Below are 87,851 nucleotides of genomic sequence, written 5' to 3'. Positions count from 1 at the left end.
TAAGCATGCCTGCAGAGGCTCCATGTCAAGTCGGCACCTTAGAATCGGTAGAATACGCAAACTTACGAAAAACCTCCCAAAAGAGAGGAATTGTATACATGGTTATTTTTTTATGGTGCGGACTCCGGAATTAGGGGGCCTAGCCGATAATGCAGGTCTTTGCGGCGTTTTTAGTTAAAAACGGCAAAAGACGAGCAGTTGTGCAGGTGAATTAAGCCATTTGGCCGATTTTTGGATTTTTGAGGGGAAGGACTTGCATTATCGCTCGTCTTTTACGAGATTTAGCTCATTACCGCTAAAAGACATGCACTTATGATGGTCTTCAATCTATAGGGTTGTGATGAAGTGAAGGGAGGAACCTTCCCGGCTATATTTTCTGTCGTCCTGATCATTCTGGGGGTCCTGTTCATCTTCTGGGGATGCTTTAAGGACGAATATAACCGTTTCCATAAGCGGTAATATGTCTTGAAAAGGGAATCGCGAGACCGATTAATCCGAGCAAGATTGTGTCAGCACTGCGCAACTGCGTTGAAGACCCAACGTCTAATAAGGAAAAAGCGATTTCAGTTACTTGATCCGGAAGGGGAAATGGCAATGGCCCGCTATAAGGTATTCATCAGACGTACGGCTGCTTTTCTGTTGGGCGCTTTGCTGACGAGCGCTTTTATCAATGATAATGGCGTCCAAGCGGCGGGAACGGGACTGGTCAACGAGCAGGGGGAAGAGATTAGGCTGGAAAGCCGGGTGAATGACAGTATTCTATGGCATGTTCCGCTGGAGAACATCGAGGATGTTTATTATCATGGAACGATGCTGCATGATGAGCAGGGGAATTCATATATTCTCGCGGACGGAAGCCTGGTTTCCATCGATCTCGAGGGCCGCCGGCGTTGGTCGTTCGATGTTCCAAGGCACGGAATCGCTCCGCGCGGTCTGGTCCGGGGCGAAGATGGAACGATTTATGTGCTGGAGGTTGAGGAATTTAAGGATGACCGCTATACCGACCGAACAGGCTGGATCACGGCCGTTGACCCTTTTGACGGAAAGATCCGGTGGCAAAGGGGTATGCCGGAGGGTCACAGGCTTAGTTCAAATTTCGTGACTGCGGCCAATTCCAGCGGGATCATCGTGGTTGCGGCCTCAACCGGCTCTGTTCCATCATTAAGTGGAACCTGGAGAAGAGAAGCTTCGATGTTGTCCAATCGGCGGATAACGAATTGCTTCGCCAGCTGGGGGTGCCTTATGATCCCGCCGGAGGCCAATACTGCTTCAACGGCGGCGGGTTGTTCAAAACGCTTGGCCCCGGCCAAAATCTGTGGCAGTATCAGCCGGATCCTTCTTACACTTATGCAGCTTACGTGCAAGCGGATGCGTCCGGTAATTTGTCATTCACGGATAATGGAGGAAGCTGGCATCGGGCCGATCCTGATGGAAACCCGATCAGCGAGCTAAGCGTAAGAAACCATTCGTTAACCCATTCTGCACACTGGAGCTTGGCTAACGGTACTTCGATTGTTGCGTCAAATACATTCGGCATTATGGCCATCGGTGATGAGAACCGTCCGATTACAGTCTTTGTCCGCGGGACACGCCTTAACTCGGAGGCAGAGGCTTCGCTGGTTAACAGCCAGACCTTCGTGCCTCTTCGCGCGACGGCAACCGCTCTGGGAGCGAACGTGCAATGGAACGGGGAGGACCGGAGCGTGAAGGTGACTCTGGCCGAGCAGGTGATCACTTTATGGATTGACCGGCAGCAGGTCAAGGTAGGCGAAGAGCATTTTCTCCTGGAAACCGCCCCCTTCCTCCGGGATGAGCATACGATGGTGCCTCTAAGATTCCTGTCTCAAGCTCTCGGTTACGAGGTCGATTGGGATCCGGTCAACCGTTTCGTCCATGTCCGTTAATGTCTCTTTATTTCCCATATAAACACAAAGGAAGTGTTCCTGTTGAATCTTGAAAAAATCCATGAGATCGCTTTTAGAACGATGGGAAAGAGGAAATCACATTTGAACAGGGAAAGAGGGTTCATCTACTACCATTGTGAAAGAGTTGCGAAAATTTCTATTCATTTAAGAAAGGAACTGTTTCCGGACGATTCCTCCCTGGATGACCGGATTTATGTCGGAGCCCTCTTTCACGATGTAGCCAAAGGTATCGAACCCCATCATCAAACCGGATCCGCTTTAGTCCGAACATTGCTGCAGGAAGAATGCACGGGGGAAGAGCTGGACGATATAGCGGATATTATTCGGTATCATAATACCCGTCATCAGGAGGATTTGCCCTTTTTCATATCAAAATTGTTCAGGATGCCGACGTGCTGGACCATTTCGGTTCCCTGGAAATCTGGCTCAAATTTGTGTACAGCGGCCATATGAACGAGAACGTATTTGATGCAATTAGGTTATGGGAAAGCGAAGAATACAAGAAATATTTGGAGAACTCAAGGCATTCTTTAAATTATGAGAGGTCCAGGGAGATCTTCGACCGGAAAGTCGAATTTGCAGCCCAGTTTGAAAACCGGTTTCGTTGAGAATGTGAGGGCCGGATCGATTTTTAGAGTGCAGGTTTGTGTAAAAGGAGGAGGAGGCGCTGTTGAAGCGAATTGACGTCGTTTATTCATTAATCACCAATGTGGAACGGGATCGGATTTTAATGGTTAAGAACAGGGACAACGGGCGCTGGACTCTTCCCGGCGGAAAAGTAGAAGCGGATGAAACGCTGGAAATAGCGCCAGCGAGGGAAGCTTGGGAGGAAACGGGGCTGAAAGTAAATGTGCACGGCATAGTGGCCGTTAATGAATACATAACGGAGAAGGATCAGGAGCATATTATTTTCTTTACCTTCGCGGCCGAGATCGGCGAGGGACAAGAAAAAATCGTCATACCGGATGAAATCATGGAAATTGCGTGGATCGGTATAGAGGAGGCGGATCGTCTGATGCCATACTACAAAGAAGGGCTTAGCGCGATCGTACGGAGAAATCAGTCCGTCACTTATTTTAATGAAGGCAGGTTCTGAGTGGGTGATCGGGTTAAATTGACTTCGGTCAAAAGTATACGAGGATTAAAGCGGTTGAGCGGTGATGGGCTGATTGTCTGTCTGCCCGCTCGGCCGCTTTTTTGTCCTTTACCCATCTTCGCGGAAGCGATGGAAGGAGCCGTGAGGTGGTTTCAACTCTATCCTCCCAAAGACCGCAAACTGACAGACAGCTTCTTACAGCGTGCCGAAGCCGCGGGTTATTCGGCCATCGTAGTGACTATAGATTCGACTTTGCTTGGTTGGCGGGAGAGAGATTTGCGCAATACTACCTTCCGTTCTTATCCGGACATGGGATGGGAAATTATTTCTCGGACCCTGTCTTTCTCTCCTCATTAGACAAACAGCCCGAGGAGAACCTGCGAGCTGCAGTGGAGAAGGCGCTGGATGAAGGAAATCATATCTGCTTCACCTGGAAGGAGCTCGATTATATTCGTGAGCGGACGAAGCTCCCTTTATTAATCAAAGGAATCACCATCCCGATGACGCGGTTCTCGCGTTGGAGCATGGGGTGGACGGAATCATAGTATCCAATCATGGAGGACGTCAACTGGACGGGGACATCGCCACTCTGGACGTATTGCCCTCGATTAACGAAGCGGTAAACGGGAAGGTTCCTATCCTGCTTGATGGCGGGGTAAGGCGGGGGGCGGATGTACTTAAGGCCATTGCGCTCGGGGCGGCAGCCGTTCTGGTTGGCCGGCCGTATGCCTATGCATTGGCAGTGGCCGGCGAAACGGGCGTATGGGAAATGCTTCAGAACCTGATGGTCGAAACCGATTTACAGCTGGCTATATCCGGACGTGGGGTATTGATTGGGCTTCGTTAAGAGCTTTTTTTGTATGTCTGCATAATAAACAGGCTGAACAATCCAAACAGCACTGCAATGCTTAGGATTGTGCAGAAGGGCTGAGGGAGCGGAAGCAGGTTAACCAGCCATTCGGCCCCCGGAGTACCGGCCAGACATAGAAGAAGGAGCAGCAATGCCCGCCGGATTGGAAGAGAACCGGACAGAATTGTCCGCTTCTGTCTCGATATGGCTACCAGGTTCCACAGCATGGATACTAAATCCAGTGAAAGCAGGCCCATTGCCGCTCCGGCATAAGCAAACCCGGGGATGCCTAGCAGCCCGAAGTTCAGGCCGGCTGAGCATAAAATTCCTGCGGCCAGGCCGAACAGAGGAGCTTTTTGATTCCCCGAAGCCCACAGAATCACCATCGTCAATTCTTGAAGACCGGATAATAAAGGAGCGAGGAACATATAGCGGACGGGAACGGCTGCTGCCTCATCCGAGAAAACTAACAAAGAGAGATCGGTGGAATAATGCCAGAGAACCCAGGAAGAGCCTATCCCCCACAGGATACCTATTTGGATAGCGGAGCGGGCTCTTCTTGAGAAACGGAGGACATCCTTGTTTTTCCAATCGGCAGTAACTTTGGCCGCCAATGTAAAGGCCAGGGCGGAAGTAACCAAGGTGGGCATATATACGATCGTTGCGGCGACCCCGGCAATTTGGCCGAATACGGATGCGGCTTCCGATGCCGTCATTCCGGCATGCTGTAACCGGCTGGGGATAATGATGGCATCCATGAAATCGGAAATGGGTACAATGAGCCGGGCCGCAGAAATCGATAGGGCGCTATAGAGGAACAACCGGAGCCCGCTGTCGGACCATGCGGATACGGAAGCCCGGGTTTCCGCGGATCTGAAGGATTGCCGGCGAAAGAATAGGAAGGCCAGCAAAAAAAGATAGGCGATTAGAGCCCCTGCCGCTGCCCCGATTACGGCTCCGCCTACGGCCTGTCCCAGGTCAGTGCGAATCCATAGAGTCACTACCAGAAGCATGACACTGAGCCGGACAATCTGTTCCATGATTTCGGACCAGGCAATCGCTCCATAGAATTCAAGCCCTTGAAGAAAACTGCGCAGAAGAAAAAGCAGAGGAACGAGAAAAAGAGCCGGTGCCAGGCAGCGAATAGCCGCATCCAGTGAGGAATGGCCCAACCAGCGGGCTATGCTCGGAGCCAAATGATAGCATAACCATGCCAGCATTCCCCCAACGGAGGCCAGCAGCAGGGTAGCCGATTTATAAAGCTGCCAGCCCTTACGGTGATCCTGGGCCGTTGCCAGGGCCAGTGCGGTAGGAAAGCCTCCGGAGATGACGGTCAGGGCCAGCCCGTAGAAGGAATAGGCCATCTGATATAGTCCGATCCCTTCCGCCCCAAGCAATCGAAAGAGCGGAATTCGGGCGGCGAAGCCGAGGATTTTGACAACAAAAATGGCACCCGCACGCAGTGCCATTTGCTTAGCGAATATAGGCAATCCCAAAGGGTCTCCCCTCCAAATAAATAACGGTTATGTGTGCTCTACATTATATGAGCCTGTCCCGCCAAATATGAGGGGAGTTAATGTTAATCCTTGATATGGATAAGCCAATATTTCGTATATTTGTCCCAGCCCAGGTCGAAGGGAACTTGATACCGGTCGGCCGTATGCGAATTAACCAAAGGGTAGCCGTGAACATCGAAGCCGACAACGATCGAAAAGTGATCCACATCCCCGTCTATTTCATAGGCAATAAGATCACCGGGCTGGATTTTGGAGAAAGCTCCATTCGGATGTTTATCGGTTTTCTTGATTACTGCATCGAACGTTCCTCGGGCCACCACGGTCCCATACCCGCTGTGCAGAAGAAAATGTTTGAACGAATCGGTCCTCACCCAGCTTTCGCTTCCTCCGGCTTTAAAGCGGTACCGCCAGCCGTGAGTCATTTTCAATCCGCCGCCTTCTTCCGGATCACCAAGCACCTGGGATGCGAAATTCGTACAGTCGCCGCCCAAATCGGTATAGTCTCTATATTTTTGATTGTAGCGGTTATTATTGCCGGCACCCCATGCAAGTCCCGCATATTTGTTGGCATAGCTGACAGCCCGTTCGCGTTGATAGCGCCTTGCTCCGGATTTGGGCACGGACAGGCTGACTCCATCCGAACGGAAAAATGGCATTCCTTCCTCAGCCGGAGCAAGCTCCGGGATTAATTTCGGATTTTCGGTCAGCGGATCCAGATAATATTCGCGGGCAACCTTCCAGACCCCATCGTTTCGTTGAAGGTTCAGCACATGGCGGGTGCCGATGCCGAAATGCTGGGGCTGCTCCGGCTTACCGTTATAAGCGTATGAAAGCTTCAGGGACTGAACCAATGACACTCGGGCCTGATTTCCCGAAATTTTTACCCGCACCAAGCGTATACGGCTCTCGGCATCGGTTAATGACAGAAACCGCTTGCCGGCCCAAGTCTGAATATATTCCTTCCTAAGCTTCTCTTGCCGGAACGCGCCACGTGCGGCAGCCTCCGAAGTGAGGTAATACTCTTTCAAGTTGTCATCATTCGAATGCACAAGCATATGAGCCCGCTCGTCAAATAATTTGGTTATCCATTGTTCTAGCTGTTGACGTTCTATACTTTGTTCCTCGGCCAATACGGTCAGAGGGAGGAAAATAACGATAACAACTATAATGATTAATGGACCCAGCCGTTTCGGATTCAAGGTAACTCTCCTTAGATGTAATGGTTATTTTTGAATTACCCATAGAATATCCGTAAACCTCGGAGAATATCCGGAAGAGAAACTCATTAACAGCTTCTATTGGGTGAAATATGACCTGCGATGCAAGGAAGTTACTGTCGGAATAGCAAACCGCCGATTGGTAATAATGACAAAGAATGAATAAACATCAGGAGGATAAACAATCATGCCATTAATTCCATACGAGCCGTTTAAACATCTGGACAATATGCGGCGGGAGCTGGATCGCTTCTTTACCCATGATTTGGGATTCAAAGGTGCCGGCCATCTTAATATAGACGTCTATGAAACGGAGAATGAAGTCGTGGCTACATGCGATATACCGGGCTTGGAGAAGAAAGAAGATGTTCAAATCGATATCGATTCTAATGTTCTGACGATAAGCGGAACCATAAATCGCTCCAACGAAATTAAGGAGGAGCATCTGCACAGACAGGAGCGGTACGTCGGAAAATTCCATCGTTCGATCAGCTTGCCGCACAACGTCGCTTCCGAAGGAATTACCGCGAGCTATAAGAACGGAGTTCTGGAAGTCCGTATGCCAAAGCAGCAGGCAGACAGCAAAAAAAGAATCGATGTTCAATTCCATTAGATAAAAAGGAAAAAGAGGGAGGGTTCCCTCTTTTTTTAATGCCTTAATGCCGCTTCTTCATTTTCCTGTACTCCGTCGGAATGATTCCTTTCTTCTCGCGAAACATCCGGTAGAAAGTTTTGTAGGAACCGTAACCAACCTCGTGAGCGATTTCCATTACGCTTAGATCCGTTGAGACAAGCAGCCCGCTGGCATGTCTGATTCGCAGGTCATGCAGAAAATGGACGAAGGTTTGGCCGGTAGCTTCCTTAATCACTTCGCTGATGCGGGACAGACTCATAGAGAACATCTGGGCAAGATCGGACAGCTGCAGCTCTTCTTGATAGTGATTATGGATAAAATGAATGATCGGCCAAACCGAGCTTCTGGTCCCTGCACTCGCTGCGGGCAGCGGAGTAGGAGCGTCCCGGTCCTGCCGGTAGCGGTCGAACCGGATGAGAATTTCCCAGAGCTTCGCCTTCAGCATCGTTGCACGCCAACGCTTCTCCTGCTCATATTCCTGATACATCTCACGGACCAGATTATGCATCAGCTTCATATCTTCATCCCGAAACTGCGCGAACGAAGGCATTTGATCCAGATCGTTGACCAATCCGCCCAGGCTGCCGCTATTTCCCGTGTCCATCAATAAATCCAGGCTGAAAGCGCAGTTATACAGCTTCAGCACAGAACCCGGTTCGGTAAAGATCTCATGTACCTGATAGGGAAGAATGAAGGTAAATGTCCCGGGGACCATCGGATGGGTGACGCCGTTAATCTTTTCTTCACCGCAGCCCTCCACAACATAGGAGAATTCAAGGTAATCGTGGCGATGGGCGGGATACCCGTTCGCGAGCTGATTCAGACTTAAGTGGAGCGGGAAGTTCGTATGCATATTAGGGTAGTTTTTTAAATATTTTGGAAAATGAGTCAAGCCAAGCTCCCTCCGAAAAAATGAGACATCTCCCGAAACCTTCGGTATGCAAACTATTCTTTCTTATTTTATCATATCTGTGGATAGAAGAAATGAGGATGGTTTGGAGGAATGAGAATGTCTGCATCGGACAAAATCAAGCTGGGCATCATTGGCGCCGGAAACATCGGGAATGTCCATTTGAAGGAATTTTCCGACTTGAAGGATTGGTGTGAAATTACGACCGTTACGGATGTTTACGCGCCGCTGGCGGTATCCCGGGCCAAGGAGTACGGGATTGCCAATGTGACCGGCACAGCGCAGGAGCTTATCCACAGCCCCGAGGTCGATGCGGTGGTCGTCGCCGTGCCGAATCAGTTCCATGAGTCGTTAGCGGTGGAAGCATTGTCGGCCGGAAAGCATGTTCTGCTGGAGAAGCCGATGGGCATGAACGCCGAAGCGGCGAAGAACATCTATAAGGCAAGCCGGCAGACGGACCGCCGGTTAATGGTTGCGCATCAGATGCGATGGGAATCGATTCCGATGCAAATCAAGGAACAGGTGAATCGCGGGGAATTGGGCCGCATCTATACTGCGAAGACCGGTTTGTACCGGCGCAAGGGCATTCCCGGCTGGGGAACCTGGTTTACCCGTATGGATCAATCCGGCGGCGGACCGTTAATCGATATCGGCGTCCACATGCTGGATCTGGCCTTGCATTTGATGGGCAATCCCAAGCCGGTCTCGGTGTATGGTTCAACCTATGCGGAATTCGGCCCAAGGAAGAAGGGAATCGGGACCTGGGGCAAGCCCGATTGGGAAGGAATATACGATGTTGAAGATTTCGCGACGGCGCTCATCAAGATGGAGGACGGCAGCTCGTTGACGCTTGAGGTAAGCTGGGCGGTGCATATGGATACGGACAGCTCGCCGTTCCTTCATCTTATGGGAACCGACGGCGGTGCAAGCTATCGGGGAGGCTCCGGCAAGCTGTTGACGGAGAAATTCGACCGCACGTCAGAAGTGGAGCTGAAGAAGCCGGAAGAAGACGAGGGCCCCCGCAGAAGGCTCAGCCGACACTTCCTGGAGTGCATCCGGGAAGGGAAGGAGCCGCTCACTTCCGCTCTTAGCGGCTATACGAACAACCTGGTGCTGGACGCCATTTACGAATCTTCCCGCACCGGCTGCGAAGTTAAGTTAAACTGGGATCTGTAGAGAAGAGGAGGTCATCGTTCGATGAAATTTGGACTGACTCGGGCAGGGATTGGCAGCATTGGAAGCGATGAACAATGGTTGCAGGCAGCCGCTGAATTCGGTTTTCAAGTCATTGACGGTGATCCTGTTGGGCTGGTTCAGCGGCATGGCGTACAAGGTGCGGCCGAGCTATTGGCCAGGCATCAGGTGACTTTGGGCTCCTTCGGCCTGCCGGTAGACTGGAGAACGACCGATCAGGCGTTCCGTGAAGGCCTGCCCAAGCTGCTTGAAGCCGCCGAGGCGGCTGCGGCACTCGGGTGCAAGAGCTGCTGCACTTATATTCTGCCCTCGACCGATGATGCACCGGCTCCTTTCATGGCGCGGGCGGTCAAACGGCTTCGCCTGTGTGCCCAATGGCTTGGGGCATACGGCATCAAGCTTGGGCTCGAATATGTCGGTCCGCATCACTTAAGAACGCAGTGGAAGCACCCGTTCATATGGACTCAGGCGGATACGCTGGCCTTGATTGAGGCCATTGGAGAACCGAACGTCGGCTTGCTGGTGGATTCGTTCCACTGGTATACCACGGAACTTACTTATGACGATATAGCGAAGCTTCCGGCGCACCTGATTGTTCATGTGCATATCAATGACGCCCCGCCTGTCCCGGTGGAGCAAGTGCGGGATAATGAACGCTTGTACCCCGGCGAAGGCGTTATTGATTTGGCGGCATTTTTGCAGGCACTGCATAAGTCAGGATATCAAGGTGCGGTTACGCAAGAAGTGCTGACCAAGGAGCCTTCGCAGGAGGATGCCCGGGCGCTGATGGAACGGTCGAGAAAAGCGCTGGATCGGGTGCTGGCCGCAGCCGGGTTGGATCTGCTGAAGAACCGGTTATAGATCGAATACGTATTTAGCGTTATGCGGGGCCGCTGGACTGACGACTAGTGAGATATACCTAATGGTGCAGTTCAATTGAGATTTATACGACCGGTTTTTCTACCAGAAAGCCGGTCTTCTTTGTCGAATCCGCTAAAATTTGGCGGAATAAGGCCTTGCATATCCGTTACAATTGCATAGATACGGTCACAAACTATGTGGTCTTTCATATGGGAACATGATCGTTTACACCGGCTTAGTGTCCGTGGAGTTCGTTGCCTTCTTAGCAACAAAAATGAATGCGCTTACTTGCGGAGGTGGCTCCATATTCGATCCTTTCAGCCAACCTTACTTGGATAGGATGGCCATTAAGCATTAGGCCCCCGGATTAGACAGCAGACATGGGAGCCAGACGGAACACGAACGCTCCCGGGCTCTCGGAATGGTATCGGACGTTTGTTATTCGAAGAAAGCGGCAGAGAGAAACCCCTTATGGAAAGAGAGAGCAAGAGCGAGGAACGACTAATAATTTATACCAACAAACCCGATAAATGGCTTAGGAAGATCAGCTTCATTAAGTGTATAAGGAAGAGGTCTAGGCAATGGTTTTACTATATTAATGTAGAGAAAGGGGTTGTTATTAATGAACAAAGCAACGGAGCAATTTGCAGTGATTGGCTGCCAGCATGCGCATATTGAAATCTTTATTCGGGAAATGCTGGAGCTGGGCTACGCCTGTGCAGGGATCTTCGATGAAGATGAAGAGGGGTTGGCCCGCACCCTGTCCGACAAATTCGGGATTCCGCTCGCGGAGAACATGGAGAGCTTATTAGGGGATTCCGTTAAAATCGTAGGCTGCGCTGCGGTCAACGAGGACAAGATCCGCATTATTGAAATATGCGAAGATCGCGGCAAGCATGTTATGGTGGATAAGCCGGCAGTGACCGGCGAGGATGGCTTGTTCCGGCTGAAAGCCGTTCTGGAACGAGGGAGGATTCAGGTCGGCATGCTGCTCACCGAACGGTTTCATCCCGCTATTTATACTTTGAAGAAACATATTGATGACGGTATCCTGGGAGAAATCGTCACCATAGGGATGCGGAAGCCCCATCGTCTCAATGCGGACAAAAGACCGGCCTGGTTTTTTTCTAAAGAACAGTCGGGAGGAATTCTGATTGACCTTCTGGTTCATGATTTTGATCTGCTTCGCTGGTTTACAGGCAAGGAGATCGACCGGATTGACGGGTATGTCAGCAAAACCATTTTATCCGAGTATCCTACGTTCAATAATGCCGTAAATGTGCATGTAGTTTTGGATGATGGTATTGTAGCTCAGTTGTATGCGGATTGGCATACGCCGAACCAGAGCTGGACGTGGGGGGATGGGCGGATTTTCGTGACGGGAACGGAAGGAATGGTGGAGCTCCGACTGCAAGGGGATCCCTTCGTTCACGAGGATGCCGTCATGATTCAACTAACCAATCAAGAGTCAGCGGTAATGGTTCCGCTCCTGTCCCCACCGTACACGATTACGGAGGATTTTGTCCGCAGAATTCAAGGTCATGAGGCAATTCTGAACCATGAGGATATCTTGAAAACGACGGAGGCCACCATCAAGGGAGACGGTCTGGTCGTTATGCTTAACACACAGAATAGGAAAGTATAGTAGACATAGAACGGGTTCCTGTTACAACAAAACCTCTGCAAACCCCCTCCCAGGATAGGGCAGGGGGTTTTTACATGTACATGTATAAGGACGGTTCCGAAAAAAGCGCCCTGCAGCCGCTTGGAATTTTCGATCGGTTACATGCTTAGAGCCTTCTTGACATTCTTCACATCATTGGCCAAGAGCTCCTTCAAATGATAAGAGGGATACATCCCCCGCTCGTACATAAAGTTGAAAATCTTCGCATGTAGTTCAATTGCGCTGTTAAGATGCTTGCGAAACGTATTTCGCAGCTGAGGGGTAGCGGTTTCCGTAATTGCGATTGCGTAATTTCGCACCGAAGTTTTGGCGAAACCGAGCAAGTGAGCGGCGTAGAAAGGGGTCATATCCTCACGGCTGCTGCTGATTCTCGAACTGACCGGAGCCTGCGGGTAATATTGTAGAAGCTCTTTAAGATTACGCTCCAGTTGCATGAATCGCTTCGGCATAAAGTGAATGAAGCTGGCGATCCTTGATGTCCGGCAGATGCATTTTGAATGCCGTCAAATGGTTGGCCTGGAAAGCGGCCAGTTCATGCATTTCCAAGGTTTCGTGCCATGCCAGATGCTTCTGGTCCGGCTGCCTGCATGTAGATTCCAACGTTGTTCCCTCCATTAAAGTGATGCAATACTGTATGCCCACAAACGGCTAAATGAACGTTGTCTTATTCATTTCACCGGGATTACTTACTTTCCCGCCGACAAGAATAAAAAAAGTTTCCTGAGGACACTCTATTTTCCAAAGGGGGGTTATATCAGGTGCCTGACAACCGGCAAGCCGAACGAATGCAGGATGAACGACAGAGCGATTCCGGCAAGAAGCAACCGGGGAAATCTCCCGAGGGAAAGCGGCGCATCCATTCGGAGAAAGTCCGCTATGCGAACGCAGACCGTATCTATGATTGATTATAGAGATGACAGGAGGTAATTTTCTTATGCAATTGGCCGCACATGAGGCGCAGGATTTGCATGAATTGGCGATGAGCTGCGTTAATTCGATCACGAACATGGCTTGCTTCCTGAACCAGGTTCAAGATGCGGAGCTTAAAGGTATCCTACAGCAGCATTTTCCGGTACACATTCAGGACTATAATATGAAGGTGGAATACCTAAGCAATGCGGAAGGAGCGAAATCCAAGCTCCAGCTTCCCGATTTGCTCCCTGTCCTGCAGTCCTTTACCCAGTCACCCGCAGCTCCTGTGCCGGTGACACCGAGAACCTCGGTGCAGCAATTCAATGACCGGGAAATAGCAACCGCCTATTTGCTCACCTTGAAGCGCTCAGGAAGAGAATATGCCTGGGCCGCCATGGAAATGAGCAACCCGCAGATTCGCAGCTTCCTGGAGGATGCTTTCCGTATGTGTTCCCGTCATGCGTATGATGTCTGGCAGTGGATGGTGAAGAAGGGCTTCTATCCGCTGGAGCCTGCTGCTCCAACGACTCTGACCACTTTAGGCGGCTTGTACAAGCCGGTCCAGGAACCGGTCGCTGTCCCATAAACGGCCGAGCCCTCTTAATTGCTAAGAGGGCTTTGCACACTGAACATTACGAAGGAGGATTTCCATGGCGAGTCTTATAATGAAGATCATTGCTTGCCCCATAGGCGTCCTGATTGCCGCATGGCTGTTTCCCAACGTGGATTACGGCGCTTACTATCAAGCGATCATTGTCGGATTGATTCTGGCTGTGGTCGGAGTGCTGATGGAGTATTTGCTTTTAAAAAGAGGAACGTTATGGACCAGCACCTTGATGGATTTTATCGCATCCGTGATCATTGTGTATTTCGTATCCAACATGTTCGCGGGGGCGTCGGTTACGTTCTGGGGAGCCGTGCTAACCGGATTGCTGCTGGCCGTCATCGAATACTTCACGCATCTATGGCTGATTCGAAGCGGGAGAACCCAGAAGTCTCCTGCCTGATGTAGCGGCACCGGTTTAGTCGCTGTTTGTTAGACGGACCCCGGCTACTCAGGAATAAGAAGAGCTCATCCAAGCAGGTAAGGTCTTAGAGACCTTGCCTGCTTTTTTTCTGTTTCCGGATCGGTTGTGCCGTTCAAGACGTCGGGGTCAGAATCTGCATCATTGAAACATTGGCTAAATACAAAATATTGACAGTAAAATGAGGCTTTTAATGCCATGGAGCGAGGCTTGTTGATCTGATAGTGTGATACGATTATCCGCAATATCTATAAAAGGCGAAAGGTAAGGCCATCCTTTACGGGGTGGCCTTACCTTTTTGGGTGGTAGAGCTATTCTCAAGCCGGCGGCAGGGAGTGGGGGGCCTTAATGGACCAGTTTCATAATTAGTAAGCTAGCGCCTCATTCATCTGTTCAAGCAGTGAAACGGCCTGCTCCTCCAGCCCCTTTACAGATTCCAATACCATAACGGCACGTTCGCGGTTCTCTACCGAGTTTGGATCGCCCCCTGAAGGAAAGGGGAATAGCAGAGTAAGTTCTCGCAGTTGTTCCGCCGCTTGTCGATACAGATGTGCAGCCTCGGCACTGAGAGCACGGATGCGTTCGTCCGCTTCGTCGCTTCCCTGCCACTCTGCGTTAATTTCACTCAGGAATTCAGCAGCGAGTCGGCGGGCATCCTGAACAACTGCTATATTGTAGGCATTTCCGTTCGGCTCAATCTTGCCGCCGCGGAAAGCATTAATCCATACATCATAGGCGCGCAACCCCCGTTCTCCACGATCGGTCGGAGCCTCTTTCCCATGGTAATGATCGAGAATCATCGATAACGCATCCCGAAGCATGGAACGTTGGTCTTTCTCCGTCCGTTCCTCCAGAGACAGTATGAACAAATCCTCCAGCGTCCCCCGTCCGAGATGATCGTACGGAAGCTTGTCATCCTGCATGCATTCCATTGCCGTCAACATCCGCTGTTCATCATCATAGCCATAGATGACCCCGAATTCCGGAATGAACAGATCCCAGGACAGAACCGGAATGCCTCTGTCGATGGAACGGTGAATCAGGTCCAGGGCGGCCGGGAGCTCTTCTTGAAGGGGCCTTTTCTCTTTGGCGGCTGCCGTAAGCAATGCAGAATCCATCAAGTTGGTATTATCTCCGGGTGCATCGCGCTTGTCTTGAGTTTCCACGATACGGCAGCTCCATCCAATGTTTTGCAGGCCCCTAGACAGAATATCCCGGAACGGGTACATCGTCGGTCCGGCAATATGGACATCGTCATGACAAATGGTAATACGAAAAGCTTGCCCGGTAAGGCCCATCACCATCGGCAACGACAGCTTCTGATCGGTATAGCTTAACATGCGGTGGAAGGCCCAGCCTGCCGTCGTCCATGTACCAGGTGCATGAAATGTCGATGTTTTCGATAATATTTTAGTTTTCAAAGCGCCCAAATCCTTTCGCTCTATCATATATTGGTCGACTTCTATACGGATTCGTTCTCGGGCCACTTTCTTCCGCGAACGGGACAGAATTTGATAGACGTTGGTGGATGATAAGCTGAACAATTTTGCGATTTCCTGCGGCGATAAATGATCGAAAAAATGAGACTCAAAAATTTGCCTCTCCCGCTTGGTTAAACAACTGAGCAGGCCAGTGATCATTTCATGCAGTTGTCGGCGCATTAAGTGTTCTTCTGGATTATCGTTAGTGCTTGCATTATCAGCCAGCAAACGCGAAACGCGATGAAGAATATCATCCAAATTCGACCAAACTACGCTAGTAGAGTCCTCATTTTCCCCGTTACGTTGCAGCGCCGAGAAAGACCTCTCCCGCACAACCGGGTTGCTTCTCAATCGGGAATACGCTTGATTGCGGACGATCCTGTGAAGCCATGGCAGAAACCGCGCAACATCGACCAACGTCCCCAAATGTAAAAAGGCACGAATCAGAGCATCCTGTACGATATCTTCTGCCAGGAAAGGCTCTCGAGTTAATGTTTGCGCGTACCCGAACATTTGCCGCCGATGTCGCCGGATCAACTCTCCGAACGCCTCTCGGTCGCCAGTCTGCGCTCGCTGCACCAGAACGCTGTCTTCAAGCTTATCCAGATCATGCTCCGTCTCTTCATTTGCTGACTCTGCGTTTTTAGTCCAAATCACGTTGTTCCCGATAAATAACACCCCGCTATATCGACCTAATATAATGACTCGAAAGAAAAGAGATTTCTGACAAAATGAATAATTAATTTTCCAAAATCTTTTATTTATCTTTGTATCCTATTCGCGCCCTAGCACTCGTACCCTTTTTTGGTGGAAGTGTGATTCGACTTTTTTTCATGAAAGAATGCTCATATTTGGCTCCTCTGGATAATTAAGGGGATTCCCTTGACAAAAAACTCGATCACAAGTAAGTTGGATGTAGCTATAACATTTGTGTGTAGCAAACTTTTGTACTGAAGAGCACCGGGAGGACCGGACTAAAAGAGTGCTTATCCGGTAGTTGAGAAGGATGGAACGTGTTGTGATTCGATCATGATCGAGGATGGTTTTCAAGAAGGAGGTGCTTCCTTGAAATGAATACCGCAGAAAGCATTGGCAAAATCAAAAGGCTGCTGGCCGAGCAGGGATACAAATTGACGCCGCAGCGTGAGGTAACGCTGCAGGTGCTGATGGACCATAAGGAAGATCATCTGAGTGCGGAAGAAGTATACATGCTTGTGAAGAACCGCTTTCCCGACATCGGCTTGGCTACCGTCTATCGTACGCTGGAGCTGCTGGTGGAATTGAAGGTGATTGTCAAGGTGATCTTCAAGGACGGCGTGGCCCATTACGATTGGCGCAGCGAAGATAACAACCATCTGAGCCATCGGTTGGTGTGCAGCAGATGCGGACATTTGCATAAAATATCCGAAGACTGGCTCATGGAGATAGAGGAGAAATTATATCAGGAATACGGGTTTCGCGTGCTGGATCATCGTCTTGATTTTATTGGGCAGTATCTCGTCTGCCAGCGGGGCGGCCATTGCCAAAGAGAGTGCAAAGAGGTGTCGTGACCCGCTGCCGATTACCCCGCAGACAAAGTTTATCACTTCACTTTCGCTGCTTGATAATGCTAAACAACCTTGACGTCATTTGGCCGTTTACCTATTCATTCCCGACTTAACGTTAGAGCCAAATCCGTGATTCCTGCTTTTTATGACGGCTTCGTTAATTCAGTCATGCAGTCGCGCAAGACAACAGCACGGTTGATTCTGCCTAACTGGATTTCATGCAGCTAGTTTGCTCCTCTGGAGTGAAAGTCGGTAACTACCTTGAAAATCCGTCTATTTTACCGTCTGCAGGCATCGTTGCAAGCGGAGCGGCACGTCTAACTGTATTTTGTACAGGTAGATTCAAGCGAATGGGCGAAAATGATCAAACTAACTGGATAAACTACAGTTAAAATGGGCAACTTTGGGCGAAACGGCTGTTTTGGCGCAAACTAGCTGTAGGTTTTCCAGTTAGTTTCCATATTTCTTCCGAATATAGAAATCTAACTGTATGAAATCCATTTAGTTTTCAAGCTTCACACTATTGAAGCAATTCAACTCTATTCTACCTTGAAAATCCGTCTATTTTTATCATCTGCTGGTGCCGCGGTCAGAGACATGGGGGTCTAACTGGATTTCATGCAGCTAGTTTGCTCCTCTGGAGCGAAAGTCGGTACTAAGTGGAAAAATGCAGCTAGTTTGTGGAAAAAAGGCGATTTCTGCAAAAAACCTCGATTCTAAATGCAGTTTTTCCATTTACTTTAATCACTTTTCTACCTACATAAAATAGAGCTAAATCGTCTTTTCCAATTAGACGCGCCATTCCGTTTGCTCGACCCAGTATAACATTTCTAAACCAGCTTGATGATCTTGCTCATTAGCATCGCGGCAGTGTTATGTCCGGTAAATTGGTTGACCGTTCCCGTGAAATAAAGATCCTTCTCGGGATCATGAAACGCGAAGGCTCCGGACTGGCCCCAATGGCCGATCAGCCCCTTGTGGAACCCCTTAAGGCTCAGCGGCTGTCTCGAGAGCCCGACTCCATAGAAGAATAATCCCGGGCCCCATAGAAGATTCCAGCTCATCAGCTCCTTCAAATCCTCCCTTGGAAACAAACGCCCATTGAAGAACGCTCTCAGAAATGTCATCATATCCCGCGCAGTGGAGACAATTCCGCCATCAGGCGCTATGGACGCCATATAATGAGGAAGATGTAGGGGTCTGGCTTTATAATAGATCGGAACAGGCCGTGTATCCTTGACATCCGTGAAGACATAAGTTTCGGCCAATTTCAGTTCGTCAAAGATAAACTGCTGGAAGACCGCCCGAATGCTCTTGCCGGTGATTGTCTCGATAAGTCTTCCAAGAAGCTGGTAATTGGTATCCGAGTAATGGGCCTTTCCTTGCTGCCCGGGAATAAATTTGGGCTTGAGCTGCCTGGCCGTGTCCAGTGATTTCTCCAGAGACCATGGCAGGTCCTCGCCTCTTAATAATTTCGAGACCATATCTCCCTGGAAGTAATCGGGGATACCCGAGGTGTTGGACATAAGCTGTTTGACTGTAATCTCTCCCGAATAATCCTTTCCCTTCCAAACGTGTATCCCCCGGATAAGCTCTGTGGGAAGATACCGGCTTATCGGGTCATCCAGCCGCAGAAGCTGATCGGCTCTTAATTTCAGAAAGACGGCGGTTATAAACAACTTGGTGACGCTGGCGATAAAATAAAGATCGTCCACCCTCAAGTTTCCTGCTCCGCTGGTTAAGGATAACGTGTCATCTCCTTTTTCCACACAGATAACGGCTCCATGGATATTTTTCTTTCTTGCGGCCTGGGCTGTAAGCTCATCTAAGAGCGATGGGGTCAACTCCCGCTTCATCTGCAAAACTCCTCTCATCAAGGCAATTCTTGCTGTCGCAGGCGTGCCGCCGTGATGACATCCTCCGCAGCGCTGTCCAGCATTTCCATTATTCTGTCATCGTCGAAATCCGCCGGTAGCAAGCCATTGGCCACCATGACGGACAGACCGGTCTGGAAAATCTGCATTTTCAGCAATATCCCCTTCAGCTCCTCGGTGGAGAAGCCCCCCAGATCGGGATCGGTCTTCATCAGCTCAACCACCTCACGGACAGCCACGTCATTGTATTTCATGTGAGAGTTGTTTTTCATGACCAAATCCCGGTACAGCAAGCTGTACTCCTTGGCAAATTGGAGACTCGCCATTCCGATATCGCGAAAACGAAGTTCCGTCTGCCGTTCCATAATAAGCTGTCTGGAAACGTCCAAAGCTTTCTGCACGACCGCTTCGGTCAGCTCCTCGACTTCGCTGAAATTGACATAGATAGGGGCGATGGAGCTCCCCAGCCTCTGGGCTACCTTGCGTATCGTGATGCCGTCCAATCCTTCGTCCCTGGCAATTTCAAAAGCGGCATCGATTATGTCCTGTCTGGAAAATTTCTTCTTGGGCGCCATCTGCATTCTCCTTGAAATAATATATAACAATTGATCTATATCATATGATACATATTATAACCCTGGTGCCGGTGCAATTCCAGAAATTTATTCCAACAAACGATTGCTCGGCAGGGAAAAACTCTTTCTAACCTTAACCATCTATTAAATATTTAATTACACGGAGTTTACGTTCTTGCTTTATACTGAAGCTACTTTAATCCGAGGAGGGAACAGCATGCATCAGCGTTTCATAAGAAAAACGGCTGCATTATTGATGTCATTATTTATCTTGCTTGGTAGTTTGCCGGGGACCGCAGGCGCAGAGGCGAAAGGCAGGGCCAAGAACGTCATTCTGCTCATTCCAGACGGCATGGGAATAAGCTATATGACGGCGGCCCGGATTTTCAAGGGGGAGGAGCTTTCGTTCGAGCGATATGTGAAGGGCTTGATGAAAACCTATTCGGCCGACACGAATATTACCGATTCCGCCGCGGCAGGCACAGCGATGGCCACGGGCTACAAGACGAATAACGGCATGATCTCCGTAACACCGGAGGGCAAACAGCCGAGTTCCATATTGGACGCCGCCAGGGAGAAGGGAAAAGGAACCGGGTTGGTGGCTACTTCCCGAATAACCCATGCGACCCCGGCTGTTTTTACCGCACACGATCCGAGCCGAGGCAATGAAGTGGCTATCGCTCTGGATTATATCGGGAACGTGGATGTCATTCTCGGCGGGGGACGGGATATGTTCCTGCCGCAGAAGGATGGGGGAAATCAGCCGGAACGCGATCTGATCGCGGAAGCGAAAGATCAGGGCTACGATTACATAACGAGCCGCAGTGATTTAAACCGGGTTACAGGGGATAAAGTATTGGGACTGTTCGATATGAGCGACTTGAAGTATGATATCGACCGGGATCAGGCTAATGTTCCGAGCCTGGCGGAAATGACCGGACTGGCGGTTGATGTATTGAGCAGGAACGATCAGGGCTTCTTCCTGATGGTCGAGGGCAGCCAGATCGATTGGGCCGGCCATGCCAACGACCCCGTTGCGCTTATCCATGATGTGCTTGCTTTCGAAGAGGCGGTCAATGTGGCGCTGGAATTTGCGAAGAAGGATGGAAATACGCTCGTCGTCATTGTGGGCGACCATGAGACAGGGGGAATCAACATCGGCAATACGGCGGGCGGTTACAAGGAAAACATCGCTGTGCTGAAGAAGGCGAAAGGAAGCGCCAATGCGGTCAGGGACGCGCTGAAAAAGCAAGCTGTACAACTTCCGCTCGGAAGCGCCAAGCAGGTAGATGGCCGCTACTATATGCCTGTGAGGGAATGGGTTCGCGAATTGAAGGGGGAGCTTGTTTATGACGAGGCGGCCTCATCTGTGCAAGTATCTGTTAACGGAACCGCATTTGCGATGAATCTGCTGAATGAAACGATAGTTCAGGGGGAAGAAACGGAAGAAGGAATTTACTTCCTGGAGGAGGGCACGGCCTATATCGATGTTCAGAAGGCCGCGACAATGATCGGTCTGCAGGCCGGAATCGGCACCGTGGAAGGAGAGCCCGGGAAAACCAAAGCTTATATCGTCGATATTCGCAAAGTGATGGAGCCGATAGTCGGTTTGGAGTTGACCGAGTCCGACCTTCAATGGCTCACGAGCGTAAATTGGGAGAGCGGCAGCGCCCTGTCCAATGAAGTCGGTACAGTCATCTCCGCCCATGCGTTGATAAGCTGGGGCTCGAGGCATCATACCGGTGAAGAGGTACCGCTATATGCTTACGGCATCGGCGCCGACGAATTCGTAGGGTTGATCGACAATACCGACCTCCCCAGAATTTTGTCCTATCTGATGGGGGTAGAGCATTTCTCCGATGAAACCGAATTTATGCAGAAGCTGGAGAATCGCAGAAATCATTAATCTTCATGTGTATTTAACGTTCTATTTAGATGGGCGATGCTGCCGGCGGCGGAGAAGATGAGGCCGAACTGCAAAATGCGCCGGTTGCCCGGAAACTATGCGTGCTCGAATGCTGCGAGAAGTGCTTGATTCCTGCGGGGACGGGCACTTCTTCGTTTATCGGTGGGCAAACTATTCTGCGGGAGAGTGAGTCGTTTGCATGGTGAAATCGAGGATTGTAATTAATACGAAAGTGTAGTAATCTATAGGAAATACGATATCGTAGTATTAAGGAGTTAAGAGATGGAGCAGCTTTTCGAGCTATTATTTAAAGCCGGTCTGCGACCGCTAAGCATCTTTCCGGATACGAGCCATCTGGAGAGCCAATTAACGAGGTCCGATTGTGCGACTCTGGCGTTATTGAAGTATCACGGCAAGCTGACGATGTCCGAGCTGGCAGAGCACCTTGGGGCGCCTCTCAGTACGGCTACCAGTATTTCCAAACGGCTCGTCAGGAAAGGAATGGTTAGCAGGGAGAAATCGGAGTCCGACCAACGGATGATCGTTAACCGGCTTACACCGGCTGGGGAATCGATAGCGGCGGAGATGATGGAGCTGATGCAGGAGGTATATACTCGGGTTCAGTCTGCGCTGAGTCCTGAAGAGCTTCAGCAGTTTATCGGCCTGGCTCTCAAGGTCGCCAAATCTCTGCAGGAGGGACCGCAATCCGCTGGAGCATCGCGGGCTTCAGAGATTAGGACAATAGAGATAGAATAACCGATAATTTTTTTTACTCTATTACTACGATATCGTACTATTAGGAGGGAAGACGATGAGAATCATTATTTACACGGGCAAGGGCGGCGTCGGCAAAACCAGCATCGCGGCGGCTACCGCATACCAATTGGCTGCTGAAGGCAAGCGGACTCTGGTGCTTAGCACCGATGCCGCTCACAGCTTGTCCGATTCGTTAGGGAGGCCGCTCGGCAGTGAGCCTCAGCAGGTTGATGAGCGGCTGTGGGCGCAGGAAATTGACAGCCTGAAGGAGACGGAACGGCATTGGGGCAGGGTCGCAAGCTGGTTCTCCAGTTTTATGCAGTGGGCCAAGCTGGACGACATTGCTACGCAGGAGATGATGATTTTCCCGGGCTTCGAAGAATTGTTCAGCTTGCTGCGGATTAAGGAGCATGTGGAGAGCGGGCAATATGACGCGGTCATTGTCGATTGTGCGCCGACGGGGGAGACTCTGCGCCTGTTGAGCTATCCCAATCTGCTGCGCTGGTGGGTTCAGAATATTTTCCCTTACGAACGTAAACTGTTGAAGGTGGCCCGGCCGATCGTCAAGGTGGCGAAGGGGCTGGAGCTGCCGAATGATGAAACGATGGACAGCATGGCCCATCTAGTTCTGGAGCTGGAGCAGCTTCAGAAGGTCATTTTGGATTCTCAGATCACCTCGGTGCGTATTGTGCTTAATCCGGAGAAAATGGTCATTTCGGAAGCGAGAAGGGCGTTTACTCATTTGAATCTGTATGGTTTTCATACGGATGCCGTCATTATTAACAAGATCCTTCCGCCGGAAGCAGCCGAGGGTTACTTGGCCGAATGGCAGAAAATTCATCTCCAATACGAGAGGGAAATTGAAGATTGCTTCCGTCCGCTGCCGATTCTAAAGGTTCCGTTGATGAATCAGGAAGTGGTAGGCAAACGGATGCTCAGTCAGGTGGCCGCGGTTGCCTTCCCCGAGGGACAGAGCGGAAGCATGCTGTATCACGGCAAGACGGAGGAAATATACAAGACGGAGGACGGTTATGTCATGAACGTTACCCTGCCGTTCGCCGAGAAGGATCAAGTCAAGCTCAATCAGAAGGGAGATGAGCTGACGCTGCAGGTGGGCAGTTACAAGCGCATAGTCACATTGCCCAGATTGCTTCTTAGCCGTCAGGTCCGATCGGCTAAATTGGCAAACGGTCAATTGACGATTCATTTCAATGATCCGGAAGGAGATGGAGGACAATGAAGGAACGCCTGGAACAGACCGATTGGGCGAAGGCAGCAGTTCATGCCATGGAGATTCACCGCATATTGACGGAGAAGCTAGTGCCGGAAGCGGCCCGGGCGCATTTCAGACGCGCAGAGCAAGAAGCGCTGCTGGGAGTGCGCTCCTGGCTCGACAGCAAGATCGAACAAATCGGTCGGGAGGATGAGCGGCGGGCTTCGCCACGGGAAACACCGCTGAAGTCCATCCCTATCGAAGATGAGTAACGGGGTTGGCCTGTTCCCTAGAAAGAACAATTATGTACCGTCCAGGCATCGTTTAAGGCGGGTTATCCTGGTGTCAGGAAGGCCCGCCCGCTTGCCGGACAATTCTCACATACTCCCGAGGCTTGAACGGGGGAACTCGCTCAGCTTCCATGCCGGTAATTTGCGAATCGTGCGAGAAAATTTGATATCTTGCACCGGTATAGGGCAGGGGGGAGTCCGGGGAATGCCGGCTTTCGACAGATTGATTCAATATTCCTCCGCCCAGCAGTATGACAATAAATAAGAAAGCGCAAATTCTTATTTTGGCAGCCAGCATGAGAACCACTCCTTTACTAAAAGTGATCCCCACCTTACGACATTTTATACGGCTTCAAGTATGACTGGGTATTTTATATTGACTGACCATCCAGTCATAAAATATAATTTGGTTATATTTTCAATCAAGGAGGGAATCACTATGGATCTCTTTTATGAGATAAGGGGAGAAGGCTCGCCGATTGTCATGATTCATTCCGCCGGCGTCGATTCAAGGGTATGGAAGGATATGGCTTCTTCACTGGCGCAATGCTTCAAGGTCATTACCTTCGATGGCCGAGGAACCGGGCGCTCGCCTGCTCCACAAGCTCCGACCCATCTTGTTGAAGATTTGCACAGGCTGATCGAACATGCGGGCCTGGATCGGGTTACACTGGTCGGCCATTCGATGGGAGGGCAGGCTGCGACCGATTTTACATTATCTTATCCAGACATGGTTGATAAGCTAGTGTTGATCGCTCCTTCGCTGTCGGGATACACCTTCTCACAGGAGTTCACCGATTGGATGGCATCGGTGAATGCGGCCGCCCCCGATATTGCCAAGCTGGTCGAGCTTTCCTTAGCCGGCCCGATTTATCGTGTAACGATGGCAGGACCTCATCGTGAGTTCTTTCGTGAACTGACTGTACACTACATGACGAGAGTGTTTACCGAGTGGAAAAGCTATGAAGTTGTCTGGCCTGAGCCACCGGCAATGGACAGGTTGGAGGAAATTGCAGCAAAAACGTTGTTCATCCGCGGTACAGTAGATTGGCCGGACATTTACAAAATCGAGCAACAATTCGAGCGAGTCCCCTCCATCCGGTTTGTCGAAATCGAAGGGGCGGATCATATGCTTATATTGACTCATGCAGAAGAACTTGCCGAACAAATACGACAATTTGTAAAGGAAGGAAACGATAATGCCGCGCACCCGGGAAGAAAATGATCGAATACGTCAAGCCGCTAAAGAAAATATTCGCACATCCGCGATGGAGGTATTTATCGAACGGGGATACCATAACGCTTCGATTGATGATGTTGCCATGAGGGCGGGCGTATCCAAAGGCTTGATTTACAATTATTATAAGGGGAAGGAAGAACTGCTTGCGGAGATGGTAAACTACCGGATCGACGAAATCGGCAGAGTGATGCTGACTGCCTCCTCCCTAGCTTCTCCGTCTGAACAACTAGGGTATATCGTCGAGGGCGCCCTTGACAGCGTCAGGCAGCATCCCCGGATTTACCGCTTTTATTTGCATTTGCAGACACAGCCGGAAGAGGACGAAGTACTGTCCAAGTACAGCCAGATGCTCAATGAGGCGATGGCTAGACAATTTGAAGTGCAGTGTGAGATGTTTGCCAACCTTGGGGTCGAGGATGCGCGATTAAAGTCGCTTTATTTTTCATCTACACTGCATGGAGCCATGTTAATGATGTCCACATACCCGGATCATTACCCGGTCGAAGAAATGAAAGGGCAAATAATTCGGCAATTCTGCTCCAATCGCGAAGCCCATTGATTGCGGTAGACTAGATATGGCGTGATGTGCTTTACTTACCAGCCAAAACCAGCAATCGGCGCCGCAGGAAATAAGCATGGCGGATCGCGCTGCCCAAAAATGATTTGCCTAAGAATATTTTGACAAGAAACGGAATAGAAGCTATACTTAAATGCGTGAATAATAATTTCAAATGCAATGCCTAGGAGGAGTCTGCACAAGCAGGCTCCTTTTTGCCGTTTTTGCGTCCCATCCTTGCAAAATAGCACTTACTTTGGACAAAAATAGGCAATACTGAGAAAAAGAAACAAATTGAATGGTTAAGGAGGAACTGGATTGTCTATGCTGCATGCTGCTATCATGATTCCATTCATTATCGCTATCCTGGTGCCCCTGCTTTATAGGCGGCTGCACCGCATTCATACGGGATGGTTTATCCTGCCGGCACCGGTCGCCCTGTTTGCGTTCTTCCTGGGGCAGCTTCCTTCGGTCAAAGAAGGGGAGACCGTCACTTCCACCGTTTCATGGATTCCTTCGCTAGGAATCGACATTACGGTTTATCTGGATGGGCTCGGGTTATTATTCGCACTCCTGATTACGGGAATAGGCTCGCTGGTCGTTCTCTATTCTATCTACTATATGAACAAGAGCAAAGAAGCGATCCATCACTTCTATGTCTACTTGTTCATGTTCATGGGAGCTATGCTAGGGGTTGTGCTGTCCGACAACCTGATGGTTCTGTACGGTTTCTGGGAGCTGACGAGCATCTCCTCCTTCCTGCTGATCGCCTTCTGGCACCATAGGGAGAGGTCAAGATACGGTGCACAGAAATCGATGCTGATCACCATCTTCGGCGGATTGGCGATGTTCGCCGGATTCCTTCTGATCTATGTCATGACCGGAACGTTCAGCATCAGGGAAATTATCGGACAAGCGGAAATGATGGCGGGGCATTCGCTGTTTGTCCCTGCTTTGCTGCTAATTTTGCTGGGTGCTTTCACGAAATCGGCCCAGTTTCCGTTCCATATCTGGCTGCCGGACGCGATGGAAGCTCCGACTCCGGTTAGCGCCTATTTGCACTCGGCCACGATGGTCAAAGCAGGACTGTATTTGGTGGCCAGATTCAGTCCCATCTTCGCCGGGCAGCCGGAATGGTTCTGGCTCGTATCCGGATTCGGGCTGCTCACATTAATTTACGGCTCCTTCCGGGCCTTCCGGCAGACGGACCTCAAGGCGATGCTGGCCTTCTCGACGATCAGCCAGCTCGGTCTGATCATGAGCTTGCTCGGCCTTGGCTCCGCCTCCGCCTTCTATGCAGGTACCGGCGAATCGTTGTTCTACACCATAGCGACGACAGCGGCCATTTTTCATCTGATCAATCACGCTGTCTTCAAAGGGGCCCTGTTTATGGTGGTCGGAATTGTCGATCACGAGACGGGGACGCGGGACATTCGCAAGCTGGGCGGACTGATGTCGCTGATGCCGGTTACTTTCTCCGTCGCGCTGATCGGAACGTTCTCCATGGCGGGCTTGCCGCCGTTTAACGGATTTTTGAGCAAGGAAATGTTCTTTACGGCGGTGCTGAATATTCTGCAGATGGATATTCTGAATATGCAGACCTGGGGTGCTCTATTTCCGGTCGTCGCTTGGGTGGCGAGCGTCTTTACGTTCGTGTACAGCATGCTGCTGCTGTTCAGGACCTTCACGGGCCCGCTGCAATCCGACAAGCTGGAGAGGAAGCCGCATGAAGCTCCGGCGGGAATGCTGATTCCCCCGGTAATCCTGGCATCGCTGGCCGTAGTGTTCGGCTTGTTCCCTAATCTGTTGTCTTATACGCTGATTGAGCCGGCTATGGCCTCCATTCTGCCGAACCTGCTCTCGCCGGGGGACAAGTTTCTCGTTTCGATCGATTTCTGGCACGGCTGGACGGCGGAAATCTTCATGACTCTTGGCGTAGTCGGCGTCGGAACGCTCCTGTACCTGTGGCTGGGCAAGCCCGGCAAGCTTCACCGTGTCCGGTCCAGCCGCTTATCGCTTAACGGCGCCTACGATTTCGGGCTTCGCTCGCTCGAGCAGGGCTCCAATCGCCTGACCGGCGCTTATATGACCGGCTCCATTCGGCATTATTTGCTCTACATCTTCGCCTTCTTCATCGTCATTCTGGCGATAACGATGATTCGTACGCCGGGCATAAGCCTGACCTCGGCTAACTATGCGCCGGTGGCGCCGTTCGAGACGGTCGTGGCTATTGTTATCATTTTGGCGACGATTGCCGTTCCGTTCGCACGTTCCCGTCTGATGGCGATTATTTTCACTGGCGCGATCGGCTATATGGTCACCTTGTTTTTCGTGCTGTTCCGGGCTCCGGACTTGGCTCTGACCCAGATGATCGTCGAGACCGTATCGGTCACTTTATTCCTGCTGTGCTTCTATCATCTGCCCAAGCTTAGGAAAGAGAAGACAGCGCTGCGGTTCAAAATGTCCAATTTCATCATTGCGGCCGGAGTCGGCGTTATCGTAACGCTGATTGCACTGGGGGCCTTGAGCGGTAAATCGTTCGAGTCCATTGCGGACTATTACCTCAAGCACAGCTATGACCTCGCAGGCGGCAAAAACGTCGTAAACGTCATCCTCGTAGACTTCAGAGGATTCGATACCATGCTGGAAATTGTCGTCCTCGGCATTGCTGCGCTCGGCATCTTCGCATTGATCAAGCTGCGGATGGAGGCCGGCGTTGATAGCCTCAAGCCGCGCAGCGCGAAGGAGTCCGCGGAGACGGGGCTTCATTATGCGAAAAGCAACGATGTCATTCTGAAGACCGTGTCCAAAGTAGTTATCTACATTATTTTGACGTTCGCGGTTTACTTGTTCTTCGCGGGTCATAACGATCCGGGAGGCGGTTTTATCGGGGCGCTGGCGACTTCGGCCGCGCTCGTCCTGCTATCGATTGCATTTGGTGTGAAACGGTTCGAGACGGTCTTTCCGATCGACTTCAAAAAGGTGGTAGCGATAGGGCTTATGACGGCGCTGCTGACTGGGATCGGTTCCTTGATTTTGGGCGTTCCCTTCCTGAGTCATGCATTCGGGCACTTTAATCTGCCGATTCTGGGAGATACGGAGCTGGCAACAGCAGTTTTGTTTGATTTGGGCGTCTATTTGGCCGTCGTTGGCGTTGCCATGACCATCATCTTCACGATTGGGAGGGACAATTAGGCATGGAACTGATTATATCGTTGGCTGTCGGCATTCTGTTCGCCGTCGGTGTATACCTGATATTAACCCGAAGCCTGCTTCGCATCATTCTGGGGACGTCTCTGCTGACCCATGCCGTCCATCTGCTGCTGTTGACGATGGCCGGGTTAAAAACAGGGGCTGCTCCGCTGCTTGGCAAAGGCGCGGAACATTTTGTCGATCCGCTGCCGCAGGCACTCATTTTGACATCGATCGTCATTAATTTCGGGGTGACTTCCTTCTTTTTTGTATTGGCTTACCGTTCCTACAAGACGTTGGGAACCGATGATATGGAAGAGTTGAGGGGGACAGAGGATGAATAACTTCTTGGTATACCCGCTGCTTATTCCGCTGTTTACCGCAGTCCTTCTTATCTTTTTCAAAGAAAGGATAGCTGTGCAGAGAGGGATCAGCGCAATCAGCGCATTGCTCAATCTGGCCGTGGCCTGCTTCCTGGTGTATCAGGTGAGCTCGGACGGCATTCAAACTTTGCATATGGGAGGTTGGATTCCGCCCTACGGCATTGTTTTCACCGCGGATATGTTCGCCGCTCTGCTGGTGCTGATTACCGCCGTCGTTGCGGCCGGCTGTCTGTTCTATGCCTTTGGCAGTATTGGCGAGGAGAGGGAACGAAATTATTTCTATCCGTTCTTTTATTTTCTGCTGGCCGGGGTGACTGGCTCTTTCCTGACGGGGGACTTATTTAACCTGTTCGTGTGCTTCGAAGTGATGCTGATCGCTTCCTATGCGTTGATCGTCCTTGGTGGAACGAAGCGTCAGCTAAGAGAAACGCTGAAATATATACTGATCAATATCATATCCTCCACTTTATTCGTCGCTTCGGTCGCTTACCTGTATGCGGCTGTCGGGACTTTAAACATGGCACATCTGTCTGTCCGCGTGGCGGAGGTGGGGCAGGGGGGCATCCTGACGGTGATTGCTATCCTGTTTCTGATCGTTTTTTCCCTGAAGGCGGGCTTGTTCCTGTTCTTCTGGCTGCCCGGCTCCTACAGCGCACCGCCGGCCGCCGTGACGGCTTTGTTCGGGGCTTTATTGACCAAAGTGGGATTATACGCGATTATTCGTACCTTTACTCTCATTTTCTATCACGAGCCGGACGCGACCCATACGTGGATCAGTTGGATGGCTGCCGCGACGATGATCCTGGGCGGGCTTGGGGCGGTTGCCTACAACGATATCCGTCGCATTCTGAACTATAACGTAGTCGTCAGTGTCGGATTCATTGCTTTCGGACTGGCCGCAGCCACACGGGATTCTCTCGACGGGGTCGTTTTCTATCTGATGCATGACATGATAGCCAAAGCTCTGATGTACTTCCTCGGAGGCATGGTCATTGCGGCTGCCGGCACCCACCGTTTACAGGAGATGGGAGGGATGATCAAGCGGCATCCGTGGATGGGATGGATGTTTTTTGTCATGGCGCTGTCTCTCGTCGGAGTTCCTCCGCTGAGCGGATTTATCGGTAAGGTGTTGATCGTCCGCGGCGGTCTGGATGCGCAGATGTACTTGCTCGCCTCTCTCGGTTTGGCATCGAGCCTGATCGTACTTTATTCCATGATGAAAGTATTCATGCAGGCCTTCTGGGGAGAAGAGAAGCTTAACCCCGAGCGTCCATCCGTGAACCTGAGAGGGATGGCGGGAGCGGCAACGGGAATGTTTATTCTCATGATTCTGCTCGGGCTTGGCTCCGAATGGGTCTACTCGTTCGTTTCTCAGGCAGGCAACGGATTGTTCAGGCCGGAACTGTATATTGAAGCTGTGCTAAAAGGAGTAGGATGAGATGGCAATCCAAATACTGCTGAATCTTTGCGTCGCGCTGATCTGGATGTTTTTGAACGATGACTGGTCCGCAGCCGGTTTGATCGTCGGTTACTTGATCGGGCTGCTGTTTATCGCGGTTTCCAAGAGCTTCTGGCCGCAACCTTTTTATTTGCAAAGAGTATGGGCGGTGGTGAAGCTGCTGATTCTGTTCCTGAAGGAATTGTTCCTATCCAGCTTCTCGGTCATCCGCCAGATTCTCCGGCCTAAGCTGGACATTCGTCCGGGAATTTTCGCCTTCTCGACGGAGTTGAAATCGGAGTGGGAGATCACACTGCTCTCCTGCCTGATTTGTCTCACACCGGGAACGCTCACCCTGGAGGTTTCCCGCGACGAACGGACCTTATATATCCATGCCATGGATATCGAGGATGCGGAATTGCTTTCGGAGCAAATCCGAGGGACGTTTGAAAAGGCGATAATGGAGGTGACCCGAACATGATTTCCAACATACTGCTTATATCATTATTCATCATTTCGCTGGCTACTCTGGGCTGTATGTATCGTCTGCTTAAAGGCCCTTCCATGGCGGATCGGATAGCGGCTTTGGATTCGATAGGCATTAATTTGCTGGCCATGGTGGCGGTTCTGTGCATGCTGCAGAAAACCCAGGCCTATCTGGAAACCATTCTGTTGATCGGGATCCTCAGCTTTATTGGAACGACGGCATTCGCCAGATACATTGAAAGAGGTGTTGTCATTGAACGCGGAGACGATGAGCATGATCGGTGAACTGATTATAGTCTTATTGGTTTTGTTCGGCGCTTTACTGAGTGCGTTAAGCACGTTCGGCCTCATCCGTCTTCCCGACGTCTATTTGAGATCGCATGCGGCTACCAAAAGCGCGACTTTAGGGGTGCTGTGCATTTTGACCGGGGCTTTCCTATATTTCATGTTTTACCTCGATCAGGTCAGTGCCAAGCTGCTTCTAGGAATCGTGTTCGTCTTTATAACGTCTCCGGTAGCCGGTCATCTCAATGGCCGGGCGGCCTACAGAACAGGTGTTCCGATGTGGGGGAAGAGTGTGCAGGATGATCTCAAACCGGCATTGAAACGGGAGCGGAAACAGGACTCTTCATCCTGATCTTCGTATGGAAAATGTTGTAAAAACCTTACGAGGGCAGTAAGATAGTTAAAGGAATCTCTTATAGAAAGGATGAAGGGAAATGAAATTCAGCGAGCTGGTTTACCGTCGGCCGGATTTAGAGCAGATGGAACAACGCTTCAAGGAACTGCTCGGAGAAATGAATGCTGCGAAGAGCTTCACAGAGCAAGACCGGGCGATGACGGCCATCGTCAAGCTTCGCAACGAGTTTGAGACATTGAAGGAGATCGCGGCCATCCGCCATTCCATCGATACCGACGACGCTTTCTACAAAGCGGAGCAGGATTACATGGATGAAGTCGGACCGATTATGGACGAGCATGTGACTGAATATTACCGGGCTCTGGTCCACTCGGCATTCAGGGAAGAGCTGGAGCACAAATACGGAAAACAGTTGTTCCGGATTGCGGAGCTGTCGCTTAAGACCTTCCATCCTTCGGTCATTGAAGATTTGCAGCGGGAGAACAAGCTTGCTACGGAATATGGAGTGCTCATCGCTTCCGCGAAGATTCCGTTCGAGGGGGAGGAGCGGACACTGGCGCAGTTGGCGCCGTTCGCCATGTCGACCGACCGGGATATGAGACGGCGCGCTTCCGAGGCCAAGTATCAATTTCTGGCGGAGAACGAGCGGGAGCTGGACCGGATTTTCGACGATTTGGTGCAGGTGCGTACGAAAATTGCGAAGAAGCTTGGGTTTGCCGGCTTCATTGAGCTGGGTTATGCGCGGATGCTCCGCACGGATTATAACGAAGAGATGGTAGCCGTCTTCCGTAATCAAGTGTTGGAGCATATCGTTCCGGTCGCGACGAAGCTTAAGGAGAGACAGCGCGAGCGGATCGGCGTCGAGCGGCTGCGTTATTACGATGAAGATTTCAGCTTCAAGTCGGGCAATCCTGCACCCCAGGGAGATGCGGATTGGATTCTGGAGAACGGGGCGAGGATGTATGCAGAGCTGTCGCCGGAGACCGATGAGTTCTTCACCCGGATGGTGGATAGCGGGCTGATGGATCTGCTCAGCCGCAAAGGCAAGCAGAGCGGCGGGTACTGTACCTTCCTGAACGATTACAAGATGCCGTTTATTTTTGCCAATTTTAACGGCACATCGGATGATATCGGCGTCCTGACGCATGAGGCGGGCCATGCCTTCCAGGCGTATGAGAGCCGGGATTTGGACATGCCGGAATACCGGTTTCCAACCTTTGAAGCGGCCGAAATTCATTCCATGAGTATGGAATTTATCACATGGCCCTGGATGGAGCTGTTTTTCCGCGAGGAAACGGAAAAGTATAAATTTGCGCACCTGGAGGGGGCCTTGCTCTTCATTCCTTATGGCGTAGCCGTGGATGAATTTCAGCATTTCGTGTACGGGAATCCGGAGGCGACACCGGACGAACGCAAGCGCGCATGGCGGGACATCGAGCGCAAATACTTGCCGCATCGCGACTATTCGGGCAACGATTATTTGGAGCGCGGCGGCTTCTGGCAGAAACAGTCGCATATTTATCAAGCGCCCTTTTACTATATCGATTATACTTTGGCCCAAATTTGCGCTCTTCAGTTCTGGCAGCGGATGACTACAGACAGGGAATCGGCTTGGCAGGATTATATGAAAATATGCAAAGCGGGCGGAAGCTTGTCCTTTACGGAGATCGTGGAGTTGGCGGGGCTCGTGTCACCTTTTGAAGTCGGCTGTGTGGAGTCCGTTATCGGAGACATCGAAAATTGGCTGGACAGCGTTGACGACAAGGGGCTGTAGAAAGGGGACCGCTCGCGGCCCCGATCAGGTTCAGTGGGGGCGAAATAGAAGTAGAAGTGCACTTATTTTGCTTCAAACGGCTCAGACGAGGCGGAATAGAAGCAAAAGTGCACTTGTTTCGCTTTATAGGCCCAAACGAGGCGAAATAGAAGTAGCAATGCGCTTATTTCGCCTCGAATGGCCCCATTCGCCCCAATCGCCTCAGCGGAGGCTCAGGATTGGTAGCGTTTTTCGATTCTCTTCCCCAGGTACCAAAGAATTATAAGGCCGGCGATGACGAACACTATCCGCCAAGGATAGGCGAAGAAGCCCTGCCAGTCATGCCCTACGAAGGAGATCATAAACACCATCACGCCTTTGCCGAGCATAACGGAGGCTAAATAAATCCTTACGGGGACGGTGCTGATTCCTGCCGCCAGATTGACGAAGAAAGAGGGAGTGAACGGAAAGCAGTACATCAGAAATAACGGGGTGAAGCCCTTTCGTTCAATCCAGGAGAAGAAGCGGTCCGCCTTCGGATATTTGTTCGACACGTATCGGCTGAAGCGTCCTCCGAACCGGCGGGCTGCTATAAAGACTAGGAAAGCCCCGAGCACCGTTCCGATCCAGGAATACAGGAAGCCTAACCACAATCCATAGGCGGATGCATTGCCTGCAACGATAATAAATAGGGGCAAGAACGGCAGGAGAGCCTCCGCCGCCGGCAGGGCAATTCCGGGGAGCGGTCCGAGTGAGGAGTAGCGATACAGCATTTCCTGGATCTGATTCTTGTCCAACTGTGCAAGATATTGATAAATGGGTTCCAACCACTCCAGCATGAATCCACCTGTCCTTGAGCTTTATTGGTTTTGTTGCTTAATGATGTTACTATTTCCATTATAGTCAAAAGAACAGGCATAAGAAAACCGTCCTCTGTCGGAACCCCGGTTGGACCAGGGACGGGATGCAACCCGGACCAAGGTCGGAGGAGGGCTGAGTTTCATATGCATCAAGGCATTAAGAAAACGATTAAAGCTCTGGGGCTAATCGTCCTGTCCGCTGTGCTGCTTTTTCGCGCTTCTATGCCTGTTTCAGATTTTGTTCGTGTTGGGCGTATGGTATCGGGATACTTATATGTAGTTATGGATCGGGTTCCATTCTTCCTTCCTCTCCGGTCATTCTTCGCCTAATGAAAGCCGCCAGCAACAGAAGAAGGGGGAGTGCGATCAGAATGATGAACGAAAAGACGGAAGCGGTCGTGAAGAAATGGACCACCATTTTCTGGAAATTAGGAGTCGCCCAAATGCTGAACGCAATCAAAATAAAGCTGAACGGAAAGACGATCGGACGATAATCAGTCAGCTTCAGACATTGGGTGGTGCCCAGAACGAGAGCATATTACCACATGGAAATTTGTACAAATCCCCCAAGCATCCACAGAACCATGACAATCGATTCCACGTGCTCGAGGAAATCGGCGAGACTTATGTATCTTGAGGCTATAAATACAGGGAAATTGAACGTAGCCGTATTGTTGCCCAATAACAGCAGGCTGGTAAATCCGGTAACGATCATCGTGATCAGCATGCCCAGCACTGCGAGCATCCCCCGGCGCAGAGTCTTCGACTGGTCATGGACATACGGAAAGAGAAACGTAATAAGTAAAAATTCCATAAACCAGGCGTGCGAAATAATAGAGCCTTTGAGTGACGGAATTATACCGTTTTCCATAACCGGCAGCATATTGTCCACACGGTAATCCGGAAGCAGCATCAAGAACAAAACCAAAATGAGAAGCACAAAAACAGGGGCAACAATGGTAGAGAAGCGCCCCAGCAATTCGATGCCCCCATGCACGGCGAACGCGCTGACGAAGACGATGCACCCCATAACAACATTGATCGGAGTCCGGGTTAAGAGAGTGCCGACGATGAACTCCCCATATTCCCTTATAATCAATCCGCTGGCATGCATTATGAAGAACAGAAATATGCCTGCCAAAAGCTTGCCGAACCAGCGCCCGAAAACCTGCTCCAGCTGCTGGACAATAGTTTGGTTCGGAAACAGCCGATGCAATTTCCACGCTAAATAAACGGTCAGAAATCCGCTTGTCGATCCCCAAATGGCCGACAGCCATAAATCTTTCTCGGCGTTTTTGGCCATCATGGACGGCCCAACGACGTTGAGAGGAGTTGTATTTTGCACAATATCATCTTCGGTATCGATCTTCACCGTAATGTTCCACTTGTCCCCTTCGATATGGGGGATCAGCCTTGTCCTGTTTTTTTTGAGAAAAAAGGCAACGGATCCCTCAACCCCCTCCATGGAAATGCTGACAGTCGCTGTCTTGATTTCTTCCCTCAGCCACATCACTCCCCGGGTCGCCTTTCGGTCAATCACTCCGGTCATTGCTCCGTTTTGGAAAACAGCAGCGCCGTATAAAATCGGACCTCGTTTATTTTCATTCAGATTGTAAATTTCAATGACCGGTAGAATGGCGGCTTCCGCCGGATGAGTGAGCATCTCCTGGAAATTCTTTAGCGTGACGTTCAGACCCGTCTCCTCCTTCGCCAGTTCCTTAAGAACTTCCGAAATGTCACCTTCCAGAGAGCTCGGGAGCTTGAGAATTTCTCTGGCTTCATCTTGACTTACGAAAAGCTTGGCGCGTTCGCGCGGTCCAGGGTGCCTGAGCAGGAAATCGATGTGGTCGAGAATTCCTTCCTTCGCAACTTTGCGGCTGAATATGTAAATTTTATTATGGCCCCAGAATACCTGACGAGGCAGCACCTCCTGCAGCTTCGCCGTAGCTTCCGCTATCGTTTTCCCCTTGGCTGATACGACAATCGTCTCTTCATTTTCACTTCCCTGTGCCCCCTGCTCGCCGCCAGAGGAGATTTTGGCAACAAAGAGCAGGACCGACAGCAGAAGCTGCTTATCTTCTGTCAAATCCAGTGCGGTTGCGGTAATGATGGCCAAATCATTGAGCTCCGTCCGGTTCCAGCAGCCGGGCAGCAATAAAATGGAGGCCAGCAGGATGAAGATGATCGGCATTCTCCAATTCTTCTTCATGCTTGCTCATCCCCGGTGGAAGGATCGGGCTGTTGATCGGTTCCTTGCCGATATTTATTCCACTTTCCTGTCAGATGCGGACGGACTTGATTCTCCCATATCGGAGATTTGACAAGAACGTCTCCTAACTGCTTCGTTTTTAACGGAGCGAGAGGCTCCAGGTAGGGAACACCCAGGGAGCGCAGGGAGAGCAGGTGGATTAACAGCAGGATAACTCCCAGCAGCAACCCGAACAGCCCGAGAAAACCGGACAGGGCGATAATGGGAAAACGGAGCAATCGGACAGACGCCCCCGTTGAATAGTCCGGGATCAGGAAGCTGGCAATTCCCGTAATAGCAACTACGATAACCATAGGCGAAGACACTAATCCGGCTTGAATCGCCGCCTGGCCGATGACCAAACCGCCGACGATGCTTACGGCAGCCCCTACTTGTTTAGGCAATCTGGCACTCGCTTCGCGCAGGGCTTCGAAGGTTATTTCCATCAGAATGGCCTCCACCAGAGCGGGAAAAGGAACCTGCGCCCTTGAAGTGGCATCGTCAGTACAAGTGTCGTCGGGATCATCTCCTGATGGAACGAAACAATAGCCACATAAAAGGAAGGACCGAGCAATGCGACGAGAAGAAACAGATACCGGAGCCAGCGAATGGCGGTCGAAATCCAATATCTCTGATAGTAATCTTCGGGAGATTGAAGCAGCGAGAAGAACGTTACCGGGGCGACTAGGGACATAGGTGTTCCATCTACCAGAATAACGACTCTCCCTTCCATTAAATTGGCGCCGGCTACGTCGGGCCGTTCGGTCTTGAGAAACTGGGGAAAGGGAGAATACGGATGATCTTCAATCATTTCCTCGATGTACTCGCTGTCCAGAATAGCGTCTATATCGATCCGCTGCAGACGATTGGCTATTTCTTCGATCAACACAGGGTCTGCAATCCCTTCCATATAAGCAACAATGACCCGGGTTTGCGAATAATGACCGATATTCCACGTCTTCATTTTGAGATGGGGAGATTTAATTTTCCTCCGAAGCATGGCCGTATTGTCGCGAATCGATTCCACGAATCCTTCCCGGGGCCCTCTGACGACGGATTCCGCACTTGGTTCTTCGATGGACCGCTTCTCCCATTTTGTCAGTCCGAAGGAAAGTCCCTTGGTTAATTGATCGATAATCAAGACAGAGTTGCCTGCTGTGATTTCTTCGGCGGCATCGGTCAATGATTGGACACTTTTCTTCGAAGAGACGGCAATGTGGCGGAGGATGTCCTCCATATCCTGATCACAAACGCTGCTTTCCTTCAACGGAGTCAGCACCTGCTGATCCAGCAATTCCGTATCGGTCAGCCCGTCGATATAAATCAGCACGGCCTCGGTTTGTCCGCCGATGCGAAAGGAGTGAAAGACAATATCGGAACAATCCGCGAACGTATCTTTCATATGGAACAAGTTATAGTTTAAATTTGGCGTGAAGTCAGGCAGCGGCTCCAGTTCCGAATGATGGATGACCGGAGGTATGCTTCGCCGAAACCGTAGGATGGATTTCAATGATTTCCGTCTGTAGCTCATATATATCTCCCGTCTTTTACCATACTTTTGCTTATTATTAGCATTAGCGGAGCTCTTCTATTCGGAACGGTGCAGGAAAGAGAATAATACAGGGAGAAATGCCGGAAACAATCGTTAGACCAATTGTTTCCCTTGTCAAAGTAGAAATGAAGTAGTATCTTGGAAAAATAATAGATTAGGAGGCGTTACATAATGAGGAAAATGAATGGAAATAGGGCACAAATTAGAGGGATTAACGCATAGAGGCCCTGTAAACTGCGTGATTCCCTGCAATCTGGAAGCCCGGGGCACAAGCGCCGGACTTTAAGGGAAGGGGCATCATGTTTTGAAGAAGGATTTACAAACATTGGAAGGACGTATGCGGGATTCGGAGGAAGCAAACGCGCTGCAGCCGGTCTCGCTTGATTTAAGGAAAACCGTTCCGTGGATTATTTTCGTGCTTTTTTTCGCTGTGTTGAATGAAACCGTCTTTGTCGTTTCGACGCCAAGCATCGCTGCGGAGCTTGCGCTGAAGCCTTCCGAAGTGAGTCTGGTGCTGACCAGCTTTATGATTATTTTCGGGACGGGATCCATCGTATACGGCAAGCTTTCCGATATGTACAGCCTTAAGAAGATGGTGATGATCGGATTGTTGATTTATGGCGGGGGTTCGCTGCTCGGTTTTCTCGCGCACCGTTATTATCCTGCGGTCATTGCAGCCCGCATCCTTCAAGGAATTGGCGGCTCGGCCATTCCGACGCTGCTTATGATCATGATCACCCGTTATTTCAAATCCCGCGACCGGGGCAAAATGTTCGGAATCGTTGGATCGACGGTTGCTTTAAGCGAGGGAATGGGGCCCGTCATCGGCGGGTTTATTTCGGAAAGGCTTCATTGGTCATTTCTGTTTATCATCCCGCTGTTTACCCTGCTCTCGATTCCGTTCTTTCTTAAAACACTGCCCGAGGAGCAGCCCCGCGGGGGGAAAGCGGACTTCATCGGCGCTGTGCTGTTTGTTGCAGCAACCGCCTTATTGATTTTGTATTTGACGGATTCCCGCTGGCCTTATCTCGTGATCAGCCTGATTCTGTACGGCGGGTTCGCCGTTCACATCCGCCGGGTTGAAGAACCCTTTATCGAGCTCTCCATGTTGACAAATGGAAGATGGGTGAGGGGCTTGCTGTCCGCCATAGCTCTGTTTGGTACTATGGCCGGTTTATTGTTCATGGTCCCGCAGATGCTCAGCCAAGTGCATCTAATGACGGCAGGCGCGATAGGCTGGGTTATGTTCCCGGGGGCCATCAGCCTGGTTTTCTTCGGTGTATACGGGGGCACCCTGGTCGATCGCAAAGGGTATTCCCGGGTCTACTATATCGGCCTGGCCTTGTATATATCCAGCCTGTTATTGCTGTCGATATTAGCGGGTGCCGCGCCCTGGCTGCTGTCAGCGGTGCTGGTTGCTGCATACGTCGGCTTTTCGTTCCTCAAGACGTCGCTGGCGACCGGCGTTTCACAGACGCTGACCGAACAGGAGGCCGGTGTCGGGATGGGAATGCTGAATCTGGTCAGCTTCTTGTCGGAGGCGGCAGGGATGGCCCTTGTCGGGAAAATGTTGGCTGACGGAGTGCTGGAGATCCCTCTGAACCGATAATCACCGCGTCTTCCGCCCATTCATACAGCAATCTTTTCTTTTCTTTCGCGGTCATTATTGCGTTAGGGGCTGTTTTGTATTTTTCGGCCTTCCGCCGAAGCAGATAATGAAGTGTACGGTTCGTACGGCTCTTAGTGAAGCGGTCATGAACCTTATACTTGTAAAGGGCGTCTGTTCAGCCAGACGCCCTTGTTTTTCTTTTTTTCATATGGGTCTGCTTATTTAGGGAATGATGATCGGGCAGGTAAAAGCGGCTTCCGCCGAACAAAGATTTCCGCAAGGAGGAGATTAGGCACCCAGGCGAGCCAAGAGATAATAGAATAGCTAAGATCGAAACGTTCCGGACCCAAAATCAAAACGAATAGAGGCAGCCATATCCTCAAGGTGACCGCTGCGAAAGTTAAAGAATAATTTCTTATCATCCACTTCTGATGGCTGAGTACCTTCCGGTGCTTGATCTGATGAAGTGCCCGGTACGCGGAAATCAACCATAGAACGGATAAGGTGCCGAAGCCCAGCTTTCCGGCCAGTCCTCCCGATGCATATAAGGCCAGGTATAGTCCGGAGCCGCCTCCGAACAAGATCCCCAACATGTAAAGTTTCCCCAAATTACGATGACGCTGCAAATTCCTTTCTCTGAATGAAGCGGACAAGGTAAAAGGGCCGATTACCAATGAGACCGCACTTGCGGCAATATGCACAGCCAGCATGGCGTACCAGAAGGAATTCAAAGGAATCTGGGCCATTAATTTGGAGATCACCAAGCCGGCACGGTCCGCACCAATGACAAAATATTGCACGACGGCATATCCCGCTACCAAAAAGGCCAGGATAGTCATGCTTCCCCATAACTTTTTCTTCAAATGCAACACTCCCGCCTATTTTCATTTTATTGGAGTCTACTCCCTTTTTCCCATGATCGTGGTTATTCTTCCTTGCCGGACCGGATCGTTCTCGGACCAGCCTATACCGGGCGGGTCTTCAAGCCTTGGATGAAGGCATCAATATGGAAGAAGACCAGCTGCTCTCGCTTCACCCAATCAAATTGCGGGAAGGATAATAGCAGCGAAGTCAAACCATGCAGATGCGCCCACAGGGTTTGGCTGATTAACGCAGCAGACTGCTTCGAATCGGGAAGGGGAGAGGCGAAGTAGTTCTCCTGCAGCAAAGCCTCGACCACCTTAACCAGAAGCAGGAAACCGTTATAACGATCGCTTCTTATAAGCCAGGTGACATTGGTTTCCAGATTATCCGTAAAGATCAGCCTGTAATAATCCGGCTGGTTCAACCCGAAACAGATATAAGCCTCACATAGGGTATGGAGCCTGGTTTCGAGCGATGCTTCCAAGTTATTGTCGAAAGCGGTCTTTAACTCGTTATAGAATATGCTGTAACCTTCCTCCAACAGACAGTACAGGATTTCCTCCTTGTTCTTGAAATAAATGTATATCGTCGTTGGAGAATAACCGATGCGACCCGCAATATTTCTCATGGAAACATGGTTATATCCTTGGTCCAGGAACAAATGCCGAGCAGCATCCATAATTTCCTTCCGGACTTCCTGCGGTTCCCTTCCGCGTCTCATTCTTATTCCTCCCTGCCCAAAATGTTGGTTAACACCGTTAACTTAACAGTGTTAACTTATCATGGAAACTATTTTCTGTCAATGATGTCCATTTTAAGTGGACCTGATTTAGTTGCCGGAACTTTTCTCAATAGAAGGGTAATAGATGCCTCAAGAATGGAGAGATGGTGCGGAATCCTTCCCAATGGATGGAATATAGAAGTAATATGAGCTCCACGGCCGTTCCGCCCCAGACAGAGACCTTAATCGCTTTAGAAGGGCCTTTCGGTAAATTTAGCGTGGAAAACCTGAACGGTTCGGTTATAACGGATCCCAGAGACCTTAATCGCTCCAAAAGGGCCTTTCGGATATTTTAACGGATCCAGATGACCTTATCTCAAGAAAAACACGTGAAAATAGGAGAAATCTATGCAATAAGCGCAACTGTTTCCGTTAGTCTAAAATAACCGCCTGATTTGACGAAATAGAGTCTCCCTGTTCCGTTAGCCATGAAAATAAGTGACTCCATTGATAATTACTCTATAAAGTAATTAATGTTACTATATAAAGTAAATAAAATGGAGGTGTTGGCATGGAGTTAATTGTTGAACCGGATACAGCGTTAGTCGATCAGAAGGTAAGCATACGCATGACAGGTTTAGAGCCTGGCGAGCAGGTCACTCTTCGCGCCGCCATGACTGAAATGCCCGGGGCGGTCTATGAAGCAGAATCCTTCGCAACGTTTATAGCCGGGGTTAACGGGGAAGTACATCTGGATCAGCAAGCCCCTGTAGCAGGTACATATAGCGGGGTCGATCCAATGGGCTTGTTTTGGTCGATGAAGGTCAGTCATGTCCGCTATTCGATGACTCGCAAGCTGGATCAGCTAACTTTCGTGCCGGCAGCCTCCGGGATTATGTTATCGGCTGAGTCGGCAAAGGGGCGGGTGGCGAAAGCCAACCTTCAGAGGGAGTATGTAAGCTCGAAAGTGCTTGTACAAGATGTGAAGGAACACGGTCTGGTTGGAAAGTACTTTTATTTACCGGATCAGCCACCGGCACAGGGGGTGCTTGTGCTTGGAGGAGGAGAAGGGGGATTAGCTTCCTCTATGAACTATGCCGCCCTGTTTGCTTCCTATGGTTTTCCTTCATTGGCCCTGGCCTATTTCCGCTTCGAGCATCTGCAGGAACACCTGCAGGAAATCCCTCTGGAATATTTCTATCAGGCGATTGAATGGCTGCGGCACCGGCAGGAGGTTCGGCCGGACCGTAATGCGGTATTCGGGCGGTCGAAGGGCGCGGAGTTATCTCTTATCCTGGGCACGGTCTTTCCCGAAATCGGCTGCGTTATTGCTTCCAGTCCGAGTTCTACCGCCTGCATAGGACATATTGAACCGGGGGCCGATCATTCGTACAGGCGGTATTCATCCTGGTCGTACCAAGGGAAGGCGCTGCCTTATGTAGAATGGACGAATGAGCAGTGTGAGGAAGCGTTAAATTGCTTCAAAACGTACAAACGAATTGACCATATTCATAAAGCAGCATTCGAGCAATGCGACAGGCTGGAGGAAGTGACCATTCCCGTGGAAAAAATCGCCGGCCCTATCCTGATCATTACCTCTACGGACGATCATTGGTGGCCGGCGGAGCTTCATGGCGAAAGAATTGCGGCCAGGCTCAAGGCGAAGGGCTTCTCCCACAAGTTCGAGCATCTCCATTACGAAGATACCGGCCACTTGGTCCGCTATCCGTACATTCCGACCACACAACTGTCCATGAATGGAGGAACACCGTTCAACAATTACATCGCATCCTTGGAATCATGGAATCGGATTAAACAATTTTTAATGGAAATTTCTGATGAATAGAGGAGAAACCGGATGGAAGATTTACAGTTGAATGTTCCGCTTCTTCGCCGTCGTGTACCCAATTTGACGGTAGCCGCGAAAGCGGCCGGTCTAAGGCCCGCCACAGTATCGAACCTGTGTACGGGCAAAATTCCCGTAGGCCGTGCAGAGGTACGTACGCTGGTCATCCTTGCTTCGATTGGGGAGAAGCGGTGAATGTCGAAGCGCCTTACGGGCCATTGGACACCTTGATCCGGTTCGATATGGAGCTCCCCACAAGACAATTGTATCCGGCGATCGACCCCATACTGTCCACGTCCATCATTCTGGAAGGAGCACAGCTCGAATCCGCCCATTTAGCGGTTCAACAGCGGGCAAGAAAGGTGCTCCGCCGGTACCGGGAGCTGAGGCCTATGCTGCAAATCCAGGGAGCCGACAAGCTTGGCGAAGCCGATCGTATCCTGTATCATCGGGGTGAAAGACTGGAGGCTTTTCTATCCCAACCGTTTTATACGGCCGAGCCATTTACACAGAGACCGGGTCAATGGTGCTCCGTACACGAAACACTGGAGGATGTGAAGCTTCTTCTGGACGGCAAAGCCGATCATTTAAATGCAGAGGAATTGAAAAATATCGGCCGGCTGCCGCTGTAATCATGCATTCCGGCATAACCCACCTGCATAATGAGTAGGGTACAGGTCTCGATTGACAGCTGAAGAAGAAATTTTTTATGATGGATATTAAATCATGCGACGTTTAGCGTTTGACATGACTTTTGGACAAAGGAGTGAGTGCGGATGCAACGATTTGAAAACAGCGGTGCCGGAAGTGAAGTTCCTGTCGCCGTTGACCTGAATTCAGAGACAGGCCCGATCTGCGAGACTACGCGGAGAATTGTCATTGTGAGCCCGTTTCCCGCTTCCGTACGGTCTCTATTTGTTGCGCTGACGATTCGCTGTTTCGATGTCCTGGTCTTTCATCATGAGGATGATCCGGTTCTGCATACGATGGATAGCGATCTTATGATTATCGACCGGACCAAGGGCATTTTATCCAGTCCCATAGATATTAACACTACGTCAGACCGCCGAATTCTCTTCTTGTGCAAAGAGGAGGAAGCGGACTGTCCGCACAGTCACGTATTGGTATGGCCATGCCCGATAGAACAAGCGGTGGAGAAGATCGAGAAGCTTGTCGTCCGCAGCGATTCTTCGGAAGGACAGCAGAGCGGAGGCGATTTATTACGCTACAAGGATCTTGTGATGGACCTGAAAAAAATCACCTTACGCCAATGCGGCACCAAAGTGGACCTGACCAAAACCGAATTCGATCTTCTTAAAGGCTTGCTTCTCAATGGAGGAGTGATGTCCCGGGACGAGCTGATGTCCTTCGTCTGGGGGGACAGCTATTTCGGCGGAAGCAACTCCATCGATGTTCATATCAAGAGCCTGCGGCGCAAATTGGGCGACGATCCCAGAAAATCAAAGTACATCGCCACAGTCAGAGGAATCGGCTATCGGATTGCCGATTGATTCCAATCTAAACCAACCCTTCATGATCATTCATGGAGGTTTTTTTGTTCCAACAACTTTCTAATGGTATAAAAAGCTGCCGACATTATATTTCTTCATCAAACCTTCATGATGGGGGATCCCGGCCGTGCTATAATTTAGTTAAAATTATTTTCAATTAAGAATAATTATTACAGAAGGGGCTGATTGCATGTTATATAAATCCGTCATCATCGGAACGGGGCCTGCAGGCTTGACCGCAGCCATCTATCTGGCGCGGGCCAACCTGAATCCTCTGGTCATTGAAGGACCGGAACCCGGGGGGCAATTGACAACAACTACCGATGTCGAGAATTTCCCCGGATTTCCGGACGGGATTATGGGCCCGCAATTAATGGACAATATGCGCAAGCAGGCGGAACGCTTCGGCGCCGAGTTTTGTACGGGTTGGGTAAACCGGGCCGATTTGTCCAAGCGGCCGTTCACGCTATTGGTAGAAGGAATCGGAGAGATTCAAGCGGAGACCGTCATCGTATCGACCGGGGCTTCGGCCAAATATTTGGGCATCCCCGGCGAGAAGGAGAACGTCGGCCGCGGCGTCAGCACCTGTGCCACCTGCGACGGCTTCTTCTTCCGCAACAAGAAGATCATTGTCGTGGGCGGAGGAGATTCGGCGATGGAGGAAGCCGGCTTCCTGACCCGATTTGCTTCCGAAGTCTTTGTAGTCCACAGGCGCAACGAGCTTCGTGCCTCCAAAATTATGCAGGATCGGGCACGCGGCAACGCCAAGATTACGTGGGCACTGAACCGCACCCCGTTGGAAGTGGCGGCGGGAGAACAGGGAGTGACCGGTCTTAAGGTGAGGAACAATGAGACCGGCCAGGAAGAAATGATCGAAGCGAACGGAATTTTCGTGGCGATCGGTCATACGCCAAATACACGATTCCTCGATGGGCAGTTGACTACGGATGAGCAAGGTTATCTGATCGTGAACCCGGGAACGACCGAGACTAACATTCCGGGGGTGTTCGCCTGCGGAGACGTACAAGACAAGCGCTATCGGCAGGCGATCAGTGCAGCCGGAACAGGCTGTATGGCGGCGCTGGACTGCGAACGTTATCTCGAAGCATTAGAGCTGGAAACCGTTTAATTGTATAACCGTTGCTACTTTATTATTAAGGAGAGGATTCGGATGTCCGTTCATAAAGTCATCGTTTATACCAGCACTTATTGTCCTGCTTGCACACGCGTGAAGCATTTTCTAAACGAACAGGGAGTGGACTTTGAGGAGCGTAATGTCGACAAGGATGAAAAATACGCCGAGGATCTGTTGAATGCCGGCATACGTGCCGTTCCGGTTACCGTGGTCGGAGCAGAGAAAATCGTTGGCTTTAACCAAAGCGCACTGAGCAAGGTTTTGGCCGAGAGACCGTAAGAAAAGTGTTCGAATGAAAGAGAAACCGCCGTTATGGCGGTTTTTTGTTTATTTTCCATCTTTCGCCCTGGAGGAGCAAGTTGGACAAAATCCATTAAGACGCCTGTGGCGCGGCGCCTCATCAACGGGTCTTCATGTCCGATCGGATCAGTAAAATCGTCATAAATAATTTGGAGAAAATCACAAATTCTGTGAACAAATTTTCAATGTCCCTTGTTAGCCTTACCGTATAATGAGTGAAGAAAACCGGAGCAGCCTAGACATGAAGCCTTCCGAAGGATGGAGAACGGTTACATAAAGGGGGGACCGTCCTAAAAACGATGGGCACGCAGCGAAGCGAAATCTCAGAGGCGCAAGTCAAATGGTAAAAACGTTCACGGGCAAAGGAAAATAAGACTAGTCCGTTACTTTGAAAGCGCTTGTATACATCCGTTCGGATGGAAAAATAGCGAAGGACTCACACAGTAGTTAAATGAAAAAATGGCGGGGGAGGAATGGCAATGAGATACAAGTCGATGGCATCCGTAGGAACCGCTCTGCTGGCGGTATCGCTGCTGGCGGGCTGCACCTCCGGCGGCAAACCGGATCCCGGGCCCACGGGGCAAGTTCAGGAGAAGGACGATGGAGACAAGGGAAAGGATAAGGTCGAGATCAGCTTCTGGTATGGATGGGGAGGCCCGGAGGAGCAGGTGATCAAGAGCCTGATTGATAAATTCAACGCCAGCCAGGACCGTATTATCGTCAAAGGGACACTGGAAGCCGACTATAGTAAGCAGCTTACGGCCATTACGGCAGGGAGCCCTCCGGATGTGGCTTCGCAGTTTGGTAACAACAGCGTTCCTTACGGTGTGGACGGAGCGATGACGCCGCTCGACGATTATATGAAGAAAAGCGGAATAACTGCGGCGGATTTCGTCACCGGGGCTCTGGAGCAGAACCAATATGAGGGAGTCACCTACGCGCTGCCCGTGGCCATGCATATTTCGATGCTTCTTTACAATAAAGACATTCTCGCCGAGGCAGGCTACGATCAGCCGCCGGAGACGGTTCAGCAGTTGGCCGAATATTTCGATAAGCTGAACAAAATTGAAGCGGGAGGGGAAATCAAGCGGCTCGCCTTTAATCCGAACCTGCCGATCTATGATTTTACTTATTTGTTCGGCGGGAAATTTTATGACGAAGAGAAACAGGAGATCACTCCGCAGGACCCCGGCTTTCTGGCGGCGATGAAGTACAACGCGAATTTATGGAAAAAGGCGGGAGGCAGCGAGAAGCTGAGTCCTTTCTTCAATTCGTTGGGAGCGGTGAATACGGCGGACGATCCATTCTTCACGGGCAAATACGCGATGATGGTTGCGGGAGAATGGGTGCCGAGCTTTATCAAGCGGTTTGCTCCACCGAATTTCAACTATGGGATCGCTCCACTGCCATACGATGAGAAGCATCCGGACAAAAAAGGCTCCGCCTCCGTTAGTACCAGCACGTTCTATATTCCCAAAGGCGCCAAGCATCCGGACGAAGCCTGGGAATTCATCCGCTGGTTCCTGGAGCCGGAAAATACAGCCGAATTCAATGCCGGCATCGGCAATCTGCCTCCGGTGCTCAAGGCGATCGACCAAGACGTCTTCGAAGGGGTTCCCGGCTTCAAGGAATATCTGGAGGCTTCCAAAAATCCAAATCTGTTCAGCTTCCCGTCCATGCCCTATACCCCGCAATACCGGAATGAAATCGGCGTTGCCTATACCGAGGTGCTGGACGGCAAGCTGACACCGGAGGTGGCCGGCAAGCAAATTGCGGATAAAATGAAGCCGGTCCTCGAGAAGTATGCGAAATAACGGGAGGCCGCATCCGAGCTATGAAAAATAATCGCATGCCTCCGGGCGGTAATCGCACATCCGTTCTTCGCCGCCGGTCATCATGGGTGGTTACCGTCAGCCTGGCGCTGCTGTTATCCGCCATGCCGTCCCAAGACCTGGGTGCATCGCAGAAGCTGGCGGATAAATATAAGGATGCTCTACAGCTTAAGCCCATTGAATTTACCTCATATTCCGAAGACCAATTGCCCGTTTATGCCCATGCCGTCCGCAAGCAGCAGGAGGAAGGAAAGACGGATGCCGCCGGGGAGAGGATCGATATTCCTGCGAGCCAGTACAGCGGATTCGGCGATGATCCGCAGGCGGCCCCGCTTATCCAGACGGGAATAGGCGGGCGCACGGAGCCTATCTTGATCTGGAATGAAGGGACGGAATGGATCGAGTGGACGGCGGAGATTAAGGAGAGCGGGTTTTATCAAATAGAGGTGGATTATTTCCCCATAGAAGGGAAAAGGTCTTCCATTGATCGGGCCTTGAAAATAGATGGCCAGTTCCCTTTCAACGAAGCCCAGCGGCTGTCCTTCTATCGATTCTGGAAGGACGCCGCGGAGCCGGTCAGGAACCGCAAGGGAGACGATGTCCGGCCGCGGCAGGTGGAGGCTCCGCACTGGGAAACGGTCCGCTTGACGGATAATGAAGGCAAGCATGCGGAGCCTTTCCGCTTTTATCTGGAGAAGGGGACGCATACCCTCCGAATGGAGATGATTCGGGAGCCTGTCGCATTGTCGCGGATATCGCTTGTTCCTCCGGAGATTGTGCCGACCTATGCCGAGGTGAAGCAGCAGTATTCGCAGAAAGGCTATAAAGAAGCGGAGGATACGGCTGTAAAAATTCAGGCGGAGCAGGCGGATTACAAAACCGATCCGACCATCCGCAGGGAAACGAATTCCGATCCGATAACGGAGCCGGCTGCGGAAGGAAATATCCGCTTGAATGTCATCGGAGACTACCGTTGGCGCAAGGGCGGGCAGTCGATCGCCTGGACCTTCGCGGTTCCCCAATCGGGGCTGTACAAGGTTGGCATCAAGGCCGGCCAATGGTGGGGGGACGGTTTGCCCGGCTACCGGAAAATCGAAGTGGACGGCCGCGTTCCTTTTCGGGAGCTGGAGGAATTTGCTTTCCCTTACGACAAGCATTGGAGGATTGATACTCTCGGGGACGGGGAAGAGGATTACTTGTTCTATCTGGAGGAAGGCGAGCACACCATCCGGATGACGGTGCAATTGGGCCCGTATCGGGAAGTGCTGCAGTCGCTGATGGAGACGATCCGGCAAATTTCCGATCTTAATCGCAAGATCATTATGGTGACGGGGACGAAGCCTGATCTCAATTACCGCTATGATCTGGATCGGCGGATTCCGAATCTGCTGGACGATTTGTCCGCGATTACGGAGCAGCTTCGTTTCCAGATCGGCGAAATACAGCGCCTCTCCGGGAAGAATCCGGCGGTGGTGCAGAGCCTGAAGATGATAGAGGATCAATTCACGCGGATGATCCGAAATCCGGACAGCATTCCCGCCCAACTGGAGGATATGACGAACAGCCAGGCACAGCTCGGCAATTGGCTGCTGAGTCTGAAGGAAGCTCCGCTGGTGCTGGATTACCTGATCGTGGCATCGCCCGATACGACATGGCCGAAGGCGATGTCCAACATCTTCCAGCGTTCGTATGCCACGTTCCAGAACTTCCTGAATTCCTTCAGCAAAGATTACAACAGTGTGGGAGACACGCCAGCCCTGGGAGAGGACGGCAAGGATGCCGTCGTCATCGATGTATGGGTGGGGAACGGCCGGGAATGGGCGGAGCTGCTTAAAGATTTGGCAGACGAAACCTTCACCCCGGAGACCGGGATCGCCGTCAATATGAATACGATTCCGGCGGGCCAACTGGCTGTAGGGGGAGTGAACACCCTGCTGCTGGCCGCAAGCTCCGGCAAAGCGCCGGATGTGGCGGTCAGTGTAGATGGGCTGCTTCCGGTCGAGTTCGCCATCCGGGATGCCGTCGTCAATCTGAACCAGTTTGCGGATTATGAAGAGGTTTCGCAATGGTTTTTGCCCGGTGCGTTAGTTCCGTTTCGCTACAACGGCGGGGATTACGCCTTGCCGGAAACCCAGGATTTCAACATTCTGGTCTATCGTAAGGATATTTTGGCCGAGCTGCATCTGGGCATTCCCGATACATGGGATGATTTGTATCAAATTCTGCCCGTTCTTCAGCGAAACGGGATGAACGCGTTCGTTCCGCCGGTCATCGATCCGTTCCTATATCAGCACGGAGGCCAATTCTACAATGAGGAAGGAACGGAATCCGGCTTGGCCTCCCCGGAAGCTTATCGCGCCTTCAAGGAATGGACGGATTTGTATACGAATTACCGGATTCCGATCCAGGCCGATTTCTTCAACCGGATGCGTTCCGGAGAGATGCCGATCGGATTGGCCGGGTACCAGCACTATGTGCTTCTATCTACTGCGGCTCCGGAATTGGCGGGGCGCTGGGGAATCGCTCCGGCCCCCGGCAAGAAGCAGCTTGACGGCACGGTGGACCGTTCGGCGGGGGGAGCGTTGAAGGCAACCGTCATCTTCCGGCAGTCGGAGCATCCGAACGAAGCCTGGCAGTTTCTGAAATGGTGGATGAGCAAGGAGACGCAGCAGAGATTCGGACTAGAGCTGGAGTCGCTGCTGGGCGTGGAGGCGAGATGGAACAGCGCCAATGTCGAGGCCTTCCAGGAGCTTCCGTGGCCGAAGGAGGACCTGATGACCTTCCAGGAGCAATGGAAGTGGTTCAAGGAGCCACCGGTCGTCCTTGGCGGCTATTTTACGAACAGGCATTTGACCAATGCCTGGAATCGGGTCGTCATGTCGGGAATGAATCCGCGCGAATCGCTGGAGCAAGCGGTCAAGGACATCAACCGGGAGCTGGAGGCGAAGCAGGAGGAGTACGGATTCGGCAAGCCAAGATAAGATGATCATCGAGGAAGCGGAGCCAGATGATGAAGGCCGGCGAACCAGACTTCACTCTGATTGGCCGGCCGGTGTATCAGGAAGGAGGGGTCAGGTGACGGGAAAAACCGCAGTCGTCAGCGAGACCGGTATGCCGCTTGGCAAAAGGAAAAGGCTTTCCCATTTTCACAAGCATAAGCTGCAGTATTTGATGCTGGCTCCGTTTGTTCTCTTGTTCACTCTCTTTATTGTGATCCCGGTGCTGTGGTCCATCGGATTAAGCTTCAGCTACTACAATATGCTCCAGCCTGCGCGCTGGGTCGGACTCACCAATTATGAGCTGCTTTTTCTGGAGGACGATATTTTCCTGACGGCGGTGAAGAATACGCTGGCTTTTGCCGTCGTCACCGGTCCGCTTAGCTACTTTCTGTCCTTCTTCTTCGCCTGGATCATTCATAATCTGCGGTTCAGCAACGGCTTCGCCCTTGCTTTCTATGCTCCGTCGATCACGAGCTCCGTAGCTTTATCGGTCGTCTGGCTCTATATTTTCTCCGGCGACCGCTACGGCCTGATCAATAACTTGCTTATTCATAACGGATTGCTGGAGCGGCCGATCATCTGGCTCGGCAATCCGGAGACGATGCTCTATGTCGTCATGTTCGTGTCGCTCTGGATGAGCATGGGAGCGGGCTTCCTCGTCTTCCTCGCCGGCTTGCGCAATGTGCCGACGGATATATACGAAGCCGGGGCAATCGACGGAATACGCAGTAAATTCCAGGAGATGCGGCTGCTTACGCTGCCGATGATGAAGCCGCAGCTATTGTTTGGAGCCGTGAACGCGATTGTCAGCTCCTTCGCCGTCTTCGATATCGCCACGGTGCTGACCGGAATGCCCAGCCCGAATTATGCGGCGCATACGATTGTCGCTCATTTATACGATTATGCCTTTATCCGTTTTGACTTGGGCTATTCCTCGGCAATCGCCGTAGTGCTGTTTCTGTTCACGCTCACTCTCGGGCGGATCTGTATGAGGCTGCTGTCTTCGAAGGATCAGTGATCGAACATGAGATGATTTTACGAGGGGTCAGCATCACCATTCATGCAACGCTTCATCGATGGTCAGCCGTGCCATTGGTGCGACGCTTCTATCGATGGTCAGCAGTGTCGTTGGCGCAACGCTTCATAGATAATCATCAGTGTCATTGGCACAACGCTTCACTGACTGTGGGCAGCCTCGTTTACGCCATGATTCATCGAGAAAGCAGAAGGCAATCACGATTGTTCTTTAATCCGGATCTGATTCGGAGAATGCCGGGGCCGAAGTCCAAACCGAAGGGGGGAACCTGCTTTGACGGCAATAACCCGACAATGGGTCAAACCTATGTGGCGTAAGCTGCGCCGAGTCCGCATGGTCAAGCCGGGCCGGGTCGTTCTGCATCTGGTCATGCTGGTGCTGGTCGTCCTGACCTCTGCCCCGATTGTTTATGTCATCTCCACAGCTTTCAAGCCGCTCGACGAGCTGTTCATGTATCCGCCCCGGTTTTGGGTAATGAAGCCGACGCTGAAGAACTTCAGCGACCTGTTTATCGCTACGGACGGAATGCTGGTGCCCTTCACCCGCTATGTGTTCAACAGCGTCTTGACCACCGTGGCCACCGTCTTGGGCAGCGTCGTGATCTGTTCGATGGGCGCCTTCATTGTATCAAAATATAAATTGCCGGGGACCGGCTTCTTGTTTGCTTTGATTATTTCTGCACTGATGTTCTCGCCCCAGGTGACGCAAATTCCGACCTATTTCGTCATCTCCAATCTGGATTTGATCGACAGCTATTGGGCGCTCATCCTGCCGAAGCTGGCTGTTCCGTATAACTTTTTTCTCATGAAGCAGTTTATGGACCAAATTCCCGAAGCTACGCTGGAGGCGGCCAGGGTGGACGGAGCGAATGAATGGACTTCGTTCTGGAAGGTAGTTATGCCGATGGTCAAGCCGGCGTGGATAACCGTCGTCATCTTTACCTTTATAGCAAATTGGAACGATTTCTTCACACCTCTGATTTATACGACCAGTGAAGCGATGAAAACTTTGCCGCTGGCTATGGCCGGCGTGTCCAACGGAACCGTCGGACGGATGGGGGCGGCGGCGGCCGGGGCGTTCGTCACAACGATACCGACGATCATTTTGTTTGTCATCCTGCAGCGGCAGGTAATGGATACGATGGCCCATTCCGGCATCAAGTCATAGAGGCGTATAGGACACGATAGACCTTAATCGGTCTGGAAAGGCCTTCTGGCAGCTTTAACGGACCCGGAGTAGACTGTCGATTTAGGGTATACAACCAAAAACCAAAGATCATGTGCGCGGTTTGGTTTTAACGGACCCCAGAGACCTTAATCGCTCCACAAGGGCCTTTCGGTCATTTTAACGGAATCGGATGACCTTATTCCAAGAAATGCAGGCGAAAGTATGAGGATTTCAATGAAATAAGGGCGTCTGGGTCCGTTAGTCTGAAAAAAACGCCTATTTTGTCGAAATAGGGTCTTTCAGATCCGTTACACGATTACAGTGGAGGATAGTCTAAATTTTGGCGCGTAGTGTTCAATATTACACGGAGGAGGAGGGATCGGGTGAACAAGTGGATGCGAAGGCTCGGAATCGCGCTGGCCGTCTTCGTGCTTGGAGTGGCTCAGAGCTTCCCGGTATTTGCAGAGCCGGCCGAGAGCTATGTGATCGACAAGGAAGGATACAAAATCCCTACCCCTCTCGGTTATTCCGTGGAAAGGGTGCTGATCGGAGATTATCATTACGGGATGCTCAAGAACCCCGAGGATCTGTTCATCGATGCTGCCGACCGTCTGTATATAGCGGACACGGATAACAACCGGGTGGTCGTGATGGATAAGCTCGGCCAAATCCTGCGGGTATTCGGAACGGAGGAGGACGGGCTGGAGTTGATGTCTCCAAGAGGGGTATTTGTGGAGCGGGATGGAGACGTCTATATTGCGGATTCGGGCAATTCCAGAATCGTGCATCTGACGCCGGAGGGTGAGCTTGTCGAGGAGTTTGTGGCTCCGGAATCGGAGCTGATCGACCCGGATTTTCCTTTCGCCCCGGTCAAGTTCGTCATTGATCCGGGGGGGAATCTGTACGTGCAGAGCGGCAATGATTATCATGGACTGCTGGTGATTGACGGCACCAACGGTTTTCAAGGCTATCTGGCTCCAAACAAGCTGAAGTTTAATCTGCGGGATTGGATTCTGCGGGAATTGGCCACCAGGGAGCAGAGGGAGGCTCTGGGGAAGAAAGTGCCCCCCAATCATCGCAACGTGACGATCGACCCTGAGGAAGGCCGTCTGTACACGGTCATTGAAAATACCGATTCCGACGAATTGAAGCAGTTCAACTTCGTCGGCATCAACACTTATCCGGCCGCCCGGTATGGAGAATACAGCGGGAAGAACGGAATCTTCACCTCCGCCAATTTGGTCGACGTAGCAGTGGATCGCAGCGGGATTCTGAGCGTGGTCGATTCGAATCAGCGCAAGGTTTATCAATACGATCAGGAGGGCAACAATCTCCTCGTATTTGGCGGCAGCGGTTCGCAAACCGGCTTCTTCCAGGAACCGGTCAGCATTGCCGTCGATTCCGAAGGACTCCTGTATGTGCTCGACCGCGGCAGGGGGGAGATTCAAGTATTTCGCACCAACCATTTCGCAAGTCTGGTTCACGAAGGAAGCCGGCTGTTCCACGAAGGCCGTTATGAGGAGGCGATGAGTCCGTGGCAGGAGGTGCTGGCGATTCATTCCAATTATAATCTGGCTCACCGCGGGGTGGGGAAGGCGCTCTTCAAGCAAGGAAAATGGCAGGAGGCGATGAAGCACTTCCGCTTGGGCGAAGACAAGGCGAATTATTCGAAAGCGTTCCAGGAATATCGCCACATGCTGATGAGACAGCAATTCGGCTGGCTGGTTCTTGCTTCAGGCTTGCTCTTGGCCGGCTTGTACATGGCCGTCATCCGACTGGGGCGTTATGCCAGGAAGGTGGAATTTGCCCCTTCCTCCGTTCCGGCATGGGATCACGCGGTCATGGTGCTCTTCTCCCCATCGGAGGCCTTCTCCCGGATTCAGAGCCGCCCCCGTTGGAGTCCGGCTATCCTCCTTATATTGATGCTTGTGGCCGCCCGTTTTTTTGAAATCTATTTTACCGGGTTTCATTATGCGGGAACGCGTCCCGAATTTGCCAACCTGTGGCTGGAAACGTCCAAGATTATCGTCCCGCTGCTTGCCTGGATGGTATCGGGATGGGCAATCACCTCCATAATGGACGGGGAATCGAAGCTTAAACAGATAGCGGTCGCTTCCGCTTATGCCATGATTCCGATGATAGTGGGGACCGTGCTGACCACTCTGCTCACCAGCATTTTATCCCTGGATGAGAAAGCGATTTACGAAGGCTTGCGGGTGTGTATATGGATCTGGACCGGCTGGCTGTTTCTGATTCAATTCAGGGAGATGAATGATTATTCAGTCGGCCAAACGATACGTGTGATGCTGGTAACCTTGTTCGCCATGCTCGCACTGCTGGTCGCCGCCACACTGTTTTATGTGCTGATGAATCACATATTCAAATTTGCGAAGGAGCTCTTCCTGGAGCTTTACATCCGAAGCCAGTAACGCAGGAAAGGAGGGGGGGACAGCTTGACGCCTCGACGTGTGCTGCGATGGATCTCCTGGGCCGTTGTGCTTGGGCTGCTGACATTTTTCATATATGCTTTGGAGAATTATATGGTGGAGCAAGGGGTCATGGGGGATGGGGCCGGCCAGCAGAATGCCGATTTCCCGAGAGCGGTTCTCGATAAGCTGGGCGATCTTTCCGTCTATGAGAAAGTGGCGGAGAACCGGCGGTTGTCGCTGTACTACGAACCGCTTACCTCCTCTATTGCCGTTGAGGACAAAGAAACAGGCGCGGTATGGCTGTCGGCTTCCGATGTTTCCGACGAAGAGGCGGGCGGGAGTCAGCTCCTTAAGGACAGTCTGAAGTCGCCGTTCAATTTCTCCTATGCCGATATTGGACGCCCCACCCATGAGGTGGTTAGTTCCAACCTGATTTCCGGCTCACCCACAATCGGGAAAGAAGCAGTGGACAACGGAATCAGGGTTACGTATCAGTTTGACAATCTCGGCCTGCAGTTCGCGATCGAGTTCACGCTTGATGAGGACCGTCTGGTCGTCTCCGTACCGGTTACGGAAATCCGCGAGCAAGGGAATTACGCCCTTGTCTCCATCGAGCCGGTTCCCAATCTGGGAGCGGCTTCCGATCGGGATAAGGGGTATATGTTCTATCCGGATGGCAGCGGAGCGATCTCCTTTTTCAAGGAAAGCCATCCCCAATACAGGGAAAAGTATTCTGCGCTTGTCTACGGCTCCGAGGATATATTCGAGAGGAACGGACAACGGGCGGAGAACGCTTATTTACCGGTATTCGGAGTCCATAAGAACGGCAGAGGATTCGTGGCTTATATCACGGAAGGAGAGTTTGAATCGAAGATTCATTACGCTCCAAGCGGTTACCTGGTCAATGTGAACCGCGTTTCCGCGGAATTCCTCTACCGGCGCGAATATTCCGCAGCGATCCGCAAAGGGGAATACGCCAGAAGGGTAGAAACCGGGATGCGGGCTTTCGATCATCAGGTCGTCTATCACTTTCTGCCGAAGGGCAGGGCGGAATATTCGGATATGGCCCAAATTTATCGGGAGTATCTTATCCAGTCGGGCAAGCTTCACAGAACGATAGAGAAGAACAAACGGACGATTCCTCTCGCCCTGAACCTGTTTATGGGCGTGAAGGAGGAACGGGTGCTGAAGGACCGCTTCGTGCAGGCTACGACCTTCGAGCAGGCGGAAAATATTGTTCAGCAGTTGAAATCAGCCGGGGTGGAGGAGATGAGCGTCATTGTCAAGGGGTGGATGACAGGAGGATACGGGGATTTTCCGGATGGAACCGCTGCTGCCGGCGAGCTGGGCGGTGCCTCCGGGCTGAAGCGGCTCGCCCGAACGATGAAGGAGAACGGCCTGGAGCTGTTTCTGAATTTCAACAATGTTCATGCTAACGCGGATAATCTGGGCGTGAGGAAGATGTCGGCGGTCATGAAGGACCCGGGCAGGCTGCCGCTGCAGAACTATTACGGAGATTCGCTGCTGCTGAATGCAGTGACAGCGGCAAGCCGCTTTGACTCCGGTCATAAGCAGACTTTGTCCGGATACGGAGCGAGCGGAATCGATTTTGAAGCTTATGGGGATTTGGCTGTTGCCGATCACAGCGAATGGAACCCTCTGACCAGAGAAGGAACCGTCGGGCAGTGGCTCTCCATGCTTCGGGAATCCCGGGAGATGAACGGGAAGGCGGCGGTTCACGGCGGAAATCAATATGTTCTTCACCTGGCGGACCGGTTGTCGGATCTTCCGCTGGAGGACTCCCGCTACGTCTTCACAGACGAGGCCGTTCCTTTCTACCCGATGATTGTCCATGGCAGCATTCCGTACAGCGGCGACATTCCGCTCAATATCCATCACGATCAGCGGCAGGGATTCCTTAGATGGGTGGAATACGGAAGTATGCCTCTCTACGAATTGACCTGGCGGGAGCCGGAGGAGCTTCGCTTCACGGAATACCGCAAGCTGTTCAGCTCTGCCTTCGGGCAATGGGCTCCGGTCATCATCGAGCAGTACCGGGAGCTGAACGAGAGGCTCGGGCATACCTGGGGGCTCGCGATGACCTCTCATCGCAAGCTGGAACGGAATGTATACGAGACGGGTTACGAGGATGGAACGAGGGTAATCGTCAATTATGGCTCTATTCCTTATGAGACGGAAGGGACGACGGTTAAACCGCTGGATTACGCTGTTTTGACCAAGGAGGTGGGGGAATGAAGCTGGGCCTGGAAAGAAGAAAGAGGATCAGTGGGCTTCTCTTCATCTCCCCGTGGCTGGTCGGCTTTGCCGCCTTCCTCGTCTATCCGCTGATCAAGTCCCTCTATATGAGCTTTCGTGAAATTCAGGCGGTGGCTGATTTGCAGATGACCTTCGTCGGCTGGGACAACTATTCGAAAGCGATTTTGAAGGACACGCAGTTCATCCCGTTCTTTTATAAGGCCATTCAGGATGCCATCGTTGAGATTCCGCTCATCCTTGTCTTTTCTTTCTTCATCGCCACTTTATTAAACCAGGAAACCGTAGGCCGGATGTTCTTCCGCGGAGCCTTCTTCCTGCCGGTGCTGATCGGCTCGGGCTTCGTGATGCAGCAGCTTCTGGGCCAGGGGATAGGCGGGCTGGATGCGGTGAAGGACCCGACGGAAATGATGCGCGAAGGCGTTGCCAACGGGCTTGCGGTGCCAGAAGCCATCGCTATGTACCTGCCGAATGATTTGGTCAAGACGCTGTCCGACATCATGGGCAGACTGACGATCATTTTCTGGAAGACGGGAATCCAGATTCTGCTCTTTCTGGCCGGACTGCAGGGAATTTCGGATTCGCTGTATGAATCGGCGAAATGTGACGGCGCCACTCCTTGGGAAATGTTCTGGAAAATTACGTTTCCGCTCATGACCCCGGTGCTGCTTCTCAACGGAATTTTCACGCTGGTGGACTCGTTCACGGACATGCGCAATAACGTTATGCGCTATATCCAGAAGGTGGCGTTCACCGATATTGAGTTCGGTTATGCCGCGGCGCTCGGCTGGATTTATTTCGTGTTCGTATTTCTGCTGATTGTGCTGATCTTCACCTTGACCCGCAAGAGCGTATTTTACGCAGGGGACAGGTAACACAGAGTGGGCGGCGCGCTTGCTTCAACGGCATGTCGGAAGCCATCCCAGTCTATGCGGCTACATGCGGAAGCATAAGGAGGAGGTTTAACGATGCAGACTGTTCGTACCCGCCCGAGTATCGGGGCAAGAATGGCTTTGGCCGCGGAAGGGATTCGCAGGTGGAAAATCGCATATCGCATCTACCGGCTGTTCATCTATCTCTTTCTGATCGGACTGTCGTTCGTGTTCCTGTATCCGTTTCTCTTCATGATCTCGACCTCGTTCAAATCCCCGGGCGATCTGGTCGATCCGACGGTATACTGGATTCCGAAGCAGTTCAGTGTGAAGGGATATTTCGACGCCTACGCGGCTCTTAATTATTTGCCCTATCTGAAAAACACGGTCGTCCTGACGCTGCTCACCGTGACCGGCCAGATGCTGTCCTGCGCGGTAGTCGGCTACGGCTTCGCCCGCTTCCGCTTCCCGGGCAGGGAGCTGTTGTTCGCGCTCGCTATGTTTACCATGATAGTGCCTCCGCAAACGATCATCGTGCCGATGTTTATTCAATACAAGGAATTGAACTGGATCAATACGATTCTGCCCATGGTTGTGCCGAGCTTCTTCGCTAACGGACTGCGCGGGGCCTTGTTTATCTTCATCTTCCGCCAGTTTTTCCGCGGCTTGCCTCATGAGCTGGAGGATGCGGCCCGGGTGGACGGCTGCGGCGCACTGCGAACCTTCATCCGTATCGTGCTGCCGGTCTCCATTCCGCCTATACTTGTATCGGCGATTCTTTCGGTGGTGTGGCACTGGAACGATTTCTTCGAGCCGGCCATCTTCCTGGTCGACCGTGATAAATTTACTCTGCCGATGATGCTGCCCTTCCTCGGGCAGTCGCTGAACTCGATGTCGGGAGGGACGGCCAGCGCCAATGTGGGCCAGGCGACAACGATGGCCGGATGTGTCCTTGTCATCCTTCCAATCCTGATTCTCTATCTCGAAATTCAGCGTTACTTTATGAAGAGTATCGAACGCTCCGGAATTGTAGGATGAAAATGTTGGATGACAGTCTATTCCAGATATGTTAATATAAATTTGCTTGCAATTTAATACATTATTCAAACTACTAGGGGTGCCCTATATTCGGGCTGAGAGGAACGCAGATAGCTTCCAACTCTTATGAACCTGATCTGGTTAGTACCAGCGGAGGGAAGTAGTCACTAGGGTATTTGTATACCCTATTATTTCCGCAGACCAAGAACCGGGTTCATGAATGCCATGAATCGGTTCTTTTTTATTTATCCGATTCCCTCTCCCCCCCATGAAGAAAGGAGGTTCCTTCTCCATCCAGCCAATTTGCAGCCCATTCGGCTGAACTTGCAAGCGATTCTATGCAATTCTATTGATTTTCAAAATTCAAGGAGGCGGTTCCAATGACTTTTACTCAACAATTACGGGAAACCAACCAGGATTTGTTCGAAATGATTTTCCATCATCCGTTTGTAGAAGGGATCGGCCGCGGAGATATTGCCAAAGAAGCGGTCATGCATTATGTAAAAGCCGATTTTGAATATTTGAACGCATTTATGAAAATCTATGCGATTGCCATGTCCAAGTCGGATACTCGCAGCGATATTGCCTTTTTCCATGAACAGGTAGGCTTTACCTTACACTCGGAAACCGGCCCGCATATGAATTTGTGCGACTATATCGGCGTTTCCTATAAGGAATTGCAGGGTCATCCACTCCCGCCAACTGCGGATCATTATGTGAAGCATATGATGTATCATGCCTATACCGGTTCACTCGGGGAAATCTACGCCGCTCTCTTGCCGTGCCCATGGACCTATTTGGAAATCGGCAAGGTGCTCATGGAGAAATATAAGCCTCAAGCGAACCATCCTTTTTATCGCTGGATTACTTTCTATGCCGACTCGGGAATAGAAGCACTCACCGAAACCTTGTGCAAGCGGCTCGATGCTTGTGCCGAAGAAGCCTCGGAAGCCGAGAAAAACCGGATGCGCGACGCCTTTCGAAAAAGCTGCCAGCTCGAGCTCTGCTTCTGGGAAATGTCCCTGACTTGCGAAACATGGCCCGCCGGAAACATTGGAGTGACTGCGCCATGAAGCGTGTTCCTTGTGCTCTCACCATTGCCGGAACGGACCCGACGGGCGGCGCCGGTATCCAGGCCGATCTGAAAACATTTCAAGAACTGCAGGTGTACGGAATGTCCGTCATTACTTCCGTTCTCGCGCAGAATACGACCGGAGTCCAGGATGTCGTCCATCATTCGACGGCTTTCATCGGTCGTCAACTGGATTCCGTTACAGAGGATATACCGGTTCACGCTTTTAAAACAGGCATGATTGCCAGCTTGGACATGATGGAATTGTTGACAAGGAAGATTCCGGAAATTAAAGCCCCTTATGTGCTGGACCCCGTCATGATAGCGACAAGCGGGGATGCGCTCATTGATCCGGATGCGCGCGCCTTCTTGAGGGACAGGCTCCTGCCGCTCGCCAGCATCGTCACTCCGAATATACCGGAGGCGGAGAGCTTGACCGGCGGTACGATTACAACGACAGCGGATATGGAGGAAGCGGCCGTAGCGCTCGTTAACCTGTACGGGGCCGGAGCCGCGCTTGTCAAAGGCGGACATTTACGCGGAGAAGCTGTAGATATTCTATACGACGGGGAAAAGCTGTACGCTCTGTCTGCGGATAGAATCGAGACGACCAACACGCACGGTACCGGTTGTACGTTATCGGCCGCGATTACCGCCTATTTGGCGCAGGGGCTTCCTTTATATGAGGCCGCACGTAAGGCCAAAGACTATATTACCGCGGCCATCCGCCATTCCTTGCCGCTTGGGAAAGGCAATGGCCCGACGAATCATTGGGCGCCGCGGATCGGAGGCAGCCAAGCATGAATCAGTCGATTATCGATCAAGTTCGCCGACAAGTGCCGTTTATCTATCACCTGACCAATCAGGTGGTCATGAATTTCAGCGCCAACGGGTTGCTCGCTTTCGGCGGTACGCCCGCCATGGCCAAATATATAGAAGTGGCGGAACCGCTGGCAGCGGCATCCGACGGGGTTCTGATCAATTTAGGCACACTCTCTCGCGATGAAGTGCCGGCATTGGTCAAAGCAGGTAAAGCCGCGAATCAAAAAGGGATCCCCGTCGTCCTTGATCCGGTGGCGATTGCTTGCTCGGCCTTCACTAAAGAAGCGGGGCGGGAGATACTGCAGGAGGTGAAGCTGGCCGCGGTCAAGGGCAATGCCGGGGAAATGGCTTATCTGGCCGATATTCCGTGGGAAACCCGCGGCGTCGATTCCATAGGCGGCGGCGATGCGGCGGCAGTGGCCGGGGAAGTGGCGAAGCGTTACAGCACGATAGCGGTCGTTACGGGGGAAACCGATTATATAGCGAGTGAGGACAAGCTGCTCGTTAATGAAACCGGCCATCCGCTGTTGACCAAAATAACGGGCGGCGGCTGTTTGCTCGGCTCGATTCTGGCCGCCTGCCTGACGACCGATGCCGATGCCTTGGAGCAAGCCTATACGGCCGTATCCTTCTATGGGCTGGCGGCGGAGTATGCGGCAGCCCGTCCCGAAGTACGCGGTCCCGGTACGTTCCTGCCCGCTTTTCTTGACGCTCTGTCCTACGACATTAAAGATTTGGAGGGGAAATAAATGAGAATCCAACGTGCGCAGCTTCGCAAATATTTTATTATGGGGAGCCAGGATTGCACACGAAGCCCCGAGGAAATATTGCTGGAGGCGGCGAAAGCGGGCATTACCGCTTTTCAATTTCGCGAGAAGGGCCCCGGTTCGCTGTCCGGCAGCGCAAAGCTGGAGCTCGGCAAAAAACTGCGCAAAATTTGTTCCGAATATGGTATTTTATTTATCATAAACAATGATGTGGAACTGATCGAGCCGCTTCAAGCCGACGGTATTCATGTCGGACAGCAGGATGAACGGACAGACACGATCCGCGCGCGCTATCCCGATACGATCATCGGGCTGTCCGTGACGAATATCGAGGAGGCGAGTCGGCCGTCGATGGCCTGTGCCGATTACGTCGGGGCAGGGCCCGTATACCGCACGGCAACGAAAATCGATGCCAAAAAGCCCGTCGGCACCGCCTGGATCCGGGAGCTGCGCGCTTTTCTGCCGGAAATGCCGATGGTCGCTATCGGCGGCATCACACCGGACAATGCCCGCCTTTCACTGGATGCAGGGGCTGACGGCGTTGCCGTCGTCTCCGCCATTACGAAGTCCGGCAATATCCGGGAAACGGTCGCACGTTTATAAATACCACAACGTTTTACTTGTGAATGAAGAAAGGAACCCGTCCAATGTCTATGAAATTGCCCGAAGTATCGGCAGATGCACCGCAATGCGAGCTGACGGTCCTGAACGCCGGATATTACCGGGCGTCCCTAAACATGCTGCATAAAGAGCGCCCCCGGCAACAAATCTGGGGGCCGGCATTATTCTTTCTTATCCGGCATCCGAAGAACGGTTATTTTCTGTTCGATACCGGCTATTCCACGCGTTTCCGGGAAGCAACCCGCCTCGTTCCATACCGATTGATGCGTTTGGCGACGCCGGTTCGCATTACGGAACAGGAGCACGCTCTGGTTCAATTGCAGGCGATGGGGGTTGAGCCGGATGAGGTGACGGTCATCTTGTCCCATATGCATGTGGATCATACGGGGGGAATCCATGATTTCCCCCGTTCCCAAATTATAGTCAACAAGGTGGAATGGGAATTTACGCAGGGGCGGTCCCCCTTAAGGCTGTTTCCCCACGCCTATCTTTCCTCTCTCTTTAACCAAATCGATCCGAATCGGGTCAGACTGATCGATTTCGATTCTTCCTCCGGATACGGTCCTTTGCCACAGGCTGTGGATCTGTTGGGCGACGAATCGCTTGTGCTTGTCCCGCTGCCGGGCCATTCCGTCGGACAGATGGGCCTGCTGATCAATCATACCCGGCAGGGAAGAGTCCTGCTCTGCGCGGATGCGGTCTACATGCAGGACAATTATCGTGACAGGCTGGCCGGAAGCCGGATCAGCCGGATAGCGCATTACGATTATTCGCAATATCTAAGTCAATTTGCGCTGCTGCACGATTTGGAGAAGGAGAACAGCGGTCTGACCATCCTGCCTTCTCACGACCCCGGAGTATATGAACGATATGTTCTGGGCAAAGGTCGGGCAGGCCAATAGATTATGGAAAACAGATCGCTGCCGTCATCCTTCCTCCCGTCTTAGGGATGGGGGAGACCCCTTGGGTGCGCCTCAGGGAGCCGCTGAAGCCTGGGCTTCGGCCGCCATGCACAAATAATAGGACAAGCCGGTTTGCTCGGCTTCCAGCATACCCCGGTGGAAATCGTCTTGGACGAAAAACCGGGCCTGCGCGGCAAATTCCGCTTCATTGATGGAATGTCCGTGCCGGTTCAGAAAATCAAGATGTGTGCGCAGATGCTTCATCACTTTTGCGTCGTCGAATTTCACCCCGCTCCTAAGGAACTCCGCCATCCCGTTCATAAAGCGTACGGCCTCCTTGGCCTGCTCGTTCAACTCCTCCGGTTGGATGGGCCCGGCTTCCAGGTCGTAGTTGTACTTTTCCTTCAAGTATTCGCTTTGTTCGTGCAGAGCTTCCTTCCATTCTTCTTCACTGTCGAAGCCTCTAAACATAGATTGGGTATCCATAGGCTCTCCTTCCTTGGTACTGCGAATCGTTTCCTCCAAAGTATGAATCAAATCCTCCAGTCTTCTCTTGCGGGCAAGAAGAAGCCGGCGCTGATCCGACAGGACGGATAACCGGTCTTGACCGCTTTCCAGCAGGTCTTTGATTTGCTGCAGCGGGAAGTCCAATTCCCGGTAAAACAGAATTTGCTGCAGCCTCTCCAATTCTTTCTTTCCATACAGTCGATAGCCCGCATCCGTCACCTCTCCGGGGTACAGAAGACCGATCTTATGGTAATAATGCAGTGCCTTGACCGTAACATGGGTCATCTCGGCAACTTCTTTGACGGTGTATCCCATCCGCCTTACCTCCTTCTACAAGCATTGTAAAGCCTCCCCTTGGGTCAGAGTCAATCCTTATTCCGTTTAACCCCCTTTGTACCTGAAGAATACACGGAAGAAAATTTTTCCATCGAAGTACTTTCAACCCGGTTGACTCTCCTCTGAGAGGAGGCCCTACAATGAGCCTCGGAATTCCGAATAATATTCACCTTGAAAGGAGAAGTAGGGAAAATGTCATCTCCCCGTGAGGCTCTTCGCAGCCGATATGTCCGGGCCGTTATGGTGTCCGGATTGTTCTCGCAGATCGGCATCTGGGTCCGGAATCTATCCGTACTGTTATTTGTTATGGAGCAAACCGGAGGAAACGCTCTGGCTGTTTCCATGATCTCTGTGGCCGAGTACGCGCCTATCTTCATATTCTCGTTCTTGGGGGGTGTATTCGCGGATCGTTGGCGACCAAGAAGAACGGTTATTTGGTGCGATCTTCTCAGCGCCCTATCGGTATTTGCCGTTCTGGCTTCCTTCGAACTGGGCGCGTGGCCGGCCGTATTTTTCACCACATTGTGTTCCTCCATTCTGTCGCAATTTGCCCAACCGTCCGGTATGAAGCTGTTTAAAATCCATGTGCCGGAAGATCAGGCCCAAGCGAGCATGTCCTTGCTGCAGACGATGATCTCTGTCTTTATGATTGTGGGGCCGATGCTGGGCACCGTTGTATATCAAAACCTGGGCATGGCTGCCGCAATCGCCATGACGGGCTTCTCGTTCCTGCTGTCTGCCGCCGCTATGGCCTTCATTCCGCCTGATCCCGAAGCGGGCAGCGCCGCGAAAGGGAAGACCTCCCTGTGGAAGGAAATGTCCGACGGAATCCGTTATGTGTTGTCGAGGCCGGTGCTTAGATTGCTCAGTATCAGTTTTGTGGCGGTTGGTCTCGGAGTCGGATTAATCTCGCCTCTCGGAATTTTTGTCGTGACCGAAAGGCTCGGATTGTCTCCGGAGTACCTGCAATGGCTGTTGATACCGTATGGCCTTGGGGAAATGGCGGGAGGCTTCCTCGCCTTCGGTGCGGCCGGCCGTATTCCTCCGCAGAGGCTATTGGTGCTTGGTCTGGTTATGAACGCCGCAGGGATTGCCCTAATGGGGGTATCCGGCGTACTATGGCTGGCTATGCTGGCCCAGCTTATCATCGCTCTGTTTCAACCCGCCATCTTTATCGGAAATCATTCGCTTGTGATCCAAAATACGGACGTATCGTTCATAGGCCGGGTAACAGGCATCCGAACCCCTCTTATGACCGGTTCTATGGTGATTATGATGAGTTTATCCGGGGTTCTGAAGGAAATGTTTCCGCTCATTGTCCTGTATTCGGCTGCAGCTCTGTTATTTATCATCGGAACGTTAGTCGTCCTGCCGCTTCCGGGGACTAAGAGCGAGACACTGGGAGCGGACAAGAACTAACGATGACGCAAGCGGGGAGAAGATTCTTAATGCTTCTACCCCGAGGAAGGAGTAAACGGAGCAGGCAAAAATAGGCTATAATCATACTTTCCCTGTGTACAGCGGGCTGGATATGCTATTCTGAAAGGAACTATTTTCGGGAGGCGATGTTTATGGTTAGCAGTGTATATGTCGTTCAAGGGCTCATTCGAGGGGGGACCGCATCATTCGCCCTATAAACTGTGATCCCCCTCAGAATCTGAAAGGGGTATCCTATTGTTCAACCATAAGCAAGCGGAGACATATTTAAACCGGTACGGTGAGCGGCTCGGCGTCCATTGGTCTGCGAGCAAGCAAACTTATCCAGTAGCGGTTGGCCGGGCAGTGCCGGTCCGATCTGGAGCCAACCCTAGTTCAGGGGAGGCCGGACATGGAGCTTCCTAGAGATTTACGGCAGGCTATTGATGTAGAGATCGCGCTGCGCTCATCCAAGCAGCTTGCGGTCGCCGCGGCGAGGCTGTCCAGCCGCTATCGCACAGGCTTGTCTTCGAGAAGCGGCAAGTTTCTGCAATCACAGGAGGATGTGGAAGCTTATGCGGCATTTCGCCTTCCAGCCACTTTTGCAGCGGTATATTCGACGGCAAGGGAGGTTCAAGAACGGCTTCCGGGCTGGTCCCCCAATACTTTATTGGACATAGGGGCCGGTCCGGGTACGGCTATGTGGGCAGCGGCCGCTGTATGGCCGGGGCTGATCAGCCGGATAACGCTCATGGAACGCGAGGAAGGCATGATTGATCTTGGCAGACGTTTGGCTGCCCATTCATCCTTCTCCGCAATTTGGGAAGCCCATTGGCGCAGGCTTGATCTCAGAGGGAGATGGGGCGTCAGCGCGCATGATCTGGTGATCGCGTCTTATGTGCTGGGAGAGATGCCTTCCAGCGACTGCGAGGCTATCATCGGCAAGCTCTGGGAATCGACCTCCCACACATTGGTTATCATCGAGCCGGGCACACCGGCAGGGTTTGCGCGTATCCGGCAGGCTCGGGAGCTGTTGCTGTCTATGGGAGGTCGGATTATAGCTCCATGCCCTCATGAGAACCGATGTCCTATGTCCGGGCGGAACTGGTGCCATTTTGCGGCGAGGGTATCGCGCTCGCGGCTTCATCGTCTGGCCAAAGCGGGGGAACTCGCCTATGAAGACGAGAAATTTTCTTATATCTGCATTTCTCGGGCAGGCGGAACGACGATTCCAGGAAGAGTCATCCGCCATCCCCAGGTTCATACAGGGTTTATCCGGCTCGAGCTTTGTACCCCGCTAGGGCTGGATGAGACGGTCGTCACCCGCAAGGACCGCGATCGGTTCCGCAGGGCGCGCCATCTTCGTTGGGGCTCGCCTGTTCCAGGCCCGGACGATAGAGAATAGGCCACATGCCTTTTTGCGGGCGTTACGGCTGCATCACGGTGTATTACAAGGATTCAGGAAGCAGTTCCCATCGCGGGACTGCTTTTCTTTGTGGGAGAAAATGGCCTTGTCTGGAATTCTTTATATGTAACAGGAGAGGGCCACCTGCTCTGGGAAAATTTAGTATGCACAGCTCGTGAAAACATGTTACATTTTATATAATCAGAAAGAGCACGAACCGGCCGTCATAAGGGAGGAAATCGGGAATATGCCAATCTGCATTGCTTTATTACGGGGAATTAACGTCAGCGGGCAGAAGATTATAAAGATGGATCAGTTGTCCGCTATTTTCGAATCGTTAGGCTTTCAAAATGTGCAAACCTATATACAAAGCGGGAATGTTGTTTTTCTAGCGGTGGAGGAGGAAAGCGAGGTCCGGGTCCATAAAATCGAAAGCCGGCTCCAGGAGGAACTTGGTTATGAGGTTACCGTAGTTCTAAGAACGATGGAGGAGTTGAAGGAGGTTGTGGAACGGAACCCTTATGACCTGCCTTCCCTCACTCCGGATGAGAAGGTGTATGTCAGCTTTCTTAGTGGGGAACCGGCGCAAGAAGCCAAGGATCGGTTATTGTCTTATAAAAATGAAATAGATGATTATCGTCTCCGCACCCGGGAAGTTTACATTCTATGCCGCAAAGGCTACGGGAAATCTCTGTTTTCCAATAATTTTCTCGAGAAAAAGCTTGGTCTGGCGGCTACGACACGCAACTGGGCCACAGTCAAAAAGCTTGTAGCAATGGCCGAAAGCTTAAGGAGCAAAGGATAAGGAGGGACACGACAATGAGTGATTTCCATACGTTGAGCACAGAGGAATTACACGAATACCGTTTCCGGCTGCAAGAGCAGTATAACCGGTTCCGTAGCCAAAAGCTGAAACTGGATATGTCCAGAGGGAAGCCTAGTCCCGAACAACTGGATTTGGCTAACGAAATGCTGGGTCTGATCCGCTCCGGGGATGATTTTCTGGCCAAGAATGGTGTAGATACCCGTAACTATGGGGGCTTGGACGGGATTCCCGAGGCGAAGGAGTTGTTCGCCCCAATGCTGGAGGTTCATCCGGAGGAAATCATCATAGGCGGGAACTCCAGCCTCAATATGATGCATGATACGATAGCTAGAGCTATGCTGCATGGAGTATGCGACAGTGAAATTCCGTGGGCCAAGCTGCCTGTTGTCAAATTTCTGGCCCCCGCACCGGGGTATGACCGGCACTTTGCTATCTGCGAGCTGTTCGGCATCGAAATGATAACGATAGACATGCTGCCGGACGGGCCGGATATGGATACGGTAGAGAGGCTCGTGAGCGAGGACGAAGCAATCAAAGGAATATGGTGTGTGCCCAGATACAGCAATCCGGAGGGGATCACGTATTCGGATGAAGTGGTCGACCGGCTGGCCTCGATGAAGACGAAGGCCGGCGATTTTCGAATTTTCTGGGATGACGCCTATGCCGTACATCACTTAACCGATCGGCCCGCATCGCTGAAGAACATTTTGACGGCATGTAAAGAAGCCGGTAATCCGAATAGGGTTTTCCTGTTCGGATCTACATCGAAGATCAGCTTCTCGGGATCCGGCGTAGCCATGATGGCATCCAGTCAAGGGAACCTGGATTGGACGAGGAAGCTTCTTTCCGCAGAAACCATCGGCCCCGACAAGATTAATCAGCTTCGGCATGTCCGCTTTTTTAAGAGCTTGGATGGAATCATGGAGCATATGGCCAGACACGCGGCTATCCTGCGGCCCAAATTTGAGCGGGTGCTTGAAATCCTCGATTCCGAATTGGGCGGTAAATCGATAGCTTCCTGGAGCCGGCCTCAAGGAGGATATTTTATCAGTCTGAACACATTGGACGGCTGCGCCAAAGCGGTGGTCGAGATGGCAGCCGGCGCGGGAGTCGTGCTGACCAAGGCAGGAGCCACCTATCCATACGGTATAGATCCCCGTGACCGGAACATACGTCTCGCCCCTTCGTATCCGTCTATGGAAGAGCTGACGACTGCTATTCAAGTGCTGTGCCTATGTGTTCAGTTAGTGTCTATTAACAAGCTGTTGAAGGATGGGTCCAAGTAATGTCCGGAGAAGCTCTGGCCGTTCAGACCTGTATTGAAATCCGCAGGGAAATCCGGGGGATAGAGGAAATCATCACCGAAGCCTCCTATGAAATGAAGCTTTACGAAGACGAAATCACAGTCAGACGGGAAAGATTTCCGCTTCATGATGTTTTCGACATCTCCTTTTTCCGCAATCACCGGGAGGAGGGGGCGATTGGTTTTTTATATTTGCACACAAAGAATGGAGTCCGGACCTTCTATATTAGGGAAAATCCTGACATGCTTATTGAAGTCTACAAAAAATTGTCCGCAAAAGAGCTTTAGCCGATATACGACAACACCTGCCGCTGAGGCAGGTGTTTTTATTTTTTTGCCACATAAGAGTTCCTATTGGCTTAAAAACTTTCACTTTCGCAGAGCGAAATTGGTCCAAAGGTTTGATGTGACTGGCTGATGAAATATAAGTTTGGATATAGATCCTGCACAAACTATCGCTTTCTACTTTGAAAATCCGTCTATTTTCATTTTCTTCTGGTGCCGTTGCAAGCGGGAATGGCGCGTCTAATTGGAAAAAACGACTTAACTGTATTCTATACAGTTAGATTCCAGCGAATGGCAGAAAGTGATTGAAGTAAATGGAAAAACTCCATTTAGAATCGAGTTTTTTTGCTGAAATCGCCTTTTGAGCGCAAACTAGCTGCAGGTTTTCCACTTAGTTTCCGTCTTTCGCCCTCAGAGGAACAAACTAGCTGTATGAAATCCAGTTAGACGTCCATGACGAAAGAGTTGGATACGTTACCGAGCTTTTCGACAAAGAATCGTTGCGAAGTTATTGCAGTTTGGCAAAATGCCGGACAAGGAAGTCCCGGAATTGTAGGGCCGCCCGGGAAAGGTAGCGGTTTTCCAGCCAAGCGATATGGAAGGTGCGCTGACAAACAGGACGGTCGATACGAAGCTTAATTAAAGGTGTTTCCGCGTCCCCTTTGCAAGCACCGACGAAAGCGACGCCGAGTCCGGCCCGAACCAGGTTGCCGATAGCGGTCGGTTCGTCAACTTCGCACACGACGTTAGGACGAAATCCCGCGGCCCGGCAGAATGCATCATTCATCTTTCGAAACGGATACCCCTCCTTATAGCCGATGAATGGCTCATGGGCCACCTCGCTCAAGCAGATGCTGTCCCGCTCCGCCAATCGGTCCCCGCTAGGCACGGCCAAGTAAACCTCCTCATTCAACACAGGAAGAGCACAAATTCCAGGCTGTTCAATCGGCATCGCGGTAAAACCAAAATCGACCTCGCCATTCTCAATCAATTGCCCCATATCTTCCATGGAGGCTTGGGTAATGCGAAAGTTGACCTTCGGGTATTGAGCCAGGAATGCGCCTATCGGCTCGGACAGCCGGTTGAGGGTCGATGTCGCCAAGTAAATGCTGCCGTGCTCCATACCCGCCAGATCGGCGACTTCTCTTCTTCCTTCTTCCAGCAGCGATAACGCGGCCTCCGCTTTCTTCAAAAATGCTTTGCCGTATGCATTAAGCCGAATTTGCCGCCCTTGACGGTCAAACAGCGGGACGCCCAAATCCTCCTCCAGCCGGGAGATGGTCTTGCTTAATGCGGGTTGAGCAATATGAAGCTCCTGGGCCGCCCGGGTCATATGCTCGAGTCTGGCGACGGTGCGGAAATAGTGTAGCTGCAGTAATTCCATAGCCCATTGGTCCTCCATTCATATACTTCAGTATATATATGCATAAATAAAATAGTATTTTTCTTTATGTATTACTCATTGTAGAATGAATTCTGCCGGAGGACAATCGGCAATTTATAAGCAGTTGGGTTGGACCGGATGGGAAAGGAGAGGAAAAAATGGAGAGCGGCAGACCGCAGAAAGCCGGAGAGAGCCTGATGCGTATTCTTGCCGTCACTTTGGTTCTTACAGTGATGAGCGCAACTATGTTCAACATCGTACTTCCCGAAATCCGCCTGGACTTTCATCTGACCTATGCGCAGGTGAGCTGGGTCTCTTCCGCCTATATGCTTACCTATGCCATAGGCTCGGTGACCTACGGGAAATTTGCCGATATTTATAAGCTCAAGCATTTGCTGACCTTCGGGTTGATTTTTTTCGCGGTCGGCTCCATGATTGGCCTGGCTTCCCAAGCCTACTGGATGGTGCTTCTGGGCCGGGTTTTGCAGGCCGTTGGCGCTTCAGTCATTCCTGCTGCCGCCATGATCATCCCCAGCCGGTACTTTCCCCCGGAAACCCGTGGGAGAGCCTTAGGGCTATCCGCCGCAGGACTGGCGCTCGGCAGCGCCGTTGGACCGGTCGTCTCTGCACTTGTCGTCAGTCTGGTTCATTGGCGGTGGCTGTTCTGCATGCCGCTGCTGGTTTTGCCTATGCTGCCTTTATTTCGCAAATATTTAGGTGATGAGGAGAGGAAGAAGGGAAAATACGACGGGCTGGGGGGAAGCTTGTTGGCCGGAGCCGTCGCCCTGCTGCTTCTGGCCGTCACATATGAAAAGGGCGGATTGGCAGCCGCCGGCTTAATAGGCTTCTTGTTATTTATAGCGCGAATCCGCTATACGGCGGAACCTTTTGTCCGGCCTCATCTGTTCAAGAATAGAAGCTACTCGCTTGGCTTGGTAATGGCCTTTCTGGCGGGAGGGATTGGCTACTCCTTTCCTTTTCTAAGTCCGCAGCTTTTTTCCAATGTTTATCATTTGGTCCCGGGAGCGATCGGGCTCGCCATGTTTCCGGCTGCCATTTCTTCCGCCTTGCTGGGAAGAATTTTATGGCGGGTTCCGTCGCCGCTGTCATGTACAGCAAAGTGATGGACCATGGCCCCATCGTCGCCTTCAATCCGATAAACGCTTATTCTAATGCGTTTGTTTTCAGCAACATTTATTTTTTCCTGGCGGTTGGGTATACGGGAATTATTGTGTTGTATTATCTGCAATTCGACAGGGAGGCGAGAAAGCGGCGAAGTCTGGCAGGAGGTATGGCGGAAGGCTAGAATCGGGGAGAATTCAATGTCTACGACAAACGTTTCAAATGGCTGTAAGCTTTGTTCGCAATCAACTGGGTTCTTGGGTAATACGGATATTACCATAGATGTGATCGTAGGTCGTCATCACTTTCTGATCGGGAAGAGACGGATTAATGAAACTTGTCAGCGCAGCCCAGCGGAAGCTGGAAGCTGCCAGAGGATTATAAGCAAAATAGACAGATGAAAGGATGGATAGAACATGGCCCTGTGTGAATTTAGACATTCCTCAGCTGCCCTGAGTGTGGGAAGAAATCTCCGTGTGAAGCGGCTTTATATTAGATCAGAGGGAGGGGAACAAAGATGAAGGCAGCGGCTTTTCATTCCTTCGGCCCTCCGGAGGTTCTGCAGCTTGTGGATTTAGAGGCGCCGCATGCGGGTCCCGGCCAGGTCCGGGTTCACGTTAAGGCGGCTGGCGTGCAGCCATTCGATACTGCGGTGCGAACCGGCTGGCAGCCACCGGGCGCCTCCGTGAAGTTCCCGCAGATTCCGGGCAATGAATTCGCGGGTGTGGTGGATCAAACCGGGGAGGGGGTCAGCGGCTTCTCCATCGGTGATGAAGTGCTGGGCTACCGGATATTGGGATGCTACGCCGAATATGTCGTCGTCCCTGCCGATCAGCTCGTCCTCAAGCCGCAGGGCATGCCCTGGGAGGAAGCCGCCGTCCTGTCCGCCTCCGGCCAGACCGCGTATACAGCGCTGCGGGAGCTTGAAGTGGGGCCGGGCGACACGGTACTGATTCATGCGGCGGCAGGTGGAGTAGGTACTATGGCGGTGCAGCTGGCCAAGGCCTGGGGCGCGACCGTGATCGGCACCGCCAGTGAGCGCAACCACGACTATCTCCGCTCGCTGGGCGCGATTCCCGTCACCTATGGTGACGGTCTGGTCGCCAGGGTGCGGGCGCTGGCACCGGACGGAGTGGATGCGGCCTTCGATGCCATCGGAGGCGAGGCGCTCCATGCATCGGTGGAGCTGGTGCACAGCAAGGACCGCATCGGCACGATTGTCGACCATGCCCTTGCGGAGCGGCTGGGCGTGCGCGGCATCCGCAGCCAGCGGTCTGCTGCACGGCTGGCCGAGCTTGTCGGCCTGTATGTTCAAGGCAAGCTGTTTGTCCATGTCTCAGGCAAATATCCGCTGCATCAGGCCGCTGCTGCTCACCGGCAGGTTGAGAGCGGCCACGTTCGCGGGAAGATAGTCCTGACGATCGGCTAGAGGGGATGGGCAGCGGTTTTGGGGGCTCTCGCTTGTCAAACAAACGGTAGAGATGCACGACGAAACGGTCTCTGCAGGCCAAAGGGTTACGATAACCGTTGGTTTCCCGGGAAAGGCACGCGTCATGGATCGTCCAAAAGAAGACGTTTCCTGCACTTTAGAGCAGGAGCGTTTTCTTTTTTTCGTGTCGGTTTGAATTTGCATGCTTGTTTTGATATCATTTTTCAAAAAGTTAATGTTTCCGATATATTTCGAGGATGAACGGCAAATGGTTTTCTTGATGGAATGGAGAGCTCTATTTGTTAACGTTATCTACGTTTAAGATAAAGAAAAGGAAGAAAGCAATGAAACCTATTTTCTATGCCCTGATTCTTTTATTATTAATGCCGTTAATGACCCCTTTCCAAAATACAGCATACGCCATGGAAGAAGAGAAGCCTGTAACGCTTCATAGTGAAGCGGTTATTTTAATAGACGGAACTACCGGCCAGGTCTTGTATGAGAAAGACAGCGACCGTCCGATGTACCCGGCGAGCATCACGAAAATCGTCACCGGTATTATCGCTTTGGAGAACGGGAATTTGGAGGATATGGTAACGGTTAGCGAAGCAGCCCGCAATGTAGAAGGGACCCGGGTATACTTGCTGGAAGGAGAGCAGGTTCCGCTATTGAAACTGGTGCAGGGAATGCTGATCAATTCAGGCAATGATGCCGCTACCGCGATAGCGGAATATTTTGACGGCAGCGAAGCGAAGTTTGCCGAACGGATGAACGAGTTTGTCCGCGACAAGATTGGGGTTACGAACACCACCTTCCAAAATCCGCACGGCCTGTTCAATGAAAATCACCAAACGACCGCACGCGACATGGCGCTAATTACGCAGTATGCCATGCAAAATCCGCAGTTTCGCTCCATAGTTGGAACGAAGGAGCTGGGGTGGAACGGGGAAGGCTGGAAAACGACCATTTACAATCATAACAAGCTTCTATGGCGGTATGAGGGAACCACTGGAGTGAAGAACGGGTATGTGGACGAGTCCGGCCATACATTAGTAGCCTCCGTTAAGAGAGGGGACTCCGAATGGATTGCCGTAACCTTGAAAGCCGCTTCATCCGAATTCGCCTATAGCGATATGGAAGCCTTGTTCAATTACGGCTTTGAACAATTCCGGACAAACCGGGTTGTCTTGAATCCTTCCCTCTTCCAGACTTATCTGGACCGCTATGTCATTCCGGAGGAGCTGGTCTTCACAAGCAGGAAGGATGAAAATTTCGTTATCCAAATCAACGATGCCTCGGGACAAATGGTCGTATCAAGCCTGGAAGGACAGAACCTGTATACCGAAGATTTGGAGTCGATCGCTGCGGCAGCTTCCAGGAATAGGAGTTCCGAGAAGCAGCAGGAGGATAACCCGGAAGGCGCCTCGATAGAGAAAAAGGCGGTTCCCTACAAGCTTGGCACCGGCACCACCTTTGTCCTAACCATTTTCATCACACTCGTATTCCTGATCTTGAGGAAAAGAATAAAGAGAAAAAATGCTCTATAGTCCGTGTTTTCGATAGCTGCAGCGAACTCTTGCAAAAGGGGGAGGCTGCTTTTTTATTTCTCAAAAAAAATAGAACAGCATCATGTCAATTTATGGTATGTTAAACTCATCGGTGGCGAAATAGCGGTTTCACAGACACAGGAGTCCCTTTGATTTGTTATTTTCGTCATTCGCAAATCCTCTTGGCATGGAGTGATAAAAAAATGAATTTGAGCGAGCTTGCCAAACAAGTGGAGACAGGGAAGTTCAAGCAGCATCTGGAAAAGCATTTTCCGGAAGATGTGGCTTTACGTTTGGGCGGGATGACCGCTGCGGAGATCGAGAGGGAATTCAAGCAAGTAATCCAAGTTCCCATCCGGTTATCCGGGGAAATGGGCCATGAGCTGTTTGAATTATTTTACACGGCCTCGTGGTTTAATCTGTTTGACCGATTGCAGGTACCTGCCGATGGTATGCTTTTTGAAATCGCTGCGGGGGACACGGTTTATATTCCTAAAGCATTGGATGCCTATTCCAGTGTCGCGAAATATGTTACCGCTAATCTAAACAAGGAATTATCCGAAAATTTTATGAGGAAGACGGCAAGCTTACGGATCGACATTCGGGTAATCCAGGATGATGGCATTCATATTTTGGATTATTATCCGGAAGGATCCTTCGATGTTGTATCCCTTCACCATGCCGTCAATGATATTATTCAGACGATCATAGCAAACCAAGAGGGAATCGATACAGTAAATAGCAATTGGTGGACGATAGAGCCTCAGATGCTGCAAGCCGTGATGGCCTATCACAACCGGGGGGAACTAAAAAATGCGGCATACGGGGGCTTTATCGGCATCATCGAGACTTTGGGGAAATTGTTAAAGCCGGGAGGGTACATGATTTTCGATAATTGTACGCATGAAGGTTACGAAAAACTGGGTTATTCCTCGGAATTTCACAGCGCCTACATTCAGCTGGCCAGGGAATGGATACAGGAAGCGAATCTGGGATTGGAAGAAGTAAAGTTGGAGGCATACGACAGCAAGTGGTGGATGGTTTTGCGCAAATTGTGAAGAAGAGAATGGAATATTCCGGACGTTTACACGCATAGAAGGGCTCTTGCAGGCGAGGAATGTCCGGAAGGGAGGAAACAAGACACACTTGAACATGTCGGAAATATTTTGCAATACATATTGGACCGGCATGGCGGCCGTATGGATGAACTACGAAGGTCCTAGAATTAACTGGATTAAGGGATTAATAGATTTTATACAGCAAATTCGCTGCAATGAAGCAATGGATAGATGACCTGAGAAAAGATCGCTGCCATTAGAAGCGGAGACGGGTCATAAGAAAAGGAGGAACAGGTATGAGGAGAAAAAAACAACGGCGGAGAGCCGCGCTGGCCGTAACCGCAGCCACCACATTAATCAGCTCCGCAGCGGCATGGGCAGAAGCGGCGCCGGCGGCAGCGGAAGCCTATACGGGGAGCGGCCCGGCCGCACAGGGGACGACGGATAAAATTCCCGGCTTCCATCTGACATTCGAAGGTGTCATGGTGAATTTGTCGAATCCTCCGGTGCTGGTGGGCGATACGATGATGGTTCCGGCCCGGGCTCTGCTGGAGGGGCTCGGATATCGGCTGGAATGGGACGACGCCGAGGCCGCTTTGACGGCCAGCCGCCCGGCAGGCCCGACGCTTAAGTATTGGGTAGGTCGCCAGGAGGCGGTGAGAGAAGGAAGTACGGTGTACACCCTTCCGGAAGCCCCTTACCTGGACGAAGGACTGCTCTGGATTCCTCTTCGTCCGGCGGCGGAGATGAGCGGGCTGGAGGTGCTGTGGAATGCTGCGGACCGATCGGTGACGGTCAGAGATCCGGATGCCCGGATAGCCTTCAGCGTGGGGACCCGGGCGGACAGCGGGGGATACGGCACGCCGGAACGTTTGCTCGATTATATGAAGCGGGAGATGAGGACAGATATCCGCTTCACCTTAATTCCGCCCGATCATTACAGGGAGAAGGTGAACCTGATGATTGCCGCCGGCGATCCGACCGATTTGATGCTGATCGCGCGGCCGTATGATTATGATGATGAGCTGTTTCGCTCGATCGCTTCCGATCTTACGGATTTGCTGGAGGACTTCCCGAGGCTTCGGGCGCTGGCCGAGAGCGAATCGCACTCTGTACGAACGATAGACGGCCGGGTATATGGCATCCCTCGGCCATTCGACTCCCAGAATGCCGCTTTCCCGGTCATTCGCCAGGATTGGCTGGACAGGCTCGGTTTAGCCACTCCGAGAACGATGGATCAGCTATATGAGGTGCTTTGGAAATTTGCCAAAACCGATCCCGACGGTGACGGAAAGGACAACACCGTTGGTCTGACAGGTCGGTTGACCGTTAACGGACTTGGTTCCTTCACCTGGGTGGAGCAGGTCTATACCGGGAGCCCGGCTCGTTTTGCCGTGAAGAATGGAGAGGTGCTGGATGCAGCGGCGGAAGCCGGCGAGCGGCGGGCGCTGGGCTGGCTCGCCCGTGCTTATGAGAATGGAGTGCTGGATCCGGAGGCTCCCATTGTAAAGGATGAGCATGTCACCGAGCGATTGCTGCAGAACCGGGCCGGAGCAGCGGCTTTGACGCTCGATCAGGCGGCCGCGCTAATGGCGGATTCGGACCTTACGGACAAGTGGGCTCCGATTTGGGTTCCACTGCCTTCCCTTGGAACCGAGACGACGGAGCCGGTCGCTCCATGGAATGCGGAAGGTTCGGGCACATATATTATTCCGCGCACGGTTCCTCATGACAAGGCCATGAAAATTTTGGAGTGGCTGGATCAAGGATTAGCCATGCAGCAATCCGGGGAATGGGAACGAGTCCCCGGAATGGAAGAAGCAGACCGCTCCGCGGTTGCGAATTTGTTCGGAAGCACAGATCTGCTGCAGTCCTTCGGAAGCCCGGTCCAACAGCTTCCCGATGCCGTCCGACAACGGTATGAGGAAACGGTTGCCGATTGGCGCCAAGCTTCATATGAACGGAAAACGCTGCCCAAAGCCGACCGTGTACTTCGCAACAAGGAGTATATCCAAATGAATGAAGAGCTGGAGAAGCTGAAGGTTCATGTCATCATCGGAAAGGCGACGCTTGAAGATTGGGACCGTCACATCGAAGAAATGAAGAAATCCGACACCTATCGGCGGATGATGGCCGAGCTCCAGGCGCTGCTGTCTGAATGAGGAAGAGTTAGGGGGCGTCTGAGAGGACGCCTCTTCTTTCTGCTTAGAAAATCATTCTGTTATATCAATCAGCCAGCCGGCCTTGCATTCTGCGCTGTCCGGGATGTCTATATGGTAAAATGAACAAAAAGGCGAGGAGGCCGGAGAGATGTTTGTGAAGGAAGAGGGGAGCCGGGATTCTCCCATGCTTGTATTGATCCATGGCGGAGGAGTCAGCGGCTGGATGTGGGGCCGGCAGGTGGATTATTTTCAAAATTGTTATCGGGTGGTCCCCGATCTTCCCGGCCATGGAAAGAGCAGAGACATCCCGTTTCAATCGATTAACGATACAGCCCGACAGATCATAGAAATCATTCAAAATAAAAGAAACGGTCGGGAGGTGACTCTTGCCGGCTTCTCTCTCGGGGCGCAAATAGCGTTTGAGGTCCTTAGTTTGCAGCCCGAAATTGCCGATTATGCGGTGATTAACAGTGCGCTTGTCATTCCGATGAAGTCTATTCGTCCTTTCCTTAGACCCATGACTAAACTATCGATGCCGCTCGCCAAAAACAGAAGATTCGCCAAGCTCCAGGCCAAAGCACTGTATGTAGGCGAAGAGCAATTTGAAGCGTATTATAAGGAATCCAGCAGCATGAGCACGGACACTCTTCTTCGCATTCTTGAGGAAAACATGTCCTACCGAATTCCGCCGGGCTTCGGGCAGAGCCATGCCAAGATTCTCATCTTGGCCGGAGGAAGGGAGAAAAAAGCGATTCTCCAATCCGCCGCTGCCCTAGCCGAAAGTAACGATTACTGCGCGGCTTATACCGTTCCTGGAATCGGACACGGCATTTCTCTTGCCGCCCCCGGTCTGTTCAATCAAATTTTGGAAGCCTGGATGACGGACACGGACTTGCCGGAGGGAGCCCGCCCGCTGAATGGACAAAGAGGGGCGCGCAGCGATCACTGATCCGGTGCCTCAAGCGAATGAATACCACACTCTAACCGATGCCCGGACCGTCAACTCTCCGGGCTGGATGGGAGTGGCCGCACTTTCCGCAAGCATGGGGGCTTGATAGAAGAGAGGTTCAACGGAGCGTGAGAGCTCCTGAACTTTACCGGGTACTGCGGCAAGGGAGACCCCCAGTGCACGGGCCAGTGCCGCCGCCTTGCGCCGGGCGTCGCGAACGGCCAACGAAAGAGCCTCGTTACTGTACCTTTCGGGATGAGCCAGGGTGAATCGGATGCCGGTGACGATGTTGGCTCCATGAGCTACGGCGGTGTCAACAATAGCTCCTGTTTGCTCCACTTTCCCGGTACTGATTTGCAGAAGATGGGTCACTTTATACCCCCGAAAGACGGACTGGCCCTCCGGATAATCGTATTGGGCTTCAATCCGGTAATCGGACGTCTGGATTTTCTGCTGGGGGATTTGGAGCTGCTGCAGGGCCTGGATGATGTTCGTTACTCTACCGGCATTCTCGGACTGGACCGTCTGCAGGACGGGGCCTTCCGATACGGCCCCCAACACGATCAAGGCCTGATCGGGAGGAGCTTGCAGCGCTCCTTCCCCCAGCACTTCGATTACGGACGGGGACGGAGTGCGGAACGGGAACTTGTTCATTGGATAACCATACATGGCCGGACTCCTTTCTTATCAGTATAGAAAGCTTTGGGCTAGAGGAGAATTTACCTTAAATGTATGGGAAACTGGCCGGGAAGATTCTTGCCGAGACATAGTTCAACGAAATTTCCGGCCATTTGAAACAGGCAGCACCGTCTGGACTCCCAAAAAACCAATCGTACTAGGATAATGTTTGGTTTAGCGATGCAGTTGGAAAAATAAAATCCATCTTGGTAGGAGGATAACCGCATGAAAGACGATCGTATTGCCCCGCTTGAAGCGTTGGAGCAGGGTATTTTTCTGATAAGCGGAATAATGGCTTCCGGCAAATCCACCGTCGCCCAACAGCTCGCCGAACGCTTTGCCAGAGGGGTCCATCTCCGGGGGGATACCTTCCGTCGAATGATCGTTTCCGGGCGGGAAGAGATGCTGCCGGACGCTACGGAAGAAGCGGTGAATCAATTGAATTTGCGCTACCGAATTGCCGCCTCCGCCGCGGACGAATATTGCAGGGCCGGCTTCGCCGTTGTCGTGCAAGATGTTATCGTGGGCCCAAGCCTCGAACGGTTAGTGGATTGGATCCAGAGCCGTCCTTTATTCGTCATTGTTTTGAATCCGAATATGGAAACGGTAGCCCGTAGAGAAGCCGCTCGCCCCAAGAAAGGCTATGGCCCCGGCTCCTGGACTATTTCCGGACTGAATGATGTGCTCATCAAAGAAACCCCGCGAATCGGATGGTGGCTGGATAGCTCGGATCTGACGCCGGAGGAAACGGTGAATGAGATTCTGGAAAAGGCGTGGACTCTTGCCCGGATCAAGTAAAGATAACGGCCAGGAGACCTTAAACCGCAAGGTAGGCATAAAGCGGGTTACGTTGGTCAGCGCCGAATTAGTCAGGTTAAACATTTATATAATTAATAATTAATGTCATTAAATAATGGTGAATATCCCGCGCCATATTCCGCAAATGAGGAGTTCCTTTCAGACTGTGATAAAATGGGGTTAGCAAGTTTTTCGCGCATTGGCATGGACAAGTTTATCCCAATGATCACATCCATCCGCAGAAAGAAGTGAGTGATAGTGAAGCTAAGTGTACTGGATCTGGTTCCTGTCCTGGGAGACGCCGATTCGGCAACGGCTCTGAAACAGGCGGCCGAGCTTGCAGGAACGGCGGAACAGCTAGGGTATCATCGTTACTGGGCGGCGGAGCATCATGATCTCCCCCATTTGGCCTGCCCGGCGCCCGAAGTGCTGCTGGCCTATATTGGAGCGCGGACACATCGGATTCGCCTCGGATCGGGAGCGCTTCTGCTGCCGCATTATTCGCCGATGAAAGTGGCGGAGACCTTCCGGCTTCTGGCCGCATTGTGCCCCGGACGGATAGACCTGGGAATCGGCCGGGCGCCCGGGGGATCGGCTCATGTGAGCATCGCCTTGAGCGGCAATTTTCTGGAAAATGTCAGAAAGATGCCGGAAACGCTCGAGGCTCTGGCCGAGCTGCTGACGGACCGCTATCGGTTGGACGGGCAATCGGTTACCGCACGCCCGATTCCGCCTTCTCCGCCGGAAATATGGATGCTTGGCACGAACCACCGCAGCGCTGCCTATGCATCCAAGCTCGGAGCCGGATATGTATTCGGTCATTTCATGAGCGATCGGGATGGGGAAGAAGTATTGTCTACCTACAGGAAGGAGTTCCAGCCGTCTTCTCTTACCCCGGAACCTCGCGCGATGGCAGCCGTCAGCATAATCTGTGCGGAAACCGAGGAGAAGGCTTATCGGCTGGCGGCCGAAGGGAGGGCCCGGTTTGAGCCTAAAGAGTTGCCCAAGGATGGGGCTGCCCGGGAACATCAAGCATTAATCGGAACGCCTGAGCAAGTGAAGGCGGGGCTGCTGCAGTATCGGGACCGATACCGGGTAGAGGAATTTCTTGTCGTCACGCTGACAGGGGACTACGAAAGCCGTCTGCATTCCTACAAGCTGTTGGCGGAGGCCTGTCTTTAAATCCATTTGACAGGCACTTTATACGATGGCCGACTTTTTTCACAGTCCATGAACTTGATTAATCCATTGCACCAATGGTTTGATTGGTTCCCGGACCGCCTCCAGATGCTGAAGATTGGCCAGCATTCCGCGAAGAACGACCCGCCGGGGCCGGCTTGCCAACAGCTCCTGTTCCAGTATACTCAGGGAGTCCAGGGCATCCTGGCGTTCCTCCGGGTCAATCTGCGCATTAGCGAGATCATTGCGCAAATTCTGTATAAGAAGCAGGGGAGGGGGAGCGCAGGCTCCATCTTTATACAGTGCCTCGAAAATCTGCGGCCAGTTGCTTTCCGAAATCAGGGGCTCAGGCAAGTCTTTGAGCATGCCCCTGGCAACATAATCAACGCTGTTCAGAATATAACGGCTGATTTGATCGACCTTAAGCTCAATATTAGCCAACATCTTAAGCCCCATCAGGGTGGAGATTATCCCCCCCATGAGCACCGAAGCATCCAGCGCATAGCGGGCGAAGGATTCCCCATAAACCTCGATTAAGGATTCGCGCAGCTCTTTAATCGTTTTGGTATGGACCTCGCGCAAAAACTGCTTGATTTTCTCGTTCGTAAAGCCGGGATTTTCCCGAATCTGGAGAGTGACGAATTCGGGGTAATCGAGCCACATCATTAAATGAACCTCGATTTTTTTGAGCAGCCGTTCCTGTGGGGCCAGCCGCGTATCCCGCTCAATCCACTGCATTCGTTCGTCACTGAGTCTGTAGTAGTACTTGTAAATGTCCATCAGCAGTTCTTCCTTGGAGGAAAAATGCAAATAAATGCTTCCCTTGGACATGCTGCAGTACTGGGCAATTTCCTGCATCGTTGTTTGTAAATATCCTTGTGTTGCGAAAAGCTTCATGGCAGATACAAGAATCTGCTGCTTCTTATCCGGCGCTTTGTCCCGCACGGTGTCCATCCCCTCCGAAAAGAGATCCGTTCTGTGGCTTGGTTTGAACCCATAGTAACTGAGCATCCGCCGGATTGTCAAACGCCCTGTCCCGCCAATCGTTTGTTCAATCTCCGGTAATGACTTCGTTTCGGCTTTCGTACGTGTATTTTTTGAAAAATATGTCTTGCATTATGAACGGCCCCTAATTATAATGGGGAACATATCAATCGATCGCATAGTTCAAATTCGATGAAGAGAAAGAGTAAGTTAACGATCCGATCCTGCAGAGAGTTGGGGGAGCTGAGAACCAACGTTCGGATTTTAGCTGAATGCCGTCTCCGAGAAGCAGGCTGAAAGTGAAGTAAGCTCTGCCGCAGGTCCAGCGTTACAGGGAACGCGTATTGATGGATACGTTGCAGAGTGTCATGACGTTTTGTCGTGAAACTAGGGTGGTAACACGGGTATTTCGCTCGTCCCTTGACAGGGGCGGGCTTTTTTATTTTCTGGAATTCATTAAGGAGGAGCGTCCCATGACAAATCGATCCATGAACGACTATTTATCCCCGGCTGTGCGGAGTATTCCTCCTTCAGCCATCCGCAAATTTTTTGATTTGGTTGAGGGCAGCAAGGATGTCATTTCGCTCGGAGTAGGGGAGCCGGATTTCGTCACCCCGGCGTTGGTTAGGGAGGAATGCGTGCGGGCATTGGAAAGGGGAAGAACAACCTACACTCCGAACGCCGGACTGCCCGAGCTCAGGGAAGAGATTGCCAATTACTTATATAATCAATTCCAGGTCAAATACGAGCCGGCCAATGAGGTGCTGGTGACGGTCGGCGGTAGTGAAGCGATCGATCTGGCGCTGAGGGCATTGGTGACGGAAGGCGATGAAATCTTGATTCCGGTCCCTTGCTACATTTCGTATTCGCCGATTACTTCACTCGGAGGAGGCGTTCCTGTTGAGATAGAGACCTTTGCCAAGGATGGCTTCAAGCTTACGGCCGAGGGGCTGAAGAGCAAAATCACTCCTCGCTCCAAGGTGCTGGTCGTCTGCTATCCGAACAACCCGACCGGAGGAATAATGACTTATGAAGATTGGCTGCCAATCGCGAAAATCGTTGAAGAGCACGATCTGATCGTCATTTCGGATGAAATTTACGCCGAACTGACTTATGACAACAAGCATGTCAGCTTCGCATCCCTGCCGGGGATGAAGGATAGAACCCTTCTGGTCAGCGGATTCTCCAAGGCCTTCGCCATGACCGGCTGGAGAATGGGATATGTCTGCGGCCATCCGGAGCTTATCGCCGCAATGACGAAAATTCATCAATACACGATAATGTGCGCCCCGATATTGGGACAGATCGCGGCCATAGAATCACTGCGGAACGGTCTGGAGGAAAAGGACCGCATGATGGAATCGTACAATCGGCGGCGAAGAATGATCGTTCAAGGGCTGCGGGAGATCGGATTGCCTTGTCACGAGCCGAACGGGGCGTTCTACGCTTTTCCGTCCATAGCGGAAACGGGGCTCAGCTCCGAGGAATTCGCCCATCGTCTGCTCGCCGAGGCCAAGGTCGTTACGGTACCCGGCTCTGCGTTCGGTCTAGGCGGGGAAGGCTTCATCCGATGTTCCTATGCCACTTCCGTGATTCAGCTTCAGGAGGCCTTGACGAGAATGGAACGATTTATCCGGGCGATCCGGTGACAAATTAGCTCATAGTTTCCGTATAACACAACGGGGCGGAAAGTGAGGACAGCGCAGACAACAAACCGTCCGGATATAATTCCCCGGACGGTTATTGCCGCAATTAATAAGACTTCGTCAACACTGTTTTATGTGGATGATAAAAGTCCCCGGCTGCATAACAGCCCGTAAAAAGTACGTCTCACATTAAATAGCTGATAAACATCGAAGCCGTGCCAAAATAGACGGTTAACGAAAAAATATCGTTCAAAGTTGTAATAAGTGGTCCCGAGGCGACCGCCGGATCTACCTTGCAGCGATAGAGAATGAGCGGGATCACCGTGCCGGCCAGTGTTCCGATAATCAATGTCAGGAACAGGGAGCTTCCCACGACCAAGCCGAGAAAGGGGCTGCCCTGCCAGAAATAGGCGATTCCGGCAATTAACAGTCCGCAGGTCGTTCCGATTATGAGTCCGACTCCGAATTCACGGGAAATCAGCTTAATAACGGCTCGTCGGTCTAAATCCTGAGAGGCCAGACCACGCACTACGACAGCGAGCGATTGGGTTCCCGTATTCCCCGTCATTCCGGCAATCATGGGCATGAAGAAGGCAAGAGCGACTACCTTCTGCAATGTTTCCTCGAATCCGCTTATAATACTGCCCGATACCAATCCGAGGAAGAGCAGCAGAATGAGCCACGGCAGCCTGCGGATAGAAGCGGTTATGGCCCCGGTATCGAAATCGATCGTTTTGCCGGAAGCTGCGAATTTGCCTAAATCCTCGTTGGCTTCCTGGATAAAAACGTCAATGACATCGTCAACCGTTACGATTCCTACCAGGCGCTCCTCGTCATCCACGACCGGAACGGAAATAAAGTCATAACGCTCGATGAGCCGGGCGACTTCTTCCTGGTCGGCATGAACGTTGACCGAGATAACTCTGGTGAACATGATATCGTCTATTTTTTGGTCGATGTCCGAAAGCAGCAAATCCCGGTACGAAACGACGCCGACCAATTTTTTCTGACTGTCCAGGACGTACAGATAGTATAGGTTTTCGGCCAATTCGGCGAAAATTTTCAGCTTGTCGATCGCTTCCCGCACCGTAAAATGCTTCTGAATCCAAACATAACGGTTTGTCATAATTCCCCCGGCCGTTTCCGGAGGATATTTCATCAGATTTTTAACGGACTGCTGTTCTTCTTCCTTCATGACGGCGAGGATTTCCTCGATTTTATCTACGGACAGCTTGCCCAGCAAGTCCGCCAGATCGTCATTTTGCATCAAATCCATAACGGTTGGCAGCTTGTCGACTCCGAGTTTTTGTAAAATTTCAATTTGTGCCTTGGCATCCAGCTCTTGAATAAGTGCGGCAATTTGCTCGGGAGTCAAGAAGAGCAGAAATTTCGTATGATGCTTGTCAGGAAGATTTTTATAAAGAACAGCCAGGTCATAGGGCTGCAGTTCGTCGATAATCGTTTGGAACGTCTCGCGGTTTTGTTCTTTCAGGTGCTTGATAATAAGCAGGGTAAGTTGGTCTTCAGTCATTTGCATAACCATGGCTACACCTCTTTTCGATATATCTGTAACGGATCGGACCTGTTCTAACGGAGGATTCCACCACGGCAACACAGCTCCAGAACGCACAATGCGACGCCCGATGACGGCCATCGGACGCAATGAGATTAAAGGATGTGTAAAATTGGATGTTCATCCTCATTATTCCACACAGATCTTGGAATTATTTATCCCGGAATGGGCAATAGGAAGCGAACGACGGAGTAAGAAGAGGGGGGAGAGGGAGGAGACTATACAGAGCAATCAACCAGGATTTAGTTCCAATGAACGAAGAAGCTGTGAAAGCTTAGTCCTATTTTCTTCACCTGTCCCACCATATTCTGCACTTCGTGCGGTAAACGATTCTAAATAAAATAACAGCTTGCAAAAAGAACGCTTCAGGGCGAATGACGTATCCAGGGTCTGCACTTGGGTGTACCCTTTATAAAAAGGCGATAGGCTTCCCGGGCAGTCGGATTCCAGTCGATCCTCCGTTCGAAAATCGAAGACGGGGTCTCCTGAATGGGCGAATTCGAAACCAATCCATCCCGTAATCCATCCATTATGCTGCCACAGCTGCCCCATATGAAAGTGGCCATGAAGGAAGGAAGCCGCCTTCACCCGTTCAAATAGGGGGCGCAGGTGATCCAGCACCGCTTTGATTCGGGCAACGGTCGACTTCTCTATAGCATCGGCATTAATCGCCCGCCGGGCTATTCGGCGAAACTGATCCTGAATGTATCGGTAACCGTCAGACAGGCCATTAATCTGTCTGGAAGTGAAGCCCGGCAGAGAATGACCATGCAGTATGGCGAGATGCCTGCCTGCTTCCATGGCCAGCCGCTCCCGGTCTTGCATTTCCAGACCTGGCCAGCTTTCGCTTACCGGGGATCCGGGCGGGCATATCGTTATCAGAAAGCTGCGGGGAATCACCTGGCGGCTTTCGTCATAGAGCACCATTTCGGGCACCGGCAAAGACGAGGCCAGGATCCGATAAGCTTCCGCTTCCGAGCGTAAACCGTTCACGGCCGAGTCCCCTGCAGAAAGATGAACTATATGGCTGCCGTTAACGACAAACCTTTGATTCCCCTGACAGGGCAGCGGAATCAACTGCTGGATTTCGCCCAATTGATGTTCCTGCCATATTAGCTGTATCTCCGCTTCCGCATTTCCCGAATCCATGGCTATCCCCTCGCTTTCTCATTAAATCGTGTCGTTGGACACAATTCAGTTGTTAAAATTAAATACACTTATTTCGCGCCGAAGCCGTAAAATATGACGGAATAAGAGTCAAAATACACTTATTTCCTGTCACAAACCTCGAATGTAACGAAATAAGAGTACAGACGCATTTATTGAGCCTCGGAAGCCACAAATGGTTAGAAATAAAAGTATAAATGCATTAATTTCCTTCCGAAAGCCTCATATGCGCATCAAAAGCAACCTCTAAAGAAGAATTCGACGACATCTTTGGGTTTTCTTCAATAGGAAGCTTTTTATACGATGCAAGCTTGGACTGCCCTGTGCACAGGCCCGGCTGAATCGCATCAAAAGCAACCTCTAAAGAAGGATTCGACGACATCTCTGAGTTTTCTTCAATAGGAAGCTTTTTATACGATGCAAGCTTGGACTGCCCTGTGCACAGGCCCGGCTGAATCGCATCAA

The 87,851-nt window shown here is 51.6% G+C and carries 80 protein-coding genes, 4 pseudogenes, 1 riboswitch and 1 other annotated feature; of the genes and pseudogenes, 63 read left to right on the top strand and 21 right to left on the bottom strand.

Annotation, left to right across the window (positions count from 1 at the left end; translation table 11 throughout):
* Positions 1 to 594: 594 nt before the first annotated feature.
* The 7 genes from ACTHRH_RS05465 (at position 595) to ACTHRH_RS05435 (ending at position 3,868) form a co-directional block, all read left to right on the top strand.
* On the top strand, positions 595 to 1,452 hold the full coding sequence (locus ACTHRH_RS05465) for a hypothetical protein (protein ID WP_379287737.1): 858 nt from the start codon (positions 595 to 597) through the stop codon (positions 1,450 to 1,452).
* 41 nt (positions 1,453 to 1,493) lie between these two features.
* A complete protein-coding gene (locus tag ACTHRH_RS05460) occupies positions 1,494 to 1,904 on the top strand; it encodes a copper amine oxidase N-terminal domain-containing protein (protein WP_440414472.1) in 411 nt (136 codons plus the stop codon).
* A 102-nt stretch (positions 1,905 to 2,006) separates the two neighbouring features.
* A complete protein-coding gene (locus ACTHRH_RS05455) occupies positions 2,007 to 2,378 on the top strand; it encodes an HD domain-containing protein (RefSeq protein ID WP_379287732.1) in 372 nt (123 codons plus the stop codon).
* A 217-nt stretch (positions 2,379 to 2,595) separates the two neighbouring features.
* Positions 2,596 to 3,021, top strand: a complete 426-nt coding sequence (locus ACTHRH_RS05450; protein ID WP_379287729.1) for an NUDIX hydrolase — start codon at positions 2,596 to 2,598, stop codon at positions 3,019 to 3,021.
* Between the two features lie 129 nt (positions 3,022 to 3,150).
* Entirely contained in the window at positions 3,151 to 3,378 is a 228-nt protein-coding gene (locus ACTHRH_RS05445) for an alpha-hydroxy-acid oxidizing protein (protein WP_440414475.1), read from the top strand.
* 32 nt (positions 3,379 to 3,410) lie between these two features.
* On the top strand, positions 3,411 to 3,566 hold the full coding sequence (locus ACTHRH_RS05440) for a hypothetical protein (RefSeq protein WP_440414469.1): 156 nt from the start codon (positions 3,411 to 3,413) through the stop codon (positions 3,564 to 3,566).
* Positions 3,551 to 3,868 carry an alpha-hydroxy acid oxidase gene (locus ACTHRH_RS05435; protein WP_440414467.1) on the top strand — a complete coding sequence of 106 codons (318 nt, stop codon included), beginning with the start codon at positions 3,551 to 3,553 and terminating at the stop codon, positions 3,866 to 3,868. Before ACTHRH_RS05440 ends, ACTHRH_RS05435 begins: the two co-directional genes overlap by 16 nt.
* Here ACTHRH_RS05435 and ACTHRH_RS05430 read toward each other — a convergent pair.
* Positions 3,865 to 5,367 carry an oligosaccharide flippase family protein gene (locus ACTHRH_RS05430; RefSeq protein WP_440414465.1) on the bottom strand — a complete coding sequence of 501 codons (1,503 nt, stop codon included), beginning with the start codon at positions 5,365 to 5,367 and terminating at the stop codon, positions 3,865 to 3,867. The genes ACTHRH_RS05435 and ACTHRH_RS05430 overlap by 4 nt on opposite strands.
* An 83-nt stretch (positions 5,368 to 5,450) precedes the next feature.
* Positions 5,451 to 6,587 (bottom strand): amidase domain-containing protein, encoded by a 1,137-nt coding sequence (locus tag ACTHRH_RS05425; protein ID WP_440414463.1) that lies wholly within the window; start codon positions 6,585 to 6,587, stop codon positions 5,451 to 5,453.
* A 205-nt stretch (positions 6,588 to 6,792) separates the two neighbouring features.
* Between ACTHRH_RS05425 and ACTHRH_RS05420 the strand changes: the two genes are divergently transcribed.
* Positions 6,793 to 7,218 (top strand): Hsp20/alpha crystallin family protein, encoded by a 426-nt coding sequence (locus ACTHRH_RS05420; RefSeq protein WP_379287723.1) that lies wholly within the window; start codon positions 6,793 to 6,795, stop codon positions 7,216 to 7,218.
* 43 nt (positions 7,219 to 7,261) lie between these two features.
* Here ACTHRH_RS05420 and ACTHRH_RS05415 read toward each other — a convergent pair whose 3' ends face one another.
* Positions 7,262 to 8,131 carry an AraC family transcriptional regulator gene (locus ACTHRH_RS05415; protein ID WP_440414461.1) on the bottom strand — a complete coding sequence of 290 codons (870 nt, stop codon included), beginning with the start codon at positions 8,129 to 8,131 and terminating at the stop codon, positions 7,262 to 7,264.
* A gap of 117 nt (positions 8,132 to 8,248) precedes the next feature.
* On the opposite strand from ACTHRH_RS05415, the gene ACTHRH_RS05410 reads away from it, so the two are divergent.
* From ACTHRH_RS05410 to ACTHRH_RS05400, 3 genes are all read left to right on the top strand, one after another.
* On the top strand, positions 8,249 to 9,325 hold the full coding sequence (locus tag ACTHRH_RS05410; protein ID WP_144937800.1) for a Gfo/Idh/MocA family protein: 1,077 nt from the start codon (positions 8,249 to 8,251) through the stop codon (positions 9,323 to 9,325).
* A gap of 21 nt (positions 9,326 to 9,346) precedes the next feature.
* On the top strand, positions 9,347 to 10,204 hold the full coding sequence (locus ACTHRH_RS05405; RefSeq protein WP_440414458.1) for a sugar phosphate isomerase/epimerase family protein: 858 nt from the start codon (positions 9,347 to 9,349) through the stop codon (positions 10,202 to 10,204).
* Positions 10,205 to 10,826: 622 nt separating this feature from the next.
* Complete coding sequence (locus tag ACTHRH_RS05400; RefSeq protein ID WP_440414456.1) at positions 10,827 to 11,849, top strand: Gfo/Idh/MocA family protein; 1,023 nt, start codon at positions 10,827 to 10,829, stop codon at positions 11,847 to 11,849.
* A 137-nt stretch (positions 11,850 to 11,986) separates the two neighbouring features.
* On the opposite strand, the pseudogene ACTHRH_RS05395 reads toward ACTHRH_RS05400, so the two are convergent.
* Positions 11,987 to 12,503: pseudogene (locus ACTHRH_RS05395) on the bottom strand (spore coat protein).
* 143 nt (positions 12,504 to 12,646) lie between these two features.
* On the opposite strand from ACTHRH_RS05395, the gene ACTHRH_RS05390 reads away from it, so the two are divergent.
* The 3 genes from ACTHRH_RS05390 to ACTHRH_RS05380 all read left to right on the top strand — a co-directional run bounded on the left by ACTHRH_RS05390 (position 12,647) and on the right by ACTHRH_RS05380 (position 13,807).
* Entirely contained in the window at positions 12,647 to 12,793 is a 147-nt protein-coding gene (locus ACTHRH_RS05390; RefSeq protein WP_186328367.1) for a hypothetical protein, read from the top strand.
* A gap of 29 nt (positions 12,794 to 12,822) precedes the next feature.
* Complete coding sequence (locus ACTHRH_RS05385) at positions 12,823 to 13,386, top strand: spore coat protein (RefSeq protein WP_379287712.1); 564 nt, start codon at positions 12,823 to 12,825, stop codon at positions 13,384 to 13,386.
* 64 nt (positions 13,387 to 13,450) lie between these two features.
* A complete protein-coding gene (locus tag ACTHRH_RS05380; RefSeq protein ID WP_144937789.1) occupies positions 13,451 to 13,807 on the top strand; it encodes a phage holin family protein in 357 nt (118 codons plus the stop codon).
* A gap of 383 nt (positions 13,808 to 14,190) precedes the next feature.
* On the opposite strand, the gene ACTHRH_RS05375 is transcribed toward ACTHRH_RS05380, so the two are convergent.
* On the bottom strand, positions 14,191 to 15,963 hold the full coding sequence (locus tag ACTHRH_RS05375) for an RNA polymerase sigma factor (protein ID WP_440414453.1): 1,773 nt from the start codon (positions 15,961 to 15,963) through the stop codon (positions 14,191 to 14,193).
* Positions 15,964 to 16,376: 413 nt separating this feature from the next.
* Between ACTHRH_RS05375 and ACTHRH_RS05370 the strand changes: the two genes are divergently transcribed.
* Positions 16,377 to 16,856 carry a Fur family transcriptional regulator gene (locus tag ACTHRH_RS05370; protein WP_440414451.1) on the top strand — a complete coding sequence of 160 codons (480 nt, stop codon included), beginning with the start codon at positions 16,377 to 16,379 and terminating at the stop codon, positions 16,854 to 16,856.
* Between the two features lie 827 nt (positions 16,857 to 17,683).
* Here the strand turns inward: ACTHRH_RS05370 and ACTHRH_RS05365 are convergent.
* Positions 17,684 to 18,709 carry a serine hydrolase domain-containing protein gene (locus ACTHRH_RS05365; protein ID WP_440414449.1) on the bottom strand — a complete coding sequence of 342 codons (1,026 nt, stop codon included), beginning with the start codon at positions 18,707 to 18,709 and terminating at the stop codon, positions 17,684 to 17,686.
* Positions 18,710 to 18,726: 17 nt separating this feature from the next.
* Complete coding sequence (locus ACTHRH_RS05360) at positions 18,727 to 19,302, bottom strand: TetR/AcrR family transcriptional regulator (protein WP_144941058.1); 576 nt, start codon at positions 19,300 to 19,302, stop codon at positions 18,727 to 18,729.
* A gap of 217 nt (positions 19,303 to 19,519) precedes the next feature.
* On the opposite strand from ACTHRH_RS05360, the gene ACTHRH_RS05355 reads away from it, so the two are divergent.
* From ACTHRH_RS05355 to ACTHRH_RS05340, 4 genes are all read left to right on the top strand, one after another.
* The gene (locus ACTHRH_RS05355) at positions 19,520 to 21,208 is read left to right on the top strand and encodes an alkaline phosphatase (RefSeq protein ID WP_440414447.1); all 1,689 of its coding nucleotides are present in this window, start codon (positions 19,520 to 19,522) and stop codon (positions 21,206 to 21,208) included.
* A 282-nt stretch (positions 21,209 to 21,490) separates the two neighbouring features.
* On the top strand, positions 21,491 to 21,964 hold the full coding sequence (locus ACTHRH_RS05350; RefSeq protein ID WP_144941062.1) for a MarR family winged helix-turn-helix transcriptional regulator: 474 nt from the start codon (positions 21,491 to 21,493) through the stop codon (positions 21,962 to 21,964).
* A gap of 55 nt (positions 21,965 to 22,019) precedes the next feature.
* Positions 22,020 to 23,204, top strand: coding sequence for an ArsA family ATPase (locus tag ACTHRH_RS05345; protein WP_144941064.1), 1,185 nt, complete (start codon positions 22,020 to 22,022; stop codon positions 23,202 to 23,204).
* Entirely contained in the window at positions 23,201 to 23,449 is a 249-nt protein-coding gene (locus ACTHRH_RS05340) for a hypothetical protein (protein ID WP_144941066.1), read from the top strand. Before ACTHRH_RS05345 ends, ACTHRH_RS05340 begins: the two co-directional genes overlap by 4 nt.
* 73 nt (positions 23,450 to 23,522) lie before the next feature.
* On the opposite strand, the gene ACTHRH_RS05335 is transcribed toward ACTHRH_RS05340, so the two are convergent.
* Positions 23,523 to 23,765, bottom strand: coding sequence for a hypothetical protein (locus ACTHRH_RS05335; RefSeq protein ID WP_144941068.1), 243 nt, complete (start codon positions 23,763 to 23,765; stop codon positions 23,523 to 23,525).
* Positions 23,766 to 23,906: 141 nt separating this feature from the next.
* On the opposite strand from ACTHRH_RS05335, the gene ACTHRH_RS05330 reads away from it, so the two are divergent.
* From ACTHRH_RS05330 to ACTHRH_RS05290, 9 genes are all read left to right on the top strand, one after another.
* Positions 23,907 to 24,692: an alpha/beta fold hydrolase gene (locus tag ACTHRH_RS05330; RefSeq protein WP_144941070.1), complete on the top strand. Its 786-nt coding sequence runs from the start codon at positions 23,907 to 23,909 to the stop codon at positions 24,690 to 24,692.
* On the top strand, positions 24,667 to 25,266 hold the full coding sequence (locus ACTHRH_RS05325; protein WP_144941072.1) for a TetR/AcrR family transcriptional regulator: 600 nt from the start codon (positions 24,667 to 24,669) through the stop codon (positions 25,264 to 25,266). Before ACTHRH_RS05330 ends, ACTHRH_RS05325 begins: the two co-directional genes overlap by 26 nt.
* Positions 25,267 to 25,581: 315 nt before the next feature.
* Positions 25,582 to 28,458 carry a Na+/H+ antiporter subunit A gene (locus ACTHRH_RS05320; protein ID WP_144941075.1) on the top strand — a complete coding sequence of 959 codons (2,877 nt, stop codon included), beginning with the start codon at positions 25,582 to 25,584 and terminating at the stop codon, positions 28,456 to 28,458.
* Between the two features lie 2 nt (positions 28,459 to 28,460).
* Positions 28,461 to 28,799 carry a Na(+)/H(+) antiporter subunit C gene (locus ACTHRH_RS05315; protein ID WP_144941077.1) on the top strand — a complete coding sequence of 113 codons (339 nt, stop codon included), beginning with the start codon at positions 28,461 to 28,463 and terminating at the stop codon, positions 28,797 to 28,799.
* A complete protein-coding gene (locus ACTHRH_RS05310; protein ID WP_440414443.1) occupies positions 28,792 to 30,276 on the top strand; it encodes a Na+/H+ antiporter subunit D in 1,485 nt (494 codons plus the stop codon). The genes ACTHRH_RS05315 and ACTHRH_RS05310 overlap by 8 nt, the downstream gene beginning before the upstream one ends.
* 1 nt (position 30,277) lies before the next feature.
* Positions 30,278 to 30,757: a Na+/H+ antiporter subunit E gene (locus ACTHRH_RS05305; RefSeq protein ID WP_144941081.1), complete on the top strand. Its 480-nt coding sequence runs from the start codon at positions 30,278 to 30,280 to the stop codon at positions 30,755 to 30,757.
* Positions 30,754 to 31,047: a Na(+)/H(+) antiporter subunit F1 gene (locus ACTHRH_RS05300; RefSeq protein ID WP_144941083.1), complete on the top strand. Its 294-nt coding sequence runs from the start codon at positions 30,754 to 30,756 to the stop codon at positions 31,045 to 31,047. Before ACTHRH_RS05305 ends, ACTHRH_RS05300 begins: the two co-directional genes overlap by 4 nt.
* Positions 31,031 to 31,399, top strand: coding sequence for a monovalent cation/H(+) antiporter subunit G (gene mnhG, locus ACTHRH_RS05295; RefSeq protein WP_144941092.1), 369 nt, complete (start codon positions 31,031 to 31,033; stop codon positions 31,397 to 31,399). The genes ACTHRH_RS05300 and mnhG overlap by 17 nt, the downstream gene beginning before the upstream one ends.
* 82 nt (positions 31,400 to 31,481) lie before the next feature.
* Complete coding sequence (locus ACTHRH_RS05290) at positions 31,482 to 33,176, top strand: M3 family oligoendopeptidase (RefSeq protein WP_440414440.1); 1,695 nt, start codon at positions 31,482 to 31,484, stop codon at positions 33,174 to 33,176.
* A 212-nt stretch (positions 33,177 to 33,388) separates the two neighbouring features.
* Here ACTHRH_RS05290 and ACTHRH_RS05285 read toward each other — a convergent pair whose 3' ends face one another.
* On the bottom strand, positions 33,389 to 33,994 hold the full coding sequence (locus ACTHRH_RS05285; RefSeq protein WP_144941086.1) for a TVP38/TMEM64 family protein: 606 nt from the start codon (positions 33,992 to 33,994) through the stop codon (positions 33,389 to 33,391).
* A gap of 165 nt (positions 33,995 to 34,159) precedes the next feature.
* Between ACTHRH_RS05285 and ACTHRH_RS05280 the strand changes: the two genes are divergently transcribed.
* Together ACTHRH_RS05280 and ACTHRH_RS05275 are read left to right on the top strand one after the other, a co-directional pair.
* Positions 34,160 to 34,345: a hypothetical protein gene (locus ACTHRH_RS05280; RefSeq protein WP_440414438.1), complete on the top strand. Its 186-nt coding sequence runs from the start codon at positions 34,160 to 34,162 to the stop codon at positions 34,343 to 34,345.
* A 41-nt stretch (positions 34,346 to 34,386) separates the two neighbouring features.
* A complete protein-coding gene (locus ACTHRH_RS05275) occupies positions 34,387 to 34,509 on the top strand; it encodes a hypothetical protein (protein ID WP_440414436.1) in 123 nt (40 codons plus the stop codon).
* 44 nt (positions 34,510 to 34,553) lie between these two features.
* On the opposite strand, the gene ACTHRH_RS05270 is transcribed toward ACTHRH_RS05275, so the two are convergent.
* Together ACTHRH_RS05270 and ACTHRH_RS05265 are read right to left on the bottom strand one after the other, a co-directional pair.
* Positions 34,554 to 36,224: a Ger(x)C family spore germination protein gene (locus ACTHRH_RS05270; protein ID WP_440414434.1), complete on the bottom strand. Its 1,671-nt coding sequence runs from the start codon at positions 36,222 to 36,224 to the stop codon at positions 34,554 to 34,556.
* Positions 36,221 to 37,665 (bottom strand): annotated as a pseudogene (locus ACTHRH_RS05265) (spore germination protein). The gene ACTHRH_RS05270 and the pseudogene ACTHRH_RS05265 overlap by 4 nt, the downstream one beginning before the upstream one ends.
* Before the next feature lie 454 nt (positions 37,666 to 38,119).
* On the opposite strand from ACTHRH_RS05265, the gene ACTHRH_RS05260 reads away from it, so the two are divergent.
* Positions 38,120 to 39,424: an MFS transporter gene (locus ACTHRH_RS05260; protein ID WP_440414432.1), complete on the top strand. Its 1,305-nt coding sequence runs from the start codon at positions 38,120 to 38,122 to the stop codon at positions 39,422 to 39,424.
* A 218-nt stretch (positions 39,425 to 39,642) separates the two neighbouring features.
* Here the strand turns inward: ACTHRH_RS05260 and ACTHRH_RS05255 are convergent, their stop codons facing one another.
* Complete coding sequence (locus ACTHRH_RS05255) at positions 39,643 to 40,287, bottom strand: DUF2306 domain-containing protein (protein ID WP_440414430.1); 645 nt, start codon at positions 40,285 to 40,287, stop codon at positions 39,643 to 39,645.
* Positions 40,288 to 40,388: 101 nt separating this feature from the next.
* Positions 40,389 to 41,009, bottom strand: a complete 621-nt coding sequence (locus tag ACTHRH_RS05250; RefSeq protein WP_144941090.1) for a TetR/AcrR family transcriptional regulator — start codon at positions 41,007 to 41,009, stop codon at positions 40,389 to 40,391.
* A gap of 571 nt (positions 41,010 to 41,580) precedes the next feature.
* On the opposite strand from ACTHRH_RS05250, the gene ACTHRH_RS05245 reads away from it, so the two are divergent.
* The 18 genes and pseudogenes from ACTHRH_RS05245 (at position 41,581) to ACTHRH_RS05160 (ending at position 63,632) form a co-directional block, all read left to right on the top strand.
* Positions 41,581 to 42,855, top strand: coding sequence for an acyl-CoA thioesterase/bile acid-CoA:amino acid N-acyltransferase family protein (locus tag ACTHRH_RS05245; protein ID WP_440414428.1), 1,275 nt, complete (start codon positions 41,581 to 41,583; stop codon positions 42,853 to 42,855).
* A gap of 12 nt (positions 42,856 to 42,867) precedes the next feature.
* Positions 42,868 to 43,487 (top strand): annotated as a pseudogene (locus ACTHRH_RS05240) (ATP synthase beta subunit C-terminal domain-containing protein).
* 144 nt (positions 43,488 to 43,631) lie between these two features.
* Positions 43,632 to 44,366 carry a winged helix-turn-helix domain-containing protein gene (locus ACTHRH_RS05235; protein ID WP_379287680.1) on the top strand — a complete coding sequence of 245 codons (735 nt, stop codon included), beginning with the start codon at positions 43,632 to 43,634 and terminating at the stop codon, positions 44,364 to 44,366.
* A 190-nt stretch (positions 44,367 to 44,556) separates the two neighbouring features.
* On the top strand, positions 44,557 to 45,495 hold the full coding sequence (gene trxB, locus ACTHRH_RS05230; RefSeq protein ID WP_379287678.1) for a thioredoxin-disulfide reductase: 939 nt from the start codon (positions 44,557 to 44,559) through the stop codon (positions 45,493 to 45,495).
* 42 nt (positions 45,496 to 45,537) lie between these two features.
* Positions 45,538 to 45,780, top strand: coding sequence for a glutaredoxin family protein (locus ACTHRH_RS05225; RefSeq protein ID WP_144940219.1), 243 nt, complete (start codon positions 45,538 to 45,540; stop codon positions 45,778 to 45,780).
* 500 nt (positions 45,781 to 46,280) lie between these two features.
* Positions 46,281 to 47,615 carry an ABC transporter substrate-binding protein gene (locus ACTHRH_RS05220; protein ID WP_186328452.1) on the top strand — a complete coding sequence of 445 codons (1,335 nt, stop codon included), beginning with the start codon at positions 46,281 to 46,283 and terminating at the stop codon, positions 47,613 to 47,615.
* Positions 47,616 to 47,635: 20 nt separating this feature from the next.
* Positions 47,636 to 50,614, top strand: coding sequence for an extracellular solute-binding protein (locus ACTHRH_RS05215; RefSeq protein ID WP_440414424.1), 2,979 nt, complete (start codon positions 47,636 to 47,638; stop codon positions 50,612 to 50,614).
* Between the two features lie 94 nt (positions 50,615 to 50,708).
* On the top strand, positions 50,709 to 51,650 hold the full coding sequence (locus ACTHRH_RS05210) for a carbohydrate ABC transporter permease (protein ID WP_260982184.1): 942 nt from the start codon (positions 50,709 to 50,711) through the stop codon (positions 51,648 to 51,650).
* A 291-nt stretch (positions 51,651 to 51,941) separates the two neighbouring features.
* Entirely contained in the window at positions 51,942 to 52,835 is an 894-nt protein-coding gene (locus ACTHRH_RS05205; protein WP_222126733.1) for a carbohydrate ABC transporter permease, read from the top strand.
* 383 nt (positions 52,836 to 53,218) lie between these two features.
* Positions 53,219 to 55,264: a YIP1 family protein gene (locus tag ACTHRH_RS05200; RefSeq protein WP_379287671.1), complete on the top strand. Its 2,046-nt coding sequence runs from the start codon at positions 53,219 to 53,221 to the stop codon at positions 55,262 to 55,264.
* Between the two features lie 24 nt (positions 55,265 to 55,288).
* A complete protein-coding gene (locus ACTHRH_RS05195) occupies positions 55,289 to 57,520 on the top strand; it encodes a DUF5696 domain-containing protein (protein WP_440414421.1) in 2,232 nt (743 codons plus the stop codon).
* The gene (locus ACTHRH_RS05190; protein ID WP_144940229.1) at positions 57,517 to 58,413 is read left to right on the top strand and encodes a carbohydrate ABC transporter permease; all 897 of its coding nucleotides are present in this window, start codon (positions 57,517 to 57,519) and stop codon (positions 58,411 to 58,413) included. The genes ACTHRH_RS05195 and ACTHRH_RS05190 overlap by 4 nt, the downstream gene beginning before the upstream one ends.
* A 93-nt stretch (positions 58,414 to 58,506) precedes the next feature.
* A complete protein-coding gene (locus tag ACTHRH_RS05185; protein ID WP_440414419.1) occupies positions 58,507 to 59,448 on the top strand; it encodes a carbohydrate ABC transporter permease in 942 nt (313 codons plus the stop codon).
* Positions 59,449 to 59,513: 65 nt separating this feature from the next.
* Positions 59,514 to 59,624: riboswitch (TPP riboswitch) on the top strand.
* Positions 59,625 to 59,828: 204 nt separating this feature from the next.
* Positions 59,829 to 60,521, top strand: coding sequence for a thiaminase II (tenA, locus tag ACTHRH_RS05180; RefSeq protein ID WP_379287663.1), 693 nt, complete (start codon positions 59,829 to 59,831; stop codon positions 60,519 to 60,521).
* Entirely contained in the window at positions 60,518 to 61,324 is an 807-nt protein-coding gene (gene thiD, locus ACTHRH_RS05175) for a bifunctional hydroxymethylpyrimidine kinase/phosphomethylpyrimidine kinase (protein ID WP_379287661.1), read from the top strand. The genes tenA and thiD overlap by 4 nt, the downstream gene beginning before the upstream one ends.
* The gene (gene thiM / locus ACTHRH_RS05170; protein ID WP_379287659.1) at positions 61,321 to 62,091 is read left to right on the top strand and encodes a hydroxyethylthiazole kinase; all 771 of its coding nucleotides are present in this window, start codon (positions 61,321 to 61,323) and stop codon (positions 62,089 to 62,091) included. The genes thiD and thiM overlap by 4 nt, the downstream gene beginning before the upstream one ends.
* Positions 62,092 to 62,712 (top strand): thiamine phosphate synthase, encoded by a 621-nt coding sequence (gene thiE, locus ACTHRH_RS05165; RefSeq protein WP_440414416.1) that lies wholly within the window; start codon positions 62,092 to 62,094, stop codon positions 62,710 to 62,712.
* Between the two features lie 44 nt (positions 62,713 to 62,756).
* The gene (locus tag ACTHRH_RS05160; RefSeq protein WP_440414414.1) at positions 62,757 to 63,632 is read left to right on the top strand and encodes an MBL fold metallo-hydrolase; all 876 of its coding nucleotides are present in this window, start codon (positions 62,757 to 62,759) and stop codon (positions 63,630 to 63,632) included.
* A 72-nt stretch (positions 63,633 to 63,704) separates the two neighbouring features.
* Here the strand turns inward: ACTHRH_RS05160 and ACTHRH_RS05155 are convergent, their stop codons facing one another.
* Positions 63,705 to 64,454, bottom strand: a complete 750-nt coding sequence (locus ACTHRH_RS05155) for a MerR family transcriptional regulator (protein ID WP_440414412.1) — start codon at positions 64,452 to 64,454, stop codon at positions 63,705 to 63,707.
* 213 nt (positions 64,455 to 64,667) lie between these two features.
* On the opposite strand from ACTHRH_RS05155, the gene ACTHRH_RS05150 reads away from it, so the two are divergent.
* The 5 genes from ACTHRH_RS05150 to ACTHRH_RS05130 all read left to right on the top strand — a co-directional run bounded on the left by ACTHRH_RS05150 (position 64,668) and on the right by ACTHRH_RS05130 (position 69,713).
* On the top strand, positions 64,668 to 65,894 hold the full coding sequence (locus ACTHRH_RS05150; protein ID WP_144940246.1) for an MFS transporter: 1,227 nt from the start codon (positions 64,668 to 64,670) through the stop codon (positions 65,892 to 65,894).
* 409 nt (positions 65,895 to 66,303) lie between these two features.
* Positions 66,304 to 67,296 (top strand): small ribosomal subunit Rsm22 family protein, encoded by a 993-nt coding sequence (locus ACTHRH_RS05145; protein WP_440414409.1) that lies wholly within the window; start codon positions 66,304 to 66,306, stop codon positions 67,294 to 67,296.
* Between the two features lie 247 nt (positions 67,297 to 67,543).
* A complete protein-coding gene (locus ACTHRH_RS05140) occupies positions 67,544 to 68,101 on the top strand; it encodes a DUF1697 domain-containing protein (RefSeq protein WP_379287648.1) in 558 nt (185 codons plus the stop codon).
* Between the two features lie 14 nt (positions 68,102 to 68,115).
* Positions 68,116 to 69,408, top strand: a complete 1,293-nt coding sequence (locus ACTHRH_RS05135) for an aminotransferase class I/II-fold pyridoxal phosphate-dependent enzyme (protein WP_440414407.1) — start codon at positions 68,116 to 68,118, stop codon at positions 69,406 to 69,408.
* Positions 69,408 to 69,713, top strand: coding sequence for a hypothetical protein (locus tag ACTHRH_RS05130; protein WP_379287644.1), 306 nt, complete (start codon positions 69,408 to 69,410; stop codon positions 69,711 to 69,713). The genes ACTHRH_RS05135 and ACTHRH_RS05130 overlap by 1 nt, the downstream gene beginning before the upstream one ends.
* Positions 69,714 to 70,218: 505 nt before the next feature.
* Here the strand turns inward: ACTHRH_RS05130 and ACTHRH_RS05125 are convergent.
* The gene (locus tag ACTHRH_RS05125) at positions 70,219 to 71,094 is read right to left on the bottom strand and encodes a LysR family transcriptional regulator (protein WP_440414405.1); all 876 of its coding nucleotides are present in this window, start codon (positions 71,092 to 71,094) and stop codon (positions 70,219 to 70,221) included.
* Positions 71,095 to 71,252: 158 nt separating this feature from the next.
* Between ACTHRH_RS05125 and ACTHRH_RS05120 the strand changes: the two are divergent.
* A pseudogene (locus tag ACTHRH_RS05120) lies at positions 71,253 to 72,400 on the top strand (MFS transporter).
* A 61-nt stretch (positions 72,401 to 72,461) separates the two neighbouring features.
* Here the strand turns inward: ACTHRH_RS05120 and ACTHRH_RS05115 are convergent.
* The gene (locus ACTHRH_RS05115; protein ID WP_144940258.1) at positions 72,462 to 72,656 is read right to left on the bottom strand and encodes a hypothetical protein; all 195 of its coding nucleotides are present in this window, start codon (positions 72,654 to 72,656) and stop codon (positions 72,462 to 72,464) included.
* A 77-nt stretch (positions 72,657 to 72,733) separates the two neighbouring features.
* On the opposite strand from ACTHRH_RS05115, the gene ACTHRH_RS05110 reads away from it, so the two are divergent.
* The 5 genes from ACTHRH_RS05110 to ACTHRH_RS05090 all read left to right on the top strand — a co-directional run bounded on the left by ACTHRH_RS05110 (position 72,734) and on the right by ACTHRH_RS05090 (position 79,361).
* Complete coding sequence (locus ACTHRH_RS05110; protein WP_144940260.1) at positions 72,734 to 73,645, top strand: NADP-dependent oxidoreductase; 912 nt, start codon at positions 72,734 to 72,736, stop codon at positions 73,643 to 73,645.
* Positions 73,646 to 73,989: 344 nt separating this feature from the next.
* On the top strand, positions 73,990 to 75,192 hold the full coding sequence (locus ACTHRH_RS05105; RefSeq protein WP_379287637.1) for a D-alanyl-D-alanine carboxypeptidase family protein: 1,203 nt from the start codon (positions 73,990 to 73,992) through the stop codon (positions 75,190 to 75,192).
* Positions 75,193 to 75,395: 203 nt separating this feature from the next.
* Positions 75,396 to 76,250: a hypothetical protein gene (locus tag ACTHRH_RS05100; protein ID WP_379287635.1), complete on the top strand. Its 855-nt coding sequence runs from the start codon at positions 75,396 to 75,398 to the stop codon at positions 76,248 to 76,250.
* 296 nt (positions 76,251 to 76,546) lie between these two features.
* Complete coding sequence (locus ACTHRH_RS05095; protein ID WP_379287633.1) at positions 76,547 to 78,412, top strand: extracellular solute-binding protein; 1,866 nt, start codon at positions 76,547 to 76,549, stop codon at positions 78,410 to 78,412.
* 148 nt (positions 78,413 to 78,560) lie between these two features.
* A complete protein-coding gene (locus ACTHRH_RS05090; protein WP_379287631.1) occupies positions 78,561 to 79,361 on the top strand; it encodes an alpha/beta fold hydrolase in 801 nt (266 codons plus the stop codon).
* A 9-nt stretch (positions 79,362 to 79,370) separates the two neighbouring features.
* Here the strand turns inward: ACTHRH_RS05090 and ACTHRH_RS05085 are convergent, their stop codons facing one another.
* Positions 79,371 to 80,030, bottom strand: coding sequence for an SIMPL domain-containing protein (locus ACTHRH_RS05085; RefSeq protein ID WP_379287629.1), 660 nt, complete (start codon positions 80,028 to 80,030; stop codon positions 79,371 to 79,373).
* 234 nt (positions 80,031 to 80,264) lie between these two features.
* Here ACTHRH_RS05085 and ACTHRH_RS05080 point away from each other — a divergent pair, with 234 nt between their 5' ends.
* Together ACTHRH_RS05080 and ACTHRH_RS05075 are read left to right on the top strand one after the other, a co-directional pair.
* On the top strand, positions 80,265 to 80,837 hold the full coding sequence (locus tag ACTHRH_RS05080) for an AAA family ATPase (protein WP_379287627.1): 573 nt from the start codon (positions 80,265 to 80,267) through the stop codon (positions 80,835 to 80,837).
* A 258-nt stretch (positions 80,838 to 81,095) separates the two neighbouring features.
* Positions 81,096 to 82,019, top strand: a complete 924-nt coding sequence (locus ACTHRH_RS05075; RefSeq protein WP_379287624.1) for an MsnO8 family LLM class oxidoreductase — start codon at positions 81,096 to 81,098, stop codon at positions 82,017 to 82,019.
* 39 nt (positions 82,020 to 82,058) lie between these two features.
* Here the strand turns inward: ACTHRH_RS05075 and ACTHRH_RS05070 are convergent, their stop codons facing one another.
* Complete coding sequence (locus tag ACTHRH_RS05070) at positions 82,059 to 82,961, bottom strand: TetR/AcrR family transcriptional regulator (protein ID WP_379287621.1); 903 nt, start codon at positions 82,959 to 82,961, stop codon at positions 82,059 to 82,061.
* A gap of 222 nt (positions 82,962 to 83,183) precedes the next feature.
* Positions 83,184 to 83,424: a binding site (T-box leader), on the top strand.
* Positions 83,425 to 83,473: 49 nt separating this feature from the next.
* On the opposite strand from ACTHRH_RS05070, the gene ACTHRH_RS05065 reads away from it, so the two are divergent.
* Positions 83,474 to 84,649: an aminotransferase class I/II-fold pyridoxal phosphate-dependent enzyme gene (locus ACTHRH_RS05065; protein WP_440414399.1), complete on the top strand. Its 1,176-nt coding sequence runs from the start codon at positions 83,474 to 83,476 to the stop codon at positions 84,647 to 84,649.
* Between the two features lie 181 nt (positions 84,650 to 84,830).
* On the opposite strand, the gene mgtE is transcribed toward ACTHRH_RS05065, so the two are convergent.
* From mgtE to ACTHRH_RS05050, 3 genes are all read right to left on the bottom strand, one after another.
* Positions 84,831 to 86,189, bottom strand: a complete 1,359-nt coding sequence (gene mgtE, locus ACTHRH_RS05060; RefSeq protein WP_440414397.1) for a magnesium transporter — start codon at positions 86,187 to 86,189, stop codon at positions 84,831 to 84,833.
* A 261-nt stretch (positions 86,190 to 86,450) separates the two neighbouring features.
* Positions 86,451 to 87,368 (bottom strand): phosphotransferase family protein, encoded by a 918-nt coding sequence (locus ACTHRH_RS05055; protein ID WP_440414395.1) that lies wholly within the window; start codon positions 87,366 to 87,368, stop codon positions 86,451 to 86,453.
* Positions 87,369 to 87,588: 220 nt separating this feature from the next.
* On the bottom strand, positions 87,589 to 87,851 hold a 263-nt coding region (locus ACTHRH_RS05050), incomplete at its 5' end, for a hypothetical protein (protein ID WP_440414393.1).

This window comes from Paenibacillus sp. SAFN-117, from assembly GCF_051966115.1.
In the GTDB taxonomy this organism is placed as follows: Bacteria; Bacillota; Bacilli; order Paenibacillales; family NBRC-103111; genus Paenibacillus_L; species Paenibacillus_L residui.
This window is presented reverse-complemented; position numbering and strand designations above follow the sequence as displayed.

Bases quoted from the DNA above. Each gene is read 5' to 3' on its own strand.
- ACTHRH_RS05245 (WP_440414428.1), top strand. From the start codon at position 41,581: ATGGAGTTAATTGTTGAACCGGATACAGCGTTAGTCGATCAGAAGGTA.
- ACTHRH_RS05380 (WP_144937789.1), top strand. From the start codon at position 13,451: ATGGCGAGTCTTATAATGAAGATCATTGCTTGCCCCATAGGCGTCCTG.
- ACTHRH_RS05400 (WP_440414456.1), top strand. From the start codon at position 10,827: ATGAACAAAGCAACGGAGCAATTTGCAGTGATTGGCTGCCAGCATGCG.
- ACTHRH_RS05140 (WP_379287648.1), top strand. From the start codon at position 67,544: ATGCCAATCTGCATTGCTTTATTACGGGGAATTAACGTCAGCGGGCAG.
- ACTHRH_RS05125 (WP_440414405.1), bottom strand. From the start codon at position 71,094: ATGGAATTACTGCAGCTACACTATTTCCGCACCGTCGCCAGACTCGAG.
- ACTHRH_RS05345 (WP_144941064.1), top strand. From the start codon at position 22,020: ATGAGAATCATTATTTACACGGGCAAGGGCGGCGTCGGCAAAACCAGC.
- thiE (WP_440414416.1), top strand. From the start codon at position 62,092: ATGAGAATCCAACGTGCGCAGCTTCGCAAATATTTTATTATGGGGAGC.
- ACTHRH_RS05355 (WP_440414447.1), top strand. From the start codon at position 19,520: ATGCATCAGCGTTTCATAAGAAAAACGGCTGCATTATTGATGTCATTA.
- ACTHRH_RS05285 (WP_144941086.1), bottom strand. From the start codon at position 33,994: ATGCTGGAGTGGTTGGAACCCATTTATCAATATCTTGCACAGTTGGAC.
- ACTHRH_RS05145 (WP_440414409.1), top strand. From the start codon at position 66,304: ATGGAGCTTCCTAGAGATTTACGGCAGGCTATTGATGTAGAGATCGCG.
- ACTHRH_RS05330 (WP_144941070.1), top strand. From the start codon at position 23,907: ATGGATCTCTTTTATGAGATAAGGGGAGAAGGCTCGCCGATTGTCATG.
- ACTHRH_RS05155 (WP_440414412.1), bottom strand. From the start codon at position 64,454: ATGGGATACACCGTCAAAGAAGTTGCCGAGATGACCCATGTTACGGTC.
- ACTHRH_RS05110 (WP_144940260.1), top strand. From the start codon at position 72,734: ATGAAGGCAGCGGCTTTTCATTCCTTCGGCCCTCCGGAGGTTCTGCAG.
- thiD (WP_379287661.1), top strand. From the start codon at position 60,518: ATGAAGCGTGTTCCTTGTGCTCTCACCATTGCCGGAACGGACCCGACG.
- trxB (WP_379287678.1), top strand. From the start codon at position 44,557: ATGTTATATAAATCCGTCATCATCGGAACGGGGCCTGCAGGCTTGACC.
- ACTHRH_RS05360 (WP_144941058.1), bottom strand. From the start codon at position 19,302: ATGGCGCCCAAGAAGAAATTTTCCAGACAGGACATAATCGATGCCGCT.
- ACTHRH_RS05080 (WP_379287627.1), top strand. From the start codon at position 80,265: ATGAAAGACGATCGTATTGCCCCGCTTGAAGCGTTGGAGCAGGGTATT.
- ACTHRH_RS05420 (WP_379287723.1), top strand. From the start codon at position 6,793: ATGCCATTAATTCCATACGAGCCGTTTAAACATCTGGACAATATGCGG.
- ACTHRH_RS05350 (WP_144941062.1), top strand. From the start codon at position 21,491: ATGGAGCAGCTTTTCGAGCTATTATTTAAAGCCGGTCTGCGACCGCTA.
- ACTHRH_RS05465 (WP_379287737.1), top strand. From the start codon at position 595: ATGGCCCGCTATAAGGTATTCATCAGACGTACGGCTGCTTTTCTGTTG.
- tenA (WP_379287663.1), top strand. From the start codon at position 59,829: ATGACTTTTACTCAACAATTACGGGAAACCAACCAGGATTTGTTCGAA.
- ACTHRH_RS05250 (WP_144941090.1), bottom strand. From the start codon at position 41,009: ATGAGACGCGGAAGGGAACCGCAGGAAGTCCGGAAGGAAATTATGGAT.
- ACTHRH_RS05340 (WP_144941066.1), top strand. From the start codon at position 23,201: ATGAAGGAACGCCTGGAACAGACCGATTGGGCGAAGGCAGCAGTTCAT.
- ACTHRH_RS05275 (WP_440414436.1), top strand. From the start codon at position 34,387: ATGATGAACGAAAAGACGGAAGCGGTCGTGAAGAAATGGACCACCATT.
- ACTHRH_RS05150 (WP_144940246.1), top strand. From the start codon at position 64,668: ATGTCATCTCCCCGTGAGGCTCTTCGCAGCCGATATGTCCGGGCCGTT.
- ACTHRH_RS05135 (WP_440414407.1), top strand. From the start codon at position 68,116: ATGAGTGATTTCCATACGTTGAGCACAGAGGAATTACACGAATACCGT.
- ACTHRH_RS05315 (WP_144941077.1), top strand. From the start codon at position 28,461: ATGGAACTGATTATATCGTTGGCTGTCGGCATTCTGTTCGCCGTCGGT.
- mgtE (WP_440414397.1), bottom strand. From the start codon at position 86,189: ATGGTTATGCAAATGACTGAAGACCAACTTACCCTGCTTATTATCAAG.
- ACTHRH_RS05095 (WP_379287633.1), top strand. From the start codon at position 76,547: ATGAGGAGAAAAAAACAACGGCGGAGAGCCGCGCTGGCCGTAACCGCA.
- ACTHRH_RS05305 (WP_144941081.1), top strand. From the start codon at position 30,278: ATGGCAATCCAAATACTGCTGAATCTTTGCGTCGCGCTGATCTGGATG.
- ACTHRH_RS05445 (WP_440414475.1), top strand. From the start codon at position 3,151: ATGGAAGGAGCCGTGAGGTGGTTTCAACTCTATCCTCCCAAAGACCGC.
- ACTHRH_RS05220 (WP_186328452.1), top strand. From the start codon at position 46,281: ATGAGATACAAGTCGATGGCATCCGTAGGAACCGCTCTGCTGGCGGTA.
- ACTHRH_RS05365 (WP_440414449.1), bottom strand. From the start codon at position 18,709: ATGAAGCGGGAGTTGACCCCATCGCTCTTAGATGAGCTTACAGCCCAG.
- ACTHRH_RS05130 (WP_379287644.1), top strand. From the start codon at position 69,408: ATGTCCGGAGAAGCTCTGGCCGTTCAGACCTGTATTGAAATCCGCAGG.
- ACTHRH_RS05090 (WP_379287631.1), top strand. From the start codon at position 78,561: ATGTTTGTGAAGGAAGAGGGGAGCCGGGATTCTCCCATGCTTGTATTG.
- ACTHRH_RS05185 (WP_440414419.1), top strand. From the start codon at position 58,507: ATGCAGACTGTTCGTACCCGCCCGAGTATCGGGGCAAGAATGGCTTTG.
- thiM (WP_379287659.1), top strand. From the start codon at position 61,321: ATGAATCAGTCGATTATCGATCAAGTTCGCCGACAAGTGCCGTTTATC.
- ACTHRH_RS05280 (WP_440414438.1), top strand. From the start codon at position 34,160: ATGCATCAAGGCATTAAGAAAACGATTAAAGCTCTGGGGCTAATCGTC.
- mnhG (WP_144941092.1), top strand. From the start codon at position 31,031: ATGAGCATGATCGGTGAACTGATTATAGTCTTATTGGTTTTGTTCGGC.
- ACTHRH_RS05335 (WP_144941068.1), bottom strand. From the start codon at position 23,765: ATGCTGGCTGCCAAAATAAGAATTTGCGCTTTCTTATTTATTGTCATA.
- ACTHRH_RS05215 (WP_440414424.1), top strand. From the start codon at position 47,636: ATGAAAAATAATCGCATGCCTCCGGGCGGTAATCGCACATCCGTTCTT.
- ACTHRH_RS05190 (WP_144940229.1), top strand. From the start codon at position 57,517: ATGAAGCTGGGCCTGGAAAGAAGAAAGAGGATCAGTGGGCTTCTCTTC.
- ACTHRH_RS05385 (WP_379287712.1), top strand. From the start codon at position 12,823: ATGCAATTGGCCGCACATGAGGCGCAGGATTTGCATGAATTGGCGATG.
- ACTHRH_RS05225 (WP_144940219.1), top strand. From the start codon at position 45,538: ATGTCCGTTCATAAAGTCATCGTTTATACCAGCACTTATTGTCCTGCT.
- ACTHRH_RS05055 (WP_440414395.1), bottom strand. From the start codon at position 87,368: ATGGATTCGGGAAATGCGGAAGCGGAGATACAGCTAATATGGCAGGAA.
- ACTHRH_RS05235 (WP_379287680.1), top strand. From the start codon at position 43,632: ATGCAACGATTTGAAAACAGCGGTGCCGGAAGTGAAGTTCCTGTCGCC.
- ACTHRH_RS05115 (WP_144940258.1), bottom strand. From the start codon at position 72,656: ATGTCTAAATTCACACAGGGCCATGTTCTATCCATCCTTTCATCTGTC.
- ACTHRH_RS05310 (WP_440414443.1), top strand. From the start codon at position 28,792: ATGAATAACTTCTTGGTATACCCGCTGCTTATTCCGCTGTTTACCGCA.
- ACTHRH_RS05290 (WP_440414440.1), top strand. From the start codon at position 31,482: ATGAAATTCAGCGAGCTGGTTTACCGTCGGCCGGATTTAGAGCAGATG.
- ACTHRH_RS05085 (WP_379287629.1), bottom strand. From the start codon at position 80,030: ATGTATGGTTATCCAATGAACAAGTTCCCGTTCCGCACTCCGTCCCCG.
- ACTHRH_RS05410 (WP_144937800.1), top strand. From the start codon at position 8,249: ATGTCTGCATCGGACAAAATCAAGCTGGGCATCATTGGCGCCGGAAAC.
- ACTHRH_RS05370 (WP_440414451.1), top strand. From the start codon at position 16,377: ATGAATACCGCAGAAAGCATTGGCAAAATCAAAAGGCTGCTGGCCGAG.
- ACTHRH_RS05405 (WP_440414458.1), top strand. From the start codon at position 9,347: ATGAAATTTGGACTGACTCGGGCAGGGATTGGCAGCATTGGAAGCGAT.
- ACTHRH_RS05300 (WP_144941083.1), top strand. From the start codon at position 30,754: ATGATTTCCAACATACTGCTTATATCATTATTCATCATTTCGCTGGCT.
- ACTHRH_RS05160 (WP_440414414.1), top strand. From the start codon at position 62,757: ATGTCTATGAAATTGCCCGAAGTATCGGCAGATGCACCGCAATGCGAG.
- ACTHRH_RS05105 (WP_379287637.1), top strand. From the start codon at position 73,990: ATGAAACCTATTTTCTATGCCCTGATTCTTTTATTATTAATGCCGTTA.
- ACTHRH_RS05270 (WP_440414434.1), bottom strand. From the start codon at position 36,224: ATGAAGAAGAATTGGAGAATGCCGATCATCTTCATCCTGCTGGCCTCC.
- ACTHRH_RS05065 (WP_440414399.1), top strand. From the start codon at position 83,474: ATGACAAATCGATCCATGAACGACTATTTATCCCCGGCTGTGCGGAGT.
- ACTHRH_RS05325 (WP_144941072.1), top strand. From the start codon at position 24,667: ATGCCGCGCACCCGGGAAGAAAATGATCGAATACGTCAAGCCGCTAAA.
- ACTHRH_RS05100 (WP_379287635.1), top strand. From the start codon at position 75,396: ATGAATTTGAGCGAGCTTGCCAAACAAGTGGAGACAGGGAAGTTCAAG.